Source organism: Streptomyces sp. NPDC054783, assembly GCF_053611725.1.
Genome location: NZ_JBSHAY010000004.1, coordinates 173,015 through 284,636 on the forward strand (window position 1 = coordinate 173,015; position 111,622 = coordinate 284,636).

Genomic DNA, 111,622 nt, shown 5'->3' on the forward strand with positions numbered 1-111,622 from the left:
TACGGCGACAACGCCCTCAAGCCCGACATATCGGCCCCCGGCGTCGACATCCTCGCCGCCCGCTCCCAACTCACCGACGGCAGCGGCTACTACACCTCCATGAGCGGTACGTCCATGGCGACCCCGCACGTCGCCGGGGTCGCCGCCCTGCTCGCCCAGGAGTATCCCGACTGGTCCGGCGCGCAGCTGAAGGACGCGCTGATGTCCGGCTCGAAGCAACTCGACGCCCCCGCCTACCTGTTGGGCGCGGGGCGGGTCAGCGTGCCGGACGCCGTCGAGGCACAGGTCACCGCCACCGGCAGCACCGACCTCGGCTTCTACAGCTGGCCGTACGACCAGGACAAGCCGGTCACCCGGACCGTCACCTACACCAACTCCTCCGACCAAGCCGTCGAGTTGAAGCTGTCCGTGACCGGCTCCCCGGACGGCGTCGCCACCCTCGCCGGCACCTCCCTCACCGTCCCGGCCCACGGCACCGCCTCCACCACGGTCACCGGCGACGGCTCCAAGGCGCCGGTCGGCGAGACCAGCGGGCAGATCGTGGCCACGAGCCCCTCCGGCGACGTCGTCGCACACACCGCGTTCGGGCTGGTCAAGGAGGAGGAGCGGTACACGCTCACCGTCCACGTCAAGGACCGCTCCGGCGCGTCCACCGCCGCCGACCTCACCCTGCAGCGGCTCGCGGCGGGCGAGGACGCCCAGCCGGCCCACGTCGGCGACTCCGGCACGCTCCGGCTGCGGCTGAGGCCCGGCACCTACTCCCTCGCCGGCTTCCTCGACGTGCGCGGCAGCCACGGCGCCGACTCCCTCGGCCTCGGCCTCCTCGCGGCACCCGAGATCACCCTCGACCACGACCAGGACGTCACCCTGGACGGACGCCGGTTGCGGGAGATCAAGGCCCGGGTGGACCGGCGCACCGAGACCCACCAGCTCCTCATGGAGTACGACCGGCAGGCGAACGGCGCCGACCTCTTCGACGCCGTCCAGGTGCCCCTCACCTACGACAGCGTCTTCGCCGCGCCCACGGCCAAGGTCACCCGGGGCGGCTTCGAGTACCGGACCGTGTGGCGGCTGGCGAAGCCGCAGCTGGAGGTCGAGGGCGTCGGCGAGGCGACCGTACAGCCGGGCGGCACGCTGATCGCGGGCCGGACCAGGCTGCCGCTCGTCGACGCCGGCGACGGACCCTTCACCGGTGTCTCGGGCAAGGCGGTGCTCGCGCACCTCGCCGACGGCGCCGACCCGGCCGCGCTCGCCCAGGCCGCGCAGGAAGCCGGCGCCAGGGCGCTGTTCGTGACGGACGACGCGCCCGGCCGGCTGATGGCCTGGTGGGGCACCGACGACAACGCCGACCGGCCGCTGCAGATCGCCACGGTGAACACGGCCGACGCGGCCCGGCTGCGCGCGCTGCGCTCGGTCGACATGACCGGCACGGCCGACTCCCCGTACGTGTACGACCTGTCCGAGGGGCACCGGGGCGCGATCCCGGACCGGGACCTCACCTACCGGCCGACCGACCGCCAACTGGCCGACCTCCACGTGAAGTTCCACGCGGCCCGGCCGGTGGACGGCGGCGAGTTCCGGTACTCCGTCACCGACACCTTCCCGATCGGCCTGGGCTTCCAGGAGCGGGTCCACCTGCCCGCCGAGCGCACCGACCACGTCTCCACCGGCCCCGGCCAGCTGTGGCACGAGTCCGTCGCGATCGGCGACGGCACCCTGGAGGAGCGCAGCGGACTGGTGCGGTACGAGGGTGGCTCGCGTCCGGTGCTGAACTGGTTCCGGCCGGTGTGGCACCCGTGGCTCGGCACCGGTCTCGGCTGGGGGCAGCAACGCGCCGGGAACGAGATCCAGCTGAACACCCCCGGCTGGGGCGACTCCGGGCCCGACCACACCGGGTTCGGCGACGTCTGGAGCACGGACAGCGGCATGAGCCAGACCACCGCGGTGTACCTCGACGGCACGCTCGTCGACCGGGGCAGGAGTTCCGCCGCGTACGTCTGGGACGCGCCCGCCGACGCGCACACCTACGAGGTCGTCACCGACACCGCGCTCGACGCGGACCGCTGGCCGCCGGCCACCAAGGGACACAGCGAGTGGACCTTCCGGTCGGCGGTGACACCGGAGGACCACTGGACCTACCTGCCGCTGATCAACCTCGCGTACGACATCGACACCGATCTCGCGGGGACCGTGCGGGGCGGGCAGCGGATCCCGGTCGGGCTCGGCGCGCAGTACGTCGCGGGTGCCGCCGGTACCGGGACCCTGACCGGGGGCCGGCTGGAGGTGTCGTACGACGACGGCAGCACCTGGACGTCCGTCCCGCTCAACGGCGCGGACGCCTCCTGGCGCGGCACGCTGACCGTGCCGCGCGGTGCGTCGTCCGTCTCGCTGCGGGCCTCGGCGCACGACGACGAGGGCGGGTCGGTGTCGCAGGAGATCATCCGGGCGGTGCCGGTGAGGTGACCTACGGCTGGGGGCGGCGCACGATCCCTCTGATCACCCCCAGCTCCACCAGGTCCTGCGGCCGGATCCGCAGCTGCTCGGCGGTCGCCTCCACCTCCTCCGTCGGCCGTTTGAGTATGGCGGCCGCCAGTTCCGGGGCGATCACCGAGAAGTAACCGTCCGGCGTGGCCCAGGTGTTGCCCGGGGCGGCCAGCGCCAGGGCCCCGCCGGAGCCGCCCTCGCCGATGACGAGGGTGGTGACCGGGACCCGGGCGGACGCCACCGCCCCGAAGACCTCCGCGATCGCCGCGCCGGCCCCCTGCCGCTCCGCCTCCGCGTCGTTGGCGGCGCCCGGGGTGTCCACCAGCGTCAGCACCGGGATGCCGAGCCGGTCCGCGAGCCGGATCAGCCGGGCGGCGGTGCGGTACCCGGCGGGCCGGGTGCCGGTTCCGGTCTGCGCGGCGAACGCGACGGTACGGCCGTTCCGCTCACCGAACCCGCACAGCATGCCGCCGGGATCCGTACCCCCGCACCGGTCCCCGCAGATGTCGCGCCGGTGGGTGAAGTAGGCGTCCAAGTAGGCCCGGGCGCGCGGGCGTTCGGGGGAGCGTGCCCGGCGGACGGCCTCCCAGCCGGTGGCGGGCAGGTCGGCAATGCCGAGGGCCGCCGGCACGGGGGCCTCCTGCGCGGGGGTGGTGAGCAGCCGGAGCCACTGCCCCAGCGTCTCCCGCAGTTCCTCGGGCCGTACCACCGCGTCCGCCGAGCCCGCCGCCACCTGCCCCTCGGCGGTGTAGGCCGCCGGGTCGGCGTCCGCGGGCCGGACCCGGGAACCCGCGAAGCCCACCTGGGCGCCCGGCAGGGCCAGGACGACATCCGCTCCGGCGCCGAGCGTGGCCCAGCCGCCGCCGGTCGTCGGGTCCCGCACCACCGCGACCTGCGGCAGCCCGGCCTCCCGGGTGAGCGCCGACTGCCGGGCCACGCGCTGGAGCTGGCTCAGCGCGAGCATGCCCTCCTGCATCCGGCTGCCCCCGGTCGCGATCAACGGCACGACCGGCAACCGGTGCGCGCGGGCGTGGCCGTACGCCGCCTGAAGACGGTCTCCGGTGCGTTCGCCGAGGGAGCCGCCCAGGAAGCCGAACTCGAAGGCGATCAGTACGGCCGGGGTGCCCTCGACGCTCGCGGTGCCGCAGACGACCGACTCCTCCTCGCCGGTGCGTTCGGCGGCACGGGCGCGCGAGGCGTCGTAGCCCTGCCAGCCGAGGGGGCCGTCGGGCGTCGAATCCCTTGCCGGACAGGGGAGTTCGCCGAAGCTGTCCGGGTCCGCGACCAGGGACAGGACCTCCCGGGCCGAGCGGCGCTCAGACATCGGCCAGTGCCCGCTTCATGATCTTCCCCATGTCGTTGCGGGGGAGCGCGTCCAGGTAGCGCACGACGCGGGGGCGCTTGTGCGGGGCGAGACGGCGGGCCACATGGTCGGCCAGCTCCTCGGCGGCGGGCGGCGTCCGCGGGTCCGCGGGGACGACCCAGGCGACGATCCGCTCGCCCAGGTCCGCGTCCGGCTCCCCGGTGACGGCCGCCTCCCGCACCCCCGGATGCTCCAGCAGCGCGTTCTCGATCTCACCGGCCCCGATCTTGTACCCGCCGCTCTTGATCAGGTCCGTGGCCTTGCGCCCGACGATCCGCACATAGCCGTCGGGCTCGCGGACGGCCATGTCACCGGTGCGGAAGAACCCGTCGGCGGTGAACGCGGCGGCCGTGGCGTCGGGCCGGTTCAGATACTCGGTGAACAGGTTCGGCCCGCGCACCTGGATCTCGCCGACGCTCTCCCCGTCGTGCGCGGTGATCGGCGTCCCGTCCTCCTCCACGAGCCGCAGCTCGACACCGGGCAGCGGTACGCCCACGGTGCCCGCGCGCGGCTCGCCGTCGGCCCGCACGCTGGTGTTCATCAGCGTCTCCGTCATGCCGTACCGCTCGATCACCCGCCGCCCGGCCGCCGCCGCGATCCGCTCGTGGTCGTGCACGGGCAGCGCGGCCGAGCCGGAGACCAGCAGCCGGGCCCGCCCGAGGGCGGCGGCCAGCTCCGGGTCCGCCGGCAGGGTCTCGGCGATGCGGTGGTACATCGTCGGCACCCCGAACAGCATGGTGGCGCCGGCGTTCAGCTCCCGTGCCACGCCCTCGGTGGAGAACCGGCCCAGGTGGCGGACGCTGCCGCCCCGGCGCAGCGGGCCGAGGACGCCCAGCACGAGCCCGTGCACATGGAACAGCGGCAGCCCCTGTACGAGCACATCGTCCGCCGTCCACTGCCAGGCGTCGGCGAGCGCGTCCAGGGTGGTGGCGAGGGCCCGACGGGGCAGGACGGCACCCTTGGGCGGGCCGGTGGTACCGGAGGTGTAGACGATCAGCGCCGGGTCCTCGCCGGTGGCCGTCTCCTCCGGTACGGCGCCGTGCCGGGCGGACGCGTCGACGTCGATCCGCTCCAAACCGTCCAGTGGCGGCGGGAGTTGGGCGTCCGGCGCGGCCAGTACCAGCTTCGGCGCGCTGTCGGAGAGGATGTGCGCGAGTTCCTTCTCGCCCGACTTCGGGTTCAGCGGCACCGCGGCCGCCCCGGCGAGCAGCACGCCCGTCACCGCGACGGCGGTCTCCAGCTCCGGCGTGGCCCACACGGCCACCCGGCCGGCACCGCGCAGCCGGGCGGCGAGCGCACCGGCGGCCCCGGCCAGCTCGCCGTACGTCAACGACCGTTCGCCGAACCGCAGGGCGATCCTCCCCCAGACTTCGTCCGGGGGGACCCCCATCTCGCTGCGCTCGCCCGGACCGCCCGTCAGAGCGGGGAAGAGGGAGGACACGCGGCGCACTCCTAACTGTCGGTTGACCGTCGCCACCTTCCTACACCAGGAACCCGGTCCCGACGACCGTGCTCAAGTCCGCCGCGAGCCGCAGCTCGGCCGCGCGCAGCGCGGGATGCTCCAGCCCGTGCAGCCGGGCCCGGTCCACATCGCCGTCGTGCGGCGGCGGCCGGCCGGTCGCCGGGGTGGAGTCGTCCACGACGACCGTCCCGCCGGGCGCGAGCAGCCGCTCGACGTCCGCGGGCTCGTCCCCGGGCACCTTGCCCTGCCCGCCCCTGCCGAGGACGAGCAGATCGCAGGGCCCGCTCCACGCTGTACGGCCGCACCCCGGCGCCGCGCCCGAGCCAAGCCAGGCCAGGCCCACCCCGAGCCCGGTCCCGGTCTCCCCGATCCGGGCCGTCGCCCCACCGGCCAACGCGTGCAGCAGGCGGCCCTGTTCGGGGCGGCAGGAGTAGGGGAAGCGGTGGGAGCGGGCGGCGGCGAGGGCGTCCGAGACGAGCGCCGGGAGCCCGTCGACACCGGTGTACGCGTCGGTACCGGTCAGTGCCACGGCACCGCATCCTGCCTGTCTCAGGCGGCCGCCTCCATGATGTCGGCCACGACGCAGCTGACGTTGTCGGGGCCACCCGCCTCGTTGGCCGCCGTGATGAGGGCCCGCACGACGTCGCCCGGTGCGGTGGAGGCGCCGAGGGCCTCCCGGATCCGCGCGTCCGGCACCACCTCGGTCAGCCCGTCGGAGCACAGCAGATACCGGTCCCCCTCCCGGACCTCCTGCAGGCGCACGTCCGGCACCGGGTCCATCCCGCCGGCCAGGGCCTTGAGCAGCAGCAAGGAGTGCGGCTCCACCCGGTGATCCCGGGTTATCCGGACCAACTCCCCGTCCCGCAGCAGATACGCCCGTGAGTCCCCGACGTGGGCCAGCGCGAGCCGCGCGCCCGTCCACAGCAGCGCCGTCAGTGTGGTGCCGACCTCCTGGGTGCCCTCGGCCACGTCGCCCACCGCCTCACCCGCGGAGCGCACCGCGTCCTCCAGCACGGTCAGCACCTCGTCCGCGGGCAGTTCCCCGGCCTCGTCCAGGAACCGCAGAGCCTCCACCGCCGCGCTGCTCGCCGGCGCCCCCGCGGGGCCGAAACCGTCGGCCACGGCGAGCAGCCTGCGGCCCGCGTACACGGTGTCCTGGTTGGCGGGGCGGACGAGCCCGCGGTCGGAGTGGGCGGAACAGTGCAGTTCCAGCATGATGGTGTGGTCCCTTCTCGACTGGTCGGTCAGCTGGTCCACGAGGAACGCGGCGAGATCCCGCCGTACGGCCGTCTCCGCCTCGACCCGCGCCCAGTAGGCCCGGATCGTCCGCGCGGCGTCCCCGGGGTCCAGGGCGCACACCGCGCGGATCTCGGCCAGCGGCATGCCCAGCCGCCGTAGCCACGCCACGAGCCGGGCCTGCCGCATCTGCTCGACGGCGTAGTAGCGGTAGCCGGTGTCCGGGTCGACCCGGGCGGGCCGCAGCAACTCCAGCTGGTCGTACAGCCGCAGGGCCTTCGGCGAGAGCCGGCTCGCCCTCGCGAAGGCGCCGATCGTCAGCAGCTCCATGAGCACCTCGCGTTCCTCGTCCTCCGCCACCGATGCTGGGGCTTCACCGAAGGTGAAGGTCAACCGCGGTGCTCCGGTTCCCGGCCAGTTGTTAGCCTCGCTGCTGCCCCGAACCGTCGTACGACAGGGAGTCCGCCGTGCCCCGCATCGCCCTCGCCACCTACGACCCCGGCGCCGAGCCCGGCAAGGACACCGACCTGCCGGAGCTGGTGCGGGCGCTCAGGGACGCGGGGGCCGAGGCGGAGGCCCGGTACTGGGACGACCCGGACGCCGACTGGGGCGGCTACGACCTCGTCGTCATACGCTCCACCTGGGACTACAGCTGGCGGGCCGCGGAGTTCGGGGCCTGGGTGGACCGGGTCGGCGCGCTGACCCGGCTCGCCAATCCGGCGCCCGTGGTGCGCTGGAACACCGACAAGCGCTACCTCGGCGAGCTGGCGGCGGCCGGTGTGCCCACCGTCCCCACGCGCTACCTCGCACCGGGCGAGCCGGCCGGCCTGCCCGGCGACCACGAGTACGTGATCAAGCCGACCTCGGGCGCCGGCGCCCGGTTCGCCGCCCGCTACACCCCCGACCAGCGCGAGACGGCGGTACGGCAGCTCGCCCGGATGCACGCCGAGGGCTTCACCGCGATGGTCCAGCCGTACATGCGCGGGATCGACACCGGCGGGGAGCGGGCGCTGCAGTTCTTCGGCGGCCGGCTGCTGCACGCCAGCCGCAAGGGCGCGGTCCTCGCGCCCGGTACGCCGTACGACGCGGACAAGGTGGCGCATCCCGACCTGGAACGGTGGCAGCCGACGGAGGCCGAACTGGCGGTCGCCGAGAAGGCGTTGGACGCGGTGCCCGGTGGTTCCGAGTTGCTGTACGCGCGGGTGGATCTCGTGGACGGCGAGGATGGGGAACCCCGGCTGATGGAGCTTGAGTTGGTGGAGCCGAATCTGTTTCTTCGGCTGCATCCGGGGTCGCTGGAGCGGGTTGCGCAGGCGGTGCTGGCGGCCGCGGACCAGCGCCCACCGGGGCTTTGGGGCGCCTAGCGCACCGTCTCTCGGCATGCCTCCGCATACGCCCGCACCAGCGGCCGGTGTCCGTCCTCCCTCCGCCACGCCAGCACATAGCGGCTCGGGCCGATGCCCCGGACCCGGCGGGTGGTGACGCCGCCCCGGGTGATCAGGGGGGCGTTGCCCTCCGCCACCAGGCAGACGCCCAGGCCCGCGACCAGGGCCTCGTACGTCTCCTCCGCCCCGGAGATCTCCGCGCCGATCCGGGGCGGCCGGCCTGCGCGGGCATCCAGGGCGAGCCAGTGGTCCCGCAGCCGGCCCGTGCTCTCGGGCAGGGCCAGGAACGGCTCGTCCAGCAGGTCGGCGAAGTCGATCTCGGGACGGGCGGCGAGGGGATGCGCCTCGGGCAGGGCCAGCAGCCGGGGTTCCTCGGCGACCACCGTCCAGGCGTAGCGCTCCTCGTCGGGCAGCGGCAGCCAGACGAAGGCGACGTCCACGGTGCCGTCCGCCAGGCCCGCCGTCGGATCGTCCCAGCTCATCTGGCGCAGCCGGACCGTCGTCTCCGGGTGCGCGGCGGTGAAGCGGGAGCGGATGGCCGGCAGCAGCCCGCCCCGGCCCGGACTGGTGCTCATGCCCACGACCAGCGTGCTGCGCTCGGCCGCCTTGGCCGCCTCCACCGCCGCCGCGCCCGCCTCCCATGCGGCCAGCACCCTGCGCGCGTGCGGCAGCAGCGCCTCGCCCGCGCCCGTCAACGCCACCCCGTGCCGGTCACGGCGGAACAGCTCCGCCCCCAGCTGCCGCTCCAGCGCCCGGATCTGTTTGCTCAGCGCGGGCTGGGAGACGTACAGCCGGTCGGCGGCGCGCGTGAAGTGCAGTTCCTCGGCGACCGCGACGAAGTAGCGCAGATCGCGGGCGTGGACGTCCATGGTCATGGCCGTTGGTTATCACCGAGGGTCTTGGACGGGCAACGGGATGCGGCCGCAGTGTTGGTCGTGTCGAACCCGACGAGTCCATGGAGAGTTGTGATGAACAAGGTCTGGCTGGTGACCGGCGCGAGCAGCGGTTTCGGGCGGGCGATCACCGAGGCGGCCGTCGCCGCCGGTGACGTGGTGGTCGGCGCGGTCCGGCGCCCCGAGGCCCTGGACGACCTGGTGACCGCCCATCCCGACCAGGTGGAGGCGCTGCGGCTGGACGTCACCGACGTGACCGCGGTCGAGGCGGCGGTCCGCGATGTCGTGGCCCGGCACGGGCGGATCGACGTGCTGGTCAACAACGCGGGCCGCACCCATGTCGGCGCCGTCGAGGAGACCACCGACGCCGAGCTGCGCGACCTGTTCGACCTGCACTTCTTCGGCCCGGCGGCGCTCGTCCGGGCGGTGCTGCCGCACCTGCGGGAGCGGCGCTCGGGCGCGATCGTGCAGATGAGCAGCATGGGCGGCCAGATGTCCTTCGCGGGCTTCGGGGCGTACAGCGCGACGAAGTTCGCCCTGGAGGGCCTGTCCGAGGCGCTCGCCGACGAGGTGCGGGAGTACGGCGTCAAGGTGCTGATCGTCGAGCCGGGTGCGTTCCGGACCTCGCTGTTCGAGGCCGACCGGGCCGGGACCAGCTCCGACACCGGGGTGTACGGCAGGGTCGGCGAGACCCGTGCCGTCGTCGCCGGCGGACACGGCAGCCAGCCCGGCGACCCGGCCAAGGCGGCCGCCCTGATCCTGGCCGCGCTGGAGGCCGAGGACACCCCGCTGCGGCTGCCGCTCGGCGACGACGGCGTGAGCGCGGTCCTGGGCCACCTCGCTCAGGTCCGCGAGGAGGTCACCGCCTGGGAGAAGCGCACGCGGGCGACGGCCTTCGACGCCTGACCTAGGTGATGACGGCCGTCCGCTGGAGCAGCCCCCAGGTGAACTCGGCGACCACCTCGTGCCGTACGCCGTCCGGGCCGGGCGCGGTGAAGGCGAGCCCCCACCGGGTCGGCGCGGTGCCCTCCAGCGGGCGGGCCGGGGCGAAGGCGCGGGCGGCCTCGTCCACCGTGCAGGACCAGGGGACCAGGTCGTCCAGGGTCTCAAGCCGGGGCGCCGGGGCACCGGGCGCGCGCACCAGCCACTCGTTCCACACCGCCCCGTCCGGCCCGACCAGCACCTCGAAGCGCAGGCCGGGCCAGAGCGGCAGGGCCCAGCGCCGGGCCTCGCAGTCGACGTCGCCGAGGCGGCGCGGGAGGACGGATTCCGGGTCGCCCAGAACCGAGCGGTAGCGGGCGGCGGCGGACCGGGCCCTCGGCGAGCGGACCATCGCCTGCCAGCGCTTGTTGGTCTCCCGCATCTCGGCGAGGGACACCCCGAGGCGGTGCCGGGCATCCTCGACCAGATCCGGGTTGTGGTCGGCCATGCGGCGCAGCAGCACCAGCTGGAAGTCGAGATCCATGGCACCCATGGTGCCCGGCGCCCGCCGGTGTCCGCTTCGACCCATTGCCCGCGCAACGCGGCATGACTAGCCTGTGTTCGTCATGCCGATCGCCTGTTGATATCTCGAACATCTCGGTGTCGATATGTCGGACGGGCGCTTAGACCCAAGGGAGGGGGCCGGACGTGGGACGCCTCGTGCCTGCCGTGACCCGGGCTCTCGACATTCTTGAGCTGTTCCTCGACGGGGACGGGACGCTCTCCGCCCCCGACATCGTGCGCAAGCTCCAGCTGCCGCGCACCACCGTGCACGAGCTGGTCACCACGCTCGCCGCACGGTCGTACATCGTGCAAGTGCCGGGACAGCCAGGACGCTACCGGCTCGGCGTACGCCCGTACCAGCTCGGCAGCCGCTACGCCGAGCAGCTGGACCTCGCCGCCGAGGGCCAGCAGGTGGCCCGCTCGGTCGCCGAGACCTGCGACGAGACGGTCCACGTGGCGATCCTCGAGGGCACCGACGTCATCTACATCGCCAAGGTCGACTCCACGCACGCCGTCCGTATGGTCTCCGCCGCCGGCCGTCGGCTCCCCGCCCACTGCACCTCCGTCGGCAAGATGCTGCTGGCCTCGCTGCCGGAGCAGGAGCTCACGGCACGGATCCCGGACGACGCAGAGCTGACCGCGATGACGCCCAACAGCATCACCGACCCCGCCGTTCTGCGCGAGGCGCTCGCGGAGATCCGGCAGCGGGGCATCGCGGTGGAGAGCCGCGAGTCCAACCCGGACGTGAGCTGTGTGGCCGCTCCCGTGAACGACCGTACGGGCCAGGTGGTCGCGGCCCTGTCCATCTCGGTCCCCATGATCCGCTGGAGCGACGAGCGCCGGACCGAGCTGGAGCAGCTGGCGGCGAAGGGCGCGGCCGAGCTGTCGGAGCGACTGGGCCACCGGAGCGCGGCGTGAGCGCCGGGTACGAGGTCGCCGTACGGGCGGAGGCGGAGCTGGGCGAGGGGCCGACCTGGGACCCGGTGACGGGCCGGCTGACATGGCTCGACATCCTGGGCATGCGCGTCAACACCTACGACCCGGCCACGGCCCGGCGCACGGTGCGGACGACGGAGCAGCACGTGGGCGCGGTCAAGCCCCGCGCGGGCGGCGGCCTGGTCCTCAACCTGCGGGACGGGGTGGGCCTGCTGGACCCGGACGACACGTTCCGCTGGCTGCACCACGAGCCGGTCGCGGGCCGCCGCGCGAACGAGGCCGCGGTGGCACCCGACGGCTCGTTGTGGGCCGGCACCATGCGGTACGACGAGGCGCCGGGCGGCGGCACGCTGACCCGCCTGACCGGCGGCGGCACCGCGGATACGGTCCTGTCCGACGTCACGGTCAGCAACGGCACGGGCTGGAGCCCCGACGGCCGCCTCATGTACTACGTCGACACTCCCACCCGCCGGGTGGACGTCTTCGACCACGACGGCGAGCGCGTCCACGACCGCCGCCCGCTCGTGGAGATCGAGGAGGGCGCGGGCTTCCCGGACGGCCTGACGGTCGACGCGGAGGGTTGTGTGTGGGTGGCGTTGTGGGACGGGGGCGCGGTGCGCCGCTATACGCCGGGCGGTGCGCTGGACCGGGTGATCAGCCTGCCCACCCCGCGTACGACGGCCTGCGCGTTCGGCGGCGCCGACCTGACCGACCTGTACATCACGACAGCCCGCGTCGGCCTGCCGGCCCCGCATCCGCTGTCGGGCTCGGTGCTGGTGGTTCCGGGGGCGGGCAAGGGGCTGCCCCAACCGGCGTTCAGGGGCTGAGCCGGGGAGGGGCCCCTGCTTGGCAGTTCCCCGGGGGCGCCGGGCCGTGTCCACATGCGGCTACCGCCGCGTGGGCGCGACCAGCCCCCACCCGCAGCCGGACGTCGGCCTACACCACCCCCGCCGCCTTCAGCTCCTCAGCGGTCAACGGCGGTCCGGCCAACGGGGGTTGCAGCGGTCCCACCGCCGCAGCGAGCAGCACGCTCGGGGTCAGCAGTACCTGTGCCCCGCGTTCCAGGGACGTCACGTCCGTCACCCGGCGCGCCATGCGTCCGTTGCCCGTCGCGGTGTACATCAGGCGGTCGACGTAGGCGGACAGGAGCCGGTCCCGCAGAGTGGGGCCGTGCTCCGTCGCGCCGGGGTGGAACACGTCCTGGCCGAGGGCGAGGTCCCAGGCCGCGCGGACCGGGGAGGCGACCGCCCGCTGCACGCGGCGGGCCAGCCCCGGCGCGCCCCAGCCGTGCCGTCGTATCTCCTGGCGGAGCCGCACCGCGCTCTGGGCGGCGACGGACAGCCCGTGGCCGTAGACCGGGTTGAACACGGCCAGCGCGTCGCCGATGACGGTGAAGTTCTCGGGCCAGGCCGGCATGCGCTCGTAGAAGTGGCGGCGGTTGAGCGTGGCGCGGGTGACCGACACGTCGGACAGCGGTTCGGCCCGCTCCAGCAGTTCGCCGAGCACCGGATGCCGCAGCTTGTCCCGGGCGAAGGGCACGAACTCCTCGTTCGCGGCGGTGGGTTCGCCGCCCCGGGTGCCCTGCAGGGTGACGATCCAGCGGCCGTTCTCGATGGGGAGGAGGAAGCCGGAGCGGCCGGGACCGTCGCCTCGCGGATCGAGTTGCAGGTTGACCACCGGGAAGCCCTCCCGGGCCGCCTCGGGGGCGAGGAAGAGCCGGCTCGCGTAGACCAGGCCCGGGTCGACCTCGCGGATCCGCGGCGCGGGCAGCCCCAGGTCCGCGAGCCAGCGCGCGGCCCGGGAGCCGCGCCCGGTGGCGTCGACCACGTGGCCGGCCGCAAGGGTGCGCTCGGCGCCGTCCCGGGCCCGGACCCGTACGCCGGTGACGGCGGCGTCGGTGCCGGTGAGGCCGAGCGCCTCGGTGCCGTCGAGGAGTTCGATCCGCTCGTCGGCGAGAACGCGTGCCCGGATCGTCGCGTCCAACAGGTCCCGGCCGGCCAGGATCACATGGTGGGACTCGGGCCAGCGCCGGAACCAGCCCTGCGCGGAGAGCGCCACCATGCCGGTGGTGACCGGATGCCGGCGGCCCCCGGCGGCCTTCAGCGCGTCGGTGATGCCCGGCAGCAGCTCCTCCACGGCCCGTACCCCGCCCGACCACAGCATGTGGGCGTGCCGGGCCTGCGGGAGCCCCTTGCGGGGTTCGGGGCCCTCGGGCAGGGCGTCCCGTTCGACGACGACGACCCGGTCGGCGGAGTCGGCGAGCGCGCGCGCCGCGAGCATGCCGGTGTGGGATCCCCCCAGCACGACGGCGGTTCTTGCGGGGGAGGAGGGTTCACTCATGCGCGGACACGCTCTCTGCCGGGGCGGCCGCGCGGGCGCGTACCGCCGTGATCTCGTCGGGGTGGCGGAGGGCTTGGGACACGGCGTGGATCTCCTGGAGCAGGTAGGCGGTGTCGGGGCCGGACGGGGCGCCGGTGCCGTCGGCGCGCGGCGGCCGCTCGGCGCCGGCCGCGTCCAGCAGCGCCACGGCGGCGGCGAGGGCCCTGGCGCGGGCCGGCTCGTGACCGAGGGCGAGGGCGGCCTCGTACGACCGCTCGCGCAGGTCCTCGTCCAGGTGCCGGGAGAGTTGCAGCAGGGCGTCGCGGATGAACGTCTCGCGGCGGATCAGGCGCAGTTCGGCGGGGGCCTGCGGGGCGAAGGGCTCGCGTTCGCCGGTGACGGTCCGCGTCAGCTGGTAGAGGGGGCCGAGGGCGCGGTGGCGCAGCCGGACGTGCCAGCGCTCGTGCAGATACTGGCCGACGTGCGGGACGATGAAGCCCACCGCGACCAGGGTGGCGGAGACGCACGCGCCCGCCGGCGCCACATTGGTGCTCAGCCAGTCCAGGTCGTGGCCGGTCCACCGGGCCATGACGGCGGTGAGTTTGGCCGCGTCGAAGAAGAGGTTCGTGGCATAGCCGACGCCCAGCAGCCTGAGCCCCCAGCGCAGCCAGGCGTCGAGGCCGTCGGTGCGGATCCAGTTCCAGATCAGCCGGGCCGTGATCGAGCAGGCCACGGTGTGCGCGAGGAGGTAGAGCAGGATCTCCTCGCGCATGAAGGGGGTGGTGGCGTAGTAGGTGTCCAGGTCCCGCACCCGCTCCACCGGCACGTCGGCGAGGGCGAAGAGCACCCACAGGGCGACGACCACGCCCGCGTAGACGGCCACGACCCACCGGGTCACCCGGCGGGTCTGGGCCGAGTCGGAGCGGCCGTTGCGCCAGGCGGTGATCAGCAGCAGCCAGGACGCGCACAGCGCGGTGAGCAGGGAGTACACCCAGGGCGCGGAGATGTTCGGCACGCCGGTGACCCGGTTGGTCCAGGCGATGGTCCGCGGGGCCGCGAAGACGAACACCGCGCAGGCGAACAGCAGCAGTCCGCCGACGGCGCGCAGCATCGGGTCCCGCCACATCTTTATGATGCTGGGCAGTTTGATCGCCAGGGCGGCGGTCAGGACGGCCGTCGGGATCCAGAAGGAGATGGACACCTCGTCGAGGAATCCCGGGAAGTCGAGCGCCGAGTTCACCGCGAGGCTCCCCCCTTCTTCGACGCCCGGTTCGCCTGCGGGGCGCTGGATGCGGGTGCGCTCGCCTGCTCGCGTCCGCGATAGCCGAGGGTCCGCTGTACGGGGCCGAGGGACCGTTGCGCCGGGCCGAGGGGGGCGCCGGCGCCGGAGCCGGTGAGGTGGGGCCGGAACAGGGCGGCCAGGCGGTACCCGAAGTCGTCCGCCTCGGCCTCGTCGGCCTCCCTCGAGCCGTTGCGGGCGGCCACCGTCAGGGGCATGCCCCGCCAGCCGGGTGCGTCGGCCAGCGCGCGGGCCGCCGCGTCACCGGCCAGGTGGGAGTGCCGGTGCCCGGTGTGCAGATGCCACAACTCATGGCCCAGAATGACCAGTTGCTGTACGGCCTCGGCCCGCTCCTCCACGATCACCAGGTCGAAGTCGGCGAACTCCAGCCACAGTCCGGTGACCTCGATCTCGTCCGGGATGCGCTCGAAGCGCACCTCGACCGGCCGTCCGCCGCGCAGTCCGGACATCTCCTCGCACAGCGCCCGGCACAACTCCCGTACGTCGTCCGGTGTTCCGGGCCGGGCGTGGACGGCGGCGGCGAGGTCGCCGGCCAGCGCGCGCATCGCCGAGCCCGGGCGGGTCCGCCGCAACCGTGCGGCCAGGCGTGTCATCCGCTCACGCGCGCCCGCGATGCCCATCGCCTCCCCCTTCCGCTGGGCAGAGCCTACGCGGCTGGGCGTGTCCCCGTCATGAGGTGCGGTGACCGTGGTCGAAGAGAAAACCATCGACGAGCTTGTGTCCCACCCATTGACGCGGAAGCGCTTCGAATCTACGGTCCCGTTCGAAGTTACGAGCGCTATTCGATATATCGAACAGTCCGTATACCGAACAACGTACCGGGCACGCATGCCGAACACCTGGGGACGGTGGGGCAAGGTATGGGACGACCTGGCCTGAATCGCAGGCAATTGCCGGGAGCAGCCGGGGGACCGGCAGTGGCCGCGAGTTTCGGCTTCGCCGCACTCGGCACCGGGGCCGGCGCGCTCGCCTCCACCGCGCGCACCCGTGTGCGCTACTGGAACCTCTTCAGCGGCGGCGACGGCGCCAACACGATCGCGATGCCGGACGCCTTCCGCAAGACGCACCCGGACCCGACGACGGCATCGGCGGACGTCACCTACCCCGACCCCCTCCCCGGCCAACAGATCATCCACGACCCCACCGTCCACCGGCTGGGGAACGGCCAGTACGTCGCCTACTCCACCGGCGGCATCATCGGCGCCCGCCTCTCCACGAACCTCCGCGACTGGACCGACGCGGGCAACGCCTTCACCACCCCGCCGAGCTGTACGACGCGAACGACGACGGCACCCCGAAGCTGGGCCTGAACCAGTTGGGCCGGCGTGCCGATCGGCCGGTTGTGAAGTGACTCGAAAGGATCCCATGAGCAGGAGCACCGCCCGCTTCACCCTCGACCCCGCTTTCACCGTCGGCCGGGTCGACCCCCGTGTCTTCGGCTCCTTCGTCGAACACCTCGGCCGCTGCGTCTACACCGGCATCTACGAACCCGACCACTCCTCCGCCGATGAGGCAGGACTGCGGACCGACGTCCTCGACCTGGTCCGCGAACTCGGCGTCACCGCCATCCGCTACCCCGGCGGCAACTTCGTCTCCGGCTACAGGTGGGAGGACTCGGTCGGCCCCCGAGCGGAGCGCCCCCGTCGGCTCGACCTCGCCTGGCACTCCACCGAGACCAACCGGTTCGGCCTGTCGGAATACATCGGCTTCCTCAAGAAGGTCGGCCCCCAGGCCGAGCCCATGATGGCCGTCAACCTCGGCACGAGAGGCGTCGCCGAGGCCCTCGAACTGCAGGAGTACGCCAACCACCCCTCCGGCACCGCCCTCTCCGACCTCCGTGTCGCCCACGGCGACAAGGAGCCCTTCGGTATCCGCCTGTGGTGCCTGGGCAATGAGATGGACGGCCCCTGGCAGACCGGGCACAAGACGGCACAGGAGTACGGCCGGCTCGCCGCCGAGACCGCACGGGCCATGCGCCAGGCGGACCCTGGAGTCGAACTGGTCGCCTGCGGTTCCTCCAGCCAGGCCATGCCCACCTTCGCCGAGTGGGAGGCGACCGTCCTGCAGGAGGCGTATGACCTGGTCGACCACATCTCGCTGCACGCCTACTACGAGCCCACGGACGGCGACGTGGACTCCTTCCTCGCCTCGGCCGTCGACATGGAGTCCTTCATCGAGAACGTGGTCGCCACCGCCGACCACATCGGCGCGAAGCTCAAGTCCGAGAAGAGGATCAACCTCTCCTTCGACGAGTGGAACGTCTGGTACCTCTCCCGCTGGGAGGAGCACGCCAAGGGCCTCGACCGGTCCGACTGGCCCGAGGCGCCCCGGCTGCTGGAGGACAAGTACAGCGTCACGGACGCCGTCGTCTTCGGCTCGCTGCTGATCGCCCTGCTCCGGCACGCCGACCGCGTCACCGTCGCCTGCCTCGCCCAGCTGGTCAACGTGATCGCCCCGATCATGACCGAGCCGGGGGGCCCGGCCTGGCGGCAGACGACGTTCTTCCCGTTCGCGCAGGCGTCCAGGTACGGCCGGGGCGAGGTGCTCGACGTGCGGGTGGACTCGCCGACGTACGAGACGAAGAAGTACGGCGCGACGGACCTGCTGCACGCCACGGCCGTCCGCGCGGCCGACGGCACGGTCACCGTGTTCGCCGTCAACCGCAGCCGTACGGACGCTCTGCCGCTCCAAGTCACCCTCAACGGACTGGAGTTGACGACCGTCACCGAGCACAGCGCGCTCGCGGACGCCGACCCCGACGCCCGCAACACCCTCGACGAGCCCGGGCGGGTCGTCCCGCACCCGGTCGAGGGCACCGCCCTGGCGGACGGCACCCTCACCGCCGTACTGGAACCGCTGTCCTGGAACGTGATCAGACTGGCGTGACCGGCAGCCCGCCCGTGGCCCTGCCGAGCAGCGTCAGGCGTACGGACCCCGGCCCCGACAGCGTGGTGAACTCCGAAAGGACCGCCAGCGCGAGCGTGTTGGTGCCGCGGGTGCGCAGGACGCCGTTCGGCAGGACGAAGGTGTGCTGCGGGCCCACGTTGTTGATGTACTGGCCCATGTTCCAGCCGTTGAGGAAGATCTGCGCACGGTAGGCCCGGTACGGGTCGTCCTGAAGGGTCAGCCCGATCGAGGCGTCGAGGTCGGCCGGGACCGAGAGGCGGAAGGTGGTCCGGTACCAGGTCACGCCCTGGTACCGGGCGCTGCGCGGGAAGGCCACCTGCTCCCAGTCGTGGTCCTTGAGGCCGGGCAGGTGCCAGCCCTCGCGCTCGCCGTACAGGCCGCCGTTGTTCATCGGGCCGCGCACCGGGTCGGCGGTCGCCGCGCCCTGGATCCGCCAACTCACCTGCGGTGAGGCGCCCTTGAAGGCCGCCGCCGTCAGTCCGCGCGCCACCTTCTGCGTGTCGAGCCCCTTGCCGTCCTGGTCGCGCTGCATGCGCCGCACGAGCACGGACAGCACATGCCGGCCGGGCGAGCGCAGGGAGTCACGGACGGGGAAGGCGGCGGTCGCCGCCCAACTGCCCTGCCGGACGGTCGTGTCCTTGTCCGGCACCGGCATCCGGTGGGTGCCCAGCGGCTCGCCGTCCAGCCAGGCCATCAACAGGCCCTGGGTGCCGGTGCTGTAGGCGAGCGAGACCTCCTCCAGACCGGTGGCGTCGGTGAAGGAGCCGCGGTACCAGACGTCCCCGTAGTGGAAGCCGTAGTCGTCGGCGAAGAGAACCGGCTGACCGTCGGGGACCGGCGTGGTGCTGAACGTCGTCCTCTTGTCCGCGACCGTCCAGTCCGAGTCGTCGAAGCCGGGACCGGCCTCCGGGTTCTCCCTGCGCATCCGCCAGCCGCCCAGCTCGGGCAGCCGCACCTCGGGGACGGCGGGCAGCAGGCCGGCGGTCATCAGGCTGCCGGACAGCGTGGTGCGGGTGGGCAGGGTGCGGCCGTTCCACACCAGGGTGTCGATCCCGCGCGGCCCCCACACCTCCATGCTCGTCGTATCGGTGACGTCACCCGTCAGGTGGACCTCGGAACCGCGCACTTCGGCGTGGCGCAGCAGCGCCGGGCCGTACACCAGCAGGGTGCCGGACGGGGTGTCGAACGGGAAGAGGCGTACGGCGGTGGCGTCGTCGGCGAAGAGCAGCACCAGCGGGGTCTCGGTCTCGCCCTTCTGCACCAGCACCCGGGTCAGCCCGTCCTCGCCGAGCGGGCTGCTCACATGCAGCTCGTCGCCGTTCAGGACCCAGGCGGCCTCGGGGTCCAGCCGCATGACGCTCGGTTCGACCGGGCACTTCAGCACCAGTTCGGCCATGTCGCCGCGGCGCCCCGAGAACAGCGCGATGTCCTGCCGGCCCGCGGTCACGGCCAGCACGGGCTCGGCGGTGGAGTACTTCAGCGTCCGCTTGCCCAGGCTCAGCCCCGTCGTCAGCAGCCGGGCGTCCTTGCCGGGCACGGTGATCCGCAACCGGCCCGCGTCGGTCGGCAGGTCGCCGGTGACCGCGTCCGTGCCGTCGTTGCGGGCGACGTAGACGTGGGCGCCGGTGTCCGGGTTGGTCAGGTGGTAGACCTTCAGGCCCTCGGCGTGCACGTCCGCCGCCCGGTCCAGCTTGGCGAAGTCGGGCACGCGCTGGAGCAGGTGGCCCAGCTGGTGCATCGGCGCGATCTTGTCGGTGACGTTCCGGCCCTCGTCGATGGCGGCGCCGTAGTCGTACGACGTGTAGACGACCGGCGCGGGCAGCCAGCCCCAGGAGGTGCCGCCGAAGGTCATGTAGACGTTGTGCAGGGTGAGCCCGTTGGCCAGGTTGGTCAGATAGAACCGGCGCTCGTAGGCGGCGTCCCGGGTGCGCCGCGACTCGGCGTACCCCTTGCCGTCGAAGAAGGCCCCGCCCCACGGGTCGAACCAGCCGCCGCCGAACTCGGGCACGAACCCGGGCGTGGACGGTGAGGCACTGGCCCCGCCCTTCGCCCCGCCGGGACCGTAGTGCCCCCAGTCGGGCGGGGTCCGGTCCGGCGACGGATACCCGTCGAAGCCGTACAGCCAGCCGCCCTTCTCGCCGCCGGTGTCGAACGAACCGGGTACCCAGTACCCGTTCCTGCCCTTGTCGTTGTGGAACAGCGGCACGTCGATGCCGTCCGCCCGCACCTTCTCGTACAGGTGGGACATGTAGGACCGGCCGACGGCGTCGCCGGCGTGGGCGTCGTACTCGTTCTCGATCTGGTAGAGCAGGATCGTGCCGGTGCCCTGGGTGAACAGATGACGACGGGCGATCCGGTTCACCTGCGTCAGCCACTCGTCGACATGCCCCAGGTACGTCGGGTCGTCGGTCCGGGCCGTGCCCCTGGTCGCCGTCAGCCAGCCGGGGAAGCCGCCGCCGTCCACCTCGGCGTTGATGTACGGGCCGGGCCGCAGGATGACGTACAGGCCGGTCTCAGCGGCCGTGCGCAGGAACAGGTCCAGGTCCCGGACGCCGGTGAAGTCGTACGCGCCCGGCGCGGGGGAGTGGTAGTTCCAGGCCACGTAGATGCTCACGGCGTTGTACCCGTGCGCCCGCATCTTCTGCAGCACGTCCCGCCACAGGGAGGGGCTCGGCAGCCGGAAGGGGTGCAGTTCGCCGGACCACACCACCAGCCGCCTGCCGTCCACGAGCAGCGAGTACTGGTCGTAGCCGATGGTGTGCCGGCAGCCGTCGGCGCTCGGCGGGGCGGGCGCCGGGCCGGTCGGCACACTGCGCGCCGCGTACGCCGAGGGCGCCCCGGGCCCGCCGCTGCCGCCCAGGGCGAGCCCGAGCGCGGTCGAGCCGGCCAGGGTACTGAAGGTACGTCTGCTGAGCGCCAAGGTGGATCCTCCCGGGCGATCTTACGGGGCGCGGGTGAAGGCCATTCTCCATGCGGCGACGCCCCACAATGGACCCATGAGGATCTCGGCACGGGCGGACTACGCGGTACGGGCGGTACTGGAGCTGGCCGTACGGCAGGGTAACGGCCCGGTGAAGGCGGAGGAAATCGCCGCCGCCCAGGGCATCCCGCACAAGTTCCTGGAAGGGATCCTGGGCGATCTCAGGCGTGGCGGGATCGTCGACAGCAGGCGTGGCGGAGGCGGCGGGTACCGGCTGGCGCGGGACGCGGCCGAGGTCACGGTCGCCGATGTGATCCGCGCTGTGGACGGCCCGATCGTCTCGGTCCGCGGTGAACGCCCGACGGGCCTCGCCTACACCGGCAGCGCACAGCCCCTGCTGCCCCTGTGGATCGCGCTGCGCGCGAACGTCCGCCGGATCCTGGAGGGCGTCACCCTCGCCGACCTCGCGGCGGACGCGCTGCCGGAGCCCGTCCGGGCGCTCGCGGCGGAACCGGCGGCCTGGGAGAACCCGTAGGCCCGGGTGTGAACGACCGGTTGTGAATGGCCGGAGTTGAACCTCCCGGTGGTGAGCGGTGGTTCCTACGATGCGGAGCGCTTCACAGGTTCCACACAGACCCCCCACACCCTCGACCCCGGGAGAAACCATGGCTGGTGGACTACTCCTGAGCGGTGCCGTGGCGGCACTGCTCACCACGGCACTACCCGTTCGGTCCTCGTCGCCGGTGTTCGACGACCCGCCCCCGGACAAGATCGTCATCGACGTCGCCACGGTGAACGGCTCCGGCTGCCCGGCGGGTTCGGCCGCCGTCGCGGTCTCCCCGGACAACACGGCCTTCACGGTGACCTACAGCAGCTATCTCGCCCAGGCGGGCGGCACCTCCGACCCGACCGCCTTCCGCAAGAACTGCCAGCTCAACCTGGTGGTTCACGTCCCCCAGGGCTTCACCTACGCGATAGCCAGCGCCGACTACCGCGGCTTCCTGTCGCTGCAGCCCGGCGCGAGCGCCACCCAGAAGGCCTCGTACTACTTCCAGGGCTCCTCGCAGACCGTGCCCAAGATCCACCCCTTCAACGGCGCCTACAACGACGACTGGCAGGCCACCGACAGCACCGACTGGGCCCAACTGGTCTGGGCGCCCTGCGGGGTGCTGCGCAACTTCAACATCAACACCGAACTGCGGGTGAGCGCGGGCACCACCAACCCCGACAAGGTCAGCTTCATGACCATGGACTCCACGGACGGGGACATCAGCACGGTGTACCACATGGCGTGGAAGCAGTGTCCGAGCGCGTAGCCGTACGGGCGCCACGCCGGTCACTCTGAGTATGTGATGGCCGTTGACGGACCTCCCCGCTGAGCGGTCATCCATCGGTTGACCCGCAGAATCGTTCGACAAGGAGTGATACTCGCAAGGGGCGCGCGAGGGGCGCGGAGTGCGCCTACCGACTACCCTCGCGCGCCGCCTGGGCGATTACTCAACGTGAGCGCGGCTCTGCTACTCCTGTTCACGCAGCGTGACGACACGGCACAAGGTCGTCGCGCCCTCACGTGCCATGGAGACGAGGAAGACGAGGTAGAGCCATGCCCCTCGACACAGTGACAGCACCGGCGGCGACCCCGGAGTCGGAGCAGCAGCAGCGCGAACAGCAGAGCCTCAGCACCGCGGCGGCACGCAATCTCGCCACCACCACCAAGTCCGAACCCCAGATGCAGGGCATCAGCTCCCGCTGGGCCACCCGCATCCTGCCCTGGGTGAACGTGCCCGGCGCGACCTACCGGGTCAACCGCCGCATGTCCTGCACCGTCGGCGACGGCCGCGTGACTTTCGTGAAGACCGGCTCCAAGGTCCAGGTGGTCCCCGCCGAACTGGGCGAACTGCCCCTGCTGCGCGGCTTCTCCGACGCCGACGTGCTCGGCGCGCTCGCCGACAGGTTCGTGCAGAAGGAGTTCACCCCCGGCCAGGTCATCGTGCAGGAGGGCCGCAAGGCCGACCACGTCTACCTGATCGCGCACGGCAAGGTGGAGAAGCTCGGCAAGGGCCCGTACGGCGACGAGTCCATGATCGGGCTGATGGCCGACGGCGACACCTTCGGCGGCCAGGTGCTGGCCGACGGCACCAAGAAGTGGGAGTTCACGGCCCGGGCCACGACCCCCACGACCGTGCTCGCGCTGCCGCTGACGGCGTACAAGGCCGTCGCCGACCGCCACGAGGCGCTGCGCCGGCACGTGCAGCGGATCAGCACCGACGGGCACCGCAGACTGAACCGGGCCGGCGAGGCCGACATTCTCCTGAAATCGGGTCACATCGGTGAGGAGACGCTGCACCAGACCTTCGTCGACTACGAACTCTCCCCACGTGAGTACGAGTTGAGCGTGGCGCAGACGGTGCTGCGGGTGCACAGCCGGGTCGCCGACCTCTTCAACGAGCCGATGAACCAGACGCAGCAGCAGTTGCGGCTGACCATCGAGGCGCTGCGCGAGCGGCAGGAGCACGAGCTGATCAACAACGAGGAGTTCGGGCTGCTCAGCAACGCCGACTTCGACCAGCGCATCTCCACCTACTGCGGCCCGCCGACCCCCGACGACATGGACGAGCTGCTCAGCATGCGGCGCAAGACCCGCTGCTTCCTCGCCCACCCCAAGGCCATCGCCGCGTTCGGCCGCCAGTGCAACAAGCGGGGCCTGTACTTCGGCAGCATCGACCTGAACGGCAACCAGATCCCCGCGTGGCGCGGCGTGCCCCTCCTGCCCTGCGGCAAGATCCCGATCAGCGAGCAGGGCACGACGTCGATCATCGCCATGCGCACGGGCGAGGACGACCAGGGTGTCATCGGCCTGTACCAGACCGGTATCCCGGACGAGGTGGAGCCCGGCCTGAACGTCCGCTTCATGGGCATCAACGAGCAGGCGGTCATCTCCTACCTGGTCAGCACCTACTACTCGGCGGCCGTCCTGGTTCCCGACGCCCTCGGCGTCCTGGAGAACGTCGAGATCGCCCGCACGAACGGGAGCTGACGGCGGTGTCGTTGATCTCCCGGGCCACGGCACCGACCGCGGCCCACGACGTGGCGGGCCTGGTCCGGGCCCTGCTGTCGCAGGGCTCTCCGCCACCGCCCGGCGCGGGCCTCCCCACCGGCCCGACGGGCTTGGGTACGTCGGCGACCCACATCCCCTTCGCAACAACGGCCACCCCCCACCGCTCCCGCACGAACGCCCTCGCGCTGCCCCTGCCGACGCCGACGACGACACCTCGGCCGGGCGCGGTGGATCCCCCGACGAGCGCCCACCCCGCGGCACGCGGGAACCGGCCGGAGGCCGGGCGGTCGGTGGTGGCCGGGCAGCCCGGGCCGGCCGGGCATCGGCCCGGGGTGGTGCGTCCGTCCGCGGCCGGGAATCCGGCAGGAACCGCACATGAGCCCACGGCCGGGCGGTCGGCGGCGGTGTCTTCGCCGGAGGCTGGGCCGTCACTGGCGAGTGGATACCAGCCCGCGACGGAGCGTCCGCCGACGGGCGGGAACGCGGCGACAGGGCATCAGCCGGAGGCCGGGCGCCCAGCGACCGCGCATCCCTCGGCGGCCGGGCACTCATCGGCGACCGGGCAGTCGGCGGGAGCCTGGCAGTCGGTGGCGGCCGGGCATCCCGTGGCGACCGGGCGGTCGGCGGCTGGGCAGTCGGTGTCGGGTGCGGCTGCGGGACCGATCCAGTTCCCGGCCGGGCCCACTGGGCTCGGTACATCGGCGGCGGCTCTCGGCCGTACCGGTCCCGGCGCCTCGGCGGCAGTCCCCGCCCCCACCGGTCCCGGTGCCTCGGCGGTGGACCGCCGGGCCGCGATCCTCGAGCCCCGCCGGGAGGCACCCGCGGAGGCGTCGGTGTCCGACGTCGGGCCCCGGCTGCACTGTCCGCCCGCCGTGCGCGACGATCCCGCCCTGGGTGAGATCGTCACCGGGCGTCTGGTGGAGTGGGCCGAGGAGGTCGGGATCTACCCGGGCCACCTGGACAGGATCCGCAAGGCCGACTTCGGTCGGCTGATCATGCTCGCCCATCCCGAGTCCGACGACCCCGAGCGGCTGCTCGCGGCGGCCAAGTGCGCGCTGTCCGAGTGGGCCGTGGACGACCACTACGTGGACGGCGAGGTCGAGGAGGCGAGGCCGCAGGAACTCGGCCGACGGCTCGCCATCGCCCACTCGGTGATCGACCAGGCCCACCTGCCGCTCGCCTACGCCCCCCAGCTGGAGGAGGTCGTCCGGGCGGACCCCGTCATGCGGGCCCTCAGGGACAGCCTGCGCAACCTCCACTCGTACGCGACGACCTCACAGGTGCGCCGGCTCCGCCACGAGCTGGGCATCATGTTCGTCGCCTACAACCAGGAGGGCTACTGGCAGGCCGCCGGTCACCGCCCGCCGGTGTGGGAGTACCTGATGCACCGGCACGAGAACAGCTTCATCCCGTGCATGGTGCTCGTCGACGCGATCGCCGGCTACGAGATCCCGTACGGCGAGTTCGCCGACCCCCGGGTCCGGCGCGCGTTCACGCTCGCGGGCACCGCCAGCGTGATCGTCAACGACCTCTACTCCATGGCCAAGGAGAAGGGCCCGACGGACTACAGCCTGCCCCGGCTGATCGCCGCCGAGGACGGCTGCTCACTGGAAGAGGCCGTCGACCGCACCGTGGACATCCACAACGAACTGATGCTCACCTTCGAGGCCGAGGCGGCCGCGCTCGCCCGGGCCGGCTCCCCGGAACTGCGCCGCTTCCTGGCCGGCACCTGGGCCTGGGTCGGCGGCAGCCGTGAGTGGCACGCCGGCAGCGCCCGCTACCACGAGACCGCGAAAGCCGCCTGAGCCCGCGCCTCCCGCACCCCAACCCCCGTTCCCAGTAAGGAACCCCATGTCCAAGATCTCCACCCAGATGGAAAGCATCGCCATGGGCGATGTCCTGCGCACCGAGTACCAGAAGTCGGTCGCGGAGTACTGGAACAAGGAGAAGGCCCCCGTCAACATCAAGCTCGGCGAGGTCGACGGCCTCTACCACCACCACTACGGCCTCGGCGAGTGGGACCCCTCGGTCCTCGCCGGCCCGCCCGAGAACCGCGACCAGCGCATCATCGAGGAACTGCACCGCCTGGAGACCGCCCAGGCCGACGTCCTCCTGGACCACCTCGGCGACATCACCCCCGACGACCACCTCCTGGACGCCGGTTCCGGCCGAGGCGGCACCAGCTTCATGGCCAACGCCCGCTTCGGCTGCCACGTCGACGGCGTCAGCATCTCCGAGCAGCAGGTCGGCTTCGCCAACGACCAGGTGCGGCACCGCGGGGTCACGGACAAGGTCCGCTTCCACTTCCGCAACATGCTCGACACCCGTCTGGAGACCGGATCGCGCCGGGCGATCTGGACCAACGAGACGACGATGTACGTCGACCTGTTCGAACTCTTCGCCGAGTTCTCCCGCCTGCTGGAGTACGGCGGACGCTACGTCTGCATCACCGGCTGCTCCAACGACGTCACCGGCATGCGCTCCAAGGCCGTCAGCAGGATCGACGAGCACTACACCTGCAACATCCACCCGCGCAGCGAGTACTTCAGGGCACTTGCGGCGAGCAACCTGGTGCCGATCCAGGTGGTGGACCTGACCCCGGACACGATCCCCTACTGGGAACTGCGGGCCAAGTCCTCCGTCGCCACGGGCATCGAGGACCCGTTCCTCGCCGCCTACAAGGAGGGCAGCTTCCACTACCTCCTCATCGCGGCCGACCGCATCTGAAACCAGGGCGCATGCCTGGTGTCGTACGCGCGGGACGTGCGGCACCACGCCCGGCGCGGGAGCCGGATCACGGGCCTGTCAAGCGCTTGCGGGTACCCAGTCACCTGTGGGAGAGGACATGAGAGCACATTGCCTTTGGGGCAAGGCCGTTGTCGTCGGCGGCAGCTATGCGGGACTCGTGACCGCACGCGTACTGGCCGACTTCTTCCGCGAGGTCGTCCTCGTGGAACGGGATGCCGTCGACGAGGACACCGGCGCTCATCCGGGCGCTCCGCACGGCTACCAGGGGCACGCGATGCTGGCCAGGGGCGGTGAGATCCTGGAGCGGCTGTTCCCGGGACTGCGCGAAGAACTGAGGGAAGCGGGAGCGCCGGTATTCGACTACGGCGAGGGCATCGACTTCCTGCTGCCCGTCGGACTCGCGCCACGGCAGCGTACGGGCGTCCCGGTCCAGAGCTTCACCCGCGACGAGCTGGAACGCCGCCTGCGACGCAAGGTGCTCGCACTTCCCCAGGTCACGCTGGTGCCGTCCACCAGGTGTACGGGGCTGACCCGGGACTTCGCGGGCCGGGTGAACGGCGTGAGATGCCAGTCGCAGAGCGCGAAGCCCTTCCAACTGGCCGCCGATCTGGTCATCAGGTCCTGACGCTCACTTCCCGAAATACGTGACGAATGCCGACCAGGCGGCGGGGAGGCGGCGACGACGACGGCGACTCCGAGCAGCTACCCCGCCTGCCCCATCCCCGCCGCGTTCGGCCAGCTCTGGGCGTTGGGCCAGCCTGTTGCCGGGGCCGGGGTCAGGCCGGTGGGCGGGGCCGGGGTGGCGGGGGCCGTCATGCCGCGTACCTGGGCGGCCGTGAGGCCACCGCGGGCCGGGACACCCGGCGGGGTGGGGCCGGCCACCGCGGCGGGGGCCGGGACGGGAACGGGGGCCGGGGCGGGGACGGGGACGGGGGCCGGGATGGGGACGGGGGACGGGGCCGCGGGGGTGGGTGCGGGAAGCGGTGCGGGGAAGGCCGAGGGGGCAGGGGTCGGCATCAGAGCAGGAGCAGGAGCAGGAGCAGGAGCAGAAGCTGGAAGTGGAACTGGGGCCGGAGCAGAAGCTGGAAGTGGAACTGGGGCCGGGATCTCTGCCGGGGGCTGTTGCATCGGCGCCGCCTGGGCTGCCGCCGGCATCGGCATCCCGGCGCCGGGCGGGGGTACGGCGGCGGGGAGCGGCATGCCGGTGCCGGCGGCCGGGGCGGGAGCGGCGGGCATGGCCTGGGCCTGGGCGGCAAGCTCCGGCATGCCGCCCCCGTTGGTCTCGCTCATCAGCCGGTCCACCGCCGCCGTACCCGAGCTGTAGCTGGTCCCTGTGCCCAGCTCGGGTACGGCGGCTCCCCTCCTGGACCCGTAGAGCACCTGTTCCAGGCCGGACACCAGGCGACGCACGTCGACCTGGGGGCGCACCACGAGTCTCAGGAAGCGGCTGGACGAGCCGATCTTGTTGCCGCACTCGCGGACCAGGATCCGGTGCTCGGTGAGCATCCGGTCCCGGACCACCGTGCCCTCGGCGCCGACGGGCAGCCGTACGAAGAGGAAGTTCCCCTGGGACGGGTACACCGTCAGGCCCGGGAGTGCGGAGAGGTGGCCGGTCATGTCCAGGCGGTCGCGGCGGACCTGCTGCAGGCTCCGGGCGTACTCGGTGCCGTGCTCCTTCAGCATGAACACCAGGTGTTCGGCGAAGGAGTTGAGGTTCCACTTCGGGAGCATCGCCCGCACCTTCCCCGCGAGCGCCGGGTTCGCGACCAGGTAGCCGAAGCGGACGCCGTGCAGGCCGAAGTTCTTGCCGAGGCTGCGCAGCACGATGACGTTGGGGCGGAGCATGGCCTCCTGGACGACGCTCGGTTCGGCCTCCGCGTCGGCGAACTCCAGGAAGGACTCGTCGACGATCACCAGGTCGAGGTCGGCCATGGCGTCCATGAACTGGATGACCTGCTGTTTGCGCAGATAGCCGCCGTCGGGGTTGTTCGGGTTGCAGATCACCGCGACGCGCGTGCCCCGGGTGCGGATGAAGGTCGCGTACTGGGCGAGGTCCAGCGCGAAGCCGCTCGCCTCCTGCAGCGGGAACATGTCGACCCGTTTGCCGGTCTCCATCGGCTGGTCGGTCCAGCGGCCGAAGGTCGGCACGGGGACCGCCAGGGACTCACGGACCAGGAGGTGGTCGATCCAGGTGATCAGCTCCGTGGAGCCGTTGCCCATCGCCACGCACTGCGGCGGCAGTTGGAGGAGGCTGCACAGCTCGGCGGTGATGGTGTCGGCGCTGCTCGGGTAGTAGGTGATGATCTCGCGCAGCCGGGCCGCCAGCTCGTCGTACATGGCCGGGGTGGGGAAGTACGGGTTGCACGGGACGCAGAAGTCCACCGGGCCGGTTCCGTCGCCGCCCTCGCGCGTCAGCGCCGCCATGGAGGGGCTGTGCGCGGGGGTGCCGCGGAACAACGAGGTGACGTTGCCGGCCAAAGGGACCTCCGTTTCGGGTGGCCCGTGCGGGGGAGCACGGGCCACCCATCGATACGGAGGTGACGGCAGTGGCGTTCAACTCACGTGCCGTGTGAGCAGGTTCACGCCTCGAACGTGTGGATCGTCGTCGTCCGGTAGGTCTGCCCGGGCCGCAGCACGGTCGACGGGAAGTCCGCGTGGTTCGGCGAGTCCGGGAAGTGCTGGGTCTCCAGGCACAGGGCGTCGCCCTGACGGTAGGTGTGACCGCCGGTGCCGGTGAGCGTGCCGTCGAGGAAGTTGCCGGAGTAGAACTGCAGGCCGGGCTGGTCGGTGGCGATCTTCAGGGTGCGGCCGGAGCGCGGGTCGCGCAGGGTCACCACATGTTCCGGGCGCTGCGTGATGCCCTTGTCGAGGACCCAGTTGTGGTCGTAGCCCTTGGCCTGCACCTGCTGGACGTGACCGGCGCGGATGTCCCGGCCGATCGGCTTGGCGTGGCGGAAGTCGAACGGGGTGCCCGCGACCTTCGCCAGCTCGCCGGTCGGGATCAGGCCCGAGTCGGTGGGGGTGTAGCGGGAGGCGGCGATCCGGAGCTCGTGGTCCTCGATCGTGCCGCTGCCCTCGCCGGCCAGGTTCCAGTAGACGTGGCTGGTGAGGTTGACGATGGTCGCCTTGTCCGTGGTGGCCTCGTAGTCGATGCGCCACTCACCGTGCCGGGTGAGGGTGTACGTCACCTTCGCCTTCAGCGTGCCCGGGTAGCCCATCTCGCCGTCGACGCTGGTGTAGTGCAGGTGCAGGCCGACCTCGGAGCCGTCGGCGAACGGCTCGACGTCCCACACGTGCTTGTCGAAGCCCTGCTTGCCGCCGTGCAGGCTGTTCACGCCGTCGTTGACGGAGAGCTGGTAGCTCTTGCCGTCGAGCGTGAACCGGCCCTTGCCGATGCGGTTGCCGTACCGCCCGATGAGGGCGCCGAAGTACGGGCTCTTGGCCACGTAGTCGGCTATGTCGCCGAAGCCCGCGACGACGTTGGCGTAGTGGCCGCGGCGGTCGGGGACCTCCAGGGTCTGGACGATGCCCCCGTAGTTCAGGACCTTCAGGCGGGTGCCGCCGTTCTCCAGCGACCAGCGGTAGACCCGGGTGCCGTCGGCGAGCGTGCCGAACAGTTCCTTCACCGGCCTACTGCCTCCCGACGAACCGTTCGCGGTCTGGGCGCCCGCCGCGGCAGCGGCTGAGGTCGCTGTCGAGCCGAGGGTGGTGGCGGCGAGGCCCGCCGCTGCTGCTCCCGCGATGACCGTGCGTCTGTTCAGTTCCATGTGCGGCTCCCATAAAAGGAGGGGCCCCGCCACGAGCGGCGGGGCCCGGTCTGACTTACGAACCGGACTTGCGCTTGTTCCACACGTCGAAGCCGACCGCCGCCAACAGGGCCAGGCCCTTGATGACCTGCTGCCAGTCGGTGCCGACGCTGAGGAGGTTCATGCCGTTGTTCAGCACGCCGAGGACGAGACCGCCGATGATGGCGCCGAGCACGGTGCCGACACCGCCGCTCATGGAGGCGCCGCCGATGAACGAGGAGGCGATGGCCTCCAGTTCGAAGCCGTCGCCCGCCTTCGGCGAGGCCGCGTTCAGACGGGCGGCGACCACCAGACCCGCCAGGGCCGCGAGCACGCCCATGTTCAGGAACACCTGGAAGGTGATGCGCTTGTCCTTCACACCGGACAGCTTGGCCGCCGGCAGGTTGCCGCCGATGGCGTAGATGTGCCGGCCGAAGACCGAGTTGCGCATGACGTAGCCGTAGCCGCCCACCAGGACGCCGAGGATGATCAGGATGATCGGCGCGCCGTCGTAGCTGGCGAGCAGCATGGTGAGGGCGAGGATCGCGGCGACCAGCGCGACGAGCTTGAGCAGGAACAGCTTCACGGGCACCACGTCGAGGGTGAACTCCTGCTGGCGGCGCCGGTCGCGCACCTCCTGCCAGACCACGGCGGCGATCAGGACGATGCCGAGGAGCAGGGTGAGGTTGTGGTAGTTGGTGTTCGGGCCGACCTCGGGCAGGAAGCCGTTGCCGATCTTCTGCAGGCCGTTCGGGAACGGGCCGAGGGTCTGGCCCTTGAGCAGGATCTCCGTCAGGCCGCGGAAGAGCAGCATCCCGGCGAGGGTGACGATGAACGACGGTATGCCGAAATACGCGATCAGGAAGCCCTGTACGGAGCCCGCCACCGCGCCCACCAGCAGGCACAGCACCAGGGCGACGGGCCACGCCACATGGTGCTGCACCGTCAGTACGGCCGCGAAGGCGCCCACGAACGCCGTGATCGAGCCGACCGACAGGTCGATGTGCCCCGCGATGATCACCAGCATCATGCCGATCGCGAGGATCAGGATGTAGCTGTTCTGCAGCACCAGGTTGGAGACGTTGCGCGGCAGCAGCAGGTCGCCGCCGGTCCAGAACTGGAAGAGGACGACGATCAGACCGAGCGCGATCAGCATGCCGTACTGGCGCATGTTGCGGCGCAGGCCGCCGAGCACCAGCTGCAACAGGCCCTCGCCGGCGGCCGGTCCGCCCTTGCCCGGCGGTGCGGCCGCCGGCGTCTTGTCGGTGACGTCCGTGCTCATCGGGTTACCTCTTTGTCCTTCGTCATCTGGCGCATCAGCACTTCCTGCGTGGCCTCGGCCCGCGGCACCTCACCGGTGAGCCGTCCCGCGGCCATCGTGTAGATGCGGTCGCACATGCCGAGCAGCTCCGGCAGCTCGGAGGAGATGAAGACGACCGCCTTGCCCTGGGCGGCCAGTTGGTCGATGACCGTGTAGATCTCGTACTTGGCGCCCACGTCGATGCCGCGCGTGGGCTCGTCCAGGATCAGCACGTCCGGACCCGCGAAGATCCACTTGCTGAGGACGACCTTCTGCTGGTTGCCGCCGGACAGCTTGCCGACCGGCTCGAACACCGTCGGCGCCTTGATGTTCATGGACTTGCGGAAGCGCTCGGAGACCTGCCGCTCCGCCTGCTCGTCCACCACGCCCCGCTTCGCGACCTTCTTCAGCGCGGTCAGCGAGATGTTCCGGTTGATGGTGTCGATCAGGTTGAGGCCGTAGTGCTTGCGGTCCTCGGTGACGTACGCGATGCCGTGCTCCACCGCCTCCGCGACGGACTTCGTACGGATCTCCGTGCCGTCCTTGAGGACCGTGCCGCCCGCGTAGCGGCCGTAGGTGCGGCCGAAGACGCTCATCGCGAGTTCGGTGCGGCCGGCGCCCATCAGGCCCGCGATGCCGACGATCTCGCCCCGGCGGACGCTGATCGACACGTCGTCCACGACCTTGCGCTGCTGGTCGATGGGGTGGTGGACGGTCCAGTTGCGGATCTCCAGCGCGGGGGCCGCGCCCTCCTCCGGCTTGTGCGGGGTGCGTTCGGGGAAGCGGTGGTCGAGGTCGCGGCCCACCATGCCGCTGATGATCCGGTCCTCGGTCGTCCCCTCCGCCTTCACGTCGAGCGTCTCGATGGACCGCCCGTCGCGGATGATCGTCACCGAGTCGGCGACCCGGCGGATCTCGTTGAGCTTGTGGGAGATGATGATCGAGGTGATGCCCTGGTTCTTCAGCTCCAGAATCAGGTCGAGGAGCTTGCCGCTGTCCTCGTCGTTCAGGGCCGCCGTCGGCTCGTCGAGGATGAGCAGCTTCACCTCCTTCGACAGGGCCTTGGCGATCTCCACGAGCTGCTGCTTGCCCACGCCGATGTCGGCGACGCGGGTCTCCGGGTGCTCGTCGAGGCCGACCCTGCGCAGCAGTTCGGTGGCGTGGCGCAGGGTCTCGCGCCAGTTGATGAGTCCACGCGTGGCATGTTCGTTGCCGAGGAATATGTTCTCCGCGACGGAGAGGTACGGCACCAGCGCCAGCTCCTGGTGGATGATGACGATGCCGTGCTGCTCGCTCGCCCGGATGTCCTTGAACCGGCAGAGCTCTCCCTCGAAGAGGATCTCGCCCTCGTAGGTGCCGTGCGGATGGACGCCGGAGAGCACCTTCATCAGGGTCGACTTGCCGGCGCCGTTCTCCCCGCAGATGGCGTGGACCTCGCCCTGACGGACCGTCAGCGTGACGTCCGACAGCGCTATGACACCGGGAAAGGTCTTGACGATAGAGCGCATTTCCAGGACGGGTCCCGCCATGGTCGTGCCTTCCAATCAGTGTGGGTCGGGCAGGTGGGCGGGCTTACTTGAGCTGGGACTCGGTGTAGTAGCCGCCCTTGACCAGGACGTCCTCGTAGTTGGTCTTGTCCACGCTCACCGGCTGGAGCAGGTAGGAGGGGACGACCTTGGCGCCGTTGGTGTAGGTCTTGGTGTCGTTGACCTGCGGCTTCTTGCCGTGCAGGACGTCGTCGACCATGGTCACCGCGACCGCGGTCTCCTTGCGGCTGTCCTTGAAGACGGTCTGGGACTGCTGGCCCGCGATGATCGACTTCACCGAGGCCAGCTCGGCGTCCTGCCCGGTGATGACGGGCAGCGGGTTGCTGCCCGAGCCGTAGCCGTCCGACTTCAGCGCGGAGATGATGCCGATGGAGATGCCGTCGTAGGGCGAGAGCACCGCGTCGACCTTGCCGCTCTTGTAGGAGGAGGTGAGGATGTCCTCCATGCGCTTCTGCGCGGTGGTGCCGTCCCAGCGCAGGGTGGTGACCTGGTTGAGCTTGGTCTGCCCGGACTTGACCACCAGCTCCTTCTTGTCGATGTACGGCTGGAGCACCTTCATCGCGCCGTCGAAGAAGTACTGGGTGTTGTTGTCGTCGTTGGACCCGGCGAACAGCTCGATGTTGAACGGGCCCTTCTTGCCGCTGTCCAGGCCGAGCTTGTGCACGATGTAGGTGCCCTGGAGGGTGCCGACCTTCTCGTTGTCGAACGAGGCGTAGTAGTCGACGTTCTTGGTGCCGAGGATGAGCCGGTCGTAGGCGATGACCGGGATGTTGGCCTGGGCGGCCTCCTGGAGCACGTTGTTCAGGGACTTGTTGTCGATGGCCGCGATGATCAGGCCCTTGACGCCCTGCGTGATCATGTTCTCGATCTGCGAGACCTGGGTGCTCGGGTCGTCCTCGCCGTAGACCAGCTTGGTCTTGTAGCCCTTGGCCTTGAGGTTCTTGACCATGTCGTTGCCGTCGTTGATCCACCGCTCGGAGGATTTCGTCGGCATCGCGATGCCGATGGTGGCGCCCTTGACGTCACCGGTCTTCTCCTTGCTGCCGCCCGAGCTGCTCTGCCCGCAGGCGGTCAGGGTGAGGGCGAGCGAGGCTGCTCCGGATATCGCGGCGAGTGCGGCTCTGCGGTTGCGCATGGTGATCCGTCCTTGGTCTTCTCGGTCGTCTCGTCGTTGAGGGGTCACACGGTGATGGGGAAGCGGTTCAGCGGTCCGGGCAGCCGCGAGCCGAGCGGCGCCATGTCGCCGTCCGCGCCGTGCCGGGCGAGCAGGTCCAGGGCGAGTCGGCCGCGCCGCACCCGCTCCCGGGCGGTGTCCAGGGTCACGTCCCTGAGGTGGGTGCCCCACGGGTAGATGCCGGGTGCCTTGGACAGGCCGAACTTCAGATACAGCGGGGCGCCGCGCCGGATCAGCTCGGCGACCTCGTACATCCGCACATAGCCGCCGAGGTCGTCGGGGGCCTCGATGTACATGTCCATCGGGGCTGCGGACACCCGGCGGATCTCGGTGAGGTGATCCAGTGTCAGATCGCTGGGCACGTTGACGGAGTCGGCGCCGAGCCGCTCGAAGACGGCGTACGAGGCCGGGTTGACGGGGCCGATGAGCGCCGAGACCTTCAACGTCGTGCCGGCCGGGATGATCCCCGCCTCGCGCGCCCGGTGCAGGGTCCACAGCACGCCTTCGTCGGCGACCAGCAGACACTTGACGCCCAACTCCGTCGCCCGTACGGCGTCCTCGACGCACCCGGCGACCGCGTCGTGGCCCCGTGCGCGCAGTCCGGCCCCCCGCGAGTCGGAGCGCACCGAGCCGCCGATGTCCCAGGTGCCGCGCGGGCCGGTGAACAGGCAGAGTTCGATGTCGCGCGCGGCGGTGGCCTCGACCATCTCGGTGATCTCGGCGTCGGTGAGCATCCACACGCCGCTGCCCTGGCTGATCCGGTGGATCGGCACATCCAGGCGCGAGGCCTCCTTCAGGACGACCGCCAGCGCTTCCGGACCCTCGCACGAGGGGATCTCGGTGCGCCAGCGGCCGCCGCCCGGGAAGCTGTGCGCGGAGGCGTCGGCGGGGTCGAGGGCGGGCGCGCCCAGGCCGAGGGCGGTGAGTGCCTGCTCACCGGGTCGGCGGGCCGCCGGGGCGGAAGCGTCGGTCGTCACAAGCTGTCCTTCTTGTTCGATATATCGGACGAGGTTCGCGGCTCGGGGCGGGATACGGCCCGGGCGGTGCTGCGAAAAAAACGGCCGTGGTGGTACGCCGGTCAGGGCGCCGTCAGGTCACGCCCTGACCGGCGTACGTCTTCAGGGACGGAGCAGCACCTTGCCCACCTCCGGATCACCCGCCCCGACCAGCTCGATGGCCTGCGGGAACCCGGTCAGCGGCAGCTCGTGCGTGACCAGCGGCAGCGGGTCCAGCAGTCCGGCGCCGAAGACGCGCACGGTGTGCGCCCAGGCGTCCGGCGGCGCCCCGAAGACGGTGTGCACCTCAAGCTGCCGTACGACCAGATCGGTCGGGTCGAGCCCGTCCGCGCCCGGCGCCGGGATCCCGGTCAGGACCAGGCGTCCGCCGCGCCGGAGCAGCGAGGCGGCGGTGCGCGCGGCGGAGGCGGACCCGGCGGTCTCGACGACGACGTCGAAGTCGTCCGGAAGCTCCTGGTCCTTCAGCCGGAAGTCGCTCGCCCCGAACTGCCGGGAAAGCGCCTCCCGGTCGTTCCTGGTGCCCACGACGAGCAGCTCCGCCGGCGAGACCGCCTTCAGGAACTGCACGGCGAACATCCCGAGCGTGCCCGTGCCGACCACCGCGACCCGCTCGCCCGGCAGGGCGCGGGCCTTCAGCGTGGCGGTCGCGATGCAGGCGGCCGGCTCCAGCAGGGCGGCGGCGGTGAGGTCGGCGTCGTCCGGCAGGACGTGCAGCAGCCGGGCCGGGAGGGTCAGCGTGGCGGCCATGGCGCCCGGCTGGGTGAACCCGGTCTCCTCGTAGCCGTCGGTGCACAGGGTGGTCTCGCCCGCGTGACAGCGGTCGCAGACCTGGCAGTTGCGGAAGCCCTCGCCGACCACCTTGCGGCCGACGAGTCCCGCCGGCACCCCGGCGCCCACCTCCGACACCGTCCCCGACCACTCGTGGCCGGGCGTCAGCGGGTAGCGGACGTACCCCTCGGGCCGGTTGCCCTGGTACACCTCGCGGTCGCTGCCGCAGATGCCGACCGCGTGCACGGCCACCAGCGCCTCACCGGGACCGGGCTCGCGCGGCGTGTGCGCCACGAGCCGGTGCCGGCCCGGGGCCTCGACGACGACGGCGGTGCTCACTTGGTCCCCTTCGGCTTGCGCTGCTCCCAGCCCTCGGCCCACAGGTCGAACCGGGCCTGCTGCTGCGGGAACTCGGCGGCGGCATCCACGTCCAGCTCGACCCCGAGGCCGGGCGCGTCGGACAGGCGGAAGTACCCGTCCACGACCTGCGGCGCCCCCTTGACCACCTTCTTGATCTCCGCGTCGGCGAAGTCGTTGAAGTGCTCGAGGATCTTGAAGTTCGGGGAGGTGAAGCCGACTTGGAGGGACGCGGCGGTGAGCACGGACCCGCCGACGTTGTGCGGGGCGACCAGCATGTAGTGCGTCTCGGCGGTGGCCGCGAGCTTGCGGGTCTCCCAGATGCCGCCGATGTGGCCGACGTCGGGCTGGATGATGTCCACGGCCTGGCTGTCGAACAGCTCGCGGAACTCGATCCGGTCGTGGATGCGCTCACCGGTGGCGACCGGGATGTCCACCTTGGCCGCGACCTTCTCCAGCGCCTTCAGGTTCTCCGGCGGCACGGGCTCCTCCAGCCAGGCCGGCTTGAAGGGCGCCATCTCCCTGGCCAGCCGGACGGCGGTGGCGGGGGAGAAGCGGCCGTGCATCTCCAGCATCAGCTCGGCGTCCGGGCCGATCGCGTCCCGTACGGCCTCGATGAGGGAGACGGCGTACAGGGTCTCCTGGTGGTCCAGTTCGAAGTGCCCGGTGCCGAACGGGTCGATCTTCAGTGCCCGGTAACCGCGCTCCACGACCTGCTGGGCGGCCTTGTGGTACGCCTCGGGCGTTCGCTCGGTCGTGTACCACCCGTTGGCGTACGCCTTGACCCTGTCCGTCACCTTGCCGCCGAGCAGCTGCCACACCGGCACGCCCAGCGCCTTGCCCTTGATGTCCCAGCAGGCCATCTCGACGACCGCGATGCCGGACATGACGATCTCACCCGCACGGCCGTAGTCGCCGTACTTCATCCGGCGGACGAGGTCCTCGACCGCGAACGGATCCGAGCCGAGAATGTGATTGGCCTGGGCCTCCCGCAGATAGCCGGTCAGCGCGTCGGTGTGACCGAGCATCCGGGTCTCGCCGACTCCCGTGATCCCCTCGTCGGTGTGCACCTGGACGTAGGTCAGGTTGCGCCACGGCGTGCCGACCACGTGTGTGCTGATTCCGGTGATGCGCACGGCAGTTGCCCCTCAGCTGTTCGAGATTTCGTCACACGTTCGAAATGCTGGCGTGACAGTAAGGACGGGGCGACGGGGGTGTCAATGGGTCGAACAGGTAACGGTTTCGACAAGCCTTTCGAGAATTCTTTCGCTTTCCACGAAACCTTCACAGCGGCGCCTAGGAACGTGACCGACGGGGAATCTAGTCTTCCGGCGTCATGGACTACTGCCACCCGTGCCAACGGCACCTCAACGGCGCCCTGGCCTGTCCCGGGTGCGGAACTCCGGCACGCGCCGTCGCAGAAGCGCCGGCCGCGTACGCGCGCGCGGGCACGGGTGAGACGCAGGGGTACGGCGTTCCCCAGCAGTACGGGCCCTCGCAGTACGGGTCTGCGCAGTACGAGTCTGCGCAGTACGGCTCCCCGCAGCACCGCGTCCCCCAGCAGTACGAGCCGGCCGGTCCGGAACAGGTGGCGTGGACACAAGGTCGGGAGCCGCACGAGGACTGGGGTCCCGAGGCGGAGTCCGGCACCGAGGCCGCAGCCGGCAGTGACCCCGAGCCCGATTCCCCGGCCGACTCCGACTCGGACTCCGAGCCGGAGGCCGGTGGCCGGGCCGCGCGGCGCCGGGCACGCGGCGGCGCCGCGGTGGGCCCCGCCGACGCCGACGCCAGCCGCCGCGACCGCAAGGCCGCCGCGCACCGGCGCCGGCGCCGGCGTACCGTGCTGATCACCGCGGGGTTCGTGCTGGCCGCGGGCAGCCTCGGCCTCGCCGAACTCGGCACGGACGCGCCGTTCTCGCCCTTCTCCAGCGGACAGCCGGACACCGCCGCGGACACCGCGGCCGACGGTGGCACGTCCTCCGCGTCCCCGGGCGCCACGGCCGACCCGGCCGCCGACACCTCCGGCGCGACCCCCGGCGCGGCCGGCTCGGCCTCCCCGGACGCCTCCGCGTCCGCCTCCAAGTCCCCGAAGGACAAGAACTCCAAGTCCCCCGACGCCAAGGACACGGACAAGGCGCAGCAGACCGCCGCGACGGGCTCCGGCGCCCATCCCAGCGCCCCGGCCCCCACCGCCACCTCCCGGCCCGCCTCCACCCCCACCAGCGCCCCGACGACCTCACCCCCGTCCCCGACACCCTCCCCGACCAAGACCTGCACCCGCTTCCTGTGGTGGTGCACCTGACCCCGCCGCACATCCCCGCACCACCGGGCCCCACTGCGCCTGCCCCTGCGCATCCGCACGTGCCGCCTCGGGGCATCCGTCGTGCGGGGCGGCGTCGATCTGGCCATGGGGGGTCGGGCCCGCGTGTCCGTGCGCCACCCCCGCGCCATCCGCCATCCGGGGCAGCCGTGACACCCACGGGCGTTCGCGGCGGTTGAGTCGAACGGGTGCATCGCGCCGTACCGGTCTCGGGAACGCCCGGAGCGGGAACGGGCGTTGTAGTGGGGGAGCAGCGAGCAGCGGCTCAGTTGAGGAGAGCGGATGACGCAGCAGATCACCGTCCACGGCACGGTCGCCGAGGGCTTCGAGGCGGTGCGCGAGGAGTTCGCCGCCTTCGTCGCCGGGGAACGCGACGACTATGAGGGCCAGTTGTGCGCGTACGTGCACGGACGGCAGGTCGTCGACCTGTGGGCGGGCGCGGAGGCGGACTCGCTGTACGGCGTGTACTCGTCCACCAAGGGCGCCGCACACCTGGTGGTCGCGCTCCTGGTGCAGGACGGCACGCTGGAGCTGGACCGCAAAGTCACCTACTACTGGCCGGAGTTCGGCGCCGAGGGCAAGGGCGCGGTGACCCTGAGAGACCTGCTGGCGCACCGCGCGGGCCTGATCGGGATCGACGCCGGGTTCTCCGCCGAGGAGATGGCCGACGACCGGGCGATGGCCGAACGGCTCGCCGACCAGAAGCCGTTCTGGCGACCCGGCACGGCGTTCGGCTACCACGCGCTGGTGATCGGCGCGCTCACCGGCGAGGTGGTCCGCCGGGCCACGGGCCACACCCTCCAGGAGGTGTACGAGGAGCGGGTGCGCGCGCCGTACGGCACCGACTTCTTCTTGGGCCTGCCCGAATCCCGGGAACCCCGCTTCCGCCCGGTGCAGCCGATGCTCCCGACCCCCGAGCAGCAGGCCCTGCTGGACGCCCGGCCGACCGGTCCGCACACCCTGGCCTCGATCGCCTTCAACACGCACGTCCCGAGGCCGGGCACACTGGCGGACTACGCCAACTCCCGTCTCGTACGGGCCAAGGGACCCGCGTCGGCGGGCGGCGTCGCCTCCGCGCGGGGGCTCGCCAAGACGTACGCGGCGGCGATCAGCGAGCTGGACGACCGGCCGCCGCTGCTGAAGCCGGACACGGTCGCCGAGGTGGGCCAGATCCACTCCGTGGGCTACGACCTGGTGGCCCGCGCCCACAAGTCGTACGGCCTGGGCTTCCAGGCCACCGCCGACATGTGGCACCCGGTCCTGGGCGCCGGCACCTTCGGTCACAGCGGCGCAGGCGGCAGCCAGGCCTTCGCCGACCCGCGCGGTGGCCTGGCCTACGGCTACACGCGGCGCCGGATGGCGTTTCCGGGCGGGGCGGCACCGGAGAACGACAGGCTGGTGGCAGCGGTTCACCGAGCGGCGTTGAAAAGCATCTGACCCGCAGGGGGCGCGACCAGCCACGACGGACCCGCACCCGACGACGCACGGCACCCGGCGCACGCCCCCCGGCCGAAAGAGAGACCGCACCCCACGTCCAAGGGTGCGGCCTCCGCAATGCGCAACGACGGGCGTCAGACCAGCGTCACGGTGATGTTCCCCCGCGTCGCCTTCGAGTACGGGCACACCTGGTGAGCCTTCTCGACCAGCTCGCGGCCCGCCTCGGCGGAAACGCCGGGAATGCTCGCCGAGATCTCCACGATGATCCCGAACCCGTCCTCGTTCTTGCCGATCCCGACCTTCGCGGTGACGGTCGACCCGGACACGTCGACCCCCTCCTGCCGGGCGACGACCCCCAGCGCCCCCTGGAAGCAGGCGGAGTATCCCGCGGCGAACAGCTGCTCCGGGTTGGTGCCGGCGCCGCTGCCGCCCATCTCCTTGGGCGGGTTGACGACGACGTCGAGTCGGCCGTCGTCCGTGGCGACCCGGCCGTCCCGGCCGTTCTCGGCGGTGGCGACGGCGGTGTACAGGACGTCGGACTGCGTGATGGGCATGCGGTTGTCCTCCTCCTCGGTCCGCCGCGACTCGCGCCCACGATCGACGGCGGATTTCGGAAAGAAGTTACCGCATGCCGGAAACTGCAGGAAGGTCTGTCCGGGCCTCAGAGCTTGACGATCATCTTGCCGATGTTGTCGCCGCGCAGCACCCCGAGGAACGCCTCCAGGTTGTTCTCGATGCCCTCGACGACCGTCTCGCGGTACTTCAGCTCGCCCGAGGCGACCCACGGCCCGACCTTCTGGACGAACTCCGGCTGCAGGTCGTAGTGGTCGCCGACCAGGAAGCCCTCGATGCGGCCCCGGGTCTGGATCAGCCGGGCGAGGTTGCGCGGGCCGGGCGCGGGCTCGGTGTTGTTGTAGACCGAGATCATGCCGCAGACGGCGATCCGGCCGCCCTGGCGGAGCGAGCCGATGGCGGCCTCCAGGTGGTCGCCGCCGACGTTGTCGAAGTACACGTCGATGCCGTCCGGCGCGGCCTCGCGCAGCTGCTCACCGACGGGGCCGTTCTTGTAGTTGAACGCGGCGTCGAACCCGTACTCCTCGACCAGCAGCTTGACCTTCTCGTCGGAGCCGGCCGAGCCGATGACCCGCGAGGCGCCCAGCAGCTTGGCGAGCTGGCCGACCTCGCTGCCCACGGCGCCCGCGGCGCCGGAGACGAACACGATGTCGCCCTCCTTGAAGGAGGCGGTGCGCAGCAGACCGGCGTAGGCGGTGAGGCCGGTCATGCCGAGGACGCCGAGGTAGGCCGACAGCGGCACCTCGTGGGCCTGGTCGTCGACCTTGACGGGCGGGATGGCCGCCGGTCCGACCTTGACCGCGTTCTTGGCGTCCATGACCGCGTACTCGCGCCAGCCGAAGAAGTGGAGGACGTGGTCGCCCGCCTCGATGCCCTCGGCGTTGGAGGTGATCACCTCGCCGACCGCGCCGCCCTGCATGACCTTGCCCAGCTCGAACGGGGCGGCGTACGACTTCGCGGCACTCATGCGGCCGCGCATGTACGGGTCCACGGAGAGGTACTTGTTCCGTACCAGCACCTGGCCCTCACCGGGGGTGGGGACCGGGGTCTCGACGAGCGCGAAGTCCTCCGGCTTCGGCCAGCCGACGGGACGGCTGAGCAGGTGCCACTCGCGGTTGATCATGACAGCGCCTTTCCTCTTGCTCCAGGGCGGATTACTTCAGTACCTGAAACAACAATGCGCTTCAATATTTCAGGATGTCAAGTAACCGGGTATCCTGAGAGGCATGGCCACACCACCGAAGACCCACCGCCCGGACGCCCTCACGATGGAGGTCGTCGAACTCATCGGAGACGTCGTGGCCCGCTTCTACGCGGACTACGAGGAAGCGGCGGGCGAGCACGCGCTGACCGGGCCCCAGGCCCGGCTCCTCAGCCTGCTCTCGGTGGAACCGCTGCCCATGCGCAAGCTGGCACAGAAGCTGAAGTGCGAGCCGTCGAACGTGACGGGCATAGTGGACCGCCTGGAGACCCGCGGGCTGGTCGAGCGCCGCCCCGACCCGGACGACCGCCGGGTCAAGGTGGCCGCCGCCACCGAGGACGGCGTGCGCGTGGCCCGGGACCTGCGGGAGGGCCTGCACTTCGCCCGCGAACCCCTGGCCGGGCTGTCGGAGGAGGAGCGGCGCTCCCTGCGCGACCTGCTCCGCCGGATGCTGGCCGGCTGAAAGTCGGTAAAGTTTCCGCCATGCGCGATCTCGGGGTGGGGTTCGGTCATCTGCTGAAGGGCCAGCGCTGGGTGGCCCGGCACGGCCGGCGGTACGGCTTCGGGCTGCTGCCCGGGCTGATCACCCTGGTGCTCTACGCGGCGGCGCTGGCCGCGCTCGCGGTGTGGGGCGAGGACGGGGTCGCCTGGGCGACGCCGTTCGCGGACCACTGGTCCAGCCCCTGGCAGGGCCTCTTCCGTGGCTTCCTCACGGCCGTCCTCTTCGCCCTCGGGCTGCTGCTGGCCGTCCTGACGTTCACGGCCGTCACGCTGCTGATCGGCCAGCCCTTCTACGAGAACCTGTCGGAGAAGGTCGACGCCGACGTCTCGCCCGACGGCACCGCCCCCCGGTCGGGCCTGCCGCTGTGGCGCGAGCTGTGGATCTCGGCCCGGGACAGCGTGCGCGTCCTGGTGCGGGCCGCGCTGTGGGGCGTGCTGCTCTTCGCCCTCGGCTTCCTGCCGTTCGTCGGGCAGACCGCCGTCCCCGTGCTCGGCTTCTTCGTCACCGGCTTCTTCCTCACCGAGGAGCTCACCGCCGTCGCCCTCCAGCGCCGCGGCGTCGAACTGCGCGCCCGGCTCGCCCTGCTCCGCTCCCGCAAGACCTTGGTCTGGGGCTTCGGCACGCCGCTGGGCCTGGCCTTCCTGGTCCCGTTCGTCGCGGTGTTCCTGATGCCGGGCGCGGTCGCGGGCGCGACACTGCTCGCGCGGGAGCTGCTGGGGGAGGGCAGCGAGGAGAACGGAAACGACTCCGCGACCGACGCCGACGGTACGGCGCCCACCCGTCAGGCCGGTTGAGACCGTCACCCCGGGATCCGTGCCGCCGCCTCCCGCAGGGCCGTGACGAAGGCCCGGGCCGCCGGCGACAGGGAGTGTCCCCGCGCCGTCGCCGCGTACACCGCGCGCGGTGGCGCATCCTCGGCGTCGATCGGCAGCAGGGTGATGTCCGGCCGTACGGACGTGGCCGCCAGGGCCGGGATCAGGGTCACCCCCAGGCCCGCGGCGACATAGCCCTGCTTGGCGGTCCACTCCCCGACCACGTGCGCGACGCGCGGCCGGAAGCCCTGTCGTACCGCCGCGTCCAGGAGGGTGCCCTCGGGCCGGGCGCTGCCGGCGATCCAGTCGGCGTCGGCGAGCCGGGCCAGCCGTACCGGCCCCTCGGTCGCGGCGAGCGGATGAGCGGCGGGGACGGCGACGTACAGGGTCTCGTCGAGGAGGTGGTGCAGCGCGTACGCCTCCAGCGGCGCGCGGCCCGTCGTCGAGACCACGGCGAGGTCCAGTCGGCCCGCCGTCAGCCGGTCCAGCAGGGCGGGGGAGAGGCCCTCCTCACGCGAGATCCGGACGCGGGGATGACGGGCGTGGAAGGCGGCCAGAGCGTGCGGGACGAGCGCCGCGTCGGCGGTGGCGAACGCCCCGAACCGCAGCCGGCCGCCCGCCGCCGCCCGCAGCTCGGCGAGGTCGCGCGCCGCGCCGCGCAGCGATCCGGACACGGCCTCGGCGTACGGCACGAGGGTCCGGCCGGCCTCGGTGAGCCGCACGCCCCGCGGCAGCCGGTCGAAGAGCGGACCGCCGCCCAGGGCCGACTCCAGCGAGGAGATCTGCCGGGACACCGCGGACTGGGTCCAGCCCAGCGTCCGCGCGGCCACGGTGAACGAGCCGTACCGGGCCACCTCCAGGAACACCCGCAGCCAGACGGTGGACAGGTCGGGCGGTTCGGGTGCGTCGTCATGCGAAGTCGGCATGGCAGCGATGCTAGACATTTGCTTGTCGCATCGACTGCCCCGCTCCTAACGTCGACGGCATGGAGAAGATCGCCTTTCTGGGGCTCGGCCGCATGGGCGCCCCGATGGCCCGCCGGCTGCTCGCTGCCCGTCATCCGCTGACTGTCTGGAACCGCACCCCGGCCCGCGCCGAGCCGCTCGTCACCGAGGGAGCCGTGCGCGCCGGGTCACCGGCGGAGGCGGTACGGGACGCCGACGTCGTGATCACCATGCTCGCCGGACCGGACGCGCTGGCCGACGTGGCCGGCGCCGTCGCGCCGGAGCTGCCGCCGGGTACGGCCTGGGTCGAGATGTCCACCGTCGGACCGGACGCCGTGCGGGAGCTGGCCGGGCGGCTGAAGGACGGCGTCACTCTCGTGGACGCGCCGGTCATGGGCAGCACCGACCGGGCGGCCGGGGGCACGCTCGGCATCCTCGCGGGCGGGGACACGGCCGCCGTCGAACACGTCCTCGCACACCTCGGCACGGTCACCCGCACCGGCCCGCTCGGCTCGGGGGCGTCCCTCAAACTCGTCGTCAACACGGCGGTGATCGGCGGAGTCGGCCTGGTCGCCGAGGCACTGCGGCTCGCCGCCGCGCTGGGCCTGGACGGCGGCACCGCCCGTGCGGCACTGAAGACGGGTCCGCTCGGCGGCGCGGTCGACCGTGCCTTCGCCGACGGGGTGTCCTTCGCGACCGACCTCGCCGTGAAGGACCTCCGGATCTCCGCGTCCGCAGCCCAACTGCCGATCATTGCAGCCGTGTCGGAGCGATTCCGGCAGGCTGCGACGGACCCCGCACTGGCCCGCGCCGACATCTCCCGAGCCGCCGCCCACCTCATCCGTACCGCCTGAAGGACTCCCCTTGCAGATCACCCTGAACAGCCCCGCCTCCGCACCGCAGCCCCTGAGCCCCTACTACTCCCAGGTGGCCCGCGTCGAACACGCCGACGGCAGCGCCCTGTTGTTCCTCTCCGGCCAGATCGCCGAGGGCGCCACCCTGGCCGAGCAGACCCGGGGCGTCTTCGAGACGATCGACGCACTGCTCAAGGCCCACGGAGCGAGCTTCGCGGACGTCATCAACATCCGCACCTACCTGACGGACATCGGCAGGCTCGAGGAATACGGTTCCGTGCGGCGGCAGTTCCTCACCGGCACGCCGCCGACCAGCATGACCTTCGAAGTGCCGCGCCTGTTCCGCCCGGAGGCGCAGGTGGAGGTGGAGGTCGTGGCGGCCGTACGACCCTCGTGAGAGGAACCGCTCTCAGTCCACCGGCTCGCCCAGCAGCCGCAGGAAGTCACGGAACGCGCCGGGCATGTCCACCGACTCCGGATCCAGCAGCCACTGGTACTGCAACCCGTCCATCACCGCGACGAGCAGGGGAGCGGTGCGCTCGGGTGTGAGGCCGTTCGGCAGGCGGTCGCCGTACTCGGCGCGCAGCACCGTCGCCATGGACTCCCGCACCCGCGCGTACCGCTCGGTGAAGTACGAGCGCGCCGGATGCCCCTCCGTCACGCTCTCGCCGAGCAGCGCCGAGAACGTCTGGATGATCGCGGGCCGCATCGCGTTGTACTCCACCAGCGAGGCCAGCAGATCAACCCGCCACCGGGTGTCCGGTACCGCGTCCCACCGGTCCCGCTCCTGGAGCACGGCCACCAGCAGGGCGTCCTTGGTGGGGAAGTAGTGCAGCAGACCCTGCTGGGTGAGGCCGACGCGCTCGGCCACGGCCGCCAGGCTCGCCCCCCGGTAACCGCGCTCGGCGATCACCTCCAGGGCCGCCCCGACGATCTCCGCGCGCCGTTCCCCGCTCCTGACCCTCGCGTTCATGACGACACCGTACGGCATCCGCGCCGCCGAAAAATAACGACAAGATAACGAAACCTACCACTCTACAGGTAGCGGATGCACGATGGGAGGCACCTGCCCGGACGTCAACGAGGAGGCACCGCGATGGCGGGACCCCAGCCCACCCCGGCCGACACGGCCCGCGAGGCGGTCGTCGAGGCCGCTCTCGGCAAGCTCGACCTGGACGCGAAGGCGCGGCTGCTGGCCGGCCAGGACATGTGGACCCTGCCCGCCCTGCCGCAGATCGGTCTCGCGTCCCTGGTCATGTCCGACGGCCCGATCGGCGTCCGGGGCGTGCGCTGGACCGCCGACGACCCCTCCGTCGCCCTGCCCTCGCCGACCGCGCTCGCCGCCACCTGGGACCCCGAACTCGCCCGCCGTGCAGGCGTGCTGCTCGCCCAGGAGGCCCGCCGCAAGGGCGTACACGTGCTCCTCGCGCCGACCGTGAACCTGCACCGCTCCCCGCTCGGCGGCCGGCACTTCGAGTGCTACAGCGAGGACCCCTACCTGACCGGTGTCATCGGCGCCGGCTACGTCACCGGCGTCCAGTCCGGCGGAGTCGGCACCACCGTCAAGCACTTCGTCGCCAACGACGCCGAGACCGACCGCTTCACCGTGAACAACCTGGTCTCCGAACGGGCCCTGCGCGAGCTGTACCTGGCGCCCTTCGAGGCCATCGTCGACAACGCCCGCCCCTGGGGCATCATGACCGCCTACAACAAGGTCAACGGCACGACGATGACCGAGCACCACCACCTGGTCAACGAAGTCCTGCGCGGCGAATGGGGCTTCGACGGCTTCAACGTCTCCGACTGGACGGCCGCCCGGGACACCGTCGGCGCCGTCAACGGCGGTCTGGACGTGGCCATGCCCGGGCCGGGCACCGTCTACGGCGACGCCCTGGCCCAGGCCGTGCGGGACGGGAAGGTCGCCGAGGACACCGTCGACGCGGCCGTGCGGCGTGTCCTGCGCCTCGCCGCCCGTGTCGGGATCCTCGACGGTGCCGAACCCGTCGTACCCGAACCGCCCGCCCCGGTCGACGGAGAGGCGCTGGCCCGCGAGATCGCCCGCCGCTCCTTCGTCCTCCTCCGCAACGAGAACGCCGCCCTGCCCCTGAAGCCGAACGGCACGGTGGCCCTGATCGGCGCCGCCGCCCGCGACGCCCGCGTCCTCGGCGGCGGCTCCGCCACCGTCTTCCCGGCCCGTGTCGTCTCCCCGCTGGACGGTCTCACCGCCGCCCTCCCCGAGGGCACCCTCACCTACGCCGTCGGCGCCGACCCGGCCACCGAACTCGCCGTGGCCGACCAGGGTTTCAGCCTCGAGGCCGTCTGCCGAGACGCCGACGGCGCGGTCATCGGCACCCGCTCCGCCCCGAACGGCCTGATCCAGTGGATGGGTTCGGACCTCCCCGAGGGCGTCACCTACGAGACCCTGCACACCGTCGAGCTGACCGGCACCTTCACCCCGCGCGCGACCGGCCCGCACACCTTCGGCGTCAAGGGCATGGGCGCCTTCACGCTCACCATCGACGGGACGACGTACTACGACGACGTCCAGCGCCCCGACAAGGACGACCCCTTCGAGGCCTTCTTCGGCGCCCCCGTACCCCGCGCCCAGGCCGAACTCACCGCCGGCGAGCCGGTCGAGGTCTCCCTCACGTACGTCGTCCAGCTGCCCGACGACATCCCCATGAAGGTCGTCACCTTCGCGCTCGCCCACTCCGAGCCGCAGCGCGACCCCGACGAGCTGATCGCCGAGGCCGCCCGCGTGGCACGGAACGCCGACACGGCCGTCGTCATGGTCGCCACCACCGACCGCGTCGAGTCCGAGGGCTTCGACCGTACCGACCTGAGGCTCCCCGGCCGCCAGGACGACCTGGTCCGCGCGGTCGCCGCCGCCAACCCCCGCACGGTCGTGGTCGTCAACTCCGGCTCTCCGGTGGAACTGCCCTGGCGCGAGGAGGTCGCCGCCGTCCTGCTCAGCTGGTTCCCCGGCCAGGAGGGCGGCGCAGCCCTGGCCGACGTCCTCACCGGCGCCCACGAACCCGGCGGCCGGCTCCCCACCACCTGGGGGTCCCTCGCCGACGCCCCGGTCACCCAGGTCGTCCCGACCGACGGTGAGCTGGCCTACACGGAGGACGTGTTCATCGGCTACCGCGCCTGGGAGCAGGCCGGCCGCACCCCGGCCCATCCCTTCGGCCACGGCCTCGGCTACACCGACTGGACCTACGAGTCCCTGGACGTCGACGGCACCACCGCGCGCATCCGCCTCCGCAACACGGGCGAGCGGCCCGGCCGCGAGGTCGTCCAGGTCTACGTCTCCCCGGCCGAGCCCGACCCCGGGCGCCCGGCCCGCCGGCTCGCCGGCTTCGCCTCCGCCGAGGCCGGTCCCGGTGAGAGCGTCGAGGTGACCGTCGCGCTGCCGCGCCGCGCCTTCGAGAGCTGGGACGAGACGGCGAACGCGTGGTCGTATGTGAAGGGTTCGTACGAGATCGCCGCCGGACGCTCGATCGCGGACCGCAGGCTCACCGCGCCGATTAACGTCTGATCCGGGACAAGCCCCCCACGAGCAGCCCCGGTCCGGGACCTGACCCCTGGGCCGGGGCTCGTCTCCTCCGGGTACGTATAGACTCCCGGCCCGCGAACACCGGAAGACACCGGGCACGGGGGAGAGACATCGTGTATCCAGGCCAGCAGCCGGGGCCGTACGGCCAGCAGCAGCCGACGGGGCCCTACGGGCAGCCGCCGCAGTACCAACAGCCGTATCCGCAGCAGCCCTACGCGCCGCAGCAGCCGTATCCGCCACAGGGGTACCCGCAGCAGCCGTATCCGCCACAGGGGTACCCGCAGCAGCCGTACCCGCCGCAGCAGCCGTACCCGCCCCAGCAGCCGTACCCGCCGCAGCAGTCCCCCCAGCCGCCCGCCCAGCACGTCGGCGAGGGCCGGATGCGGCTGGACCCGAACCTGACCCCCACCCAGCGTGATCTGGTGCTGAAGATCCAGGCGAAGTCCAAGCCCATGGCCTACGGCATGGTGCTCGGCATCCCGCTCACCTTCGGCGGAGTCCACTACGGCATCACCGAAAAGCCCCTCGGGTTCGTCGCGGCGCTCGCCGGACTGGGCCTGCTGGCCTTCGGTGTCTTCTCGCTGATGCAGATGCAGGCCCTCAAGCGGCAGCTGCGGCTCATCACGGCGGACGCCTGGCGTTCCCCGGCCGCGCATCTGCCCGGCGCCCGCAAGGCCGCCACACAGGCCGCCTACCTCAACGGCCTGTTGGTCCTCCTCTCCCTCGCCGCGACCGGCTATCTGCTCTACAAGGGCGTCGGCTGGGGCGCGTACGGCAACTCCCTCGGCTTCGGCGCGCTGATGCTCGGCGCCGCTCTGCCCTTCGGGATGGCGGTGGCCGCCGCGACCACCATCCCGCAGCTGCTCCAGGTGATCCCGGCCGGCGCGAAGGTCGGCCGCAGCCTGTACTCGATCATCTTCGTGCTGGCGACGACGGTGACGGGGGAAGGGATCAAGGGGGGCTCGGTCGGGCCGGTCGTGGGCGGGGGGCTGACGTTGCTGATCTGCGGCGGTGCGATGTCTCTGCTCGGGAAGTCGGCGAAGCGGATGCGGGGCGAGACGCCCTAGCGGACCCCGAACCCGTACACCGTCTCCGAGCGGAACACCTCGCCGGGCCTGAGCACCGTGCTCGGAAACTCCTGCCGGTTCGGGGAGTCCGGGAAGTGCTGGGTCTCCAGGGCGACGGCGTCGCCCGGGGCGAACGGTTCCGTCAGGTGGTCGGCGGTGTACAGCTGCAGGCCCGGCTCGGTCGTCGCCACGGTCAGGGTGCGCCCGGAGCCCGGGTCGTGCAGCTCGGCGACCTCCTCCGGGGCGCCGGTCACCCCCTTGTCCAGCACGAAGTTGTGGTCGTAGCCCGAGCCGACCTTTCGGGAGGCACGGAAGTCGAACCGGGAGCCGGTGACGTCCTGAAGGGCGCCCGTCGGGATCAGGTCCGCGTCGACCGGGGTGAAACGGGAGGCGGCGAGCCGCAGTTCGTGCCCGCCGGCATCGCCCGAGCCGGCCAGGTTGAAGTAGCTGTGGTTGGTGAGGTTGACCACCGTCGGCGCGTCCGTGACCGCCTCGTAGGCGATCCGCAGCGCGCCGGAGGCGTCCAGCGTGTACGTGGCCGACACCTCAAGGCGGCCCGGGAAGCCCTCCTCGCCGTGCGGGCTCACCCGGCTCAGCCGCACGCCGTCCTCGACGGGCTCCCTGGCCCACACCCGCTTGTCGAAGCCGCGCGCACCGCCGTGCAGGGAGTTCGGGGCGTCGTTCGGCTCCAGGGAGTACAGCGCGCCGTGCAGCGGGAAGCGGGCGTGCGCGATCCGGTTGGCGTACCGGCCGATCAGGGCGCCGAAGTAGGGCTCCGGATGGGCGAGGTAACCGTCGAGGTCCGCGAAGCCCAGCACCACGTTCGCCGTCCGGCCCTCCCGGTCCGGCACCTGGACCGACCGCACGATCCCGCCGTACGTCAGGACCTCCACCCGTGTTCCGGCGCGCTCCAGCGTCCAGCGGTGGACCTCGGTACCGTCGGAAAGTGTGCCGAAAAGTTCGCTCATGTGGAAAACAGTAGGTGATACGTGTCCTAGGCAACCGGATTGGCCGCGGTGACGGTCCGGTACGCGATCGCCGCGAGCCGCGCCTGACCGTCCCTGCTGGGGTGGAACCAGTCCCAGTGGCTGAGCTGGTCGGTGCCGAAGCGGTAGTCGTACACCGCGTTGTTGTCGAAGCGGCAGCGGCTGTCCTTGGCGCAGACCTCCTTCAGCACCCTGTTGTACTCCACCACCCGCTGCTGCACCCGGTCCCGGCGGAGCGTGGCCGCGTTGGTCAGATCGTCCGCGTCGGACAGCATCGACGGGCAGATCCCGAGCTTCCACACCTCCTTGCCCAGCGGATTGCCCCGGCCCTCGGACCACAGCCGCTTCAGGTTCGGCACGCTCGCCACGTAGACCTGGGTCTTCGGGGACGCCGCGCGCAGGGTGTGCAGCGACTCCTCGAAGTCCGCGCGGAAGCCGGCCACCGAGGTCATCGCCCGAGCGGAGGACCGGCAGGCGTCGTTCGCGCCCACCATCACCGTCACCAACTGCGGGTCGTGCGCCGCCGCCTGTGCCATCTGCTCGGGCAGGTCCGCCACGCGGGCGCCGGTCACCGCGTAGTTCCAGCTGCGCTCCGCCGCGCCCGCGACGCCGAGCAGCCGCACCGCCAGGCTGTCCACCCCCATGTCACTGCCGGTCGCCCAGGACACCTCGGGGCAGTCCGACAGCACGGTGCACGCGTCGAAGCCGCGGGTGATGGAGTCGCCGACCGCGGCGATCGAGTCGGGGCTGCGGTTCCACACCGGCGCCGGTCTGGCGGCGCGCGCCCTGGTGCCCTGCGCCGCGGGCGAACCCCCGCCCCCGGCGTCGCACCCCGCGATGCCCAGCACGGCGGCCGCCACGAGGGCGAGAGCGGCTCGCGTACGACTGCCCGGCTTCCGCATCCCCTGGTGATCCCCTCGTCGTCGCACCCGGTGCCCCGGGTGGTCGTCTGTGCTTCCTCCCATAACAACGTGTGAGAGTTCCCGAGCCGGTGCCCTGGAACGGAGCACCCCCGTACAAGCGTCCCCCTGGGTGAATGGCGGAGGTTTCCTGACGCCGGGACCGACGGTACGTCACACTCCTTGCACCGCCGCAGGGTAGCCTCGCCATCAACGCGGCCGTCGTGCCACTGCCGCCAGCCAGTCCGCAAGATGTCCCGCTCTGCCCGGAGGTCCCGGTGACGACACGTGGAGTTCTGTACGTGCACTCCGCGCCGCGCGCGCTGTGCCCGCACGTCGAGTGGGCCGTCGCCGGGGTGCTCGGCACGCGCGTCAACCTCGACTGGATCCGGCAGCCCGCGGCCCCCGGCACCTGGCGCTCGGAGTTCTCCTGGCAGGGCGAGGCGGGCACGGCCTCCAAACTGGCCTCCGCCCTGCGCGGCTGGCACCTGCTCCGCTTCGAGGTCACCGCCGAGCCCTGCCCGACCGCCGAGGGCGAGCGCTACAGCTGCACCCCCGACCTCGGCATCTTCCACGCCGTCACCGGCATCCACGGCGACATCCTCATCCCCGAGGACCGCCTGCGCGCCGCGCTGACGCGCTCTCAGCGGGGAGAGACCGACCTGGAAGCGGAGATCGCCAAGCTCCTGGGCAAGCCGTGGGACGACGAACTGGAGCCGTTCAGGTACGCCGGCGAGGGCGCGCCGGTCCGCTGGCTGCACCAGGTGGTGTGAGTATCCGGGCCGAGAGCAGGGCAGCGCATCGGGACACGAGGAAGGGCCCCCGCCGGTCGGCGAGGGCCCTCATTCACGTTCTCAGACGGTCCTGAACGCCAGGACCACGTTGTGCCCGCCGAAGCCGAACGAGTCGTTCAGCGCGGCGATACGGCCCTCGACCGGCAGCTTGCGGGCCTCCCCGCGGACGACGTCCGCGTTGGCCTCGGCCTCGGGGTCGATGTTCTCGATGTTGATCGTCGGCGGCGCCACCCGGTTGTACAGCGCGAGCACGGTCGCGACCGACTCCACACCACCGGCGCCACCGAGCAGGTGCCCGGTCATCGACTTGGTCGCGGACACCGCCATGTGGTCGGCGTCGTCACCGAACACCTTGCGCAGCGCCTTCAGCTCGGCGATGTCACCGGCCGGCGTCGACGTGGCGTGCGCGTTGACGTGCACGATCTCGGCCGGGTCCAGGTCCGTGTTGTCCAGCAGGTTCTGCAGCGCGTGCGAGATGCCGCGGCCCTCCGGCTCCGGCTGCACGATGTCGTGGCTGTCGGCGGAGATGCCCTGTCCGACCGCCTCCGCGTACACCCGCGCGCCGCGCTTGGCCGCGTGTTCGGCGGACTCCAGGACGATCACACCGGCGCCCTCGCCGAGGACGAAGCCGTCGCGGTCGACGTCGTAGGGACGCGAGGCACCCTGCGGGTTCTCGTTGTTCTTGGACATCGCCATCATGTTGCCGAACGCGGCGATCGGCAGCGGGTGGATGGCCGCCTCCGTACCGCCGGCGACGACGACGTCGGCGCGGCCGGTGCGGATCATCTCGATGGCGTAGCCGATGGCCTCGGCACCCGACGCGCACGCGGAGACCGGCGTGTGCACGCCCGCGCGGGCGCCCACGAGCAGGCCCACGTTGGCCGAGGGGCTGTTCGGCATCAGCATGGGGACGGTGTGCGGGGAGACGCGGCGGACGCCCTTCTCCTTGAGCACGTCGTACTGGTCGAGCAGCGTGGTCACGCCGCCGATGCCGGAGGCGATGACGGCACCGAGCCGGTCCGGGTCGACGTTGCCGTCCTCACCGGCCTTGGCGGTGAAGCCCGCGTCCTTCCAGGCCTCCTGAGCCGCGATCAGCGCGAACTGCGCCGAGCGGTCCAGGCGGCGCGCCTGTGGCCGAGGGATGACCTCGGTCGGCTCCACGGCGACGGGAGCCGCGATACGGACGGCCTGCTCGGCCGCCCAGTCCTGCTCCAGGGGCTTGACACCGGACGTGCCGGCGACGAGGGCCTCCCAGAACGAAGCTGCGTCGCCACCCAGCGGTGTGGTTGCGCCGATACCGGTGACGACCACGGTGCGATTGGTCGGGCTCACGGGAATTCTTTCTCCAACGGATACGGGATTCAACGGCGCCACCGCCGGGTGGCGGGGCCTTGCAGCCTTCAGGGCCGAGCGGTGGCTCAGGCCTGGTGCTTGAGGATGTAGTCGGTCGCGTCGCCGACGGTCTTGAGGTTCTTGACGTCCTCGTCCGGGATCTTCACGTCGAAGCGCTCCTCGGCGGCGACGACGACCTCGACCATGGACAGCGAGTCGACGTCCAGGTCGTCGGTGAAGGACTTGTCCAGCTGGACGTCCTCGGTGGGGATCCCGGCGATCTCGTTCACGATCTCGGCGAGACCGGCGACGATCTCTTCCTGAGTGGCGGCCATGTCAGGCGCTCCTTCTTCGATGTTCCAGACGGTTTGTGGCAATTGCTGCCGTGCCCGATCGCGAGATCCGGCACGGAGTGCCTAGGGGAGGGTAACGACCGTGGCGGCGTAGACGAGACCCGCCCCGAATCCGATGACGAGCGCGGTGTCGCCGCTCTTCGCCTCCCCGGTCGCCAGAAGCCGCTCCATCGCGAGCGGAATCGAGGCGGCCGAGGTGTTGCCGGTGGTGCGGATGTCACGGGCGACCGTGACATGCTCCGGCAGTTTGAGGGTCTTCACCATCGAGTCGATGATCCGCACGTTGGCCTGGTGCGGGATGAAGACGTCCAGCTCTTCCGGGCTGATGCCGGCCGCGTCCAGCGCCTGCTGGGCGACCTTCGCCATCTCGAACACGGCCCAGCGGAACACCGCCTGGCCCTCCTGCGTGATGGCCGGGAACTTGATGTTGCCGTCGCTGTCGAGCGGCAGCTCGGACAGGTCGCCGACCCGGTACCGGTCCCAGGGGACGGTCTGCTTGATCGTCTCGGCCTTGTCGCCCTCGGAGCCCCACACGGTGGGGCCGATCGCGGGCTCCTGCGAGGGGCCGACCACGACCGCGCCGGCGCCGTCGCCGAACAGGAAGGCCGTGGCACGGTCCTCCAGGTCGGTCAGGTCGCTGAGCCGCTCCACGCCGATGACGAGCACGTACTCGGCGGAACCTTCCGCCACCATGCCCTTGGCGAGGGTCAGGCCGTAGCCGAAGCCCGCGCAGCCGGCCGAGATGTCGAAGGCGGCGGCCTTGTTCGTGCCCAGCTTGTCGGCGATCTCGGTGGCGACGGCCGGGGTCTGGCTGAAGTGCGAGACCGTCGAGACGACCACGGCGCCGATCTGCTCCGCGTCGATGCCGGCGTCCGCGATCGCCTTGCCGGAGGCCTCGATCGCCATCGCGGCCACGGTCTCCTCGGGACCGGCCCAGTGCCGCGTCTCGATGCCGGAGCGCGAGCGGATCCACTCGTCGGAGGAGTCGATCTTCTCGAGGATCACCTCGTTGGGCACGACCCGGGTCGGCCGGTAGCCGCCGACACCGAGGATGCGCGCATACGGGGCGCCCTTGCTGGGCTTGATCTTCGCCATGTACGGCTCCTTAGGCGCCGGCGTGCTCGGAGACGAGCGCGCGGGCCGCGTCGAGGTCGTCGGGGGTCTTCAGGGCCAGGGTCGCGACGCCGGGCAGCGCCCGCTTGGCCAGTCCGGTCAGGGTGCCGCCCGGGCACACCTCGATGAGCGCGGTGACGCCCAGCTCCTTGAAGGTCTCCATGCACAGGTCCCAGCGCACGGGGTTGGCGACCTGGCCGACCAGCCGCTGAAGCACCTCGGCGCCGGCCGCGACGGCCTGCCCGTCCTTGTTGGAGACGTAGGCGACCTTCGGGTCGGCGGGCGTCAACTCCGCGGCGGCCTTGGCCAGCGTCTCGACGGCGGGAGCCATGTGGTGCGTGTGGAAGGCGCCGGCGACCTTCAGCGGGATGACCTTGCGGACGCCCTCGGGCTTGTCCTCGGCCAGCGCGGCCAGCTGCTCCAGTGTGCCCGCGGCGACGATCTGGCCCGCGCCGTTGATGTTCGCCGGGGTCAGGCCCAGCTTCTCCAGGTGCGCGACGGAGGTCTCGGGGTCGCCGCCGAGCAGCGCCGACATGCCGGTCTCGGTGATCGCGGCGGCGTCGGCCATCGCCAGACCCCGCTCGCGGACCAGGCCGAGCGCGGCGGCGTCGTCCAGCACGCCCGCGAAGACGGCGGCGGTGATCTCACCGACGCTGTGACCGGCGACGGCGCCCGGAGCGATCTCGGAGATGTCACCGAGTGCCGCGGCGGACAGGAGACCGGCGGCGACCAGCAGCGGCTGGGCCACCGCGGTGTCACGGATGGCGTCGGCGTCGGCCTGGGTGCCGTAGTGGGCCAGGTCCAGTCCGATGGCGTCCGACCAGACGGCGACACGGTCGGCGGCGCCGGGCAGTTCGAGCCAGGGAGTCAGGAAGCCGGGCGTCTGGGCGCCCTGGCCGGGAGCGACGAGTACGAGCACTCTCACACTCTCTCTTGGGGACGGCCGGGGCCGCCCGTGAGGACAGGGACGAAGAACACGAAGGGCTTTTGTGGACCTCCGACAAAACCCTATGCCGGGAGTTCGCCGTCGACCAGACGCCCCAGGATGAGCGCGATCCGCAGCGTGAACGCGGATCGTACATCCGATGGCGACCAACCGGTGACGTCAGTCACACGTCGGAGCCGGTAGCGCACGGTGTTCGGGTGAACGAAGAGCATCCGGGCGGCGCCCTCCAGGCTGCTCGCCTGTTCCAGATAGACGCTCAGGGTTTCCAGCAGCGCCGAACCGGCCTCTTCGAGGGGTCTGTAGATCTCCTCCACCAACTGCTCGCGGGCACTCGGATCGCCCGCGATCGCGCGCTCCGGCAGCAGATCGTCCGCCAGCACCGGCCGCGGCGCGTCCTGCCAGGCGGAACACGCCTTCAGGCCCGCGGCGGCGGCCTGCGCGGACCGCGTGGCGGCCAGCAGGTCGGGTACGACGGGCCCGGCGACCACCGGCCCCGCGGCAAAGGGCCCGATCAGCGACTTGGCGACGGCGAGCGGGTTGCTGCTGCCCCCGGCGATGACGACGAGCCGGTCCCCGAGAACCCCGGTGAGCACCTGGAGCTTGGCGTGCCGGGCGGCCCGCCGGATGGCCTCGACGGTCAGCTCGCTGTCCCCGTCGGGCGCGGTCCCCAGCACCACGCACACATGTTCCGGCGAGTTCCAGCCGAGCGCGGCGGCCCGGCTGACGGCGCCTTCGTCCGCCTCCCCGCTCAGCACGGCGTTGACGACCAGCGACTCCAGCCGCGCGTCCCAGGCACCGCGTGCCTCGGCGGCCTGCGCGTACACCTGCGCGGTGGCGAAGGCGATCTCCCGGGCGTACACGAGCAGCGCCTCCCGCAGCACGCTCTCGTCACCCGGGGCCGCGACCTCGTCGATCGCGCTCTCCATGACCTCGATGGTGGTCCGCACCATCTCCACGGTCTGCCGCAGCGTGATGGCCCGGGTCAGCTCGCGCGGCGCGGTGCCGAAGACATCGGTCGAGATCGCCTGGGGGGCGTCCGGGTGCCGGAACCACTCGGTGAAGGCCGCGATGCCCGCCTGGGCGACGAGCCCGATCCAGGAACGGTTCTCCGGGGGCATGGCCCGGTACCACGGCAGGGTCTCGTCCATCCGCGCGATGGCCTGCGCGGCGAGAGACCCGGAGGACTTCTCCAGCCGCTTGAGGGTCGCGGCGTGCGAGTGGACGTCGAGTGCGTGGCGATCGGCGTGGGGTTCGCTGCTGCGGGATTCGGGTTCGGGCACGGGACAAGACTGCCTTATCCGGACGCCGGTGCGTGCCGCCGGGTCTGGCTCGGCGCCCCGGCGCGGGGTCTACCGTTGTGCGCGTGATGGACGTACGGCGCGCCGATGAGCGCTACCCAGGGGGCGAGCCGGAGGCCGGGATCGAGTCCTGGCACGCGTTTTCCTTCGGCCCCCACTACGACCCCGACAACCTCCGCTTCGGCGCGGTCATCGCCTGCAACGAGGAGCGGCTCGCGCCCGGTGCCGGCTTCGGTGAACACCCGCACAGCCACACCGAGATCGTCACCTGGGTCGTCGAGGGCGAGCTCACCCACCGCGACTCCACCGGTCACGAGACCTGCGTCCGCCCCGGGGACGTCCAGCGGCTCAGCGCGGCGGCGGGCGTCCGCCACGTGGAGCGCAACGACGGGTCGTCGCCGCTCACCTTCGTCCAGATGTGGCTGGCGCCACGGGAGCCGGGCGGGGAGCCGTCGTACGAGATCATCGCGGGCATCGCCGACTCCACGCCGTACGCCGTCCCGGAGTCCGGCGCGATGCTCCACATACGGCGCCTGGCGGCGGGGGAACGGACGGCGGTGCCGGACGGGGCGTTCGTGTACGTGCACGTGGTGCGGGGCACCGTCCGGCTGGCCGACGAGGAACTGGACGCCGGCGACTCGGCCCGGATCACGGACGCGCGGGGTCTTGAGGCGGTGGGGGTGACAGCGGCCGAGTTGCTGATGTGGGAAATGGGCGGGTAGGGGTCGTCGCCCCCCTTCGGGGCGCTCGTGGCGGCCCTCAGCCGCGCAGCTCCGCGAGCACCGCGTCCGTGAACGTCGGCCATGCCTCGATCGCCCAGGGGCCGAACGCCCTGTCGGTCAGGGCGGCGCACGCCGCACCCGCGTCCGGGTCGATCCACAGGAACGTACCGGACTGCCCGAAATGCCCGAAGGTGCGCGGGGAGGAGGAACTCCCCGTCCAGTGGGGCGACTTGGAGTTGCGGATCTCGAAGCCGAGGCCCCAGTCGTTCGGGTTCTGGTGGCCGTATCCCGGAAGCACACCCTTCGTCCCGGGGTACTGCACACTCATCGCCTCCGCGACCGTCCGCGGATCCAGCAGCCGCGGCGCCTGCACCTCCGCCGCGAACCGCAGCAGGTCGGCCACCGTGGACACGCCGTCCTTCGCGGGGGAGCCCTCCAGCGACGTCGACGTCATCCCCAGCGGCTCCAGCACCGCCTGCCGCAGATACTCGGCGAACGGAATGTCCGTCGCCTTGGCGATGTGGTCCCCGAGCTGCTCGAACCCGGCGTTGGAGTAGAGCCGGCGCTCACCGGGCGGCGCCATCGCCTTGTGCTCGTCGAAGGCCAGCCCGGAGGTGTGCGCGAGGAGGTGCCGGACGGTCGAACCGGGCGGCCCGGCCGGCTCGTCCAGCTCGATCGCGCCCTCCTCGTACGCGACCAGCGCCGCGTACGCGGCCAGCGGCTTGGTGACCGAGGCGAGCGCAAAGCGGTGCCCGACGGGACCGTGCGTCCCGAGGACGGTCCCGTCGGCTCGTACGACACCCGCCGCCGCGGTGGGGACGGGCCACTTCTCGATCGACGCCACGCTCGTCAGGCTGTTCAACGACATGCTGACGAGCCTATGCGGCTCACAGCAGCAGCCGCATCGACGGGTCCGGGTCACGCGTGAAGCCGAGCGAGGCGTACAGCGGCTCGGCCTCCTGGGAGGCGGTCAGCAGCACATGACCCACGCCACGCTCCCGGAACCAGGCGAGCAGTTCCTCCATGCACGCGCGCGCGTACCCGCGCCGCCGGGCGTCCGGGTCGGTCGCGACGCTGAAGACGTACCCGACCCGCCCGTGCGGATTGCCGGCCTTGCCGATCCGGTACTCCAGCGTCCCGGCCACCAGCGCGGCCAGCGCCCCCGGCCGGTCCGGATGGTCCACGACGAAGGCGACGAAGTCGCCGTCCGGCTCGGACAGCCGCTCCCGCAGCGTCGGCAGCGACTCGGCGTGCCACTCCGTCGGCCCACCGCCTCCCGTGCTCCGCAGGGAGTCGATCATCACCTGGCGCAGCCGCAGCAGTTCCACGGCGTCCTCGGGCAGGGCCCGGCGTGCAAGACTCATGTGCCGCACGCTAGTCAGGAGTCCGGGCCGGCGTCCCGCTGATTTCTTACCGAATCCGCTTGCTTGGAGTGCACTCCAACCCCATAGCGTGGGGGCCATGACGGTGATGCAGACCACGCCGGCGGACACCGCACGCACGGCCCCCGCAGACATCTGCTCCGCCCCGCCCAGACGCCATCCACGCCCCGACGGCCAGGACCGCTACACGATCAGCGAGGTCGTCGCGTTCACCGGCCTGACCGCGCACACCCTGCGCTGGTACGAGCGGATCGGCCTGATGCCGCACGTAGACCGCTCGCACACCGGGCAGCGGCGCTACAGCAACCGCGACCTGGACTGGCTGGACTTCGTGACCAAGCTGCGGCTGACCGGCATGCCGGTGGCCGACATGGTCCGGTACGCGGAACTGGTCCGGGAGGGCGAGAGCACCTACGGGGAACGACGGGAGCTGCTGGAGTCGACCCGCCGGGACGTCCTGAACAGGATCGCCGAGCTGCGGGACACGCTCGCCGTACTCGACCGCAAGATCAGCTTCTACGCGATGGAGGGGACCACGCGATGACCGACACCAGGATTCCGGCGGTACGGCTCGGCGAGGGCGGACCGGAGGTCGGCGTCCAGGGCCTCGGCTGCATGGGCATGAGCTTCGCGTACGGCCCCACCGACGCAGGCCAGGCACGCGCCGCCCTGGAGCGGGCGCTGGAGCTGGGCGTGACGCTGTACGACACGGCGGACGCCTACGGCGCCGGCGAGAACGAGCGGTTCCTGTCCCCGTTCTTCACGGCGCACCGGGACGAGGTGGTCATCGCCACCAAGTTCGCCCTGTCGATCCCCGAGGACGACCCGACCAGGCGGATCGTCCGCAACGACGCCCCGTACATCCGCGAGGCCGTCGAGGCCAGCCTGAAGCGGCTCGGCGTCGACGTGATCGACCTGTACTACATGCACCGCCGCGATGTGAACGTCCCCATCGAGGAGACGGTCGGCACGATGGCGGAGCTGGTCCGCGAGGGCAAGGTCAAGCACCTCGGGCTGAGCGAGGTCACCGCCGACGAGCTGCGCGCCGCGCACGCCGTGCACCCGATCGCGGCCGTGCAGTCGGAGTGGTCGCTGTTCAGCCGGGACATCGAGGCCAAGGTCGTACCGGCCGCGCGGGACCTGGGCGTCACCCTGGTGCCGTACTCGCCGCTCGGCCGAGGCTTTCTCACCGGCTCCTTCACCAACGCCGAACAGGACCTCACGGCCGACGACTTCCGCCGTCAGCAGCCCCGTTTCACCGGCGCCAACGCGACCGAAAACGCGGCCCTCCTGGAGCCGATCCGCACCATCGCCGAGGCCCATGACGCCACCCTCGGCCAGATCGCCCTGGCCTGGGTGCAGCAGCGGGCGACGATCGACGCCCTCCCGGTGGTCCCGATCCCGGGCACCCGCAAGCCGAACCGGGTGGAGGAGAACGTGGCGGCGACGGCGATCGTCCTGACGTCCGAGGAACTGTCCCAACTGGAGCCGATCGCGGCGAAGGTGGCGGGCAACCGGTACGCGGACATGGCGTTCACCTCTGCGGGCCGGGAGTAGCTCACAGCTCCGCCAGGAGTTCCGCCTTCTTCGAGGAGAACTCCTCGTCGGTGACCAACCCGGCCTGATGCAACTCCCCGAGATGCCGGATCCGTTCGGCGATGTCGGCGGGGTCACGCCGTGACGGGGCCGGTACCGCGGGTACCGGCCCACGCGTGCGTACGGCGGCGAGGACGGCCGCGGCGAACGGCAGCGACTCGTGCACCGGGCCGTATCCCAGCCCGAAGACAACGGCCGCCGGATCCTGGTCGGGCTGCACCGCGGCCGACTCGGCCGAGCGCGGGACCAGCCGCAGATGTCCCTCGAACACCTCCGGCGACCGCCACTCCACCCCGCTCAGCTCCGTGACCGGAAAGCTCCGGTCGCCGGCCTTCCACTTGGCCGAGGACGCGCCCGTCCAGGACCAGCGGAACTGCACGGCCGTGCCGTCGAAGCTCGCCCTGCCGTCGTACGCCTTGAACGACAGCGGCGCCTCGGGCGCCGTCACTTGAGGGTGGTCGGCGGGCCCGGACTCGGTCAACAGGCCCTTGAGCTCGTCTGCGTAGTACTCGGCGAGGGTCTCCCGCTCGGCCGGCAGCACCAGCCGGTAGGGATCGCAGCCCTCCTTCAGCTGCCCGGCCGCCGCCTCCATCAGCGGATCCGCGCCGGCACGCGGCAGCAGCCGCAGCACGACGGTGCCGCGCCTGCCCGGGGAGAGCGTCACGCCCTCGACCGCGGACAGCGGGATCCGCCGTTCCCCGAGTGCCTGGAACAGCTTCGGTGTCCGAATCCCCCGTTCGTAACGGATGAGCACGGAGTCGGACTCGAACTCCCAGACGGCATGAAAACCCGCCAGTACGTCACCCATGCGGCTCATCGTATGCGGCACGTGCTCCTCCGTCGCCACCCGCGCAGACCGCACTTCCTGCTGTTTCTACGCGCGTCCGGCCGTGGTAGTGGCGGGCACACCGGCCCGGCACAGGTCGTTCTCGTGTGCGCACGTCACCTCGTCGTACGCCCCGACGGCCACGTCGGCGAGGTTGCGCAGACTGTCCGTGCCCGGCTGGAAATAGCCGGCGTGACCCTGCGCGTCCCGGGCGGTCAGCACGCGCGCACCGAACGCCGAGGAGACCGGATCGGCGCCGTGCCCGAGCCCGCCGAGCTCCAGATACGGCACGTCCTGGATCCAGTCGGTGGCGTCCCGCATGGCCCACACCCGGGCCTTGGTGTCCAGGTGGGAGGCGCTGGAGACGCGCATGCCCGGGCTCGCGGCCACCGCTATGTCGGTCACCCGGCGCGGCATGGCGTGCGCGGCCACTCCGCAGACCACGGAGCCGTAGCTGTGACAGACCATCGTCACCGGCGCCCCCCCGGGCAGGCCGCCCAGCAGCGCGTTCAGCCGGACGGCGCCCTCCTCGGCACGCAGCCCGGTGGCCGCGTCCACGCCGAGCCCGTCGGGGGCGGTGTAGTCGGCCCAGGCGATCACGGCCGTACGGGTCCCGGGGCTCTGCGCGCGCTCTGCCGCGTACAGCGCCTTGCCCATGCCGACCGGGGCGGTGTACTGGCGGTTGGTCTTCTGGAAGGTGAGCAGGTCGGTGTCGACGCCGGGGACGACGACCGAGATCCGCTGCGCCGTGTCCAGGTTCCCGAACACCTCCGCGATACGGCCCGAGCCCTCGGGGTCGAAGGCCAGGATCTGCCGGCCGTCGGACAGCAGGGACTCGTAGCGGTGCATGAGGCGGCCTGCGTCCTGCTGTCCGGCCGCGCTGAGCCGGCTGTCGTGCATGCGCTTCTTCTCGACCTTGCGCTGCTGCTCCATCGCGATGTGGTTGGCGCGGTAGCGCAAGGTGGCGGGGGCGCCGTTCATGTTGCCGACCGCGAGCGGATAGCGGTGGGCGAGACGGTGCTGGTCCTCGAGGGAGAGGGAGGCGAAGAAACGGCTGAGCACGGCCGGTGCGGCGTGCGGGTCCGGCAGGTGGAGGCCGTGGATGCTGCCGTGGTCCCACTTGTCGAGCGAGGCCTGCAGTGCGGTCGACTCCCGGTGGCTGTGCAGGGCGGTCCAGCCGGTGGTCGCGAGCATCACGAACACCACGGCCAGGGCCAGCAGGGCGCGCCAGACGTTCAGTTGCGGGGAGGTGTCGAAGGAAGTCACTGGGAGGACACACTAGGAGAACGGGAGGGTCTCGGGGTAACCGAGTGACAGGTATCACGTTTCGCGAAGCGTCGAACGCGCTGTCAACGATCTTGATTTGAGCGCCAGTTCCCGATGAGTGCCGAATCCACCAGATCGAGGTGGGATGCGGTGAGTTGACGGATCGCCTCCAGGCTGAAGTCGTCGCCCGTGCACCACTGCCGTTCCGTGACCCTTATCACCCCGCCGAACACGGCCACGGCGAGCCGTGGTCGGGGGTCGGCGTCCACGTCCACGCCCTCGCGCTCGGCCAGCAGGCGCGCGATCGTCTCCTCCGTGGCCGCCGAGCGGCGCAGGTGGGCGGCGAGCAGTGCGGGCGTCGACTCGATCGTCCGGTACATGCGCAGATACAGCTCTACCGGGACGGCCGACTCGACGGTCTCCCGGATCCCGTCCCAGCCCTCCAGGACCGCCTGCCGCAGGGCCTCCAGGGGCGCCTCGTGCGGCGGACGCGCGCGTACGGCCTCGACGAAGCGCGCCTCCGTCATCTCCTGGACGGCGAAGGCCACGTCCTCCTTGCCGGCGAAGTAACGGAAGAAGGTGCGCTGCGAGACGTCGACGGCCTCGGCTATCTCGTCGACGGTCGTGTGCTCGTACCCCTGGGTCGTGAAGAACTCCAGAGCGGCCCGCAGCAGCGCCTCCCGGGTGCGCTGTTTCTTGCGTTCGCGCAGTGTTTCCATACGTGTCAGTTACTGACTGATGAAACGGTTTGTCAATTGTCAGAGGCTGTCACTAGCCTCGAACGCATGACTAGTCAGACCACCATCGACGCGACGGGGCCGGGGGACACGGCACCTCAAGCCCCGCTCGAGTCGCCTCCGGCCGCGGGGCTGCGCGGCCATCCCTGGCTCACCCTCATCACCGTCGCCGTGGGCGTCATGATGGTGGCCCTCGACGGCACCATCGTGGCGATCGCCAACCCGACCATCAAGGAAGACCTGGGCGCGACCTTCGCCGATGTCCAGTGGATCACCAACGGCTACTTCCTCGCCCTCGCGGTCACCTTGATCACCGCGGGCAAGCTCGGTGACCGTTTCGGCCACCGGCAGACCTTCCTCATCGGCGTGACCGGCTTCGCCGCCGCCTCCGGCGCCATCGGCCTGTCCCACAGCATCGCCGCGGTCGTCACCTTCCGCGTCTTCCAGGGCCTGTTCGGCGCGCTGCTGATGCCGGCCGCGCTCGGCCTGCTGCGGGCCACCTTCCCGGCCGAGAAGCTCAACATGGCCATCGGCATCTGGGGCATGGTGATCGGCGCGTCCACCGCGGGCGGCCCGATCCTCGGCGGCGTCCTCGTCGAACACGTCAACTGGCAGTCGGTGTTCTTCATCAACGTCCCCGTGGGAGCGCTCGCCCTGGTCCTGGGCGTGCTGATCCTGCGCGACCACCGCGCCGAGAACGCCCCGCGCTCCTTCGACGTCCTCGGTATCGCGCTGCTCTCCGGCGCGATGTTCTGCCTGGTCTGGGCCCTGATCAAGGCCCCGACATGGGGCTGGGGCGCCGGCAGCACATGGATCTTCATCGCCGCGTCCGTGGTCCTCTTCGCCCTGTTCTCCGTCTGGGAGACAAGGGTCAAGGAGCCCCTGATCCCGCTGGGCCTCTTCCGCTCGATACCGCTGTCGGCGGGCGTGGTCCTGATGGTCCTGATGGCCATCGCGTTCATGGGCGGGCTGTTCTTCGTGACGTTCTACCTCCAGAACGTGCACGGCATGAGCCCCATCGACGCGGGCCTGCACCTGCTGCCGCTCACCGGCATGATGATCGTCGGTTCGCCGCTCGCCGGTGCCGCGATCACCAAGCTCGGCCCGCGCATCCCGCTGGCCGGCGGCATGGCCGCGACCGCCATCGCGATGTACGGCATGTCGACGCTCAAGGCCGACACCGGCAGCGGCGTGATGTCGGTCTGGTTCGCGCTGCTCGGCCTCGGCCTCGCGCCGGTCATGGTCGGCGCGACGGAGGTCATCGTCGGCAACGCCCCCATGGAACTGTCCGGTGTCGCCGGCGGCCTCCAGCAGGCGGCCATGCAGATCGGCGGCAGCCTCGGGACGGCCGTGCTGGGCGCCGTGATGGCCTCCAAGGTCGACAGCGACCTGCCGGGCAACTGGACCGGCGCCGGACTGCCGCCGCTGACACCGGGTCAGCTGGACAAGGCCTCGGAGGCGGTCCAGGTGGGCGTCGCCCCGGTGCCGAAGGGAGTGCCGGAGCAGGTGGCCGCGAAGATCACCGAGGTCGCCCATCACACCTTCATCTCCGGCATGAGCCTCGCCTCCCTGGTCGCCGCGGGCGTGGCGGCGGTCGCCGTCCTCGTCGCGCTGCTGACCAAGCGGGGCGCGAACGCGGAGGCGGGCGCGGGCGTGGGCCACGTCTGAGGGCTACTGCTCGGGTCTCCGCCTGGGCGTCTGCCTGGGCCTCGGCCTGGGCGTCTTCCGGGCGGAGTTCCCCTATCAGGGTGACTCCGCTAAAGATCGCTCGCATCGGGCGCGCGCCGCGGGTCACAGTGGGTCAAGTCCTCCGCAGGGCATGGGAGGACCGCCGGGCTGTGGCGCGCGCTGCGGAGGGGGCTGCGCGCGCCAGTGCCTGCGGCGCATCTGCCTGCGGCGCTTCGGCCGGGCGGCGACTGGGGTGGGGCTGCGGGTTCGTTGCCGACTGCGGGTGAGTGGTGGGCTGGTCTCGCAGTTCCCCTCGCCCCCTACGGGACGAGCGCCAGTAGGCTCCCCGGCCCCGGCCGGCCGCAGCACCGGCACCCGTCAACTCCGCTGCTGCTCCCGCTCGTCGGCCAGCCGAGCCACCTCCGCGCGCAGTGAGCGAACCTCTTCGGCCAACGCGGCGATGGCCTCCGTCTGCCGCCGCTCCTCCACGTCGTCCTTCTCGAACCGCGCGATGAACCACGCCGCGATGTTCGCGGTCACCACACCGAGCAAGGCGATCCCGGACAGCATCAGCCCGACGGCGATCACCCGCCCCAGCCCGGTCGTCGGCGCGTGGTCCCCGTACCCCACGGTCGTCATCGTCGTGAACGACCACCACACCGCGTCACCCAGCGTCCGGATGTTCCCGTTCGGCGAGTCCCGCTCCACGGACAGCACCGCCAGCGACCCGAACATCAGCAGCCCGGTCACCGACCCGGCGACATATGTCGTCAGCCGGATCTGCGAGGCCATCCGCGCCCGCCGCCCCACCAGCAGCAGCGTCGACACCATCCGCAGCAACCGCAGCGGCTGCAGCAGCGGCACCAGCACCGCGCACAGGTCTATCCAGTGTGTGCGGACGAACTCCCGGCGCCGCGGGGCGAGTGCGAGCCGCATCAGGTAGTCCACGGCGAACGCGGCCCAGACCACCCACTCGACCACCGTGCACACGGCCGTCAGCGAATGACCTGCGGAGTGGTCCACGATCGGCACGGCATAGGCGACGGCGAACGCCACCGCCAGCGCCAGCAGAGGCCGTTGGGTACACCGCTCCCAACGCGCCTGCGGCGACTGATCGTTCATGCCCGCATCGTAAAGAAAAAGCAACGAGGACGGCGCCCCGGGTACTCCGGGCACCGCCCTCGTTCAGCCGGCCGAAGCCGCGAGTGGGGGAGGCTACGCGTCGCCGCCCGCCGCCCCCGGATGCGCCGCCGACACGTCCAGCAGCTGGTACCGGTCGATGGCCTGCTTCAGCACCGAGCGGTCCACCTTGCCCTCGCGGGCCAGCTCGGTCAGCACCGCGACGACGATCGACTGGGCGTCGATGTGGAAGAAGCGCCGCGCCGCACCCCGGGTGTCGGCGAAGCCGAAGCCGTCCGCGCCCAGCGACTGGTACGTGCCCGGCACCCACCGCGCGATCTGGTCCGGAACCGACCGCATCCAGTCGGACACGGCCACGAACGGACCCTCGGCGCCGCTGAGCTTCCGCGTCACATACGGCACCCGCTGCTCCTCCTCCGGGTGCAGCAGATTGTGCTCCTCGCACGCCACCGCCTCGCGGCGCAGCTCGTTCCAGGAGGTGGCCGACCAGACGTCGGCGCGCACGTTCCAGTCCGCGGCGAGGATCCGCTGGGCCTCCAGCGCCCACGGGACCGCCACGCCGGACGCCATGATCTGCGCCGGGAGGGAGCCGCCCGTGCCCTCGCTGAGCTTGTGGACGCCCTTGAGGATGCCCTCCACGTCCACGTTCGCCGGCTCTGCCGGGTGCTGGATGGGCTCGTTGTAGACGGTCAGGTAGTAGAAGACGTCCTCGCCGTGCGGGCGCTCGGCGTCGCCGCCGTACATCCGGCGCAGGCCGTCCTGGACGATGTGCGCGATCTCGTAGGCGTACGCCGGGTCGTAGGCCACGCACGCCGGGTTGGTCGAGGCGAGCAGCTGCGAGTGGCCGTCGGCGTGCTGCAGACCCTCGCCGGTCAGGGTGGTACGGCCGGCGGTCGCGCCCAGCACGAATCCGCGCGCCAGCTGGTCGGCCATCTGCCAGAACTGGTCACCGGTGCGCTGGAAACCGAACATCGAGTAGAAGACGTACACCGGGATCAGCGGCTCGCCGTGCGTGGCGTAGGCCGAGCCCGCCGCGATCAGGGAGGCCGTACAGCCCGCCTCGGAGATGCCGTCGTGCAGCATCTGGCCGGTCGGCGACTCCTTGTAGGCGAGCAGCAGCTCCCGGTCCACCGACTCGTACTGCTGGCCCAGCGGGTTGTAGATCTTCGCGCTCGGGAAGAAGGAGTCCATGCCGAACGTGCGGTACTCGTCCGGCGCGATCAGCACGAACCGCTTGCCGATCTCCTTGTCCCGCATGAGGTCCTTGAGAAGTCGCACGAAGGCCATCGTCGTGGCGATGGACTGCTGGCCCGTGCCCTTCTTCACGGTCGCGTACGCCTTGTCGTCCGGCAGCGCGAGCGGCTGGGAGCGCACGACGCGCGTCGGGACGTAGCCGCCGCACTGCTTGCGCATGTCGTGCATGTACTGGATCTCGTCCGTGTTCCGGCCCGGGTGGTAGTACGGCGGCGGGCCGGACTCCAGCTCCTTGTCGGAGATCGGCAGGTGCAGCCGGTCCCGGAAGCGCTTGAGGTCGTCGACCGTCAGCTTCTTCATCTGGTGCGTGGCGTTGCGGCCCTCGAAGTTCGGGCCCAGCGTCCAGCCCTTGACCGTCTTGGCCAGGATGACCGTCGGCTGGCCCCGGTGCTCCAGGGCCGCCTTGTACGCCGCGTAGATCTTCCGGTGGTCGTGACCGCCGCGGCCCAGCATCAGGATCTGGTGGTCGGTCATGTTCTCGACCATCGCGCGCAGCCGCTGGTCGCCGCCGAAGAAGTGCTCGCGGATGTACGCGCCGGACTCGGTGGCGTAGGTCTGGAACTGCCCGTCCGGGGTCGTGTTCATCTTGTTGACCAGGACGCCGTCGCGGTCCTGCGCGAGCAGCGGGTCCCACGTGCGGTCCCAGATCAGCTTGATCACGTTCCAGCCGGCGCCCCGGAAGATCGACTCCAGCTCCTGGATGATCTTGCCGTTGCCGCGCACCGGGCCGTCGAGCCGCTGCAGGTTGCAGTTGACGACGAAGGTCAGGTTGTCCAGGCCCTCCCGGGCCGCGATGGACAGCTGGCCGAGCGACTCCGGCTCGTCCATCTCGCCGTCGCCGAGGAACGCCCACACGTGCGACTTGGAGGTGTCCGCGATGCCGCGCGCCTCCATGTAGCGGTTCATCCGGGCCTGGTAGATCGCGCCGAGCGGGCCGAGGCCCATGGAGACCGTCGGGAACTCCCAGAAGTCCGGCATCGAGCGCGGGTGCGGGTAGCTGGACAGGCCGTTCGGGTACTTCGACTTCTCCTGGCGGAAGCCGTCGAGCTGGCCCTCGGTGAGCCGGTCGAGCAGGTACGCGCGCGCGTAGATGCCGGGGGAGGCGTGGCCCTGGAAGAAGACCTGGTCGCCGCCGTCGCCCTCGTCCTTGCCGCGGAAGAAGTGGTTGAATCCGACGTCGTACAGCGAGGCCGAGGAGGCGAAGGTGGCGATGTGGCCGCCGACGCCGATGCCGGGGCGCTGGGCGCGCGAGACCATCACGGCCGCGTTCCAGCGGGTCGCGTTGAGGATCTGGCGCTCGATCTCCTCGTTGCCCGGGAAGAACGGCTCGTCCTTGGTGGCGATCGTGTTGACGTAGTCCGTGCTGCGCATCTCGGGCACGGCCACGCGCCGCTCGCGGGCCCGCTCGATCAGCCGGAGCATGAGGTAGCGGGCCCTCTCCCGGCCGCGCTCGTCCACCGCGGCGTCGAGGGAGTCGAGCCACTCCCGGGTTTCCTCGGGATCGAAGTCAGGAACCTGACTCGGAAGGCCGCCAATGATGATCGGATTGCGATCGGATCCGGAAGCCACGCTGTTCCTTACCTGTCAGAGGGACCGATTTTCTGCACCTGCCTACACCGTTCCCCATCGTGTACCTCGGGACGGCGTACGTCATCTCCTCGGTGTCTCTCGGTGTCCCTCGATGTCTCTCGGTGTATTGATCGGTCAAAACGCAACGATACGCCCGGGGTGTGACGCGCTTGGCAAAGGTGTTCGAGGGGCGTACCAGCGGATGATTCTGAGATGATTTCGAACGGTGCAAACCGGGCACATCGGTGTGATGTGGGTCACGCGGAATCGGGATACGGTGCCAGGAGTTGCGGCGACACGGCCGGGATCGTCACCGTTTCGGCGGTCCGGAGGGCCGGGTACTTGCGCGATCCGCCCCGCCCGTGTGGACTACGGCCAATGCTTCGCGCACGCGCGTGGCTGAGATATTCATCAAGACATGATCAGGAGGCAACCCGTGAGCGCGACCGCGGACCACGCGGAGGAGCGGACGAACCCTGCCGCCAGGCTGGGGTTCCAGCCCGGGCAGGTGGTCCAGGAGATCGGCTACGACGACGACGTCGATCAGGAACTCCGTGAGGCCATCGAGGAAACCATCGAAGGCGACCTCATGGACGAGGAGTACGACGACGTGGCCGACGCCGTTGTGCTGTGGTTCCGTGACGACGACGGCGACCTGACGGATGCGCTGGTGGATGCCACCACGTACATCGAAGAGGGTGGCGCAATCCTGCTCCTGACGCCGAAGACCGGCCGGACGGGATACGTGGAGCCGAGCGACATCCAGGACGCCGCCACGACGGCCGGCCTGACAGCGTCGAAGAGCGTCAGCGTGGGCAAGGACTGGAGCGGAAGCCGGCTGGCCACGCCGAAGGCGGCCAAGTCCAAGAGGTGATCTCCTCTCCCACCACCGGACGGGCTGGATTTCGCCCCGGCCCGTCCGGAAGGCCCTGGTGATCGCTGCGTAGGGTGGAGCCGCGCGTGTGCTGTGCGCGCTCCACCCGAACGGCCCACCGAAGGGATGCACGACGATGGCGATCCAGGTCGGCGACAAGGCGCCCGACTTCGAGCTCAAGGACAACCACGGCCGCACCGTGAAGCTCTCGGACTTCCGCGGCGAGAAGAACGTGGTCCTGCTCTTCTACCCCTTCGCCTTCACCGGCGTCTGCACCGGCGAGCTGTGCGAGCTGCGCGACAACCTGCCGAAGTTCGAAGGCCGCGACACGCAGCTGCTCGCCGTCTCCAACGACTCCATCCACACCCTGCGCGTCTTCGCCGAGCAGGAGGGCCTGGAGTACCCGCTGCTCAGCGACTTCTGGCCGCACGGCAACGTCTCGCGCGCGTACGGCGTCTTCGACGAGGACAAGGGATGCGCCGTCCGGGGCACCTTCATCATCGACAAGGAGGGCGTCGTGCGGTGGACCGTGATCAACGGCCTGCCGGACGCGCGCGACCTGAACGACTACGTGAAGGCGCTCGACACCCTGTAGGCCGACCGTGGCCGACACCTGTGATTCTCCGGGTCCAGGGTCTGCGGGGTGCGGGAACCCGTCACTAGGATCGGCTCGTTGATCCCATATCCGAAGCACGACGGGGCTCCCCGCCCCTGGACACCACATGGAGGACCCGTGGGAGTCAGCCTCAGCAAGGGCGGCAACGTATCGCTGACGAAGGAGGCCCCGGGCCTGACCGCCGTCATCGTCGGTCTGGGGTGGGACGTGCGCACCACGACCGGCTCCGACTTCGACCTCGACGCGAGCGCACTGCTGCTGAACAACACCGGAAAGGTCGCGAGCGACCAGCACTTCGTCTTCTTCAACAACCTCAAGAGCCCCGACGGCTCGGTCGAGCACACCGGTGACAACATCACCGGTGAGGGCGAGGGCGACGACGAACAGATCAAGATCAACCTGGCCGGCGTCCCGGCCGACATCGAGAAGATCGTCTTCCCGGTGTCGATCTACGACGCCGAGAACCGTCAGCAGTCTTTCGGCCAGGTCCGCAACGCGTTCATCCGCGTCGTGAACCAGGCGGGCGAGCAGGAGATCGCCCGCTACGACCTCAGCGAGGACGCCTCCACCGAGACCGCCATGGTCTTCGGCGAGCTGTACCGGCACGGCGCGGAGTGGAAGTTCCGTGCCATCGGCCAGGGCTACGCCTCGGGCCTGCGCGGCATCGCGCAGGACTTCGGCGTCAACGTCTGATCCCGGCAGGGTCACGACACCTGCACCGTCCGGCGCCGCACCGTTTACGGGCGGCGCCGGACGCGCAGGACAACCAGGGAAAGCACCACTAGGGGAGGACCAGCATCATGGGCGTCACGCTCGCCAAGGGAGGCAACGTCTCCCTCTCCAAAGCCGCACCGAACCTCACCAACGTCATGATCGGGCTCGGCTGGGACGCGCGTTCCACCACCGGCGCCCCCTTCGACCTGGACGCCAGCGCACTGCTGTGCGGCGCCGGCAACCGCGTCCTGGGCGACGAGTGGTTCGTCTTCTACAACCAGCTCAAGAGCCCCGACGGCTCGGTGGAGCACACCGGTGACAACCTCACCGGTGAGGGCGAGGGCGACGACGAGTCGATCCTGGTGGACCTCGGCAAGGTGCCGGCGCACTGCGAGAAGATCGTCTTCCCCGTCTCCATCCACATGGCGGACGAGCGCGGCCAGACCTTCGGCCAGGTCTCCAACGCCTTCATCCGCGTGGTGAACCAGGCCGACGGCCAGGAACTGGCCCGCTACGACCTCAGCGAGGACGCCTCCACCGAGACCGCCATGATCTTCGGCGAGCTGTACCGCTACCAGGGCGAATGGAAGTTCCGCGCCGTCGGGCAGGGGTACGCCTCGGGCCTGCGCGGCATCGCCCTCGACTTCGGGGTGAACGTCTCGTAGCCGGGCACTCTCCCAGCGGCCTGTGCTGTGGCTTTTCGGTGAGGGTTGCCCTCGGCGGTACCGCCGGTAGGGTGCACCTCTAGACTCGGGGTCAACGTTTAGCAAAGCCGGGTACGGCGCGGGGGAGCCCCGTACACACACGATTGGGTAGCCAGTGCTTCTGAAAACCTTCGGCTGGTCGTTCGCGATCACCGCGCTCGGCCTGGTCGCCGCGGTCTTCTACGGGGGGTGGGAGGCCTTCGGCGTCGTGGCGATCCTCGCCGTCCTCGAGATCTCGCTGTCCTTCGACAACGCGGTGGTCAACGCCGGCATCCTGAAGAAGATGAACGCCTTCTGGCAGAAGATCTTCCTCACGGTCGGCGTTCTCATCGCGGTGTTCGGCATGCGGCTGGTCTTCCCCGTCGTGATCGTCGCCATGACCGCCAAGCTCAACCCCTACGACGCGGTCCACCTGGCCCTCACCGACAAGGACCGCTACCAGCAGCTGGTCACCGACGCGCACCCGGCGATCGCCGCGTTCGGCGGGATGTTCCTGCTGATGATCTTCCTGGACTTCATCTTCGAGGACCGGGACATCCAGTGGCTGCAGTGGCTGGAGCGCCCGCTGGCCAAGCTCGGCAAGGTCGACATGCTGGCGGTCTGCATCGCCCTGATCGTCCTGCTGATCACCTCCTTCACCTTCGCCACCCACGCCCACCAGCACGGCGGCGCCCACGTCGACAAGGCCCAGACGGTCCTGATCGCCGGCATCGCCGGCCTGATCACCTACATGATCGTCGGCGGTCTTTCGGGCTACTTCGAGGACCGGCTCGAGGAAGAGGAGGAGCGCGAACACGAGGAGGAGGAAGAGGCCGTTCGCACCGGCAAGAAGAAGTCGGCGGTGCTGCTGGCCGGCCAGGCCGCGTTCTTCATGTTCCTGTACCTCGAGGTACTGGACGCGTCCTTCTCCTTCGACGGCGTGATCGGCGCCTTCGCCATCACCAACGACATCGTGATGATGGCCCTCGGCCTCGGCATCGGCGCGATGTACGTCCGTTCCCTCACGGTCTACCTGGTCCGCCAGGGCACCCTCGACGACTACGTCTTCCTGGAGCACGGCGCCCACTACGCCATCGGCGCCCTGGCCGTGATCCTCATGGTCACCATCCAGTACGAGATCAACGAGGTCATCACCGGTCTCGTCGGCGTCGTCCTGATCGCCTTGTCCTTCTGGTCCTCCGTCCGCCGCAACCGCGCACTGGCGGCCGAGGGCGAGGGCACCGACGAGAAGGCCGAGGTCTCCTCAGGGGTGTGAGCCGGGTCCCCTACGGGACAGATCCGGGCTGTGACGGGGTGTGACACCCCGCCCGGCGAGGAACGCTCTGAATCGGGGCGGCCGACGCGGTCGGCCGCCCCGACGGCGTTGTGGACGAGTACATGAGCACCTGGGGGCGGGAATGGGATTCTTCGACGGGCTGCGGGGCGCCAGCGCCGCCGAATTCGACGCGGGCAACGCCTCGACGAACTCCATCGAACTGACCAGGCGGCACCAGACGGTGTCCCTCACCAAGCAGGACGCGGCCACCGGCCACCTGCGCATCAACCTCGCCTGGCGGATGCGCACCTCCGACTTCGACAGCAACCAGCGCACCAGCCTCTTCCGGCACCCCTTCAGGGCCCTCAAGCCACCGGAGGTCCTCGGCCACGGCCAGAGCATGGTCAACGTCGACCTGGACCTGGGCTGCCTGTACGAACTGACCGACGGCACCAAGGGCGTCGTCCAGCCGCTCGGCAACTACCTCGGCGACGTCAACGCACCGCCGTACATAAAGCTCAGCGGCGACGACCGGTTCGGTTCGGCGTCGGGCGAGACGATGTACATCAACCTCGACCACCGCGACGCCATCAAGCGCCTGCTGGTCTTCGTCTACATCTACGACCAGACCCCGGCCTTCGACCGCACACACGCCGTCGTCACCCTGTACCCCAGCAACGGCCCCCGCATCGAGATAGGCCTCGACGAACGCCACCCCCAGGCCCGCTCCTGCGCGGTGGTGATGATCGAGAACGTCAAGGGCGAACTGGTCGTCCGCCGTGAGGTGAAGTTCGTGTACGGCTTCCAGGGGGAGCTGGACCGGTTGTACGGGTGGGGGTTGCAGTGGGGCAGGGGTTACAAGACGAAGGCGGATCGCTGAACCGGTAGGCCGGCTCACCGACCGATGAACTGCGGCCCCTGCGGAGGCAGCCGGAAGTTCGGATCCACCGGCCCCACAGCCACCGGCACCGGCACCGGCTGAGGGTAGCCGTACGCCGGCGGAGCCGACGTCGGCTGCGGATAGCCGTACGCGGGCGGCTGCTGCGGCACGGCGGACGTCGGCTGCTCCGGAGGCAACGGCTGCGAAGAGCTCGGTTCCTCCACCTCCGACTCGTCCACCGAGATACCGAAGTCGGTGGCGAGCCCCTTCAGCCCGTTCGAATACCCCTCGCCGAGCGCGCGGAACTTCCAGCCCTCCCCGCGCCGGTACAGCTCACCGCAGATCAGCGCCGTCTCCGCACCCGTCTCCGGCTTGATCTCGAACCGGGCCAGTGGCTCGGCGTCGGCGACCGCGGCGTCGTACAGCAGGATGCACAGCGCCGGCACCCGGTCGAAGGTGATCCCGTCCGCGGACGCCACCAGCACGATGCGGCCGACGTCCGGCTCGACGCCGGGCAGGTCCGACTGGATGGTGTCGGTCAGCCCCTCGGCGACGCGCTTCTTGCCCAGCCGCCACACCTTTCCGGAGGGGTGCCGGGGCTGGTTGTAGAAGACGAAGTCCTCGTCGGAGCGCACACGGCCGTCGGGGCCCAGCAGCAGCGCCGAGGCGTCCACGTCCGGGACCCCCTGCCCGGGCGCCCAGCGCAGCACGGCGCGGACCGTGCCGGCTTCCAGCGGGACGTTCGACCCCTTCAGCATCGCGTGCGTCATGCGGTCATCCTGCCTTCTCGGTCCTGGTCACGACAATGCGGGGGGTGGTGTCCCAGTGCGCCGCCGACATGGGCGAGTTACCGGAAATTCATGCCCACAGGGAACCTCTGACATGGATCCCTACGTACTATTACCGGCCACCCTTTACCGAACACTGAGACTCGGGCTCGAGCCCTTGGGGAGTTCTATGCGTCATTTCGGGCACATCGCCCCCGAGGTGCGGCAGCGCCTCTTCCACCGGGAGCCGTGCGCGTTCACCGCCGACTCTCCGGCCAGGCTGCTTGCCGCCGCCCTCGGCGCCACCCTGTACAGCCCGGCCACCCGGCCGCGGCTCGCCGACGACATCGTCAAGCAGGCCGGGAACGGCGTGGTCTCGATGGTGCTGTGCCTGGAGGACTCGATCGACGACGCGGAGGTGGTGGCCGGCGAGGAGAACCTCGTCCGGCAGTTCGCCGCACTGGCCGCCCGTCCCGGCGTCGAGCCACCGCTGCTCTTCATCCGGGTACGCACCCCCGAGCAGATACCCGACCTCGTACGGCGTCTCGGCCCGTCCGTGCGGCTGCTGTCCGGCTTCGTGCTGCCCAAGTTCACCGAGGAGCGCGGCATCCCCTTCCTGGAGGCCCTGACGGCCGCCGAGGCGCTCAGCGGGCGTCGGCTGTTCGCCATGCCCGTCCTGGAGTCCCCCGAGCTGCTCTACCGCGAGTCCCGCGTGGACACCCTGGAGGGCATAGCCCGCGCGGTCGACAAGTACCGCGACCGGGTGCTGGCGCTGCGCCTCGGCGTGACCGACTTCTGCTCCTCCTACGGCCTGCGCCGCGCCCCCGACATGACCGCCTACGACGTGCAGATCGTCGCCTCGGTGATCGCCGACGTCGTGAACATGCTGGGCCGGGCCGACGGCACCGGATTCACCGTGACAGGGCCCGTGTGGGAGTACTTCCGGGTCCCCGAGCGCATGTTCAAGCCACAGCTGAGGCAGAGCCCCTTCCTGGAGGTGCAGGCCGTCGAGCTGCGCGAGAAGCTGATCGAGCACGCCATGGACGGACTGCTGCGGGAGATCTCCCTCGACCAGGCCAACGGCCTGCTCGGCAAGACCTGCATCCACCCCTCCCACGTGCTGCCCGTCCACGCGCTGTCCGTGGTCAGCCACGAGGAGTACAGCGACGCCCAGGACATACTGCGGCCGGAACGCGGCGGCGGGGGTGTACTCCGGTCGGCCTACACGAACAAGATGAACGAGGTGAAGCCGCACCGCGCCTGGGCCGAGCGGACCCTGCTGCGCGCCGAGGTCTTCGGTGTGGCCCACGAGGACGTCGGCTTCGTGGAGCTGCTCGCCGCGGGAATGAACGCATGAGGAACGAAGTGAACGACGGGGTCTGGTCCGGCAGCTGGGTCGCCGAGCGGCTCGGGGTCGAACTCGTGGGGGACGACGGCCTGCGGGCCCTGCTCGGTCTCGCCCTGCGGCGCAATCCCAAGCGGGCCCATCTGCTGGTGTCCAACGTGCTCGGCAAGCATGTTCCGCAGTCGCCGACGGTGGTGTACGGCCATGGCCACCGCCTGGGCCGACGCGTCCACGAACTGCTCGGTGAGGCCGAGGCCGCCGGTGCCGTGGTCCTGGGTTACGCGGAGACCGCGACGGGGCTGGGCCACGCCGTGGCCGACGGGCTCGGTGCCGCGCCGTATCTGCACTCCACCCGTCGGCCGGTGGCCGGGGTCGCCCGTGCGGGCGGCTTCGAGGAGAGCCACTCGCACGCCACCTCCCACCTGCTGCTCCCCGAGGATCCCGGCCTGCTGACCGGAGATGGTCCGCTGGTCCTGGTCGACGACGAGTTCTCCACCGGGAACACGGTCCTGAACACCATCCGTGAGCTGCACGAACGCTATCCGCGCAAGCGTTACGTGGTGGTCGCCCTGGTCGACATGCGCTCGCCCGAGGACGCCGACCGGATGGATCGATTCGCCACCGAGATCGGCGCCCGGCTGGACCTGATCGCCGCTGCCTCCGGGACCGTACGGCTGCCGGAGGGTGTGTTGGACAAGGGGCAGCGGCTGGTCGCCGAGCATGACCGGCGGCACGGCTCGCCCGAGCCGTCGTACGGTCGTGTCGGCCGGGTCGAGCTCCACTGGCCCACCGGCCTCCCCGACGGCGGCCGGCACGGCTTCACCCCCGCTCACCGTGCCCGCCTCGAAGCCGCGCTGCCCGAGATGGCGGCCCGAATAGGCGGCGCCCTGCCCCCCGGCTCCCGGCGCGTCCTCGTCCTCGGCTTCGAGGAGCTGATGTACGCCCCCCTGCGCCTCGCACGCGAGCTGGAGCAGGTCACGGACGTCGAGGTGCGCTTCTCCACCACCACCCGTTCGCCCGTCCTCGCGCTGGACGACCCCGGGTACGCGATCCGCACCCGACTGGTCTTCCCCGCCCACGACGACCCGGCCGATGGCCCCGGCGAGAGGTACGCCTACAACGTCGCAGGGGGCGGCTTCGACGCCGTCGTGGCCGTGGTCGACTCCGTCGCCGACACCCCCGCCCTGCACGCCTCCGACGGCCTGCTGGGCCGCCTCGCCGCCCACACCCCGCACGTCCTGCTCGCGGTCGTCCCCTCGTACGTCCCGCACGCTTCCGAAAGGCCGGCCATGCTGCCCGAGCCCCTCCGCGGCCCCGCGTTCTCCAGCTACGCCCCCGAGGAGGTCGGCTGGCTGCTCCAGGACCTCTCCGACGTCACGCTGGAGGCGCCGACCGAGGAGCGCGAGGAGGCCATCCAGAGCGGTGGCGCGCACTACGCCGAGTCGCTGCCGGTGGAGTACCAGCCGAGCGAGCAGTACCAGCAGCTGTTCCACGCGGCCCTCGACGTCTCCGCCGCCCGGATCGCCCAGGCGGTGGGCGTGGTGACCGAGGCCGTGATCGCCGAGCGGTCGCCGCGCCCGGTGCTGGTCTCGCTCGCCCGCGCGGGCACCCCGGTCGGCATCCTGATGCGCCGCTGGGCCCGGTTCCGGCACGGCCTCGACCTGCCGCACTACGCGGTGTCGATCGTGCGCGGCCGGGGCATCGACGCCAACGCGCTGCGCTGGCTCGCCGCCCACCACGACCCGCGGGACGTGGTGTTCGTCGACGGCTGGACCGGCAAGGGCGCCATCACCCGCGAACTCGCCCAGGCCATCGAGGAGTTCGAGGCGAAGGAGGGCATCACCGGCTTCGACCCGGAGATCGCCGTACTAGCCGACCCGGGCTCCTGCGTACGCACCTACGGCACCCGCGAGGACTTCCTCATACCCTCCGCGTGCCTCAACTCGACCGTCTCCGGCCTGATCTCCCGTACGGTGCTCCGCGCGGACCTGGTCGGCCCGGACGACTTCCACGGCGCGAAGTTCTACCGCGAACTCGCCGGCGCCGACGTCTCCGTGGCCTTCCTGGACGCCGTCTGCGCCCGCTTCCCGGAGGTCGCCGACACCGTCGACACCGCGGTCAAGGAGCTGATGGCCGAGGACCGCGACCCGACCTGGGCCGGCTGGCGGGCGGTCGAGCGGATCAGCGAGGAGTACGGCATCCACGACGTGAACCTCGTCAAGCCCGGCGTCGGCGAGACCACCCGGGTGCTGCTGCGCCGGGTGCCCTGGAAGATCCTGGCCCGCGCAGGGGCCGGCGCAGACCTCGACCACGTGCGCATGCTCGCCGAGCAGAGGGGAGTCCCCGTCGAGGAGGTCGGCGAGCTGCCGTACACCTGCGTCGGCTTGATCCACCCCAAGTACACGCGCGGTGCCACGGGCGCCGACGGCAAGGCGGTGAACGTCTGATGCCGGTGCTGGTGGCGAGCGACCTCGACCGCACGCTGATCTACTCCTCGGCGGCCCTCGCGCTGACCATGCCGGACGCGCGGGCGCCCCGGCTGCTCTGTGTGGAGGTGCACGAGGCCAAGCCGCTCTCCTACATGACCGAGACGGCGGCCCAGCTGCTGACCGACCTCGGCGACACGGCCGTCTTCGTCCCGACGACGACCCGGACGCGCAAGCAGTACCAGCGGATCAACCTGCCCGGCCCGCCCCCGAAGTACGCGATCTGCGCCAACGGCGGCCATCTGCTGGTCGACGGCGTGACGGACGCCGACTGGCACGCCGGTGTGCTCGCCCGGCTCGCCGACGAGTGCGCGCCGCTGGCCGAGGTCCACGAGCATCTGATGCGCTCGGCGGACCCGGCCTGGGTACGCAAGCACCGCATCGCCGAGGACCTGTTCACCTACCTCGTCATCGAGCGCGAGCTGCTGCCCGAGGACTGGGCGAAGGAGCTGGCGGTATGGGCGGAGAACCGCGGCTGGACCGTCTCGCTGCAGGGCCGCAAGATCTACGCTGTCCCCAAGCCGCTCACCAAGAGCGCGGCCGTCCATGAGATCGCCCGCCGAACCGGCGCGGAGCTGACGCTGGCGGCGGGTGACTCCCTCCTGGACGCCGACCTCCTCCTCGCCGCCGACCGGGGCTGGCGCCCCGGCCACGGCGAACTGGCGGACGCGGGCTGGGCCGCGCCCCAGGTCGCGGTACTTCCGGAGCGGGGGGTCCTGGCAGGGGAGCGGATAGTACGGGAGTTCCTGAAGGCGAGCCGCACCGCAACCCCGGCAGGCGACTAACCGCAGCACCCTCCGCCACAACAGCCACCGCCGCCCCCGGCCGGCGCCGGAACGGAGGCCGTACCGCCCACCGCCACGGTGGACAGCAGCTTGACCGTGTCGTCATGCCCCGCGGGGCATGACGCGGGGGCGGCGGACTCGGCCATGGGACGGCTCAGTTCGAACGTGTCGCCGCAGGTGCGGCAGCGATACTCGTAGCGAGGCATGCGCACAGATTAGTGCTCTTCCTCCTTGCCGGGCAGCGTGCCCGGTTCGGGATGGCGTGCCCGCCAGTAGGGGTTGTCGTGCGGAAGGGTCGAACCGACTCGGCCGTACATGCCGAAGGTCATCAGCAGCAGGCCCACGACGAAGCTGAAGAACACGTTCTGGATCTTGAACGCCAGGAAGTTGTAGTCGGTGTCCAGCAGGGAGAGGTTCAGGAAGCCGTTCAGGAGGAACAGCACCCCGAAGACCATGTTCAGCGTGGACGCCACGTTCCCGCCGATCACCATGCCGACGAGCAGGATCGCCCCGACGACGACGGACAGCACGCTCAGCGTCCCGTTGCTGTTCAGCCCGGCGACCGTGTTACCACCGGTGTCGAAGAAGCCGATGTGGTCGACCAGACCCAGGATGCCGAACGCGACGAGGAACGCGCCGATCACGCCCGCGCCGATCCGGTAGACCGTGTTCAGCCGATGGTCGACGGGCAGGTGCTCGTCGAACCGGATCCGCCGTCGCGGCGTCGTGTGCTCAGCGTGTGTGGCCATATCCGCCTCCCTCGGGCGCTAGCGGAGGCCATCCGTCCACCCAATATCCGCCTGCCCGACCCACGCGGCAACACACATACCCCTACGGCGGGCCCCTCAGTGCCCCCCGCGCTCCTCACGAATCTGCGCCACCACCCGAGCGGCCGTCTGCCGCACCGCATCCGTCTCGGTCAGGAAGTGCCAGAAGTCGGGGTGCCGGCCCTCCGCCAGCGAACCGATCGCCCGCTCCAGCCGGGTCACCGCGTCGTCCAGTGGCCGGGCATGCCGGGGATCGGGGGTCGTACGGCCCGTCATGGCCAGCCGCTGGGCGTCCCGGATCGCGAACCGGGTGCGCTCGATCTCGGCCTGCGGATCCTTCTGTACGGCGTTCAGCCGGGCAAGGCGGTCCCCGGCGGCCGACACGGCCTCGTCGGTGGCGTTCAGCAGGGCCCGTACCGTCGACAGCAGCGAGGTGGCGTCCGGCCAGCGCTGGGCGTCCCGCGCGGCCTGGGCCTCGCGGAGCTTCAGCTCGGCCTGCCGTACGTTCTCCGTGGCCTGCTCGGGGACATGCTGCAGGTCCTGCCAGCAGGCGGCGGCGAACCGGCGCCGCAGCTCGCTCAGCACCGGGTCCACCTGCCCGGCCCTGGTCGTGAGCGCCTGCGCGCGGGTGCGCAGGCTGACCAGCCGGTGGTCGATCTCGGCGGCCTTCTCCGGCAGCCGCTCCGCCTCGGCCCGGATCGCACCGGCCTCCCGCTGCACCCGCTCGGCCCGCTCCAGGGTCTGCGCCACCCCGTGCTGCCCGGCGCCCTGGTTCAGCCTGGTCAGCTCCGGCGACAGCGCGGCGAGCCGGCCGGCCAGGTCATCGGCCCGCAGGCCCCTCTCCCGTACGGCGTCCAGGGCGTTGCTCGCGCCCAGCAGCGCCTGCCGGGCCCGCTCCACGGCGGGCGCCAGCCGGGCCAGCTGGGTCTCGGCCGTGCCGAGCAGCGGCCCGAGCGAGCTGCCGAAACGGTCCAGTTCCTGCTTGACCCGGACCAGCTCGTCCCTGGCGGACGTCAGCTCCGCGCGCGCCCGGGCGGCCGCGGCGGCCTCCAGGTCGTCCCGGTCCAGGTCATGGGCGTCGACGGCCTGGATGTAGCGCTGGCTGACCTCGTCGATCCGCCGCCCGAGCGCCTCGAAGTCGGTCACGGCCCGCCGGGCGGCGGGCGAGTCGTCCACGGCCGTGATCGTCTCTATGGAGATCCGCAGGTCGCGCTGGGCGGTGTCCAGTTCGTAGAACGCGGCCGCCGCGGCGTCCTTCGCCGCCTGCGCCTCGGCCCGCTGGCTCTCCGCCCGGCCGCCGAACCAGCGCCGGGTGCCGCCGCCGGCGAACGCGGCGGGCAGGGCGAGCGCGGCCAGCACCGGCAGGCTCAGCAGGGTGAGGGTGTCGCGCAGGGCCGTGGACCCGGACCGGGCCCGGACGGTCGACGGCGGGTACGACCGCGTCGCTGGCGTGCCCGGTGTCGCCGTCACATCCCTCTCCCGTGCTGTGGTCCGCCGTGGGTGGTGTCATTCTCCCACCCGTTGTAGACGAACACACGGGCCGGTCAGTTCGCCGTACGGACAGTCACTTTCCCGTCCGAGGAGTGGGCCGAGACCCGGTGCGCGCTGTTGCTGTCGCGGGGCACGGACACCGAGACCGTGCCGTCGTCGGCACCGGCCGACACCCGGTAGGCGGCCTTGGGCAGGACGACCGTGACGGCGCCGTCGGTGCTGGAGGCGTCCACCAGGTCGGGCACGCCGGACAGCTGGACCTGTACGGAGCCGTCGCTGGAGTCCGCCTTCACCCGGCGGGAGGAGACGTCGGCGCGCAGCGAACCGTCGGCCGACTTCAGGTCGAGCGGCCCGCTGGAGTCGGTGACGCGTACGGCGCCGTCGCTGGTGTCGATGCTCAGCGGATCCCTGAACCCGTGCGCCCGTACGCTTCCGTCGGCGTTGTCGATCTTCACGCTGATCCCGTGCGGCACCTCGATCCGGTGCCTGGCCGAGCAGTCGGCGATGAGCCCCGAGCAGTGCACGCGCAGCACCAGCCGGTCGTCCTGGAAGGACCACCGGGCCGTCGGGCTGTGGCCGACGACGACGGATCCCTGGAACCACCGGGTCACGTCGACGGTGCCGGGCTTGGCGGAGTCCGTGGCGACGACCTCCAGGGCGGAGTCGTCGGAGTCGATCGTGAGGGTGCGGCCGTGCAGGGCGAAGGAACGGTGGTCGGGACGGGTGTCGTCACTGGCGTCGGCGCCGCAGGCACTGACGCCCGCGACGAGCACGCCGGCGACGACGGCCATGGCGGCGGCGCGGACTGGAACGGAACGGCTCATGCGGGAACTCCCCCTGGGATTCGGTCTGCGAGGACCGTAGGCGAGCCGGGGTGGGCGGGGCGATGAGGACTGCTCCCGAACCGGGGGTGGGGTTAACCCCCGTGAACGGCCCGTGGCCCGGCGTTACGGGTTTGCGGTGCACCGGTCCCGGCAAGGTAGGCTGTCGACTCGTCCTGGGCGCGCTGCCCGGGTGTCCGGGTGCGTAGCTCAGGGGTAGAGCGCCTGCCTTACAAGCAGGATGTCGGCGGTTCGAAACCGTCCGCGCCCACAGTCGAGCCCCCGGCCCTGTGGCCGGGGGCTTCGTCATTCCTCCTCGGTGTCCTGCTTGTGCGCGTGCTTCAGCCTGGTGCGGGCGTCCATGCGGTCCGCTGCCGCGACCTCGGCCCAGAAGCGGTGGGTGCTGACGAAGACCGCGAGTTCGTGCTCGCGGCGGCGCAGCTTCTCCACCTCGGCCTGTTCGTCCGCCGTCCAGCCCGGGGACGCGGGCCGCTCCACCTTCCGCCAGCCGGTGTCGTCGCTGAAACCGTCCAGCGGCTCCACCGACCAGGGCAGCCGCTTGAGCAGGGCCGACAGCTCGGCCCGGACCTGATGCAGCTCCTCCTGACCGGCGAGGAGGTCACTGGGGAATTCATAGGTCGTAGCCACACGCCAATGCTACGCCTGTTCGATTTTGAGGGGCGAGTTCGTTCCTGGGGTTCCGGGGAGGTTCAGCCGAACGGGTGGCCCGGGCGTCGGCCGGGACCGGTTCGCAACACCGGCCCGCGCCGCCGGGCTCCCGAGCGCCGTGTGCAGCGCCCGGTGCACATGGTGATCGGCCTGCTCCACGCGCTCGTCGCGGGTGGGCTGCGCCGTTGTCGGGCCGGCCCTGCCGGTCCTGGGGCTCGCGGCGGGGGAGTGCGTCAACTCGGGGGTGGGTCGAGGGAGTCCGTCGACTCGGGGGTGGTCTTCTGCGCCCGCGCCCACGCCGCCCGGGCCGTCCCGCTCGGCGCGGTCCTGCCGGTGCCGCTCGCCGCCGTCTCCTGGGGTTCCCTCGCCCGGTGCTGATCACCGCGGGCGGGCTCGCCGCGGAGCGTCCGGTGTCGGCTCAGTGGCTGCTGACCCACTGAGCCGACCAGGGCCCTCAGTGACCGGCGGCGCGCAGTTCGGCCACCATGCGGGCCGTCACCGGCACCGGGACGCCGTGCCGGTCGGCCGCGCGGAGCAGCGCGCCGCCGATGGCGTCGAGTTCGAGCGGGCGGCCCGTCTCCGCATCGCGTTGCATGGACGACTTCGCGCCGGGCGGGAAGGCGTCGTACCGGGCCAGCGCCTGGGCCGGGTCGGCGGGGGCGCCGCAGGCGCGGCTGACCGCGGTGGTCTCGGCGACCAGGGACTCCAGCTCCTCGCGGTGCAGCGTGCGGGCTTCGCCGAGCGGGAGACCGTACCGGGTGGTGAGCAGGGCGAAGGGGGCGAGGAAGGCCATCTTGGCCCACAGCGCCGCCGTCTCGTCCTCGACCACACGGGCCGTCGCACCGGCGGAGACGAGCGTGGCCGCGAGGCCGTCGAGACGGGGGCGGGGTACGGCGTCCCCGGCCAGGTCGATCTCCGTGAACGGGCTGCCGTGTTCGATCACCCCCGGAGCCACACGGGTGGACTCCACGCGGATCACCGCCGGGGCGACCCGGTCGGGACGGTAGCGGGCGCGCAGGGCGGCGGGGTGCTCGACGCCGTTCAGGAGCGGTACGGCCAGGGCGTCGCCCAGGGCCTCCGGCGGCACCCGGGTGAGCGCGGCGTCCAGCGCGGTGTGCTTGACGGCGATCAGGCAGGCGTCCACCGGTTCGCGCAGCTCGGTGTCCGCCTCGACCGGGGCGGTGAACTCGCCGAACTGCGCGCTGCGGACGGTGATTCCGGTACGGCGCAGGGTGTCGGCGGTACGCTCCTGGGCCAGGCAGATCACACGGTGGCCGGAGCGGGAGAGCAGGGCGGCGAGGAGTCCGCCGGTGCCGCCGGGGCCGAGCACGGCCACGGTGTTCTCGGTGGTCATGAGGAGGTTCCTCTCGTCGGTCGGCCCCGGGAGTCGGTGGCCGCCTTCGGCGCGATCATCCCACCGTGGCGCGGTGTGCGTGAGACTGGGGTCATGTGCCGGAGTATCAAGACGCTGCGTCCGCCCGTGCTGCCCGATGAGGCCACGGAGGACGACATCCACGCCGCCGCGCTGCAGTACGTACGGAAGGTCTCGGGCTTCCGCGCTCCCGCCGCGCACAATCGCGAGGTCTTCGACCGCGCGGTGGCCGCGGTGGCCGAGGCCACGGCGGAGCTGCTCGCGGGGTTGGAGGTGCGGGGGCAGTCGGTACGGCCCGCCGTCACGGTCCGACAGGACGGATAACGGTTGACTTCACGCCTCCGCAAGGGGGTTGAGGTCGCGGAGGGCATGGTGAGACGCGCCCTCCGTTTCCCGCGACCGGGGTGTCCTCGCCGGACGTGCCCGGCTCCGCCGTCCGTGTGACGACTCTCATGGAGGCGCGGCTTCCGGAACCCGATCTGCGTTGCACGGCCGACGAGTTGCTCGCCGGGCTGCTCGCGCGGGGCCGCCGCCGGCCGCACCCGGTGGACGGTTACGAAACGGGAGGGGGCGGACGTGACGCAGCGGTCCTGTTACCTGATGGTCCGTCAAAAAGCTGGCCACGCAAGGCTGTTCGTTTCGGGGTGCCCACGGAAGGTGCGCGCCGGGTGACCGCGGCGGGGCCCGGTCGGGTGTGGATTCGGTCACGCTTTCGGACGCCGGTGCGGTCGCGCGGGCCGCCCTGTGTGCTGCTTCTCCCGGAGTGGATCCACAAGTGGAACCGGAACCATGGCCAAATGTTGAACTTGCAAGCATTGATTAGGCAGGCCTAACCTGGGTCCCTCGTTCGGTACCGCCGCCCCCACGACCGGCCACTTGGACGTCCCCGGCCGGCCCGACCGACACCGAAGAGGAGAACCCCCCCTCATGACCGCACGTCTCAACTCCGCTCAGCCCTATGTCCTCGGGCTCTTCCGCATCGTCGTAGGCCTGCTCTTCACCGTGCACGGCGCCGCGTCCCTCTTCGGCGTCCTCGGCGGCGCCGTCGGCACCCAGGGCGGCACGATCCCGGCCGGCACCTGGCCCGGCTGGTACGCGGCCGTGATCCAGCTGGTCGCCGGCGGCCTGGTGCTGCTCGGCCTCGGCACCCGCGGGGCCGCGCTGATCGCCTCGGGCTCGATGGCGTACGCCTACTTCGACGTGCACCAGCAGGCCGCGCTGTGGCCCATCCAGAACGGCGGCGAGCTGCCGGTCCTGTTCTGCTGGGCCTTCTTCCTGCTGGTCTTCACCGGCTCCGGCGCCTTCGGGCTCGACCGGCTCGTCGCCCGCCGCACCGCCGCGGACGGCCGGGCCGCCACCGAGCAGACCCCGATAGCCGCCTGATCCGAGAGGGCGCCCTTTCCCGCCACGAGGGGAAGGGCGCCGTCCGGTCTCCGCCCGGCCCTTGCCTACGACGCTCCGCGGAAGTGCACGGTGAGGCAGGCCGCCCGGGCCCCCTTGGTGCCGGGCTTGCTGTGGATCACCACCGAGCTCGCCTGACCCTTCCGGAAGGCCCAGGTGTGCGTGGCGACGGCGCTGCCGTTGCCCCTCGCGTTGGACTTGAAGTCCAGCCAGACCTCGTTCTGCTTGTTGACGTGGGCGGCGTCCATGCCGGGCTTGTTCTGGTAGTGCATGCCGGCGGCCGCGGGGTCGGCGCCGCAGGCCTTCTGATGGACGTGGACGCCGAAGAGATGGTTGGGTTCGACGCCGGCCACCCGCAGCTCGACGGTCGTGGCACCGCTCGGCCGGGTGATCTGACGGACCTGGACCAGGGCGCCCGCCGGGACGAGGCTCTGGTCGTACGCCACCGCCTGCGACTTGCCGGTCGTGGCGGGTGAGGAGAACACGCCGTAGGTCTCCAGCGAGGAGCCATGGACGGTGCCTCCGGTCCCGGTCGCGAACAGGGCTGCGGCGAGGGTGCCGGCGTAGATGGCTGCCACCATGATGTGCACCTTTTTCTGCGCTTCTGCGCCGTTTCGTTCGGATGAGTGCCTGATGTTCCGGACAGGCCTCTCTCCATTGCGACGGACGCGGCAGGGCTCCGCCGCACAGCCTGCGCTGTTCGGGTGAGCGGGATGCCCCGGAAGCCTCCGGCGACCCGCCCGAGTTGCGATTCGCCCCCGAAGCCCCTCCTGTCACACCCCCGGCGTACGCTGTATGGCTGTCAACGGGGGAGCAACGGGAGTCGTGGTGTTCGAGAATGTGGGGTCACTGGCCGCCGGGCCGTGGATCTATGCCGCGGTGGCCGTGTCCGTGTTGCTTGACGTGTTCGTGCCAGTGCTGCCGAGCGGTGTGCTCGTCATCACGGCGGGTACGGCAGCGGCGGCGGGCTCGGGCGCGGCGGCCGGCCGGGTCCCGCACGACGTGCCGGACATCCTGGCCCTGATCCTCTCCGCGGCGACCGCCTCGGTCCTCGGCGATCTGGTGGCGTACCGCCTGGCCTGGCGGGGCGGTACGCGGCTGGACCGGGCGATAGCCCGTTCCCGGCGGCTGACCACCGCGCAGGAACGTCTCGGCGATGCCCTGGCCCAGGGTGGTGGCGCGCTCGTCGTGCTCGCCCGCTTCGCCCCCGCGGGCCGGTCGGTCGTCTCCTTCTGCGCCGGCGCCGCGCACCGCCGGGCCCGCGACTTCGTCCCTTGGTCCGCCCTGGCCGGCCTCTCCTGGGCCGCCTACAGCGTCGCCCTCGGCTACTACGGCGCGCAGTGGCTCGGTGCGACATGGGTGGCCACGGGTGTCTCGTTCGCGGCCCTTTTCGCCGCGGGCGCGGCGGCGGGGTACCTGATGCGGCGCCGGGCCGCCTAGTCCGCCGGCTGTTCGGTGCCGGCCGCTGTCCGGTGCGGCTTGCCGCAGCGCCCGCACCAGGGGGCTCCGCGCCCCGGACCCCCGGGGACCTGTGCCCACCCGCCACCCGGCTCGGTCGGCTGAAAGGTGACGCGAGGGGTTGGCGTTCGGGCAGGGGCTGGAATTGGGCGGTCGTGCCCTCGCCGCCCGCCGGAGCGGCGCCGTCCGCACGTCTCGGTTGGCGCCGCCCGGCGGATCGGTCAGCAGCTCGCGAGGTAGTGCGTCAGTGCCGTCTTCTCGGCGGAGTCGACCGAGAGGGCGTAGTAGTACTTCACCTGAACCCAGGCGCGGACGTAGGTGCAGACGTAGGCGGACCGGGACGGGACCCAGGTCGCCGGGTCCTGGTCACCCTTGGCCTGGTTCACGTTGTCGGTGACGGCGAGGAGCTGGGGGCGGGTGACGTCGTTGGCGAAGGCCTGTCGCTGTGCGGTGGTCCACTTGCTCGCGCCGGAGTCCCAGGCCTCGGCGAGCGGGACGAGGTGGTCGATGTCGACGTCGGACGGGGAGGTCCAGGTCGCGCCGTCGTACGGGGAGTACCAGCTGCCGCTGGTGGCGGTGCAGGCGGAGTCGGTGACGACGTTCGTGCCGTCCCGCTTGAGGATCCACTCACGGGTGTTGCAGGTGCCTGAGATGGTGATCCAGGTCGGGAAGAGGGAGCGCTGGTAGCCGGTGCGGTTCTCGGTGGCCACGGTGAGCTGGGAGAGGTAGCTGCGGGCGGTGGCGGCGCTGACCGGCGTGGGCAGGGCGGCGGAGGCGCTCGGGGAGGCGAACAGGGCGACGGAGGCTATGAGTCCGGTAAGAACGGCGAGTATGCTCAGCCGTCGACGCGCGTAGAGCCTGGGCATGCGTGAACTCCCTTGCGGGGTGGGGGTTTTCGGTGCGAGCGGGGGAATGCTCGCGAGGTCGTGTTGCCGTGGGGTGAGCGCTCGGTAAGAAAATAATGACGTGTTCATGTCATGCCAAGGCTTGCGGCAGGCTTAAGCGTGCGACCTTCGCATCCCTTACGATGGGGAGCGCAGAAGGGGAGTAGCTCTTCGCCGGACCGTCGACATACTGCTCAGCCAGTCTGAGCCGGCGCCCGGAGGCGGACCTTCGAGTCTTTCGAGACCGCCAGCGAGACCTTCGGCAAGCAGTGCACGTCCGTGTCCCCGCGACACGGACACCGAGTGCGCTGCCGTGCCGAGGTGTCATCGTGTGACGTACCGCACTCTCGGCGGGGCAGCCCCGACCGATTGAGGAACCTTGATCAGCATCACCGTGACGGCGCTCGTCTTCGGCGTCATCTTCCTCGCCGAACTGCCGGACAAGACCGCGCTCGCCGGCCTCGTCCTCGGCACCCGCTACCGCGCGAGCTACGTCTTCGCCGGTGTCGCCGCCGCCTTCCTGCTGCACGTCGTACTGGCCGTCGCGGCCGGCAGCGTGCTGACCCTGCTGCCCCAGCGGATCGTGCACGCCGTCACCGGTGTCCTCTTCCTCGGCGGTGCCGCGATGCTGCTGCTGCAGAGGGGGGAGAGCGAGGAGGAGGTCAAGAAGCCCGCCGACCAGTCCTTCTGGAGGGTCGCGGGTACGGGCTTCATGCTGATCCTCGTCGCCGAGTTCGGCGATCTCACCCAGATCATGACCGCCAACCTCGCCGCCCGCTATGACGACCCGGTCTCCGTCGGTCTCGGCGCCGTGCTCGGTCTGTGGGCCGTCGCCGGACTCGGCATCGTCGGCGGAAAGGCCCTCATGAAGAAGGTGCCGCTGCGGCTGATCACACAGATCGCCGCGCTGCTGATGCTCGCGCTCGGTGTGTGGAGCCTGTACGAGGCGGTAGCGGGCTGAGCCCCCGACCCCCGCTTCGTGAACGCCGACCGCACCCGGCCCCGCCCCCGGTCCTCGGCCCTGTCTCCCCTGGGCCCGGCCCTGGCTTCCGTCCCTGACCCCGGCGCCAGGCCCATCCCTGGCCCTGGCCCCGGCCTCGGCCCTGACCCGGGCCCTGGCCCCAAGCCCGAGCCCGGCCGCCGTGCCGGCCGGCCTGCGGCCGAGGCGGGGCCGGGGGCCGGGGGCCAGGGATCAGGGCGGGCGTCGGGGTCGGGCTGGGGCGGGGCGGGGCTGGCACGCGGCTGCGGGCGACGCCTGCGGAGACCGGCGCGCTGATCGCCCGTACGGCCACGGTCGACGACCCGGCCCCCGGCCCCCGGCCCCTGGCCCCGGCCCCGGCCCCTGGCTCCCGGCGCCGGCCCTGGCCCCCGGCCCTGGTTCCCGGCCCTGGCCCTTGGCCCCTGTCCCTGCCCCGGCCCCTGCCCCCCGGCCACCCCGCCCCCACCCCCGCCCGAGTTGAACGCTCGGTGAACCCTCTCGGAATGTGGTGGCGGAATGTGCCTCGGGTTTTGTACCGTGGAGGAACAAAGTGGCTCCCGCCCGTTTTCCCTGACCGGCGGGCGGGGCCGCCTTGTCCTCCCCTCGGGGCCTCTTCGTTCCTGGAGCTGCCGATGACGGCCACCGTCCTCACCGCCCGCGCCCTCCTGCTCGACATGGACGGCACCCTCGTCAACTCGGACGCCGTCGTCGAACGCATCTGGCGCCGCTGGGCCGAGCGGCACGGGCTGGACGGCGACGAGGTGATGAAGGTCGTCCACGGCCGGCAGGGTCACGCCTCCATGGCCGTACTGCTGCCCGACCGGCCCATGGAGCAGAACCTCGCCGACAACGCCCGCATGCTCGCCGAGGAGACCGCCGACACCGACGGCGTGGTCGAGATCCCCGGCGCGAGCGCGTTCCTCGCCTCCCTGCGCGGCCTCCCGCACGCCCTGGTGACCTCCGCCGACGTCCCGCTGTCCACCGCGCGCATGAACGCCGCCGGGCTGCCGCTGCCGGAGGTCCGCGTCACCGCCGAGTCGGTGGGCGCGAGCAAGCCCGACCCCGAGGGGTTCCTGAAGGGCGCCGCCGAGCTGGGCGTGGATCCGGCGGACTGTGTCGTCTTCGAGGACTCCGGCGCGGGGATCGCGGCGGGGCGCTCCGCGGGGATGACGGTGGTGGGGATCGGGCCCCGCGCCGGTGTGCACGGACCCGATGTGGTCGTGCCGGATCTCACGCGGGTGCGGGTCGGGGCGCCGGGTGACGGGACGATCCGGCTGCACATCGGCTGACACGGGGCTCCCGCCCTCCGGACGACGGAGCGCAGTCACCTCGGCAGGGCCGGATCACGGCTCGGACGATCACGGCAAGGCCGGATCACGGCTCGGACGTCTCCGCCTCCAGGCTTCTCCGGGTCTCCGGTCCGTACACGCCGAGGGTGTCGCCCTGAACGCCCCGGGCCAGTTGGTAGGTGCGTACGGCGTCCTCCACCGGGCGGGTGAAGACGCCGTTGATCCGGTCGACGTAGAGGTTCAACTGCCCTAGTCGCCGCTGGAGTTCGGTCACCTCCGCACCCTGGTCGCCGCGCTGCAGCACCGGCGCGACGGCCGCGGTGGTCCGCGGGGCGGCGGAGGCGGTCGCGGGGGCCGGGCGGGACGTGACGGCGGGCGGGGCCGGGGTCGGCGACGTGGACGGCGACGTTGACGGCGTGGCCGACGGGCTCGGGGGACTCGGAGGACTCGAGAGGCTCGCCGAAGCGGCGGGCGGCGACGCCGGCCGGTGGGACGGGGCCGGGGAGGCGGGTGGCGACGGTGACGCCGGGCTCGGTGTGCTCACCTCCGGGACGCTCTGCCTGACCTCCTGGGCCGCCCGGTCCCGGGACGGCGTGTGATACGAGAGCAGCCCGCTCGCGAACCCGGCCGCCGCCACGATCGCCGTGCCGGCGCCTGCTACGGACAGCAGGACGGCACGGCGGGCGCTCGACCGTTTCGGCCGTGGTCGGTCGTCGTTCGGCTGCGGCGCCGTTGTGGCTGGTCGCGCCCACGTGGCGGAGTCGCCTGCAGGCGCGCTGCCTCGCGCCCCTTCCGGGCGCCTCCCCGCCGGCCGCAGGGGCAGGCCGGTCTCATCGGGCTCGATCTCGACATACGGCCGTATCCGCAGTGGATCGAAATCCTCCGCCGCTGCCGCCTCGGCCGAACGCGTCTCGCGCAGGGCCTCGGCCGCGCGCTCGGCGCAGAAGCAGGACGGGCTCAGGTCCGGACCCCTCGGTGCCCCGCACTCCGGGCAGCTGCGGCCCTCGGATTCACTCACGCGTTCGCCCCTCCCCTCACGAACTTCCGACACTATGCGCATCTTCTTCGCATCCGCCGTCGGAAACGCGGGACTCAACAGGCCATAAACGGTGACACCGACCACGATGGAAGGTGCACTCGAGCCCCTGAGTCCCGGGAGGTCTCCATGGCCCTGGACGCGCACGCCACGCAGCAGGAGATCAAGGCCGCCGAGCACGTCTCCGGCAACGTGTTCGTCTCGATCGGCGCCCTGCTCCTCGGGCTGCTGCTCGCCGCGCTCGACCAGACGATCGTCTCGACCGCGCTGCCCACCATCGTCAGCGATCTCGGGGGTCTCGAGCACCTGTCGTGGGTCGTCACCGCCTACCTGCTGGCCTCGACCGCCGCGACCCCGCTGTGGGGCAAGCTCGGCGACCAGTACGGGCGGAAACGGCTGTTCCAGACCGCCATCGTCATCTTCCTCGTCGGCTCGGCGTTGTGCGGCATGGCGCAGAACATGGGCGAGCTGATCGGGTTCCGGGCGCTGCAGGGCCTGGGCGGCGGCGGGCTGATGGTGCTGTCGATGGCGATCGTCGGCGACATCGTGCCGCCCCGTGAACGCGGGCGCTATCAGGGGCTGTTCGGGGCCGTGTTCGGGGCGACCAGCGTGCTGGGGCCACTGCTCGGCGGGCTGTTCACCCAGCATCTGAGCTGGCGCTGGGTGTTCTACGTCAACCTGCCCGTCGGCGTCGTCGCGCTCGCCGTGATCGCCACCGCCCTGCACATCCCGCGCCGCACCGCGCACCACGTCATCGACTACCTGGGCACGCTCCTGATCGCGTCCGTCGCCACCTGCCTGGTGCTGGTCGCCTCCCTCGGCGGGACGACCTGGGCCTGGGGCTCGGCGCAGATCATCGGGCTGGCCGTGCTGGGCGTCCTGCTGGCCGTGGCGTTCGTCGCCGCGGAGCGTCGGGCCGCCGAACCGGTGCTGCCGCTGAAGCTGTTCGGCATCCGCACCTTCACCCTCGCCGCCGTCATCAGCTTCATCGTCGGCTTCGCCATGTTCGGCGCGATGACCTATCTGCCGACCTTCCTGCAGGTCGTGCACGGCATCTCGCCGACCCTGTCGGGCGTGCACATGCTGCCCATGGTCGTCGGCCTGCTGCTGTCGTCCACGATCTCCGGGCAGATCGTCAGCCGCACCGGCCGCTGGAAGGTGTTCCCGGTCACCGGCACCGCCGTCACCACCATCGGCCTGCTTCTGCTGCACCGGCTCGACGAGCGCAGCTCCACCGCCGAGATGAGCGTCTACTTCTTCGTGTTCGGCCTCGGCCTCGGCCTGGTCATGCAGGTGCTCGTCCTCATCGTGCAGAACGCCGTGTCGTACGAGGACCTGGGCGTCGCCACCTCCGGCGCGACCTTCTTCCGCTCCATCGGCGCCTCCTTCGGCGTGGCGATCTTCGGCACGGTGTTCGCGAGCCGTCTCGGCGACAAGCTCGCCGCTGCCTTCCGGGGAGCCCATCTGCCGCCCGGCGCCAGCGCCAACGCCCTCAAGTCCGACCCGCGCGGCATCGCCGCCCTGCCGCCCGCCCTGCGCCCGGCGGCCCTGCACGCGTACGCGTCCGCCATCACCGACGTCTTCGTCTACGCCGCCCCCGTCGCCCTCCTCGGCTTCCTGCTGGCCTGGTTCCTCAAGGAGGACCGGCTGCGCGGCTCGGTCACCGCGCCGGACGCCTCCGAGACCATCCCGCCCAACCCCGTCGAGCGGTCCTCCTACGACGAGTGCTCCCGCGCCCTGTCCCTGCTCGGCACCCGCGAGGGCCGCCGCGAGATCTACCGGAAGATCACCGAACGGGCCGGGTACGACCTGCTGCCCGCCGCCAGCTGGATGCTGCTGCGCATCCGCAAGTACGGCTCCATCGAACCGGGCGTGCTCGCCGAGCGCAGCCCCGTCCCGCTGGCGGCCGTCCTCGCCGCCGCCCGCCAGGTCGAGGAACGGCACCTCGCCGAACGCCAGGGCCTGGACCTGTACTTGACCCCCTCCGGCCGCGAGGTCGCCGAACACCTGGCCAAGGCCCGCGAGGAGTCCCTCGCCGAACTCCTCGGCGACTGGTGGAAGCCCGGCCGTTCCACCGACCTGACCCAGCTCGTCAGGGAACTCACCGGCGAACTGTGCGGCACCGAGCGCGAGCGACCGCACAACGCGACGACCACCCAGGTCAGGTGAGCGCCAGCTCCTTGCGGAACCAGTGCTCGGCGTAGACGTCGTCGTTGTGCGGGTCGGTCTCCGTGTAGCCGAGGCGGGCGTACAGGGCGCGGGCCTCGACCAGGTCGGAGCGGGTGTCCAGGATCAGCCGCCGGGCGCCGAGGGCGCGCGCGGCCTCCTCGGCGGCGGCCACCAGCAGCGGGGCCCCGCCCCTGCCGCGCAGCCGCTCGTGCACGAACACCCGGGTCAGTTCCGCCGTGTCCGGCTCCAGCAGCCGTACCCCCGCCGAGCCGGCCGGCTCACCGTCGTACCGGCCGACGAGCAACTGCCCGGCGGGATGCGCGAGTTCGGATCCGGTCGTGGCCGCGATCTCCCGCTCCAGTTCGTCGGGGTCGGTGCGCCGGCCCTCGTGCGCCAGGTACCAGCGGTCGCTGACCTCCGTGTAGTACGCCCGCCACAGCGCGGCGGCGACCGGGGAGTCGTACGGTTCCGGGGCGATCGTCCACGTCATGCCGGCCATTGTCGGCGGCCTTGCGCCGCACCGCCGAGCGAATTTCCGCAGACTGTCTGCCGTGAACCGCACCGACCGTCTCTACGCCCTCGTCGAGGAACTGCGCGCCGCCGCTCCCCGGCCCCGCAGCGCCCGTGCGCTCGCCCGGCGCTTCGAGGTCAGTGTCCGCACCATCGAACGGGACCTGGCCGCGCTGCAACAGTCCGGGGTGCCCATCCACGCCGAGCCGGGCCGCAGCGGCGGCCATGTGCTCGACAAGGAGCGGACGCTGCCGCCGCTGGCCATCACCCCGGCCGAGGCGACCGCCCTCGCCGTCGGGCTGCACACCCTGGCCGGGACGCCGTTCGCGGCGGACGCGCGCAGTGCCCTGCACAAGGTGCTCGCCGTGATGCCGGAACGGGAGCGCAGGGCGGCGGCCGAGCTGACCGAGCGGGTACGGCTGCTCGTCCCGGCCGCCCGCCCGGCGCGGCCCGCAGGGCCCGTGGTGCCCGCCGCGCTGCGGGAGGCGCTGACGGCGGGCCGGGTGCTGCGGCTGGAGTACGCCGACGCCGCCGGCCGGGTCACCGCACGGGATGTGGAACCGCTCGGCTTCCTCGGCGGCACCGAGCACTGGTACCTGGCCGGCTGGTGCCGGCTGCGCGACGCACCGCGAGGCTTCCGGCTGGACCGGGTCCGCGCGGCCACGGCCCTGGACGAGCGGGCTCCGCGCCGTGCCGTCGACCTCGCCGCCCTCGACACGCTCGGCTCCGACGTCGTGCCGCTCGACGCGGCGACGGTGATGTGACGGCAATCACCGACAGGGGGTTGTCGCGGACGGGGCGCAGGCTGATGCCCATGACACCGACACCGACATCGACATCGACATCCCTGACGAGCGGCACCGATCTCACCTCCGCCACCGGCATCGCCCTCTTCGACCGCTGGACCGCGCTGTGGAACGGCGACTTCAGCGACCCGGAGGCGTTCCTCGCGCCCGGCTTCCGCATCCGCTTCGGCAACGATCCCGAGCGGGGCGCGACCACGGACGTGGTGCGCGGCCCGGCCGGGATCCTCGGGCTGGTCGCCGCCTTCCGCGAGGAGAAGCCCGGACTGCGCTTCACCGTCGACGGCACGCCGGTGGCGGACGGCGAGTCGGGCCGGGTCGCCTGCTGCTGGTACGTGACCCTGCCGGACGGCGCCCAGAAGAGCGGGATCGATCTGCTGGAGGTGACGGACGGGCGTATCGCGACGGTCTGGTCCGTGACCGGACTGCGCCGCTTCGCGGACTGATCACCGTTTGTGGCTCCCCTTCCGGGTCACCCGGAAGGGGAGCCGGCCAGTGGGGCCGGTCCGAGCGGAAGGCAACCATGTCCACAGGCATGATCGTGTTGACCGTGATCGTGGCGGTCGTGATCATCGCCGCGGCCGCGTCACCGGTTCTGCGCGGCCGCGGACGGTACGGCGGTTCCGGCCTGAGGCAGCGCTTCGGACCCGAGTACGAGCGGACCGTCGCCCTGCACGACGGGGACACCGAGGCAGCCGAACGGGAGCTGGCCGAGCGCGTCGAACGCCACGGCGGCCTGCGGGAACGGCCACTGGACCTGGCCGGGCGGGAGCAGTACGCGGCCCGCTGGACGGCCGTGCAGGAACACTTCGTCGAATCACCGCGGCAGGCGGTGGCCGAGGCCGACCAGCTCCTCGCCGACGTCGCGGCCGCGCGGGGCTACCCGGACGGCGGGCGCTACGAGGAGCAGTTCGCCGCGCTGTCCGTGCACCACGCCGACCACGTCGACGGCTACCGGCAGGTGCACCGGGTGGCCCGTGCGGGCGCGCGCGACGGGCTGACCGAGGCCGGCTCCGGGACCGAGGAGATGCGTACGGCGCTCGTCGGTGCCCGCGCCCTCTTCGACGACCTGACCCACCCCTCCGGGGAGGCCGGCAGCCGCTCCGCTACCCCGTGGGCCTTCAACAGGAGCCGTCCGAAGGAGGGTTGAGTGCCGTGTCGGACAGGAAGAGCCGCCCCCGCGAGGACGAGGACCGGACCCCGGAGGACATGCCCCTGGGCCACCGCACACCGAGAGACACCCTGCCGGAGGAACGGCTCCCCGGCGAACCGCCGCCGACGGGTGCCCCATCGCGCCTTCCCGGCTCGGTCGGCCCGGGCAGAAACGGTCTGACAGCCGACGACCTCACCCCGGAGGACGTACCGGACCAGGGCCGTGTGCCGGGTGAAGGTCGTATGCCGGGTGAGAGGGGAACGCCAGGTGGGAGGACCGGTGAGGGTGGTGTGGCGTACGAGAGTCCGATGCCGGATGACGGGCTGGGGGTTCCGTCCCCCGGGGACGTGACCGCGCGTGAGGCGCACACCACCGATTCCACCGCGCCGGACGCCTGGCCGACGGCACCCGGCGGCACGGCACCCGGCGGTGTCGGTGAGACGGCGCCCGCTCCCTCCGGCACCGGTGCCCCCCTGCTGCCCCACGACGAGACCGACCGCTGGGAGCTGCGGATGCGGCAGCTGGCGGCCGGCTTCGTGGACGAGCCCCGGGGCGCGGTGGAGCAGGCCGATCACGTGCTGGAGGAGATCGCGGGGCGGTTCGAGGAGGCGGTGGAGAGGCGCAGGCGTACGCTGCGGCGGTCCTGGGAGGCCTCCGAGGACCGCGGACCCGGCTCGGACCTCGACACCGAGCAGCTCAGGCTGGCTCTGCGTGACTACCAGGAGCTGGCCGGGCGCCTGCTACACCTCTGACGGCCCCTTGGCGGCAGCCCTGCGCTGCCGCCACTCCCGTACGACCTCCTCGACGTCGTACGGCTTCTTGCCCAGCGGGGGACCGGGCGGCGGCTTGAACATCATGTCCTTGATCTTGACGTTGACGTCCTCGATGATCTTCCGCGCGATCCGCTCCGACGGCGCCGCGTAGGCCGCCGCGAGCGCATCCTCGGCCTCCTTGCGCAGGGCGAGGGCGGGCGGCAGGACGGACAGGCCCTCGCGCACCATCTTCCGCTTGACCCACCACAGTTCGTCGTAGGTGGAGTCCAGTTCGGTGGGCAACGGCTCACCCGTGCCCGGCAGCCGCTCGAACTCACCCCGTCCCTGCGCGTCGCGGATCTGCTTGTCGACCCAGGACTCGAACGGCACACCCGGTGGCTTTCGCTCGGTCATGAACCCATTGTGCCGGACGCGGCCCGGCCGGGCGTTTTATCATGCGGCGGCGGTATGCAGATCCGGCCGCCGAACCACGAAGGTCGTACAGGGGGAAACGCTCGTGCTCGAACTCACCATGGCCACCGTCTCCGGAGCCGAAGCGGGCGCCACGGCCGGCATGACGATGGCCGAGGCGCCGAGCGAGCCGGGCGCCGTGCTCCGGGTCGGCCGCGACGCGTCCGTGTGCCGACTGGTCACCCCGGAGGACTGGCTGTTCGTCTCCCGGGTGCACCTGGAATTCCTGTGCACCCCGGACGGCGGCTGGCAGTTGAGCTGGCTGCGCGGTTCGCAGGCCGAGCCGTCGTCCGAAGTGCGGCTGCTGGTCGGGGAGTACGCGCAGCCCCTCGGCTACGGCGCGACCGTACCGCTGCCGCATGGCGGGTCCGGCGAGATCGTCGTCCAGGACCGCACCGCGCCGCGCAGCGTCAACGTCGGCTTCTACCACGAGGTCTGAACTCGGCTCTGAGTTCCGGGGCCTGAGCCCTGGACCGGGCGACGCAGGGCCGCTCAGTCCAGTACCCGGGCCAGCGCGAACCCGTCGTAGCCCTTGCTGCCGACCGTCTGGATCGCGGTGCCGGTCAGCCTCGGATGGGTGGCAATCAGCTCGATCGCGGCGCGCGTGCCCACGACGTCGGGCTCGGTGCTGCGCTCGTCGACGACCCGGCCGCCGCGCACCACGTTGTCCAGGACGATCAGGCTCCCGGTGCGGGTGAGCCGCAGCGCCCACTCGACGTAGTGCGCGTTGTTGGCCTTGTCGGCGTCGATGAACACCAGGTCGAACGGGGCCGGGTTCTCGTCGGCGAGCTTGGGCAGCGACTCCAGGGCCGGTCCCACCCGCACCTCCGCGATCCGGTCCAGGCCGGCCCGGGCGAGGTTCCGGGTGGCCACCTCCGCGTGCCTGGCGTTGTACTCCAGCGACACCAGCCTGCCGTCCTCGGGCAGGGCCCGGGCCAGCCAGATCGTGCTGTATCCGCCGAGTGTGCCGATCTCCAGGATGTGCCGCGCGCCCTGCACCTGGGCGAGCAGCTGGAGGAACTTGCCCTGTGCCGCCGTGACGGCGATGTGCGGCAGACCGGCCGCGTCGTTCTCCCGCACGGCCGCCTGCAGCGCCTCGTCATCGGGGGTGAGCCGGCTGGTGAAGTAGTCATCGACGTCGTCCCAGAGCTGGGAGTCGCTCATGCTCCTGCTGCCTTTCCCGAGTGCCTGCCGTTCCCGCTGACATCGTCTCAGCCGACGGGCGCCGACGGCGTGATCATCGACGGATTGACCGGCCGCCGGGAGCGCCGTACGGCGACCAGGACGCCGGCGGCCGCGACCGGCAGGAGCACGCCGGCCACCGTGAGCAGCCAGGCCGGGACCCCGGCGACCTCGCGCAGCCGGTCGTCGTAGACCACCTGCTGGACCGGGGTGTCGGCGGCGGCCCGGCGCAGCTCGTGGTCGCCGGAGATGCGGGCGGGCTCGGGAAACCGCTGGGTGAGCGCGGTCAGGTACGGCGTGCCGGCGGCCAGCTCGCCGAGGGCGCCGCCGTGTGCGCGGACTCGGCCCGCGAAGACCACGCCGGGTGTGAGGCCGCCGATCGTGGTGCGGGTCTCCATGCGGTGGGCGGCCAGGACGTACAGGCCGAGGGACTGCGGGGTGCGGGCCAGGCGGGAGAGCCGCATCGGGTACACCGGGTGGTCGGCGGAGAAGGTGAGGTGGATGGGGTCCAGCGCGCCGTGCAGCGCGGTGTCCGGGGTGTCCGGGGCGAGGCGGACGGCCACGTACTCCCAGTGCCGGTCGACGTACGGCTGCAGGGCCGTCCGCAGGCGGGCGGGCAGGGAGAAGCCGTGGGTGTGCAGCCAGTCGCCGAGGGCGGCCGGGTCGGTGGCGGTCAGCCGGGCCACGTCGAAGGGGCCGAGCCGCTGGCGGCCGACCACGCCCACGCCGCCGGCGGCGGGTGGCGCGGCGGCGTCGGCGGAGTTGTCGTGGGTGTGGAAGGGCCAGTCGCCGTTTCTCGGCCAGAAGTGGTACCGGGTGCGGTGGACGGGCTGGATGGCCCCGGCCAGCTGGTCGAAGAGGGCGGGGTCGCCGAGGCGTACGGTCGCCCGGTGCGGGACGGGCATGATCCAGGCGGCGTGCCGCGCGTCGCCGTTCACCGTCAGCCGCATCACGATCTGCTCCTGGCGGCCGTCCCAGCGCAGCACGGACTGCTCCTCGGCGACGGCGATCCGGCTCGCCGGATCCGGCACCATCGCCCCACACCCACAGGCGTAGGCCGGGGCGATGAGCCAGCTCAGCTGAATGCTCAGGAGGGCGAGGACCAGGGTGACCATGCGGGCGCGGGCGTTTTCCACAGGCCTACAGACGGTGCCGCTCTGTCAGCGGTTCCGGCGTCCTCGGGGGCCGGGGGCCGGGTCGCCCGCCCGCGCCGGCGGGGTGCCTCCCGAAGGGGGCGCGGGGAACTGCGCGACCGGCTGCAAAGGAACCGCACCCGGCAACGCGCCTGCACCCCTACGGCGCTTGGCGACCCTCCACTGCCGGAGCGGAACCCGGCAACGGCCGCCCCGCCGACTCCGACATCCGCCACACCGCGAACCCGCCCACGACGGCCGCCGCCATCATGTAGTACGCGGGCATCATCATGTTCCCGGTCGCCCCGATCAGCGCCGTGACCACCAGCGGAGTCGTCCCGCCGAACAGCGACACCGACACGTTGAACCCGATGGACAGGGACCCGTACCGCACCCGCGTGGGGAACAGAGCGGGCAGCGCGGCCGGCATGGCCGCCGTGAAGCAGACCAGCAGCAGACCCAGCGCGCCCATCCCCAGCGCCACGGCGAGCAGGCTGCCCTGGCGGATCAGCAGCAGGGCCGGGATGGAGAGGAACAGGAAGCCCGCGCAGCCCGCCGTGATCACCGGGCGGCGGCCGACCCGGTCGGTCAGCGCGCCCGCGAACGGCTGGACGATCATCATCAGGGCCATCACGCCCAGCACGACCAGCAGCCCGTGCGTCTCGTCGTACTTCAGCTCACTGGTGAGGTAGCTCGGCATGTACGACAGCAGCATGTAGTCGGTGACGTTGAAGACCAGCACCAGGCCCATGCACAGCAGCAGCGCCTTCCACTGGCCCGCGACCATCTCGCGCAGCGGCACCTTCGGCCGGGCGGCCTCCGCCTTCTCCACCTCGGCCGCGAACGCCGGGGTCTCCTCGAGACGCATCCGCAGGTACAGGCCGATCATGCCCATCGGACCGGCGATGAGGAACGGGATCCGCCAGCCCCACGACACCAGGTCGTGCGAGGACAGCAGCGCGGTCATCAGGGTGACCAGGCCCGCGCCGCCGATGTAGCCCGCCAGCGTGCCGAACTCCAGCCAGCTGCCGAAGAAGCCGCGCTTCTTGTCGGGGGCGTACTCGGCGATGAAGGTCGACGCGCCGGCGTACTCACCGCCGGTCGAGAAGCCCTGCACCAGCCGGGCGGCCAGCAGGAGCAGCGGCGCGCCCACGCCGATCGAGGCGTACGACGGGATCAGGCCGATCGCGAACGTGCCCGCCGCCATCATGATCATCGTGAGGGCGAGCACCTTCTGACGGCCTACACGGTCGCCCAGCGGACCGAAGACCATGCCACCGAGCGGCCGGACCAGGAAGGCCGCCGCGAAGGCGCCGAAGGTCGACAGCAGCTGCGCGGTCGGGTTGCCGGACGGGAAGAAGACCTTGCCCAGGGTGACCGCGATGTAGCTGTAGACACCGAAGTCGAACCACTCCATCGCGTTGCCGAGCGCGGCCGCCTTCACGGCGCGCTTGACGAGCACGGGGTCGGTGACGGTGACGTCACGGGCCGTGGTGGCCCGCCGGGTCTTCACGAGGGACGGGGAGACGGCTGTGGCGGTCGCCAAAACGGGCTCGCCTACCTTTCGACGGGGACAGGGACGCGGTCCGCACGGCGGCACTGCCGGAATTCGGGCCGAAAAGTGACCATAGGCGGACTTGGGCGCCTTACGTCACGTATGCGGTCAACTGCATACTGCAGCCAAACGTCGCATACGCAGGTACGTCTGCCCAGTCGTGACCAGCCGTCGCGGCCCCGTGCTGTGATCCTTGTCGCGCCCCATACGCGCAACCGCCTATGCCCCCGACTATCGTCTTCCGGACAAAAGGAGAACGGACGTCAGGTGAAGCGTTGGTTTCCCGCGTCCTTCTCCGGGGGGCTGAGCCCCTCATAGGGTGCTCAGAGGAATCCGGCGTGACCGGCGCCGGGACCGGACGGGGCGGGAGGCCGGCGAGGCGTGGCGAACGTGGAGCACAGCGGGCGAGCGGCGGACACCTTCGGCAGGGCCCCGGCCGAGGCGGGGCTGCGCGCGGCCCGGCTCGCCCTGTGGGCGGTCGCCGCGATCCTCGCGATACGACAGCTGACCGTCGTCCTCACCACGCCGAGCGGCGAGCGGCTGACCGACCTGGAGACCTGGGTCGGCCCCCACGGCGTGCTGCACGTGAACGGCTCGATCTACGACTCGACCCGGTTCACCGGCACGCCCTTCGGCGGTCTGGTCCTCAAGCCCCTCACGCGCTCCGCTCAAGCCGCGCTCGGCTGGGGCTGGACCTTCGGCACCCTGTTGCTGGTCGTCGCCCTCGGCCTGGTGGCGGCCCGCGCGCTGCCCAAGCCGGTCGGCCGCCGCACCTCCCTGCTGGCCGCGCCGGTCGCGATCAGCCTGCTCATGCTGTCGCTGCCGGTCCGCAACGCCCTGTGGCTCGGCCAGACCAGCATCATCCCGGTCCTGCTCGTCCTGCTCGGCTGCTTCACCGTACGCGGCGAACGCGGGAGCGGGCTGTGCATAGGCCTGGCCGCCGCTCTGCAGCCGACCATGCTGCTCTTCGCCCCGCTGCTGTGGTTCACCGGCCGCCGCCGGGCCACCGCCGCCACGGCCGGCACCTTCGCCGCCTGCACCGCGCTCGCCTGGGCGGCGCTGCCGCACGACTCGTACACGTACTGGGTGCACCACATGGCCGGGGTGGGCCTCGGCGGCAAGGCGCACGCCCTCGGCAACCAGTCCCTGCACGGAGCCCTGCTCCGCCTGGGCGTGATCGGCCCGCTGGAGATCGGCCTCTTCCTGGTGCTGAGCGCCGCCGTCGCCGCGCTCGCCCTGCGCCGCGCCGTCCGCTACGCGCACGACGGCCAGCTGCTGCTCGCCGTGGCCGTCACCGGCTGCGCCGTCGTCGCGGTGTCTCCCACCGCCTGGCAGTACCAGGTGCTGTGGGTGCTGCTCGCGATGGTCGGCCGGGTCGGCAGCCGGGCCTCCGACCGGTACGTCTGGCCGGTCGCCATGATCCTGGTGACCACCCTGCCGGCGAAGATGATGCTGCCGAACATGGCGGTGATGTACCCGCTGCGCGACAACCTCGTCCTGCTCGCGGCGCTGGCCGCCGCCACGGCGGTGCCCTTCCTGTCGCGGACGTCCCCCCACTACCAGCGGCCGATCCCGGCGGAGTACGCGCCGCCGGTCCCGGCCCGCTTCCGCCGCATCACCCTGCTCCCCATCCTCCGCCGCGTCCTCACCCGCCCCAACCTGCTCCTGGAGCTGCTGCTCATCCGGGTCGTGTACGCCGCCTACCAGCAGGTCCGCCTGGCCGCGACCGGCGGCACCGTCTCCGGCGGCCGGGCCCGGGCCGAGCACCACGGCCACATCGTCCTCGACATCGAACGGTTCCTGCACATCGACGTCGAGCACTGGGCCAACCACGCCGTCGTGAAGATCGGCTGGCTGCGGGACTTCTTCGACTTCTACTACGAGTCCTTCCACTTCGTGGTGCCCCTGACGGTCCTCGCCGTCCTCTACTGGCGCCGACCCGTCGACTACCGCTGGGCCCGCGCCTCCCTCGGCTTCGCCACCTTCCTCGCCCTCATCGGCTTCTGGCTCTTCCCGCTGGCCCCGCCGCGCCTGATGCCGGGCCTCGGCATGATCGACACCGTCCACGGCGTCCAGGACTTCTCCAAACCGGACTACGGCACCCTGACCGCGCTCACCAACCAGTACGCGGCGATGCCGTCGCTGCACTTCGGCTGGGCCCTGTGGTGCGGCGTGGTCATCGCGGTCATCGCCCCGAGGTGGTGGATGAAGGCCCTCGGCCTCCTCCACCCCCTCTTCACCGTCTCGGCCATCGTCGCCACCGGCAACCACTGGGTGCTGGACGCGGTGGGTGGCGCGGCGGTGGTGAGCGCCGGCTTCGGCCTGTCGTACGTGTTCCAGGGCCCGCGAGCCCGGCTCGTCACGACGGCGGCGGCACGCCAGGAGTCCGCCGCCCCGCTCCCCGTGCCGGAAGGGACGCGATGACGAAGCTCGTCTCGTTGCCCTCGGACGGGTCGGGAGAGGACCTCGCCTGGTTCGCGACGTCCGCCCTTTTCGACGACGTGGCCGCCTTCATCCTCCGACACGTGACGGACGAACAGGCACGGCGCGATGTCACCGCGGGTGCCGCGTCGGGCCATGTGTTCGTCGGGGACCTTCCCGAGCCCGACCGGACGAGCGTCCTGATCGCCCTGCGCGCGACACCTGGTTAGCGACACCTGGTCAGCCGATCCCGCACTCGAACCAGACCGTCTTCCCCCTCTCCCCGGCCGGGGAGACCCCCCACTTGTCGACCACGGCGTCCACCAGGGCGAGGCCGCGTCCGCTTTCCGACTCGTGGGCCAAGTCGTCTCCGGCCGAGGGGAGTTGCGCGAAGCCGTCGGTCACCTCGGCCCGTACGCCGACCGTCTGCCGGGCGAGCAGTACGGTGCAGCGGCGGTCCGGCACGTGCCGTACGACGTTGGTGACCAGCTCGCTCATACCCAGCTCCACGGCGAACGTCAGCTCCGTCAGCCCCCATTCCCGAAGCAGCGAACGGACGATACGGCGGATGTGGCGGACCGAGTGCTCTCCGACGGTGAGGTTCATGCGGTACTGGGTGGTGTGGGGAATGTTGAGGTTCACAGGACGAGGCTGACCTCGGATCACTACGGTGAGCCACAGGTTGAACACAACGGGTCCGGGAGGGGACTTGCCGTGGTGAACATCAACACCCTCGACCCGAGCGCCTCACCGCTCGACTACTACGGCTTCGAGTTGCGTCGGTACCGGGAGGCGGCGGGACTCACGCAGCGGCAGCTGGGGGAGATCATCAACTTCACGGGGTCGTTGGTGGGCCAGGTGGAGACGGCCCGGAAGCTGCCGACGCTGGACTTCAGTCAGCGGGCGGACGCGGCGCTGTGCACGGGCGGGTTACTGACACGGCTCCATCCGCTGGTGATGCGAAGTCAACTTCCGGCGTGGTTTCAGCAGGTGGCTGAGCTGGAGGTGCGGGCGACCCAGATGTGCACCTTCCACACGCACCTGATCCACGGTCTCTTGCAGACGCCGGCATACGCGCGCGCTGTTCTCGGCGTGCTTGACGAGGCCAAGCTCGATGACCGTGCCGCCGCGCGGCTGGCGCGCCAACGCATCTTCGAGAAGGCCGACTCTCCGCATTTCTGGGCGGTCGTCACCGAAGCCGCGCTCTGGCAGGAAACGGGTGGCCGAGAGGTCATGCGGGACCAGTTGGCTCACCTGTTGTCGTACGAGGGGCACCGCCTCATCAACATCCAGGTGCTGCCTTTTTCGGCCGGGGCTCACGCGGGCTCGCAAGGCTCGTTCGACTTGTTCCACTTCGCGGGCGACCCCTCCATCGTGTACACCGAGGGCTATAGCAGCGGGCATCCAACCGCGAACCCGGACACCGTCAGGGACTGCTCGCTCCGTTACGATCATCTACAGGCCGCCGCACTCTCCATCAGGGACTCGGCGGATCTGATCCGACGGGTGATGGAGGACCGATATGGAGAGCAAGTGGCGTAAGTCCAGCTACAGCGGAGACCAGGGCGGCTCGTGCGTCGAGGTCGCCGAACTGGCGGAAGCCACTGTCGCCATCCGCGACTCGAAGACCCCGGCGGGACCGATCCTCACCCTCGACCCCGCCGCCTTCACCACCTTCGTGAACTGGGCCTCTACAACCGCTGAATGATCGTCCCGGTAGCCAGCCCACCGCCCGCGCACATGGTGATCAGCGCGAACTCCTTGTCCGCGCGCTCCAGTTCGTGCAGGGCGGTGGTGATCAGGCGGGCGCCTGTCGCCCCCACCGGGTGACCCAGTGCGATCGCACCGCCGTTGACGTTGACCTTGTCCAGGTCCTGTTCGAAGACCTGGGCCCAGCTCAACACCACGGAGGCGAAGGCCTCGTTGATCTCGACCAGGTCGATGTCCTTCAGGGACATCCCTGCCTTGCCGAGCACCGCGCGCGTCGCGTCGATCGGGCCGTCCAGGTGGAAGTGCGGGTTGGCGCCCACCAGCGCCTGAGCGACGATCCTCGCCCTCGGCTTCAGCTTCAGCGCCCGAGCCATCCGCTTGGACGCCCACATGATGGCCGCCGCCCCGTCCGAGATCTGCGACGAGTTGCCCGCCGTGTGGACGGCGCTCGGCATCACCGGCTTCAGGCCGGCCAGCGCCTCCATGGACGTGTCGCGCAGCCCCTCGTCCTTGTCGACCAGGCGCCACATGCCCTGACCGGCGTACTGCTCCTCCTCGGTGGTCGGCACCTGGACCGCGAAGGTTTCGCGCTTGAAGCGTTCCTCCGCCCAGGCCAGCGCCGCCCGCTCCTGGGACGACACCCCCAGCGCGTCGACGTTCTCCCGCGTCAGGCCCCGGTGCCGGGCGATGCGTTCGGCCGCCTCGAACTGGTTCGGCAGGTCCACGTTCCACTCGTCCGGGAACGGCTTGCCGGGGCCGTGCTTGGAACCCGATCCCAGCGGGACCCGGCTCATCGCCTCGACGCCGCAGCTGATCCCGACGTCGATCACGCCCCCGGCGATCATGTTGGCCACCATGTGCGAGGCCTGCTGGGAGGAGCCGCACTGGCAGTCGACCGTCGTCGCCGCCGTCTCGTAGGGCAGCCCCATGGTCAGCCAGGCCGTGCGCGCGGGGTTCATGGACTGTTCGCCGGCGTGGGTGACCGTGCCGCCGACGATCTGCTCGACCGCGTCGGCGGGGATGCCGGTGCGGCCGAGCAGTTCACGGTAGGTCTCGCCCAGGAGATAGGCGGGGTGCAGGTTGGCGAGCGCGCCGCCGCGCTTGCCGATCGGGGTGCGTACGGCTTCGACGATCACGGGTTCGGCGGCCATGGGTGCGGGTCCTCTCCGAGAGGGCTCTCCTCCAGAACTAGTACGCGTTCTAGTTCTGCTCAGCAGTCTGCTGACGTGATGTCCATCACCGCAAGGGTCTTGCAGGTGCCGGAGTCGCGATCTGCACGAATTCCGCACGGATTGGGGCTGCCGTACCTCTTGCGACTTGTAGAACCCGTTACTACCTTCACGGCACCCGCTGATGGGCCGTCAGAACGGACTGAGACCGGACGACGGGAGTCGCCGATGCACTGCCCCGCGCTGCCCGACGGGTTCGACTTCACCGACCCCGACCTGCTGCACCACCGTGTGCCCCTCCCGGAGTTCGCCGAGCTGCGCCGCACCGAGCCGGTCCGCTGGATCCCGCAGCCGCACGGCCTCGCGGGCTTCGCCGACGACGGCTACTGGGCCGTGACCCGGCACGCGGACGTCCGGTACGTCTCCACGCACCCGGAGCTCTTCTCCTCCACCGTCAACACCGCGATCATCCGCTTCAACGAGCACATCGAGCGCGACGCGATCGACGCACAGCGGCTGATCCTGCTCAACATGGATCCTCCGGAACATACGCGGGTGCGGCAGATCGTGCAGCGCGGCTTCACGCCACGTTCCATCCGCGCCCTGGAGGAGCGGCTCCGGACGCGTGCGGAGGCGATCGTCGCGAGTGCCCGCGCGCGCTCCGGGCCCTTCGACTTCGTCACCGAGGTCGCCTGCGAACTGCCCCTGCAGGCCATCGCCGAGCTGATCGGCGTACCCCAGGAGGACCGGTCCAAGATCTTCGACTGGTCCAACAGGATGATCGCCTACGACGATCCCGAGTACGCCATCACCGAGGAGGTCGGCGCCCAGTCGGCCGCCGAGATCATCGCCTACGCCATGAACATGGCCGTCGAGCGGAAGCAGTGCCCCGCCCACGACATCGTCACGACGCTCGTCGCGGCGGAGGACGAGGGCAACCTGAACTCCGACGAGTTCGGCTTCTTCGTGCTGATGCTGGCGGTGGCCGGGAACGAGACCACCCGCAACGCCATCACCCACGGGATGCACGCCTTCCTCACCCATCCCGAGCAGTGGGAACTGTTCAAGCGGGAGCGGCCGGGCACGACGGCCGAGGAGATCGTGCGCTGGGCGACCCCGGTCAACGCCTTCCAGCGGACGGCCACCCAGGACACCGAGCTGGGCGGCGCCCGGATCGGGAAGGGCGACCGGGTCGGGCTGTTCTACGCCTCCGCCAACCACGATCCGGAGGTCTTCACCGACCCCGACGCCTTCGACATCACCCGTGACCCCAACCCCCACCTCGGCTTCGGCGGGGGCGGGCCGCACTACTGCCTCGGCAAGTCCCTGGCGATCCTGGAGATCGACCTGATCTTCAACGCGATCGCCGACGCGATGCCCGGCCTGCGGTCCGCCGACGAGCCCCGGCGGCTGCGCTCGGCCTGGATCAACGGCGTCAAGGAACTCCAGGTCACCACCGGCTGAACCCCATGGGTCGGCCCACCCCGAGGGAGGCAGGAGCACCCCTACCCCAACGCCCCGTTCCTGCCTCCCCCGAGGTCAGCTGCGTCACTCTCTCGTCATGCGACCACTTCGGCATGTCTGCGGCGGCAGGGCCGGAGACATGCGCGAGCACCCCCGCCCGTCGAAGGGCGAGGGTGCGCGCGTGTGCTGGGGGCGGCTACCGGGTGGCTCAGTACCAGCCGTTGGCCTGCCAGAAGGTCCAGGCCTTCACCGGGTTGCCGTAGCGGGAGTTCATGTAGTCCAGGCCCCACTTGATCTGGGTGGCCGGGTTGGTCTTCCAGTCGGAACCGGCGGAGGACATCTTGGAGCCCGGCAGGGCCTGGACCAGGCCGTAGGCGCCGGAGGAGCTGTTGGTGGCGCTCGGGTTCCAGCCGCTCTCGTGCGAGACGATCTTGCTGAAGGCGTTGAACTGCGCGGCGTCCGGGATCATCTTGTGCGCGATCGCCTGAGCGGAGGAGGCCGAGGCGGGGGCGGCCTGTGCGGGCGCCGCGCTCAGAGCCATGCCGGCGGTGGCGGCGGCCACGGCGGCGACGGTGAGGGCCTTCTTCGGGGAAGCGATGCGGCGGATGAAGGAGACGGACACGGAGTACCTCTTGCGTCGGGGACAGGGGATCGCCCGCATGGGACGGACCACGCGATGTGGCCTCATGCGTCGGCGCCGCGACCCCGGGGGGCGTAGCGCCTGGCGACGTCGTCCAGAGAAGCAGCCCGGAAAGCCGTCCGCAATGACCCCTTTTACTAGTTGTGGCCGGATGGGCGGGAAAGGTCGGCTCTGTGACGTGGGTCGCAAAGCGCAGGTCAGCGGGGATACCCGAAGGGGCATATCGGACATTTGGCACTACGGCCCCGAATCGTAGGTGACGTGCGTCATGTGGGGTGCTTCACCGTCTTGCTCACGACCTGGATACGACGCCTCACCCAGCGGCACCGTCCGCTGTGCCGCCCGTCACGCGGCGGGGCCGTCGAATGTGACCGCGGTCTCGAAAGCGGCCCGCCGCGTGGCCCGGCGCAGCGCGCGCAGCACGGCCGGGCCGAGGACGAGGGTCAGCACCACCGTGCACAGGGCCCGGCCCAGGTCCCAGCCGAGCGAGGTGGCCAGGCAGTAGGCCACGAAACGGGCCAGGTTGGCGGGGACGGAGGCATGGGTGTCGAAGGAGAGGTTCGAGGCGGCACCGCCCATGAACGGCCAGCCGGCCAGATTCATGACCGTGCCGTAGGCGAAGGCGGCGAGGAAGCCGTAGACCGCGAGGAGCAGCAGTTCGGCCCGGCCGCGCAGTCGGACCGGGCCCGGCAGCAGCCCGGCGCCCATCGTGAACCAGCCCATCGACAGCATCTGGAACGGCAGCCACGGTCCGACCCCGCCCGTGAGCAGGGCGGACGCGAACATCGTCACCGAGCCCAGCGTGAAGCCGAAGCCGGGTCCCAGCACCCGCCCGCTGAGCACCATCAGGAAGAACATCGGCTCGATCCCCGCCGTACCCGCGCCGATCGGCCGCAGCGCGGCCCCCGTCGCGGCCAGCACGCCCAGCATGGCCACGGCCTTCGGCCCGAGGTCCGACTCCGAGATCGTCGCCCCCACGACCGCGACCAGGAGGACGAGCAGGCCCGCGAAGAGCCAGGGCGCGTCCTGGGCGTGGGCGCTCAGCTGCGAGGTGGGCGGAGCGAGGAAGGGCCAGCCGAAGGCGACCACGCCGACCGCGCCGACCAGGGCCAGCGCGGCGAGCGAGCGGGGGCCGAGACGGACGGCGTGCAGCCGCGCGGTGCCCGGGGGCCTCATGCCAGGGCCTCGCGTACTTCGGCGACGGTGAGCCACTGCTGCGGGGCGAGGATCTTCGTCACCTGCGGGGCGAAGGACGGTGAGGAGACGACGATCTGCGCCGTCGGCCCGTCGGCAATGACCTCCCCCTCGGCCAGCAGCACCACCCGGTGCGCGAGCTCGGCCGCCAGCTCCACGTCATGCGTGGCCAGCACGATCGCGTGCCCCTCGGCGGCCAGGCCGCGCAGTACGGTCACCAGGCGGGCCTTGGCCGCGTAGTCCAGGCCGCGGGTCGGCTCGTCGAGCAGGAGGAGGGGCGGGCGGGCGGTCAGTACGACGGCCAGGGCGAGCGCCAGGCACTGCCCCTCGGACAGATCACGGGGGTGGGTGTCGTCCGTGATGCCCGGCAACAGCTCCGACACCAGCGCCCGGCAGGTCCCCGGCTCGGCTGCCGCGTCCCGGTCGGCCGCCGCGCACTCGTCGGCGACCGTGTCGGCGTAGAGGAGGTCCCGCGGTTCCTGGGGGACCAGGCCGACGCGGCGTACGAGGTCGGGGGGTGCGGTGCGGTGGGGTTCGACCCCGCCGACCCGCACGTTTCCGGCACCGGGCGCCACCAGTCCGACGAGCGAGCCGAGGAGGGTGGACTTGCCGGCGCCGTTGCGGCCCATCAGAGCGATGGTTTCGCCGGGGGCGACGGTGAGGTCCACGCGCCGCAGGGCGTCGACGCGGGCCCGGCGCACGGAGAGGGAGCGGACCTCGGCGATGTGCGGTTGCGGGGTCTCCGGGGTGGGGCCGGCGGAGGACCGGCGCCGGAACCGGAGGCGGCGCCCGGCGCCGGTGCCGGCCGGGGGCTGGACCGCTTGCCGGCTCGACTGCGCCCGCGCGAGGGGACCCCCACCGCCCGCCCGTGCCGCCCCAGCGACACGACTGTCCGCAGCCGCGGCCAGGCGTTCCCTCAGCTCGGCGGCGTGACGGCGGGCGTCTCGGACGGTCAGGGGGAGGGGGGACCAGCCCGCCAGGCGGCCCAGGCCGACCACCGGGGGGTATACCGGGGACACCGCCATCACCTCGGGCAGGGAGCCGACGACCGGGGCCTCGCCGCGACCGGGCAGGAGGACGGCTCGGTCGGCGTAGTGGATCACGCGTTCCAGG

The 111,622-nt window shown here is 71.4% G+C and carries 108 protein-coding genes, 1 tRNA gene and 3 pseudogenes (2 of these 112 cut by a window edge); 56 read left to right on the top strand and 56 right to left on the bottom strand.

All coding sequences use genetic code 11. The features are described from left to right. On the top strand, positions 1-2,463 hold the 3' portion of the coding sequence (locus tag ACWGJ5_RS10320; RefSeq protein ID WP_453309310.1) for a S8 family serine peptidase. Its footprint begins 1,206 nt before the window's first position; 2,463 of the gene's 3,669 nt are visible here — the last part of the coding sequence; its start codon lies beyond the left edge, outside the window; it ends in the stop codon at positions 2,461-2,463. A 1-nt stretch (position 2,464) separates the two neighbouring features. Here ACWGJ5_RS10320 and ACWGJ5_RS10325 read toward each other — a convergent pair whose 3' ends face one another. The 4 genes from ACWGJ5_RS10325 to ACWGJ5_RS10340 are packed head-to-tail and all read right to left on the bottom strand — an operon-like array spanning position 2,465 to position 6,875. Further along, positions 2,465-3,808 (bottom strand): carboxyl transferase domain-containing protein, encoded by a 1,344-nt coding sequence (locus ACWGJ5_RS10325; protein ID WP_453309311.1) that lies wholly within the window; start codon positions 3,806-3,808, stop codon positions 2,465-2,467. Continuing rightward, a complete protein-coding gene (locus ACWGJ5_RS10330) occupies positions 3,801-5,288 on the bottom strand; it encodes an acyl-CoA synthetase (RefSeq protein WP_453309312.1) in 1,488 nt (495 codons plus the stop codon). The genes ACWGJ5_RS10325 and ACWGJ5_RS10330 overlap by 8 nt, the downstream gene beginning before the upstream one ends. 40 nt (positions 5,289-5,328) lie before the next feature. After that, on the bottom strand, positions 5,329-5,838 hold the full coding sequence (locus ACWGJ5_RS10335; protein WP_453309313.1) for an SAM-dependent methyltransferase: 510 nt from the start codon (positions 5,836-5,838) through the stop codon (positions 5,329-5,331). A 20-nt stretch (positions 5,839-5,858) separates the two neighbouring features. Next, positions 5,859-6,875, bottom strand: coding sequence for a MerR family transcriptional regulator (locus ACWGJ5_RS10340; protein WP_453309549.1), 1,017 nt, complete (start codon positions 6,873-6,875; stop codon positions 5,859-5,861). A 137-nt stretch (positions 6,876-7,012) separates the two neighbouring features. On the opposite strand from ACWGJ5_RS10340, the gene ACWGJ5_RS10345 reads away from it, so the two are divergent. Continuing rightward, the gene (locus tag ACWGJ5_RS10345) at positions 7,013-7,909 is read left to right on the top strand and encodes an ATP-grasp domain-containing protein (protein WP_453309314.1); all 897 of its coding nucleotides are present in this window, start codon (positions 7,013-7,015) and stop codon (positions 7,907-7,909) included. Here the strand turns inward: ACWGJ5_RS10345 and ACWGJ5_RS10350 are convergent. Further along, positions 7,906-8,805, bottom strand: coding sequence for a LysR family transcriptional regulator (locus ACWGJ5_RS10350; RefSeq protein WP_453309315.1), 900 nt, complete (start codon positions 8,803-8,805; stop codon positions 7,906-7,908). The two genes, ACWGJ5_RS10345 and ACWGJ5_RS10350, sit on opposite strands and share 4 nt — an antisense overlap. A 93-nt stretch (positions 8,806-8,898) precedes the next feature. Here ACWGJ5_RS10350 and ACWGJ5_RS10355 point away from each other — a divergent pair, with 93 nt between their 5' ends. Then, positions 8,899-9,729 carry an oxidoreductase gene (locus ACWGJ5_RS10355; RefSeq protein ID WP_453309316.1) on the top strand — a complete coding sequence of 277 codons (831 nt, stop codon included), beginning with the start codon at positions 8,899-8,901 and terminating at the stop codon, positions 9,727-9,729. A 1-nt stretch (position 9,730) separates the two neighbouring features. Here ACWGJ5_RS10355 and ACWGJ5_RS10360 read toward each other — a convergent pair whose 3' ends face one another. After that, positions 9,731-10,288, bottom strand: a complete 558-nt coding sequence (locus ACWGJ5_RS10360; RefSeq protein ID WP_453309317.1) for a hypothetical protein — start codon at positions 10,286-10,288, stop codon at positions 9,731-9,733. A gap of 164 nt (positions 10,289-10,452) precedes the next feature. On the opposite strand from ACWGJ5_RS10360, the gene ACWGJ5_RS10365 reads away from it, so the two are divergent. Together ACWGJ5_RS10365 and ACWGJ5_RS10370 are read left to right on the top strand one after the other, a co-directional pair. After that, complete coding sequence (locus tag ACWGJ5_RS10365) at positions 10,453-11,226, top strand: IclR family transcriptional regulator (protein ID WP_453309318.1); 774 nt, start codon at positions 10,453-10,455, stop codon at positions 11,224-11,226. Next, entirely contained in the window at positions 11,223-12,071 is an 849-nt protein-coding gene (locus ACWGJ5_RS10370; RefSeq protein WP_453309319.1) for an SMP-30/gluconolactonase/LRE family protein, read from the top strand. The genes ACWGJ5_RS10365 and ACWGJ5_RS10370 overlap by 4 nt, the downstream gene beginning before the upstream one ends. Positions 12,072-12,180: 109 nt before the next feature. On the opposite strand, the gene ACWGJ5_RS10375 is transcribed toward ACWGJ5_RS10370, so the two are convergent. Beyond that, positions 12,181-13,584, bottom strand: a complete 1,404-nt coding sequence (locus ACWGJ5_RS10375; RefSeq protein WP_453309320.1) for an FAD-dependent oxidoreductase — start codon at positions 13,582-13,584, stop codon at positions 12,181-12,183. Beyond that, positions 13,577-14,764 (bottom strand): MAB_1171c family putative transporter, encoded by a 1,188-nt coding sequence (locus tag ACWGJ5_RS10380; protein ID WP_453309550.1) that lies wholly within the window; start codon positions 14,762-14,764, stop codon positions 13,577-13,579. The genes ACWGJ5_RS10375 and ACWGJ5_RS10380 overlap by 8 nt, the downstream gene beginning before the upstream one ends. Here ACWGJ5_RS10380 and ACWGJ5_RS10385 point away from each other — a divergent pair. Continuing rightward, a pseudogene (locus tag ACWGJ5_RS10385) lies at positions 14,697-14,834 on the top strand (hypothetical protein); the annotation flags it as partial. The gene ACWGJ5_RS10380 and the pseudogene ACWGJ5_RS10385 sit on opposite strands and share 68 nt — an antisense overlap. Here ACWGJ5_RS10385 and ACWGJ5_RS10390 read toward each other — a convergent pair. Beyond that, positions 14,800-15,483 (bottom strand): toxin-antitoxin system, toxin component family protein, encoded by a 684-nt coding sequence (locus ACWGJ5_RS10390; RefSeq protein ID WP_453309321.1) that lies wholly within the window; start codon positions 15,481-15,483, stop codon positions 14,800-14,802. The pseudogene ACWGJ5_RS10385 and the gene ACWGJ5_RS10390 overlap by 35 nt on opposite strands. Before the next feature lie 240 nt (positions 15,484-15,723). On the opposite strand from ACWGJ5_RS10390, the pseudogene ACWGJ5_RS10395 reads away from it, so the two are divergent. Both ACWGJ5_RS10395 and arfA read left to right on the top strand, forming a co-directional pair. Beyond that, positions 15,724-15,975: pseudogene (locus tag ACWGJ5_RS10395) on the top strand (extracellular solute-binding protein); the annotation flags it as partial. Positions 15,976-16,228: 253 nt separating this feature from the next. Beyond that, positions 16,229-17,749, top strand: a complete 1,521-nt coding sequence (arfA, locus tag ACWGJ5_RS10400) for an arabinosylfuranosidase ArfA (protein WP_453309322.1) — start codon at positions 16,229-16,231, stop codon at positions 17,747-17,749. Here arfA and ACWGJ5_RS10405 read toward each other — a convergent pair. After that, positions 17,736-20,690: a glycoside hydrolase family 35 protein gene (locus ACWGJ5_RS10405; protein ID WP_453309323.1), complete on the bottom strand. Its 2,955-nt coding sequence runs from the start codon at positions 20,688-20,690 to the stop codon at positions 17,736-17,738. The genes arfA and ACWGJ5_RS10405 overlap by 14 nt on opposite strands. Before the next feature lie 76 nt (positions 20,691-20,766). Here ACWGJ5_RS10405 and ACWGJ5_RS10410 point away from each other — a divergent pair, with 76 nt between their 5' ends. The 6 genes from ACWGJ5_RS10410 to ACWGJ5_RS10435 all read left to right on the top strand — a co-directional run bounded on the left by ACWGJ5_RS10410 (position 20,767) and on the right by ACWGJ5_RS10435 (position 27,121). Beyond that, on the top strand, positions 20,767-21,225 hold the full coding sequence (locus ACWGJ5_RS10410; protein ID WP_453309324.1) for an RrF2 family transcriptional regulator: 459 nt from the start codon (positions 20,767-20,769) through the stop codon (positions 21,223-21,225). A gap of 130 nt (positions 21,226-21,355) precedes the next feature. After that, entirely contained in the window at positions 21,356-22,006 is a 651-nt protein-coding gene (locus ACWGJ5_RS10415) for a DUF4360 domain-containing protein (RefSeq protein WP_453309325.1), read from the top strand. Positions 22,007-22,293: 287 nt separating this feature from the next. Next, positions 22,294-23,727, top strand: a complete 1,434-nt coding sequence (locus ACWGJ5_RS10420) for a family 2B encapsulin nanocompartment shell protein (protein WP_453309326.1) — start codon at positions 22,294-22,296, stop codon at positions 23,725-23,727. Positions 23,728-24,386: 659 nt separating this feature from the next. Continuing rightward, positions 24,387-25,553, top strand: a complete 1,167-nt coding sequence (locus tag ACWGJ5_RS10425; protein WP_453309551.1) for a family 2 encapsulin nanocompartment cargo protein terpene cyclase — start codon at positions 24,387-24,389, stop codon at positions 25,551-25,553. 46 nt (positions 25,554-25,599) lie between these two features. Further along, positions 25,600-26,475, top strand: a complete 876-nt coding sequence (locus ACWGJ5_RS10430) for a geranyl diphosphate 2-C-methyltransferase (RefSeq protein WP_453309327.1) — start codon at positions 25,600-25,602, stop codon at positions 26,473-26,475. Positions 26,476-26,593: 118 nt separating this feature from the next. Continuing rightward, positions 26,594-27,121, top strand: coding sequence for an FAD-dependent oxidoreductase (locus tag ACWGJ5_RS10435; protein ID WP_453309328.1), 528 nt, complete (start codon positions 26,594-26,596; stop codon positions 27,119-27,121). A gap of 77 nt (positions 27,122-27,198) precedes the next feature. Here the strand turns inward: ACWGJ5_RS10435 and ACWGJ5_RS10440 are convergent, their stop codons facing one another. The 8 genes from ACWGJ5_RS10440 to ACWGJ5_RS10475 all read right to left on the bottom strand — a co-directional run bounded on the left by ACWGJ5_RS10440 (position 27,199) and on the right by ACWGJ5_RS10475 (position 37,579). After that, entirely contained in the window at positions 27,199-28,974 is a 1,776-nt protein-coding gene (locus ACWGJ5_RS10440) for a pyridoxal phosphate-dependent aminotransferase (RefSeq protein ID WP_453309329.1), read from the bottom strand. 101 nt (positions 28,975-29,075) lie between these two features. Further along, entirely contained in the window at positions 29,076-30,263 is a 1,188-nt protein-coding gene (locus ACWGJ5_RS10445) for an aldose epimerase family protein (RefSeq protein WP_453309330.1), read from the bottom strand. 55 nt (positions 30,264-30,318) lie between these two features. After that, on the bottom strand, positions 30,319-31,563 hold the full coding sequence (gene mmsB / locus ACWGJ5_RS10450; RefSeq protein WP_453309331.1) for a multiple monosaccharide ABC transporter permease: 1,245 nt from the start codon (positions 31,561-31,563) through the stop codon (positions 30,319-30,321). Further along, positions 31,560-33,110, bottom strand: coding sequence for a multiple monosaccharide ABC transporter ATP-binding protein (mmsA, locus tag ACWGJ5_RS10455; RefSeq protein ID WP_453309332.1), 1,551 nt, complete (start codon positions 33,108-33,110; stop codon positions 31,560-31,562). Before mmsA ends, mmsB begins: the two co-directional genes overlap by 4 nt. Positions 33,111-33,153: 43 nt before the next feature. Then, positions 33,154-34,263, bottom strand: a complete 1,110-nt coding sequence (chvE, locus tag ACWGJ5_RS10460; protein WP_228620173.1) for a multiple monosaccharide ABC transporter substrate-binding protein — start codon at positions 34,261-34,263, stop codon at positions 33,154-33,156. Between the two features lie 44 nt (positions 34,264-34,307). Next, a complete protein-coding gene (locus tag ACWGJ5_RS10465; RefSeq protein WP_453309333.1) occupies positions 34,308-35,279 on the bottom strand; it encodes a hypothetical protein in 972 nt (323 codons plus the stop codon). 141 nt (positions 35,280-35,420) lie between these two features. Further along, positions 35,421-36,425 (bottom strand): zinc-dependent alcohol dehydrogenase, encoded by a 1,005-nt coding sequence (locus tag ACWGJ5_RS10470; RefSeq protein WP_453309334.1) that lies wholly within the window; start codon positions 36,423-36,425, stop codon positions 35,421-35,423. Beyond that, positions 36,422-37,579, bottom strand: coding sequence for a mandelate racemase/muconate lactonizing enzyme family protein (locus ACWGJ5_RS10475; RefSeq protein WP_453309335.1), 1,158 nt, complete (start codon positions 37,577-37,579; stop codon positions 36,422-36,424). Before ACWGJ5_RS10475 ends, ACWGJ5_RS10470 begins: the two co-directional genes overlap by 4 nt. Before the next feature lie 200 nt (positions 37,580-37,779). Between ACWGJ5_RS10475 and ACWGJ5_RS10480 the strand changes: the two genes are divergently transcribed. Beyond that, complete coding sequence (locus ACWGJ5_RS10480; RefSeq protein ID WP_453309336.1) at positions 37,780-38,745, top strand: SCO2400 family protein; 966 nt, start codon at positions 37,780-37,782, stop codon at positions 38,743-38,745. Between the two features lie 300 nt (positions 38,746-39,045). Then, entirely contained in the window at positions 39,046-40,200 is a 1,155-nt protein-coding gene (locus tag ACWGJ5_RS10485) for a serine hydrolase domain-containing protein (protein ID WP_453309337.1), read from the top strand. A 134-nt stretch (positions 40,201-40,334) separates the two neighbouring features. Here ACWGJ5_RS10485 and ACWGJ5_RS10490 read toward each other — a convergent pair whose 3' ends face one another. After that, complete coding sequence (locus tag ACWGJ5_RS10490; RefSeq protein WP_453309338.1) at positions 40,335-40,754, bottom strand: organic hydroperoxide resistance protein; 420 nt, start codon at positions 40,752-40,754, stop codon at positions 40,335-40,337. A 107-nt stretch (positions 40,755-40,861) separates the two neighbouring features. Next, positions 40,862-41,896 carry an NADP-dependent oxidoreductase gene (locus tag ACWGJ5_RS10495; protein ID WP_453309339.1) on the bottom strand — a complete coding sequence of 345 codons (1,035 nt, stop codon included), beginning with the start codon at positions 41,894-41,896 and terminating at the stop codon, positions 40,862-40,864. A 103-nt stretch (positions 41,897-41,999) separates the two neighbouring features. Between ACWGJ5_RS10495 and ACWGJ5_RS10500 the strand changes: the two genes are divergently transcribed. Both ACWGJ5_RS10500 and ACWGJ5_RS10505 read left to right on the top strand, forming a co-directional pair. Then, the gene (locus ACWGJ5_RS10500; RefSeq protein ID WP_228620158.1) at positions 42,000-42,437 is read left to right on the top strand and encodes a MarR family winged helix-turn-helix transcriptional regulator; all 438 of its coding nucleotides are present in this window, start codon (positions 42,000-42,002) and stop codon (positions 42,435-42,437) included. A 20-nt stretch (positions 42,438-42,457) separates the two neighbouring features. Next, positions 42,458-43,270, top strand: coding sequence for an EI24 domain-containing protein (locus ACWGJ5_RS10505; RefSeq protein ID WP_453309340.1), 813 nt, complete (start codon positions 42,458-42,460; stop codon positions 43,268-43,270). 5 nt (positions 43,271-43,275) lie between these two features. Here the strand turns inward: ACWGJ5_RS10505 and ACWGJ5_RS10510 are convergent, their stop codons facing one another. Next, positions 43,276-44,214, bottom strand: coding sequence for a LysR family transcriptional regulator (locus tag ACWGJ5_RS10510; RefSeq protein ID WP_453309341.1), 939 nt, complete (start codon positions 44,212-44,214; stop codon positions 43,276-43,278). Positions 44,215-44,273: 59 nt separating this feature from the next. On the opposite strand from ACWGJ5_RS10510, the gene ACWGJ5_RS10515 reads away from it, so the two are divergent. Next, positions 44,274-45,086, top strand: a complete 813-nt coding sequence (locus ACWGJ5_RS10515) for an NAD(P)-dependent oxidoreductase (RefSeq protein ID WP_453309342.1) — start codon at positions 44,274-44,276, stop codon at positions 45,084-45,086. A 10-nt stretch (positions 45,087-45,096) separates the two neighbouring features. Continuing rightward, a complete protein-coding gene (locus tag ACWGJ5_RS10520) occupies positions 45,097-45,483 on the top strand; it encodes a RidA family protein (protein WP_453309343.1) in 387 nt (128 codons plus the stop codon). 12 nt (positions 45,484-45,495) lie between these two features. Here ACWGJ5_RS10520 and ACWGJ5_RS10525 read toward each other — a convergent pair whose 3' ends face one another. Beyond that, positions 45,496-46,077, bottom strand: a complete 582-nt coding sequence (locus tag ACWGJ5_RS10525; RefSeq protein WP_453309344.1) for a TetR/AcrR family transcriptional regulator — start codon at positions 46,075-46,077, stop codon at positions 45,496-45,498. 105 nt (positions 46,078-46,182) lie between these two features. Between ACWGJ5_RS10525 and ACWGJ5_RS10530 the strand changes: the two genes are divergently transcribed. Both ACWGJ5_RS10530 and ACWGJ5_RS10535 read left to right on the top strand, forming a co-directional pair. Continuing rightward, positions 46,183-48,624, top strand: a complete 2,442-nt coding sequence (locus ACWGJ5_RS10530; protein WP_453309345.1) for a beta-glucosidase — start codon at positions 46,183-46,185, stop codon at positions 48,622-48,624. A 131-nt stretch (positions 48,625-48,755) separates the two neighbouring features. Continuing rightward, a complete protein-coding gene (locus ACWGJ5_RS10535) occupies positions 48,756-49,709 on the top strand; it encodes a hypothetical protein (protein ID WP_453309346.1) in 954 nt (317 codons plus the stop codon). Here the strand turns inward: ACWGJ5_RS10535 and ACWGJ5_RS10540 are convergent. Both ACWGJ5_RS10540 and ACWGJ5_RS10545 read right to left on the bottom strand, forming a co-directional pair. Further along, positions 49,706-50,677: an aldose epimerase family protein gene (locus ACWGJ5_RS10540; RefSeq protein ID WP_453309347.1), complete on the bottom strand. Its 972-nt coding sequence runs from the start codon at positions 50,675-50,677 to the stop codon at positions 49,706-49,708. The two genes, ACWGJ5_RS10535 and ACWGJ5_RS10540, sit on opposite strands and share 4 nt — an antisense overlap. A 26-nt stretch (positions 50,678-50,703) precedes the next feature. Further along, positions 50,704-51,597, bottom strand: coding sequence for an SGNH/GDSL hydrolase family protein (locus tag ACWGJ5_RS10545; protein WP_453309348.1), 894 nt, complete (start codon positions 51,595-51,597; stop codon positions 50,704-50,706). Between the two features lie 275 nt (positions 51,598-51,872). Here ACWGJ5_RS10545 and ACWGJ5_RS10550 point away from each other — a divergent pair, with 275 nt between their 5' ends. Continuing rightward, entirely contained in the window at positions 51,873-52,367 is a 495-nt protein-coding gene (locus tag ACWGJ5_RS10550; RefSeq protein WP_030341287.1) for a DUF3145 domain-containing protein, read from the top strand. Positions 52,368-52,448: 81 nt separating this feature from the next. Here ACWGJ5_RS10550 and fabF read toward each other — a convergent pair whose 3' ends face one another. The 5 genes from fabF to ACWGJ5_RS10575 form a co-directional block, all read right to left on the bottom strand. Continuing rightward, positions 52,449-53,720 (bottom strand): beta-ketoacyl-ACP synthase II, encoded by a 1,272-nt coding sequence (gene fabF / locus ACWGJ5_RS10555; protein WP_453309349.1) that lies wholly within the window; start codon positions 53,718-53,720, stop codon positions 52,449-52,451. An 86-nt stretch (positions 53,721-53,806) separates the two neighbouring features. Beyond that, positions 53,807-54,055, bottom strand: coding sequence for an acyl carrier protein (locus tag ACWGJ5_RS10560; protein WP_018545314.1), 249 nt, complete (start codon positions 54,053-54,055; stop codon positions 53,807-53,809). Positions 54,056-54,136: 81 nt separating this feature from the next. Beyond that, positions 54,137-55,168 carry a beta-ketoacyl-ACP synthase 3 gene (locus ACWGJ5_RS10565; RefSeq protein ID WP_453309350.1) on the bottom strand — a complete coding sequence of 344 codons (1,032 nt, stop codon included), beginning with the start codon at positions 55,166-55,168 and terminating at the stop codon, positions 54,137-54,139. 10 nt (positions 55,169-55,178) lie between these two features. Beyond that, complete coding sequence (locus ACWGJ5_RS10570) at positions 55,179-56,105, bottom strand: ACP S-malonyltransferase (RefSeq protein WP_453309351.1); 927 nt, start codon at positions 56,103-56,105, stop codon at positions 55,179-55,181. Between the two features lie 89 nt (positions 56,106-56,194). Next, positions 56,195-57,412, bottom strand: a complete 1,218-nt coding sequence (locus ACWGJ5_RS10575; RefSeq protein WP_453309352.1) for a PucR family transcriptional regulator — start codon at positions 57,410-57,412, stop codon at positions 56,195-56,197. 86 nt (positions 57,413-57,498) lie between these two features. Here ACWGJ5_RS10575 and ACWGJ5_RS10580 point away from each other — a divergent pair, with 86 nt between their 5' ends. Next, positions 57,499-58,152 carry a pirin family protein gene (locus tag ACWGJ5_RS10580; protein WP_453309552.1) on the top strand — a complete coding sequence of 218 codons (654 nt, stop codon included), beginning with the start codon at positions 57,499-57,501 and terminating at the stop codon, positions 58,150-58,152. A gap of 37 nt (positions 58,153-58,189) precedes the next feature. On the opposite strand, the gene ACWGJ5_RS10585 is transcribed toward ACWGJ5_RS10580, so the two are convergent. Next, positions 58,190-59,020 carry a serine hydrolase domain-containing protein gene (locus ACWGJ5_RS10585; RefSeq protein WP_453309353.1) on the bottom strand — a complete coding sequence of 277 codons (831 nt, stop codon included), beginning with the start codon at positions 59,018-59,020 and terminating at the stop codon, positions 58,190-58,192. Positions 59,021-59,039: 19 nt separating this feature from the next. Beyond that, the gene (locus tag ACWGJ5_RS10590) at positions 59,040-59,516 is read right to left on the bottom strand and encodes a GNAT family N-acetyltransferase (RefSeq protein ID WP_453309354.1); all 477 of its coding nucleotides are present in this window, start codon (positions 59,514-59,516) and stop codon (positions 59,040-59,042) included. 97 nt (positions 59,517-59,613) lie between these two features. Between ACWGJ5_RS10590 and ACWGJ5_RS10595 the strand changes: the two genes are divergently transcribed. After that, positions 59,614-60,078: a MerR family transcriptional regulator gene (locus ACWGJ5_RS10595; RefSeq protein ID WP_453309355.1), complete on the top strand. Its 465-nt coding sequence runs from the start codon at positions 59,614-59,616 to the stop codon at positions 60,076-60,078. Continuing rightward, the gene (locus tag ACWGJ5_RS10600; RefSeq protein ID WP_453309356.1) at positions 60,075-61,091 is read left to right on the top strand and encodes an aldo/keto reductase; all 1,017 of its coding nucleotides are present in this window, start codon (positions 60,075-60,077) and stop codon (positions 61,089-61,091) included. The genes ACWGJ5_RS10595 and ACWGJ5_RS10600 overlap by 4 nt, the downstream gene beginning before the upstream one ends. Position 61,092: 1 nt before the next feature. Here ACWGJ5_RS10600 and ACWGJ5_RS10605 read toward each other — a convergent pair whose 3' ends face one another. The 3 genes from ACWGJ5_RS10605 to ACWGJ5_RS10615 form a co-directional block, all read right to left on the bottom strand. After that, complete coding sequence (locus tag ACWGJ5_RS10605) at positions 61,093-61,938, bottom strand: DUF4429 domain-containing protein (RefSeq protein WP_453309357.1); 846 nt, start codon at positions 61,936-61,938, stop codon at positions 61,093-61,095. Positions 61,939-62,004: 66 nt separating this feature from the next. After that, entirely contained in the window at positions 62,005-63,222 is a 1,218-nt protein-coding gene (locus ACWGJ5_RS10610; protein WP_453309358.1) for an alpha/beta hydrolase, read from the bottom strand. A gap of 83 nt (positions 63,223-63,305) precedes the next feature. Then, complete coding sequence (locus ACWGJ5_RS10615) at positions 63,306-63,941, bottom strand: TetR family transcriptional regulator (RefSeq protein WP_453309359.1); 636 nt, start codon at positions 63,939-63,941, stop codon at positions 63,306-63,308. Between the two features lie 66 nt (positions 63,942-64,007). Between ACWGJ5_RS10615 and ACWGJ5_RS10620 the strand changes: the two genes are divergently transcribed. After that, a complete protein-coding gene (locus ACWGJ5_RS10620) occupies positions 64,008-65,627 on the top strand; it encodes an MFS transporter (RefSeq protein ID WP_453309360.1) in 1,620 nt (539 codons plus the stop codon). A 378-nt stretch (positions 65,628-66,005) separates the two neighbouring features. Here ACWGJ5_RS10620 and ACWGJ5_RS10625 read toward each other — a convergent pair whose 3' ends face one another. Next, positions 66,006-66,749 (bottom strand): potassium channel family protein, encoded by a 744-nt coding sequence (locus tag ACWGJ5_RS10625; RefSeq protein WP_453309361.1) that lies wholly within the window; start codon positions 66,747-66,749, stop codon positions 66,006-66,008. Positions 66,750-66,842: 93 nt separating this feature from the next. Continuing rightward, positions 66,843-69,590, bottom strand: coding sequence for a pyruvate dehydrogenase (acetyl-transferring), homodimeric type (gene aceE, locus ACWGJ5_RS10630; RefSeq protein WP_453309362.1), 2,748 nt, complete (start codon positions 69,588-69,590; stop codon positions 66,843-66,845). 436 nt (positions 69,591-70,026) lie between these two features. On the opposite strand from aceE, the gene ACWGJ5_RS10635 reads away from it, so the two are divergent. From ACWGJ5_RS10635 to ACWGJ5_RS10660, 6 genes are all read left to right on the top strand, one after another. After that, complete coding sequence (locus ACWGJ5_RS10635; RefSeq protein ID WP_361244565.1) at positions 70,027-70,464, top strand: DUF3052 domain-containing protein; 438 nt, start codon at positions 70,027-70,029, stop codon at positions 70,462-70,464. Positions 70,465-70,600: 136 nt separating this feature from the next. Continuing rightward, entirely contained in the window at positions 70,601-71,059 is a 459-nt protein-coding gene (locus ACWGJ5_RS10640; protein ID WP_453309363.1) for a peroxiredoxin, read from the top strand. A gap of 138 nt (positions 71,060-71,197) precedes the next feature. After that, entirely contained in the window at positions 71,198-71,773 is a 576-nt protein-coding gene (locus ACWGJ5_RS10645; protein ID WP_228620121.1) for a calcium homeostasis/redox stress adaptation protein, read from the top strand. A 107-nt stretch (positions 71,774-71,880) separates the two neighbouring features. Further along, positions 71,881-72,459 carry a TerD family protein gene (locus ACWGJ5_RS10650; RefSeq protein WP_228620119.1) on the top strand — a complete coding sequence of 193 codons (579 nt, stop codon included), beginning with the start codon at positions 71,881-71,883 and terminating at the stop codon, positions 72,457-72,459. 154 nt (positions 72,460-72,613) lie between these two features. Next, positions 72,614-73,753: a DUF475 domain-containing protein gene (locus ACWGJ5_RS10655; protein ID WP_453309364.1), complete on the top strand. Its 1,140-nt coding sequence runs from the start codon at positions 72,614-72,616 to the stop codon at positions 73,751-73,753. A gap of 142 nt (positions 73,754-73,895) precedes the next feature. Continuing rightward, complete coding sequence (locus ACWGJ5_RS10660) at positions 73,896-74,633, top strand: TerD family protein (RefSeq protein ID WP_453309365.1); 738 nt, start codon at positions 73,896-73,898, stop codon at positions 74,631-74,633. Positions 74,634-74,647: 14 nt separating this feature from the next. On the opposite strand, the gene ACWGJ5_RS10665 is transcribed toward ACWGJ5_RS10660, so the two are convergent. After that, positions 74,648-75,403 carry a TerD family protein gene (locus tag ACWGJ5_RS10665; RefSeq protein WP_453309366.1) on the bottom strand — a complete coding sequence of 252 codons (756 nt, stop codon included), beginning with the start codon at positions 75,401-75,403 and terminating at the stop codon, positions 74,648-74,650. A gap of 187 nt (positions 75,404-75,590) precedes the next feature. Here ACWGJ5_RS10665 and ACWGJ5_RS10670 point away from each other — a divergent pair, with 187 nt between their 5' ends. Genes ACWGJ5_RS10670 through ACWGJ5_RS10680 form a run of 3 tightly spaced genes read left to right on the top strand, consistent with a single transcriptional unit; the run spans position 75,591 to position 80,016 of the window. Further along, complete coding sequence (locus tag ACWGJ5_RS10670) at positions 75,591-76,757, top strand: HpcH/HpaI aldolase/citrate lyase family protein (protein ID WP_453309367.1); 1,167 nt, start codon at positions 75,591-75,593, stop codon at positions 76,755-76,757. Further along, a complete protein-coding gene (locus tag ACWGJ5_RS10675; RefSeq protein WP_453309368.1) occupies positions 76,754-79,192 on the top strand; it encodes a phosphoribosyltransferase in 2,439 nt (812 codons plus the stop codon). The genes ACWGJ5_RS10670 and ACWGJ5_RS10675 overlap by 4 nt, the downstream gene beginning before the upstream one ends. Next, the gene (locus tag ACWGJ5_RS10680) at positions 79,192-80,016 is read left to right on the top strand and encodes an HAD family hydrolase (protein WP_453309369.1); all 825 of its coding nucleotides are present in this window, start codon (positions 79,192-79,194) and stop codon (positions 80,014-80,016) included. Before ACWGJ5_RS10675 ends, ACWGJ5_RS10680 begins: the two co-directional genes overlap by 1 nt. Here ACWGJ5_RS10680 and ACWGJ5_RS10685 read toward each other — a convergent pair. The 4 genes from ACWGJ5_RS10685 to ACWGJ5_RS10700 all read right to left on the bottom strand — a co-directional run bounded on the left by ACWGJ5_RS10685 (position 80,013) and on the right by ACWGJ5_RS10700 (position 83,098). Next, positions 80,013-80,222, bottom strand: coding sequence for an FmdB family zinc ribbon protein (locus ACWGJ5_RS10685; RefSeq protein WP_453309370.1), 210 nt, complete (start codon positions 80,220-80,222; stop codon positions 80,013-80,015). The genes ACWGJ5_RS10680 and ACWGJ5_RS10685 overlap by 4 nt on opposite strands. 9 nt (positions 80,223-80,231) lie before the next feature. Then, the gene (locus ACWGJ5_RS10690; RefSeq protein ID WP_453309371.1) at positions 80,232-80,765 is read right to left on the bottom strand and encodes a DUF4383 domain-containing protein; all 534 of its coding nucleotides are present in this window, start codon (positions 80,763-80,765) and stop codon (positions 80,232-80,234) included. A gap of 96 nt (positions 80,766-80,861) precedes the next feature. Then, complete coding sequence (locus ACWGJ5_RS10695) at positions 80,862-82,253, bottom strand: hypothetical protein (RefSeq protein ID WP_453309372.1); 1,392 nt, start codon at positions 82,251-82,253, stop codon at positions 80,862-80,864. A 74-nt stretch (positions 82,254-82,327) separates the two neighbouring features. Further along, positions 82,328-83,098 carry a DUF4097 family beta strand repeat-containing protein gene (locus ACWGJ5_RS10700; protein WP_453309373.1) on the bottom strand — a complete coding sequence of 257 codons (771 nt, stop codon included), beginning with the start codon at positions 83,096-83,098 and terminating at the stop codon, positions 82,328-82,330. Between the two features lie 196 nt (positions 83,099-83,294). Between ACWGJ5_RS10700 and ACWGJ5_RS10705 the strand changes: the two genes are divergently transcribed. Then, positions 83,295-83,366, top strand: a tRNA-Val gene (locus tag ACWGJ5_RS10705). A gap of 35 nt (positions 83,367-83,401) precedes the next feature. On the opposite strand, the gene ACWGJ5_RS10710 is transcribed toward ACWGJ5_RS10705, so the two are convergent. Next, entirely contained in the window at positions 83,402-83,743 is a 342-nt protein-coding gene (locus tag ACWGJ5_RS10710) for a hypothetical protein (protein WP_228620100.1), read from the bottom strand. Positions 83,744-83,992: 249 nt separating this feature from the next. Between ACWGJ5_RS10710 and ACWGJ5_RS10715 the strand changes: the two genes are divergently transcribed. Beyond that, positions 83,993-84,142: a hypothetical protein gene (locus ACWGJ5_RS10715; RefSeq protein WP_453309374.1), complete on the top strand. Its 150-nt coding sequence runs from the start codon at positions 83,993-83,995 to the stop codon at positions 84,140-84,142. A 76-nt stretch (positions 84,143-84,218) separates the two neighbouring features. Here ACWGJ5_RS10715 and ACWGJ5_RS10720 read toward each other — a convergent pair whose 3' ends face one another. Beyond that, positions 84,219-85,118, bottom strand: a complete 900-nt coding sequence (locus ACWGJ5_RS10720) for a ketopantoate reductase family protein (RefSeq protein ID WP_453309375.1) — start codon at positions 85,116-85,118, stop codon at positions 84,219-84,221. Between the two features lie 93 nt (positions 85,119-85,211). Here ACWGJ5_RS10720 and ACWGJ5_RS10725 point away from each other — a divergent pair, with 93 nt between their 5' ends. From ACWGJ5_RS10725 to ACWGJ5_RS10735, 3 genes and pseudogenes are all read left to right on the top strand, one after another. Beyond that, the gene (locus ACWGJ5_RS10725) at positions 85,212-85,460 is read left to right on the top strand and encodes a DUF2277 domain-containing protein (RefSeq protein ID WP_453309376.1); all 249 of its coding nucleotides are present in this window, start codon (positions 85,212-85,214) and stop codon (positions 85,458-85,460) included. An 80-nt stretch (positions 85,461-85,540) separates the two neighbouring features. After that, a pseudogene (locus tag ACWGJ5_RS10730) lies at positions 85,541-85,959 on the top strand (FAD/NAD(P)-binding protein); the annotation flags it as partial. Between the two features lie 104 nt (positions 85,960-86,063). Further along, positions 86,064-86,519: a DoxX family protein gene (locus ACWGJ5_RS10735; protein ID WP_453309377.1), complete on the top strand. Its 456-nt coding sequence runs from the start codon at positions 86,064-86,066 to the stop codon at positions 86,517-86,519. Positions 86,520-86,584: 65 nt separating this feature from the next. Here the strand turns inward: ACWGJ5_RS10735 and ACWGJ5_RS10740 are convergent, their stop codons facing one another. Next, the gene (locus ACWGJ5_RS10740) at positions 86,585-87,118 is read right to left on the bottom strand and encodes a superoxide dismutase family protein (RefSeq protein WP_453309378.1); all 534 of its coding nucleotides are present in this window, start codon (positions 87,116-87,118) and stop codon (positions 86,585-86,587) included. 247 nt (positions 87,119-87,365) lie between these two features. Here ACWGJ5_RS10740 and ACWGJ5_RS10745 point away from each other — a divergent pair, with 247 nt between their 5' ends. Beyond that, positions 87,366-87,977, top strand: coding sequence for a DedA family protein (locus ACWGJ5_RS10745; protein WP_228620495.1), 612 nt, complete (start codon positions 87,366-87,368; stop codon positions 87,975-87,977). 239 nt (positions 87,978-88,216) lie between these two features. On the opposite strand, the gene ACWGJ5_RS10750 is transcribed toward ACWGJ5_RS10745, so the two are convergent. Then, positions 88,217-88,861, bottom strand: coding sequence for an HNH endonuclease family protein (locus ACWGJ5_RS10750; protein ID WP_453309379.1), 645 nt, complete (start codon positions 88,859-88,861; stop codon positions 88,217-88,219). A 397-nt stretch (positions 88,862-89,258) separates the two neighbouring features. Here ACWGJ5_RS10750 and ACWGJ5_RS10755 point away from each other — a divergent pair, with 397 nt between their 5' ends. Both ACWGJ5_RS10755 and ACWGJ5_RS10760 read left to right on the top strand, forming a co-directional pair. Further along, on the top strand, positions 89,259-89,840 hold the full coding sequence (locus ACWGJ5_RS10755) for a TMEM165/GDT1 family protein (protein ID WP_453309380.1): 582 nt from the start codon (positions 89,259-89,261) through the stop codon (positions 89,838-89,840). Between the two features lie 650 nt (positions 89,841-90,490). Further along, positions 90,491-91,147, top strand: coding sequence for an HAD family hydrolase (locus tag ACWGJ5_RS10760; RefSeq protein WP_453309381.1), 657 nt, complete (start codon positions 90,491-90,493; stop codon positions 91,145-91,147). 85 nt (positions 91,148-91,232) lie between these two features. On the opposite strand, the gene ACWGJ5_RS10765 is transcribed toward ACWGJ5_RS10760, so the two are convergent. Next, the gene (locus tag ACWGJ5_RS10765) at positions 91,233-91,421 is read right to left on the bottom strand and encodes a peptidoglycan-binding domain-containing protein (RefSeq protein WP_453309382.1); all 189 of its coding nucleotides are present in this window, start codon (positions 91,419-91,421) and stop codon (positions 91,233-91,235) included. Positions 91,422-91,467: 46 nt separating this feature from the next. On the opposite strand from ACWGJ5_RS10765, the gene ACWGJ5_RS10770 reads away from it, so the two are divergent. Continuing rightward, positions 91,468-91,746, top strand: a complete 279-nt coding sequence (locus ACWGJ5_RS10770) for a hypothetical protein (RefSeq protein ID WP_453309383.1) — start codon at positions 91,468-91,470, stop codon at positions 91,744-91,746. 566 nt (positions 91,747-92,312) lie between these two features. Beyond that, positions 92,313-94,352 carry a DHA2 family efflux MFS transporter permease subunit gene (locus tag ACWGJ5_RS10775; RefSeq protein WP_453309384.1) on the top strand — a complete coding sequence of 680 codons (2,040 nt, stop codon included), beginning with the start codon at positions 92,313-92,315 and terminating at the stop codon, positions 94,350-94,352. Here ACWGJ5_RS10775 and ACWGJ5_RS10780 read toward each other — a convergent pair. Continuing rightward, positions 94,345-94,842, bottom strand: a complete 498-nt coding sequence (locus tag ACWGJ5_RS10780) for a GNAT family N-acetyltransferase (RefSeq protein ID WP_453309385.1) — start codon at positions 94,840-94,842, stop codon at positions 94,345-94,347. The genes ACWGJ5_RS10775 and ACWGJ5_RS10780 overlap by 8 nt on opposite strands. Positions 94,843-94,903: 61 nt before the next feature. Between ACWGJ5_RS10780 and ACWGJ5_RS10785 the strand changes: the two genes are divergently transcribed. The 4 genes from ACWGJ5_RS10785 to ACWGJ5_RS10800 all read left to right on the top strand — a co-directional run bounded on the left by ACWGJ5_RS10785 (position 94,904) and on the right by ACWGJ5_RS10800 (position 97,570). Further along, positions 94,904-95,626: a helix-turn-helix transcriptional regulator gene (locus tag ACWGJ5_RS10785; RefSeq protein ID WP_453309386.1), complete on the top strand. Its 723-nt coding sequence runs from the start codon at positions 94,904-94,906 to the stop codon at positions 95,624-95,626. A 50-nt stretch (positions 95,627-95,676) separates the two neighbouring features. Continuing rightward, the gene (locus ACWGJ5_RS10790; RefSeq protein ID WP_453309387.1) at positions 95,677-96,111 is read left to right on the top strand and encodes a nuclear transport factor 2 family protein; all 435 of its coding nucleotides are present in this window, start codon (positions 95,677-95,679) and stop codon (positions 96,109-96,111) included. Positions 96,112-96,188: 77 nt separating this feature from the next. Continuing rightward, entirely contained in the window at positions 96,189-96,815 is a 627-nt protein-coding gene (locus ACWGJ5_RS10795; protein ID WP_453309388.1) for a hypothetical protein, read from the top strand. A gap of 5 nt (positions 96,816-96,820) precedes the next feature. Further along, entirely contained in the window at positions 96,821-97,570 is a 750-nt protein-coding gene (locus tag ACWGJ5_RS10800; RefSeq protein WP_453309389.1) for a hypothetical protein, read from the top strand. On the opposite strand, the gene ACWGJ5_RS10805 is transcribed toward ACWGJ5_RS10800, so the two are convergent. Next, a complete protein-coding gene (locus ACWGJ5_RS10805) occupies positions 97,559-97,984 on the bottom strand; it encodes a DnaJ family domain-containing protein (RefSeq protein WP_453309390.1) in 426 nt (141 codons plus the stop codon). The two genes, ACWGJ5_RS10800 and ACWGJ5_RS10805, sit on opposite strands and share 12 nt — an antisense overlap. 103 nt (positions 97,985-98,087) lie before the next feature. Here ACWGJ5_RS10805 and ACWGJ5_RS10810 point away from each other — a divergent pair, with 103 nt between their 5' ends. Then, positions 98,088-98,480 carry a hypothetical protein gene (locus ACWGJ5_RS10810; protein ID WP_228620073.1) on the top strand — a complete coding sequence of 131 codons (393 nt, stop codon included), beginning with the start codon at positions 98,088-98,090 and terminating at the stop codon, positions 98,478-98,480. Between the two features lie 53 nt (positions 98,481-98,533). On the opposite strand, the gene ACWGJ5_RS10815 is transcribed toward ACWGJ5_RS10810, so the two are convergent. The 3 genes from ACWGJ5_RS10815 to proP form a co-directional block, all read right to left on the bottom strand. Continuing rightward, a complete protein-coding gene (locus tag ACWGJ5_RS10815) occupies positions 98,534-99,205 on the bottom strand; it encodes an O-methyltransferase (RefSeq protein WP_453309391.1) in 672 nt (223 codons plus the stop codon). A gap of 47 nt (positions 99,206-99,252) precedes the next feature. Further along, the gene (locus tag ACWGJ5_RS10820) at positions 99,253-100,359 is read right to left on the bottom strand and encodes a DUF2330 domain-containing protein (RefSeq protein ID WP_453309392.1); all 1,107 of its coding nucleotides are present in this window, start codon (positions 100,357-100,359) and stop codon (positions 99,253-99,255) included. Between the two features lie 157 nt (positions 100,360-100,516). Next, positions 100,517-101,902, bottom strand: a complete 1,386-nt coding sequence (gene proP / locus ACWGJ5_RS10825; RefSeq protein WP_453309393.1) for a glycine betaine/L-proline transporter ProP — start codon at positions 101,900-101,902, stop codon at positions 100,517-100,519. A gap of 390 nt (positions 101,903-102,292) precedes the next feature. Here proP and ACWGJ5_RS10830 point away from each other — a divergent pair, with 390 nt between their 5' ends. Both ACWGJ5_RS10830 and ACWGJ5_RS10835 read left to right on the top strand, forming a co-directional pair. After that, positions 102,293-104,335, top strand: coding sequence for a bifunctional glycosyltransferase 87/phosphatase PAP2 family protein (locus ACWGJ5_RS10830; RefSeq protein WP_453309394.1), 2,043 nt, complete (start codon positions 102,293-102,295; stop codon positions 104,333-104,335). Beyond that, positions 104,332-104,562: a hypothetical protein gene (locus tag ACWGJ5_RS10835; RefSeq protein ID WP_453309395.1), complete on the top strand. Its 231-nt coding sequence runs from the start codon at positions 104,332-104,334 to the stop codon at positions 104,560-104,562. The genes ACWGJ5_RS10830 and ACWGJ5_RS10835 overlap by 4 nt, the downstream gene beginning before the upstream one ends. Positions 104,563-104,572: 10 nt before the next feature. Here ACWGJ5_RS10835 and ACWGJ5_RS10840 read toward each other — a convergent pair whose 3' ends face one another. Beyond that, positions 104,573-104,938, bottom strand: coding sequence for an ATP-binding protein (locus ACWGJ5_RS10840; RefSeq protein ID WP_453309553.1), 366 nt, complete (start codon positions 104,936-104,938; stop codon positions 104,573-104,575). Between the two features lie 108 nt (positions 104,939-105,046). On the opposite strand from ACWGJ5_RS10840, the gene ACWGJ5_RS10845 reads away from it, so the two are divergent. Next, on the top strand, positions 105,047-105,874 hold the full coding sequence (locus tag ACWGJ5_RS10845; RefSeq protein ID WP_453309396.1) for a helix-turn-helix domain-containing protein: 828 nt from the start codon (positions 105,047-105,049) through the stop codon (positions 105,872-105,874). After that, positions 105,855-106,040, top strand: a complete 186-nt coding sequence (locus ACWGJ5_RS10850; RefSeq protein WP_453309397.1) for a DUF397 domain-containing protein — start codon at positions 105,855-105,857, stop codon at positions 106,038-106,040. Before ACWGJ5_RS10845 ends, ACWGJ5_RS10850 begins: the two co-directional genes overlap by 20 nt. Here the strand turns inward: ACWGJ5_RS10850 and ACWGJ5_RS10855 are convergent. After that, on the bottom strand, positions 106,024-107,193 hold the full coding sequence (locus ACWGJ5_RS10855; protein ID WP_453309398.1) for a steroid 3-ketoacyl-CoA thiolase: 1,170 nt from the start codon (positions 107,191-107,193) through the stop codon (positions 106,024-106,026). The two genes, ACWGJ5_RS10850 and ACWGJ5_RS10855, sit on opposite strands and share 17 nt — an antisense overlap. A 246-nt stretch (positions 107,194-107,439) precedes the next feature. Here ACWGJ5_RS10855 and ACWGJ5_RS10860 point away from each other — a divergent pair, with 246 nt between their 5' ends. Then, the gene (locus ACWGJ5_RS10860) at positions 107,440-108,675 is read left to right on the top strand and encodes a cytochrome P450 (RefSeq protein WP_453309399.1); all 1,236 of its coding nucleotides are present in this window, start codon (positions 107,440-107,442) and stop codon (positions 108,673-108,675) included. Between the two features lie 208 nt (positions 108,676-108,883). Here ACWGJ5_RS10860 and ACWGJ5_RS10865 read toward each other — a convergent pair whose 3' ends face one another. The 3 genes from ACWGJ5_RS10865 to ACWGJ5_RS10875 all read right to left on the bottom strand — a co-directional run. Further along, entirely contained in the window at positions 108,884-109,297 is a 414-nt protein-coding gene (locus ACWGJ5_RS10865) for an aggregation-promoting factor C-terminal-like domain-containing protein (RefSeq protein ID WP_453309400.1), read from the bottom strand. A gap of 363 nt (positions 109,298-109,660) precedes the next feature. Further along, positions 109,661-110,491 carry an ECF transporter S component gene (locus ACWGJ5_RS10870; protein WP_453309401.1) on the bottom strand — a complete coding sequence of 277 codons (831 nt, stop codon included), beginning with the start codon at positions 110,489-110,491 and terminating at the stop codon, positions 109,661-109,663. Continuing rightward, a protein-coding gene (locus tag ACWGJ5_RS10875) for an ABC transporter ATP-binding protein (protein WP_453309402.1) crosses the window boundary here: on the bottom strand, positions 110,488-111,622 show its 3' portion. 602 nt of this gene lie beyond the right edge of the window; only the last 1,135 of its 1,737 coding nucleotides appear in the window; its start codon lies beyond the right edge, outside the window; the stop codon is at positions 110,488-110,490. Before ACWGJ5_RS10875 ends, ACWGJ5_RS10870 begins: the two co-directional genes overlap by 4 nt.

Coding starts and splice junctions, on each gene's coding strand:
- ACWGJ5_RS10325 (WP_453309311.1), bottom strand. CDS start 3,808: ATGTCTGAGCGCCGCTCGGCCCGGGAGGTCCTGTCCCTGGTCGCGGAC.
- ACWGJ5_RS10340 (WP_453309549.1), bottom strand. CDS start 6,875: ATGGAGCTGCTGACGATCGGCGCCTTCGCGAGGGCGAGCCGGCTCTCG.
- ACWGJ5_RS10350 (WP_453309315.1), bottom strand. CDS start 8,805: ATGACCATGGACGTCCACGCCCGCGATCTGCGCTACTTCGTCGCGGTC.
- ACWGJ5_RS10355 (WP_453309316.1), top strand. CDS start 8,899: ATGAACAAGGTCTGGCTGGTGACCGGCGCGAGCAGCGGTTTCGGGCGG.
- ACWGJ5_RS10360 (WP_453309317.1), bottom strand. CDS start 10,288: ATGGATCTCGACTTCCAGCTGGTGCTGCTGCGCCGCATGGCCGACCAC.
- ACWGJ5_RS10375 (WP_453309320.1), bottom strand. CDS start 13,584: ATGAGTGAACCCTCCTCCCCCGCAAGAACCGCCGTCGTGCTGGGGGGA.
- ACWGJ5_RS10390 (WP_453309321.1), bottom strand. CDS start 15,483: ATGGGCATCGCGGGCGCGCGTGAGCGGATGACACGCCTGGCCGCACGG.
- arfA (WP_453309322.1), top strand. CDS start 16,229: ATGAGCAGGAGCACCGCCCGCTTCACCCTCGACCCCGCTTTCACCGTC.
- ACWGJ5_RS10410 (WP_453309324.1), top strand. CDS start 20,767: ATGAGGATCTCGGCACGGGCGGACTACGCGGTACGGGCGGTACTGGAG.
- ACWGJ5_RS10415 (WP_453309325.1), top strand. CDS start 21,356: ATGGCTGGTGGACTACTCCTGAGCGGTGCCGTGGCGGCACTGCTCACC.
- ACWGJ5_RS10420 (WP_453309326.1), top strand. CDS start 22,294: ATGCCCCTCGACACAGTGACAGCACCGGCGGCGACCCCGGAGTCGGAG.
- ACWGJ5_RS10430 (WP_453309327.1), top strand. CDS start 25,600: ATGTCCAAGATCTCCACCCAGATGGAAAGCATCGCCATGGGCGATGTC.
- ACWGJ5_RS10435 (WP_453309328.1), top strand. CDS start 26,594: ATGAGAGCACATTGCCTTTGGGGCAAGGCCGTTGTCGTCGGCGGCAGC.
- ACWGJ5_RS10445 (WP_453309330.1), bottom strand. CDS start 30,263: ATGGAACTGAACAGACGCACGGTCATCGCGGGAGCAGCAGCGGCGGGC.
- mmsB (WP_453309331.1), bottom strand. CDS start 31,563: ATGAGCACGGACGTCACCGACAAGACGCCGGCGGCCGCACCGCCGGGC.
- mmsA (WP_453309332.1), bottom strand. CDS start 33,110: ATGGCGGGACCCGTCCTGGAAATGCGCTCTATCGTCAAGACCTTTCCC.
- chvE (WP_228620173.1), bottom strand. CDS start 34,263: ATGCGCAACCGCAGAGCCGCACTCGCCGCGATATCCGGAGCAGCCTCG.
- ACWGJ5_RS10480 (WP_453309336.1), top strand. CDS start 37,780: ATGGACTACTGCCACCCGTGCCAACGGCACCTCAACGGCGCCCTGGCC.
- ACWGJ5_RS10485 (WP_453309337.1), top strand. CDS start 39,046: ATGACGCAGCAGATCACCGTCCACGGCACGGTCGCCGAGGGCTTCGAG.
- ACWGJ5_RS10490 (WP_453309338.1), bottom strand. CDS start 40,754: ATGCCCATCACGCAGTCCGACGTCCTGTACACCGCCGTCGCCACCGCC.
- ACWGJ5_RS10495 (WP_453309339.1), bottom strand. CDS start 41,896: ATGATCAACCGCGAGTGGCACCTGCTCAGCCGTCCCGTCGGCTGGCCG.
- ACWGJ5_RS10500 (WP_228620158.1), top strand. CDS start 42,000: ATGGCCACACCACCGAAGACCCACCGCCCGGACGCCCTCACGATGGAG.
- ACWGJ5_RS10505 (WP_453309340.1), top strand. CDS start 42,458: ATGCGCGATCTCGGGGTGGGGTTCGGTCATCTGCTGAAGGGCCAGCGC.
- ACWGJ5_RS10510 (WP_453309341.1), bottom strand. CDS start 44,214: ATGCCGACTTCGCATGACGACGCACCCGAACCGCCCGACCTGTCCACC.
- ACWGJ5_RS10515 (WP_453309342.1), top strand. CDS start 44,274: ATGGAGAAGATCGCCTTTCTGGGGCTCGGCCGCATGGGCGCCCCGATG.
- ACWGJ5_RS10525 (WP_453309344.1), bottom strand. CDS start 46,077: ATGCCGTACGGTGTCGTCATGAACGCGAGGGTCAGGAGCGGGGAACGG.
- ACWGJ5_RS10530 (WP_453309345.1), top strand. CDS start 46,183: ATGGCGGGACCCCAGCCCACCCCGGCCGACACGGCCCGCGAGGCGGTC.
- ACWGJ5_RS10540 (WP_453309347.1), bottom strand. CDS start 50,677: ATGAGCGAACTTTTCGGCACACTTTCCGACGGTACCGAGGTCCACCGC.
- ACWGJ5_RS10545 (WP_453309348.1), bottom strand. CDS start 51,597: ATGCGGAAGCCGGGCAGTCGTACGCGAGCCGCTCTCGCCCTCGTGGCG.
- ACWGJ5_RS10560 (WP_018545314.1), bottom strand. CDS start 54,055: ATGGCCGCCACTCAGGAAGAGATCGTCGCCGGTCTCGCCGAGATCGTG.
- ACWGJ5_RS10565 (WP_453309350.1), bottom strand. CDS start 55,168: ATGGCGAAGATCAAGCCCAGCAAGGGCGCCCCGTATGCGCGCATCCTC.
- ACWGJ5_RS10580 (WP_453309552.1), top strand. CDS start 57,499: ATGGACGTACGGCGCGCCGATGAGCGCTACCCAGGGGGCGAGCCGGAG.
- ACWGJ5_RS10585 (WP_453309353.1), bottom strand. CDS start 59,020: ATGTCGTTGAACAGCCTGACGAGCGTGGCGTCGATCGAGAAGTGGCCC.
- ACWGJ5_RS10590 (WP_453309354.1), bottom strand. CDS start 59,516: ATGAGTCTTGCACGCCGGGCCCTGCCCGAGGACGCCGTGGAACTGCTG.
- ACWGJ5_RS10595 (WP_453309355.1), top strand. CDS start 59,614: ATGACGGTGATGCAGACCACGCCGGCGGACACCGCACGCACGGCCCCC.
- ACWGJ5_RS10600 (WP_453309356.1), top strand. CDS start 60,075: ATGACCGACACCAGGATTCCGGCGGTACGGCTCGGCGAGGGCGGACCG.
- ACWGJ5_RS10605 (WP_453309357.1), bottom strand. CDS start 61,938: ATGGGTGACGTACTGGCGGGTTTTCATGCCGTCTGGGAGTTCGAGTCC.
- ACWGJ5_RS10615 (WP_453309359.1), bottom strand. CDS start 63,941: ATGGAAACACTGCGCGAACGCAAGAAACAGCGCACCCGGGAGGCGCTG.
- ACWGJ5_RS10620 (WP_453309360.1), top strand. CDS start 64,008: ATGACTAGTCAGACCACCATCGACGCGACGGGGCCGGGGGACACGGCA.
- ACWGJ5_RS10625 (WP_453309361.1), bottom strand. CDS start 66,749: ATGAACGATCAGTCGCCGCAGGCGCGTTGGGAGCGGTGTACCCAACGG.
- ACWGJ5_RS10640 (WP_453309363.1), top strand. CDS start 70,601: ATGGCGATCCAGGTCGGCGACAAGGCGCCCGACTTCGAGCTCAAGGAC.
- ACWGJ5_RS10650 (WP_228620119.1), top strand. CDS start 71,881: ATGGGCGTCACGCTCGCCAAGGGAGGCAACGTCTCCCTCTCCAAAGCC.
- ACWGJ5_RS10660 (WP_453309365.1), top strand. CDS start 73,896: ATGGGATTCTTCGACGGGCTGCGGGGCGCCAGCGCCGCCGAATTCGAC.
- ACWGJ5_RS10665 (WP_453309366.1), bottom strand. CDS start 75,403: ATGACGCACGCGATGCTGAAGGGGTCGAACGTCCCGCTGGAAGCCGGC.
- ACWGJ5_RS10670 (WP_453309367.1), top strand. CDS start 75,591: ATGCGTCATTTCGGGCACATCGCCCCCGAGGTGCGGCAGCGCCTCTTC.
- ACWGJ5_RS10675 (WP_453309368.1), top strand. CDS start 76,754: ATGAGGAACGAAGTGAACGACGGGGTCTGGTCCGGCAGCTGGGTCGCC.
- ACWGJ5_RS10680 (WP_453309369.1), top strand. CDS start 79,192: ATGCCGGTGCTGGTGGCGAGCGACCTCGACCGCACGCTGATCTACTCC.
- ACWGJ5_RS10685 (WP_453309370.1), bottom strand. CDS start 80,222: ATGCCTCGCTACGAGTATCGCTGCCGCACCTGCGGCGACACGTTCGAA.
- ACWGJ5_RS10690 (WP_453309371.1), bottom strand. CDS start 80,765: ATGGCCACACACGCTGAGCACACGACGCCGCGACGGCGGATCCGGTTC.
- ACWGJ5_RS10700 (WP_453309373.1), bottom strand. CDS start 83,098: ATGAGCCGTTCCGTTCCAGTCCGCGCCGCCGCCATGGCCGTCGTCGCC.
- ACWGJ5_RS10720 (WP_453309375.1), bottom strand. CDS start 85,118: ATGACCACCGAGAACACCGTGGCCGTGCTCGGCCCCGGCGGCACCGGC.
- ACWGJ5_RS10725 (WP_453309376.1), top strand. CDS start 85,212: ATGTGCCGGAGTATCAAGACGCTGCGTCCGCCCGTGCTGCCCGATGAG.
- ACWGJ5_RS10735 (WP_453309377.1), top strand. CDS start 86,064: ATGACCGCACGTCTCAACTCCGCTCAGCCCTATGTCCTCGGGCTCTTC.
- ACWGJ5_RS10740 (WP_453309378.1), bottom strand. CDS start 87,118: ATGGTGGCAGCCATCTACGCCGGCACCCTCGCCGCAGCCCTGTTCGCG.
- ACWGJ5_RS10750 (WP_453309379.1), bottom strand. CDS start 88,861: ATGCCCAGGCTCTACGCGCGTCGACGGCTGAGCATACTCGCCGTTCTT.
- ACWGJ5_RS10760 (WP_453309381.1), top strand. CDS start 90,491: ATGACGGCCACCGTCCTCACCGCCCGCGCCCTCCTGCTCGACATGGAC.
- ACWGJ5_RS10775 (WP_453309384.1), top strand. CDS start 92,313: ATGGCCCTGGACGCGCACGCCACGCAGCAGGAGATCAAGGCCGCCGAG.
- ACWGJ5_RS10780 (WP_453309385.1), bottom strand. CDS start 94,842: ATGACGTGGACGATCGCCCCGGAACCGTACGACTCCCCGGTCGCCGCC.
- ACWGJ5_RS10790 (WP_453309387.1), top strand. CDS start 95,677: ATGACACCGACACCGACATCGACATCGACATCCCTGACGAGCGGCACC.
- ACWGJ5_RS10795 (WP_453309388.1), top strand. CDS start 96,189: ATGTCCACAGGCATGATCGTGTTGACCGTGATCGTGGCGGTCGTGATC.
- ACWGJ5_RS10805 (WP_453309390.1), bottom strand. CDS start 97,984: ATGACCGAGCGAAAGCCACCGGGTGTGCCGTTCGAGTCCTGGGTCGAC.
- ACWGJ5_RS10815 (WP_453309391.1), bottom strand. CDS start 99,205: ATGAGCGACTCCCAGCTCTGGGACGACGTCGATGACTACTTCACCAGC.
- ACWGJ5_RS10835 (WP_453309395.1), top strand. CDS start 104,332: ATGACGAAGCTCGTCTCGTTGCCCTCGGACGGGTCGGGAGAGGACCTC.
- ACWGJ5_RS10840 (WP_453309553.1), bottom strand. CDS start 104,938: ATGAACCTCACCGTCGGAGAGCACTCGGTCCGCCACATCCGCCGTATC.
- ACWGJ5_RS10850 (WP_453309397.1), top strand. CDS start 105,855: ATGGAGAGCAAGTGGCGTAAGTCCAGCTACAGCGGAGACCAGGGCGGC.
- ACWGJ5_RS10855 (WP_453309398.1), bottom strand. CDS start 107,193: ATGGCCGCCGAACCCGTGATCGTCGAAGCCGTACGCACCCCGATCGGC.
- ACWGJ5_RS10860 (WP_453309399.1), top strand. CDS start 107,440: ATGCACTGCCCCGCGCTGCCCGACGGGTTCGACTTCACCGACCCCGAC.
- ACWGJ5_RS10870 (WP_453309401.1), bottom strand. CDS start 110,491: ATGAGGCCCCCGGGCACCGCGCGGCTGCACGCCGTCCGTCTCGGCCCC.